Raw genomic sequence first — 112,349 nt, 5'->3', positions numbered from 1 at the left:
GGTCGAGTACGGCGGCTTCGACGGGCGCGCCGTCGGGGTGGACCCGAACGGCGGCGGCGATCATCGCGGCGAGGCCGATGCGGGAGGCGTCCTCGTCGCCGTGGCCCGCGGACCGAGCCGCTGACTGGGCCCGGGCCCGGATCCGGTCGTCGAGATGCGGGCGAAGGAGGTTCAGCCCGTCCTGAATGCCGGCCTCACGCCGGGTGAGCCGCACGGCGTACGACGAATACCAGGGGATCGGAGCGGCCAGCGGGCTCCCGGGGGAGGCGCCGCTGAGTTCGTGCCACAACGGGCCGAGTCGCCGCCAGGTCACCACGGTGTGCCAGAGCAGGCCGAGCCGCGGTCCGAACAGCGGCACCGTGAAGCCGACGGTGGCGACGGTGGCGGCCAGGCTCGCCATGCCGGGCGCCAGGCTGGTGCTCAGCACGTCCCAGTCCGCGCCGGCCCACCGCGCCGCCACCGCGGTCAGCTTCAGCGTGCTGAAGGACAGGTTCAGCAGCCATCCGGCCACCAGGAGCCACAGCCCGGCCCGCAGCCATCCGCGCACCTCCAGCGCCCAGCGCCAGCACAGCGCCGTGGTCGCCACCGCCGCGGTGATGTGACCGAGCAGGTACAGCGCGATCATCTGCCCGATCCAGGGCGTGGTGGCGTAGTAGGTGTCGAGGTCCGTACGGCGCTCGGCGGGGGCGTCCCCGGCCACGAAGAGGACGATGATCAAGGTGATCAGCACGCTGTAGCCGATCTGCCAGCGTCGGGCGAGGCGGCGTACTTGGTCGGCCGGCCCGCCGCGCCAGTGAAGGATCAGCAGCAGGCAGGCGGCGCTGTAGGCGCTGACGATGACGTAGTCCAGCGGAGCGGCGAGGTTCGGGATGCCGCTCGCCCTGTTCACGGCGGCGACGCTGGGCGGGGCGGCGAAGAGGAATCCGGCGCCGCCGAGGAAGATCACCCAGCAGACCGAGCGGACCAGGGGGTCGCGCCAGGTTCGGATCAGATCCGGCAGTTTCACTCCGAGGCCGGCCCACAGGGCCAGCGCGGGTATGTAGTAGCGCGAGGCGTTCACGTCTCAGACCTGGGACCGGCGGTGTCCCAGTGAGGCGCCGATCCGGCCGGCGATCTGGGACCGGTCCGTGGCGAGGCTGTCCGGTTCCCCTTCCAGCCAGATCCGCAGATGCGTCACCGCCCGCAGGGCGAAGGTCTCGGCCTCCTGCTCCGACCGTTCGTGGAACTCGGTGCGCGCGGCCACGGCCCGCACCGTCCGCTGCACATCGACCCGGTCGCTCAGCACGCGTGCGGCGACGGGGACCCCGGCGGCGTGGTGGCCGCAGTCGCCCTTGATCATGTGCCAGATCTCGTGGCAGAGGATGGCCAGTTGGTGGACGGGCGCTGCCCGCTTGTCGACGAGGACGATGTCGTGGTCCGGCATGTCGAGCCACAGTCCCGTGGCGGTGCGGTGCGGGAACTCCTCTTTGAGGAGGACGACCTCACGGCCCCTGATCTCGGCGACCACGGCGATGAGCGCGTCGAACAACGCGTCAGGAGCGGCGGGTACCGGCAGGCTCACTCCGTCGGCCAACCGGCCGATCAGGTTCCGCATCTCCTTGGCTCTGCCTGTGCGCACCGCTCTCCCCCGCGAACTTCAGCATGGGGCACCGTCGCACGACGCCCGCCGATCCCACCCTGCCTGCACCCACCCGGCCGAAGGTACGCCCAACTCGGCCTGTCAATATGCCAAACAAGGTGCCTTGTCGGCCACGCCAGGCTCTGCGGTCTGCAGCAAGCTGAGGGGGATCAAATACCGATCAAACGGGATACACGCGCATCCGGGCCTGGCGCATCCGATACGTTCGGGACGCGCTCGGGCCCGCGCACAGGGCGCCTGCCGGTGGCCGCGCCTGGCGGACGGCGCGGGGTGGGCTTCCCGTCCCGGACGGCGACGCGCCTGCGTACGACCGGGTGCCCCCATGATCAGTGCCCTTCGGTGTGCGAACTGTCCGATTCCGTACCCCGTACCCGCTGAGCGTTTCTTCGCTGCAGGATGGTGTCGATCCAGTCAGTCACCAACTGAAGCTCTTCTTCGGCCAATTGTGGGGCACGCGCGGCCAACTCCCGCAGTCCGTGCGTACTGCGCAGCCGAGCCATCGGATCGGCCGCCTCGCCCTCCAGGCCGTGCAGGACGGACTGGAGGGCGTTGTCGAGCGAGGCCTGCGGTTCGGCGGAGAGCCAGCCGTTGGGCTGACCGAAGAAGAACGTCTCGATGCCGGCCTGGGTGGATGCCAACGGGCCGCCGGAGCGGGCCGGCCGCCGCTCCCCCGTCTGTTGCGAGGGCACCTGCTCCGAGGACACCTGCTGCGAGAGCGCCTGCCGCGAAGGCGTCTGCGACGAGGGCGTCTGCGGCGAAGGCGTCTTCCGACGGCTGTTGACGAGGTTCGACAGGGACGCCCTGGAGGCCCCGTAGGAGGCGGCGATCTCGTCGTAGGAGTGACGGGTCCCGTCGGGGCGCAGGCGTGTCTCGCGCAGGTGGACGATGCGGCGGACGATCCGGTCGGTGATGTCCTCGGCGGGTGGCTCCTCGCCGTCCAGGAGCATCCGGACGACGTCTCGTGGGACGCCGCTTTCGTTCGAGAGCTGTTCCACGTCGAGCACGTCGTCGCGGCTTCGCCCGTCCCCGATGAGGGAGCCGATACGGCTGAGGGTCTCGGCGAGCGCTCGGCGCGTTTCTCTCACCGGCAGGTCTCCTGGTGTCGGACGGGGGGAACTGCACGTTGACTTCCGAGACTTTAGCCGCTGCCGGGCCCGGCCAACCAGAGCGGAAGATACTCCAATAGCCGTACTCGGCTAGAGCAGTTGACATGCATGGCTGGGGATTGCAGGATCACGACACGACGTGCGGATCGGTCGTCACGCCGCGGGGATGGGGGAGCCCGTGTGCGCTCGGACGCGGGTCCCACGGAGTGTTCCGGGCTGCGGCGGTACACCATCACGGGGTGTGCGGTCGTAGCCCGGGCCGATTCCCGGGCGTTGCCCGGATGGCAAGCGCTCTCTAGACTCCCGTGCGATGGACGCGGAAACCGGTCTCGATGACGCCTACTTCGACTACTGCCCCTGGGATTTCGTGGGCCGTGCCTCCGCCGGGCAGCGGGCCGCGCAGGACGCGCACCAGCGACGACTGGCGGAATCAGGCGCGCGCCTCGGGCAGCGTTGTTACGTCTCTCCGGCCGCCGGGGTCTTCACCGACACACTGCGCCTGGGCGCCGACTCCTACATCGCCGGGCACGCCTACGTCACGGGTGATCTGACCGCGGGCGACGACTGCACGGTCAACCCGTACGCCACGGTCCGGGGCCGGATCACCCTCGGCGACGGGGTCCGGATCGGCGCGCACAGTTCGCTGCTCGGCTTCAACCACGGCTTCGCCCCCGACCGGCCGGTGCACCGGCAGCCCCTCACCGGCAAGGGCATCACCGTCGGTGACGACGTGTGGATCGGCTCGCACGTGGTCGTACTGGACGGGGTGACGATCGGCGACCACTGCGTCGTGGGCGCGGGCGCGGTCGTCACCAAGGATCTGGCGCCGTGGACAGTCGCGGCGGGCAACCCGGCCCGCCCCCTGCGCGACCGCCACGCCCAGGGCGGACCACGACGGGATCGAGCGGTCTCGGTCGAACTACCGGGCGGACTCTCGGACGACTTGTCAGGCGACCGCCCGGGGGACCCGTCAGGCGACTTGGGGGACGCCGTCGCCCGGTTCGCCGACCGGGCCCGGGCGCAGGCCGCCGATCTCGTCGCCCGGTGCTGGAACCCCGACACCGGCCGCTACGCCGACCGGCCGGGCGCTCCCGCGACCGTTCGCGCACACTGCGACGCCGTCGAGATCGCCGACCTGCTGCTGGGCTCGCCTCCGGAGCAGTTGGCCGCCGACGAACACGCCGCGCGGCTGCGCGCCCTTCAGGATCCGGGCAGCGGGCTGGTGCCCGAGTTCGGTCCGGACGGCGGTCCGGGGGTGCTTCCCGCCCCGGCCGCCGACGGCTGGATCGATGACGGCACCGCCGAGTACCACGTGCTGGCCGTGGGCTACGCCCTGGACCTGCTGGGCTCCCGCCTCGCCCAACCCGTGCACGTGGTACGCCGTATGACGGTGGAACAGCTGCTCGCGCGACTGGAGTCGCTGCCGTGGCGGACGCGGACCTGGTCCGCCGGCGCGTGGGTGGACTGCTGGGCGACCGGCGCCCAGCGCAATCTGGAGCTCGGCGTCGAGGACGGGGAGCCGGGCGCGCTGGAGGCGCTGTTCGGCTGGCTCACCACACGGGTGGACCCGTGGACGGGGATGTGGGGCACCGCCGGGTCGCCCGCCGCGGGCCGGTTGCAGCTGGTCAACGGCTACTACCGGCTCACCCGGGGCTCCTACGCCCAGTTCGGGCTCGATGTGCCGTACGCGGAGCGGGTCGTGGACACCGTACTGGCCCATGGCCGCGATCAGCGCTGGTTCGCGGCCGGCCGGGAGAACGCCTGCAACGTGCTGGACGTGGCCCATCCCCTGTGGCTCGCGGGACGGCGCAGTGGGCATCGGGCGGCCGAGATGCGGGCGTGGGCCGAGGAACAGCTGACACGGGCGCTGGGGCGGTGGCGGGACGGCGCCGGATTCGGTTTCGGTCCCGCGGGCGAGGGCGGTGGGGGTCCGGGCCGCGAGCCGGGGCTTCAGGGCACCGAGATGTGGCTCGCGATCGTATGGCTGCTCGCGGATCTGGTGGGCGTGGCGGACCGGCTCGCGTACCGGCCGCGCGGAGTCCATCGCCCGGAGCCGGCCCGGTCGCCGGGGTTCGCGACGCCGGGGTAGCTCGCGCGAAACGCCGCGTCCTCCGGGGGCGTGCGCGTACGGTTGGGCCGCGCGGTGCGCCACCCCCTGGCATGCTGCACCCATGCCGACGCCCATACAGCCGCCCTCGTCCGCCGAAGCCTCCGCCACCTCGGTCAACGGCCTGCGCATCCAGGCACGTTCGGTGGGGCAGCGCATACACGGCGCCGGGAACGTCCTGCACGACGTGTCCCTCGACGTCACGCCCGGGCGGCTCACCGTGATCGCCGGGAGCAGCGGGGCGGGCAAGACGATCCTGTTGCAGACGCTCGCCGGGCTGCGCGCGCCGACGGAGGGGACCGTCCTGCACGACGGGACGCAACCCGGCCCGCCGGGGCCTGAGTTCGGGTTCGTGCCGCAGGAGGACATCATCCACCACGAGCTGCCGCTGCGCCGGACGCTGGTGTACGCGGCGGGTCTGCGCATGCCGCCGGGCACGACGCCCGAGTCCGTCGCGGCGGGCGTGGACCGGGTCCTGGAGGCTCTCGGTCTCTCCTCCCGGGCGGCGACGCCCGTGCGCGCGCTGAGCGGCGGGGAGCGCAAACGGGCCAGTATCGCCGCCGAGTTGCTCACCCGCCCCCGCGTGCTCCTCCTCGATGAGCCCACCTCCGGGCTCGATCCGGTGACCGGTGCCGCCCTGCTGCGGACCCTGCGCGGGCTGGCCGAGGACGGCACCACCGTCGTCCTCACCACTCACACGCTCGCCGATCTGCTCCGCGGCGACCAGGTGGTCTTCCTCTCCCCCGACGGCGAGGTCGCGTACGCCGGTGAACCGGGCGCGCTGTGCGGGGCGTTCGGGGTGGGCACGGTCGAGGAGGTGTACGAGGCGGTGGCCCAGGGCGTACGCGTCGAGCGCGCCGCGCCGCCGGACGACGTACACCGAGCCGACACACCGTCACCTCCGGTTCCCGTCCGGCGTGTCGGTGCCCTGCGCCAATGGGCGCTGCTCACCCGTCGCGGTACCGCACTCCTCCTGCACAACCGGCTCTCCGTCGCCGTCCTTGCCGGTTCGCCGGTGATGATCGTGGCGATGTTCGCGGTGCTGTTCCGGGCGGGCGCTTTCGATCGTGCGGCGCCCGACCCCGGATCGACCGCGATGATCATGTTCTGGATCGCGTTCGGCGCGTTCTTCTTCGGCCTGACGTACGGACTGCTGCAGATCTGCACGGAGCTGCCCGTACTGCGCCGGGAATGGCTGGCCGGGCTGCGGATCGGTCCCTACGTCGCGTCGAAGCTGACCACCATGCTGCCGGTGCTCGCGGTCGCCGACGTACTGCTGCTGGTGGTGCTGCGGGCGCTGGACCGGCTGCCCGCGGCCGGATGGGGCACGTACGGTTCGCTGTTCGTGTCGAGCGTGCTGGCCTCGGCGGCGGCCCTCGCGCTGGGACTGCTGGCCTCGGCCGCGGTGACGGAGCCGGGCCAGGCGACGCTGATGCTGCCGCTGCTGTGCTTCCCGCAGGTCCTGTTCTCGGGGGCGTTCGTGCCGGTGCCGCGGATGACCGGTGCCGGGGAGGCGATCAGCTGGGCGATGACCAACCGGTGGGCGTTCGAGGCACTGGGCAGCGGGGTCGGCCTGGAGTCGCTGTGGCGCACGGGCGCGTCGCCCCTGGGACCGCCGCTCCTGGACTCGTACGGGGACTCGTTCGGTCATCCGGCGAGCCGCGGCTGGTTGATCCTCGCGGGGTTCGCGGTGCTGTTCCTCGCGGTGACGTGGGCGGTCCTGGTGCGCAAGTGCCGGGAGGGCGCGGCACGGAGCCGGGCGGGTCGCTGAGCGGCTGTCACCCCCCGCCAGACCCTCAGGGCTGTCATCCCCCGCCAGGCCCTCAGCACCCCACCCGAGCCGCCAGCCCCGTCACCCCCGGTACCCGGTCGCGGTAGGTCCGGGTCACGAACGTCAGGAACGTCTCGATGTCCCTGGGCTGGGACGACACGCCCAGGGAGATGCGGACGGCACCCGCCGAAGGCAGCCGCAGCAGGTCCAAGTACTCCTCCATCGAACCGAGTTGCCTGCCCGCGGCCGAGCGCAGTCGGCGCAGCGGCAGTGCGAACGCCGCCTCGCCGGCACCCGGGTTGCAGAAGCAGCCGGTCCGCAGGGAGATGCCGCGCGCGGCACTGTCACGGGTGACGACGCGTTCGTCGACGATCCGGCCGTCCGCACCCAACAGGTTGAGCGCGACCGTGCCGCCACGGTCCGCCCCGGCGTCCGGGGGGCCGTACACACGCGCCATCGGGGAACCGTCGCTGTGGCGCAACGCGCGCAGGCCGGTGAGCAGTTGGCCGGTGAGGGCGGTGACGTGGGCGCGCACCCGGTCCATGCCGAGGCGGTCGATCCACTCCAGCCCGGCGGTGACGTCCGGGACGGACAGGAAGTTCACCGTGCCGTCCTCGAAGGCCGCCTCGTCGTCCGCGAGGACGTGCCACTGCGCCTGCGCGCTGACCGCGTAGATCGTGCCACCCGAGAACCAGGGCCGGCGCAGCTTGGCGAGGGCCTCCCGGCGGGCGATCAGACTGCCGATGCCGGTGGGATGACCGAAGACCTTGTACCAGCTGACCACGGTGAAGTCCGGGTGGAACCGGCCGAGGTCGAGCGGGTTCGTCGGCACGAAGGCGGCCGCGTCCAGCAGGACGTCGTAGCCCTGCTCCTGCGCCCGCGCGATCCACTCCAGCGGATGCTGGACACCGGTGAAGTTGCTCTGGGCCGGATAGGCCAGCAGCCCACGCGGCCCCACGCCACCACGCCGCCCCAGGCCGCTCAGGCGGCTCAGGTGACGTCCGGGACCGCGTCCGCGCGCGGTGAGCGCGTCCCACAGCCGTTCCTCGTCGATCCGCAGGCCGGGCCCGCTCACGGGGACGTACGCCGTCGCGGCTCCTCTGGCCCGCGCGTACTCGCGCAGACCGTTGACCGAGTTGTGGTTGTCCTGCGACATCACCAGCCGGCTGCCACGCGCGAACGGATACGCCTCGCCGACCAGGCGCAGCGCACCCGTGGCGTTGGGCGTGAAGATCACGGCGTACTCGGCGGGGTCCGCACCGAAGTGCCGGAGCACCGCGCGGCGGGCCTCCGCGAGCAGCACTCCCGAGGCGCGGGAGGCCGGGCTCTCGGAGTGCGGGTTGCCGAATAACCCGCCGGTGATCCGTTCGGCACTCCCCGTGACGAGCGAGCGTGGCGGAAGCCCGGCGCCCGTGTGGTCGAGATAGGTGTGGCCGCCCTCGTCGAGATAGCCGAAGTCGCGCGCCCGCAGCCCGGCGAAGCCGTCCGCGCCCCCTTCGCCGGCGGCAGTGCCTCCGGAAGGCGTGTCGGTCGCGTGTATGTGGCCGCTGCCCGGTGCTTTGTCCATGAGTTCCCTCCGCCCGGCCGGTCCTTCCCCACGCCCCGGACCGACCCTCCATGAAGCTTCACCCAAGGTATCCGTACGGACGGCCCTCTCCCCTGTGCCACGGCATCGAACAGTGATTGGGTGGGCGCGGCCATACCGTTCGAACCGCAGGAGAACCCCGCAGTCATGAGCAACGCTTACACGTACGAGTACAAGGTCGTCACCTTCCGGGAGTCGCTCATCGGCGACGCGCTGGACAGCGACAAGCTGGAGAAGGTTCTGAACAAGCACGCCGGGGACGGCTGGGCGCTCAAGGCCATCACGTCCGCCGATGTCAAGGGCCGCATAGGCCCCGGCGCGGTGGAGGGGCTGCTCCTGACCTTCGAGCGACCCCGAGCATAAATCCGTTTATGCCCGTTTATTTCCTTGTATGGTGCGTGGGAGGCCGAGGCGCGGGATGCTGGAGCTGATGAGACAGCGGATCCGCGGGTACTCCTGAGCCGTCGGAGGCCTTCCGGTGCGGAAGGCCTCCCCGGGCTGGGCGGGTGCCGGTCGCGTGCCGTACGCCACCGACATCCCGGAGTACTCGTCTCCAGCCGCTGTCGGCCAGTGAGGTCAGGACGGTACAGCGATGAAGAGCGACGGAACACTCGACCGTGCGGTTGTCTCCAGCCACTCGGTGTTCGGAGCGCCCTGCTGGGTCAGCTTGGCCACACGCGATCTGCGGGCCGCGCAGGATTTCTACCACGCCGTGCTGGGCTGGGAGTGGCACACCGGCAGGCTGGGCAGGGAGTACCGATTCGCCCGGGTCAACGGGGTGCCGGTCGCCGGCGTCTCGGCGATGTCCGGCATCGGAGCGAGGATGGCCACGTGGACGCCGTATTTCGCGGTGGCGAATGCGGACGAGACGGTGTCCCGTAGTCAGGAGCGCGGGGGGACGACCGCGGTGGGGCCGCTGTCGTTCCCGCCGGGCCGGGCGGCCCTGCTGGCCGACCGGGACGGAGCGGTGTTCGGCATCTGGGAGGGCGAGCTGGTGGCCGGCTGGGAGGAGTGGCGGCGGGCGGCACCGGTTTTCGTACGTTTGCACACCCGCGATGCCTTCGACGCCGCGATCTTCTACGCGGAGGTCCTGGAGTGGGCGTCCTCGGCCCCCGGGTCCTGCGAGGTGCGCTACGAGGAGAACGAGGTCGTCCTGCGCAGCCGGGGGGACGTGGTGGCCCGTATCCACTCCGGCGCGGTCGAGGCGGCGCCCGACCCGACGATCCGGCCGCACTGGCAGATCCACTTCACCGTCGACGACGTCGAGGCCGCCGCCCGCGCCGCACGCGCCCACGGCGGCACGGCCCACCAGCAGGGCCTCGGCTCGACCGAGGCCATCCTGACCGACCCCGACGGAGCGCACTTCACCGTCACCTGCAAGGGCGCCCCGTAGCTCACCGGGCCCCGGCCGCCAGTGCGTCCCCCAGCGCCGTGCGCTCGTAAAGGACGTACTGCCCCTGTCGGTGCGACACCAGCAGTCCGGCCTCGCGCAGCACCGAGAGGTGGGACGAGACGGACGAGAGGGCCAGACCGTGGCGGTTCGCCAGGGTCGTGGTCGAGGCGGGACCGTCGAGGCCGACGAGGACGGCGGCGCGGTGGGGTCCGAGCAGCCGGGCCAGCGCGGCGGGCGCCTCGGCGGGGGCGGCCCCGGTCGGCGGGCCGCCCGTGCCCCGGGCCGGATAGATCACCGTCGGCTGCCAGGGCCGGGCGAAGCCGCTCACCACGTCGGGCCGTACGAAGACACTGGGCATCAGCAGCACCCCCCGCCCGTCGGGCCCCTGCGCCTCCTTCAGGTCGGCGTACATGCGCAGGGTGAGGGTGTCGTCCGCCCACCCGATCTCCGGGTGCAGGTCGCTGAAGAGTGCCTCGAGGCCGCCGTCCGCCAACTGCCGTGAGCGGTAGGCGATATCGGACTCCAGGAGAGCCTGGTGGCGGGGCCAGTCCGGGGCGAGCAGCGCGTGCCAGGCCCGCTCGGTGAGGTCGGCGAGGCGTCGCACGGTGCCCGCCGGGTCCTCCAACGCCGCCCGCCCGTACGGCGATGTGGCGGCGCCGGGTGTGCAGGCGAGCGAACGCGCCAGCTCCGTACGGGCCATGGCGGGGTCGGTGGCACGCATCTGGGCCAACTCCTCCTCGAAGGAGGCGTTCGGCGTCCGCGGCGGCGGTCCGAGGAAGTCCGGGGTGTAGCCGCCCTTGCGGGGGATGAACAGCCACAGCTCCGCCAGGTCCAGGCCCGCCACGACGTCGCGCACGCGCCGCAGCCAGTCCCGGTGGAAGGCGTGCCGGTCCGGGCGTCGCAGCATGCGCAGCGCCTCGTGCGTCTGGCAGAGCGGGGACACCGCGAACCGGCAGCGCGTCAGATCTTCGGTGCCGAGGTGCAGGGTCAGCGGCAAAACAGTCTCCGACGGGTCTTCGGCCGAGCTCACGGGGTCGGGATGGGCGATTCGGCTCCAGCCGAAAGAGTAGTGGGCCGCGTGGCGACCCCACAGGCTGGCCCGTGGCCGCATCCGGCTGCCCCCCCTTCAGCACCCCCTCAACGAACCCCCTCAACGAACCGCCTCGACAACCCCTCTCAACAACCTCTCGTAGAAAGGCTCGTGGATGGCGAGCGTTCGTCTCACCACCTGGCGCAGGGCAGCCGTCGTCGCCGCGCTCATGCTGGCCGCGTTCACCTTCAACACCACGGAGAATCTTCCCGTCGGACTGCTCCCGCTCATCGCGGACGACCTGCGTGTGTCGCTCTCCTCCGTCGGGCTGCTGGTCACCGGGTACGGCCTGACCGTGGCCGTCGTCTCGCTGCCCGTCGCGCACCTGACCCGGTCGATCCCTCGCCGCCATCTGCTGTCGGGCCTGCTGGGGCTGCTCGTGGCGGCCAGCTGGATGTCGGCGCTGAGCGGTCTCTCGTACGGCTTCCTGCTCGCGGCACGGATCGCGACCGCGCTGGCGCAGGCGCTGTTCTGGGCGGTGATGGGTCCGGTCGCCGTGGGGTTGTTCCCGCCCGAGCGGCGCGGGCGGGTGATCGGGCTGCTGTCCGTCGGGGGCTCGCTCGCCACGGTGCTCGGGGTTCCGGCGGGGACCTGGCTGGGCGGGCACAGCGGCTGGCGGGCGCCCTTCGTGGTGCTCGGCGCGCTCGGCCTCGTCGCGCTCGTCGCCGTCGCCGTCCTGCTGCCGACCTCGCGCCCGGACGAGGGACACGCGGCGTACGGGGCGGCTCCTGACGTCCGCCGGTTCGCCGTGGTGCTGGCGACCACCGCGCTGTCGGTCACCGGCGCCTTCGCGGGATTCACGTACGTCGTCGCCTTCCTCGGCGAGGTGAGCGGTTTCTCCAGGGATTCGGTGAGCGCCGTGCTGCTCGCGTTCGGGGTGGCGGGCATCGCGGGCGTCTCGGCGGCCGGCCCGCTCCTCGACCGCTTCCCGCGCGCGACCCTGACGGTCCCGGTCGCGACCCAGGCGGTGGCGCTGTTCGGGCTGTACCTGGCCGGCGGGCGCAGCCAGGTGGCGGCCGTCGCCCTGCTGATGCTCCTGGGCGCGTCGGTGGGCCCCGTCTTCATGGCCACGCAGAGTCAGGTCCTCCACGTCGCGCCCGGACGCACGGAACTCGCTCTGGCGGCGAACTCGGCCGCCTTCAACGCGGGCGTCGCGGCGGGCGCGCTGACCGGCGGCGCCGTGCTCCACGCCGCCGGGGTGCGCGGGACGTTCCTGGTCGGCGCAGTGCTCACGCTCGGCGCCCTGGCCGCGCTGACCTGGCCCGCGACCGGCTCGTCGCGGGCGAGGGCCTGTCCGGCGGATCAGGTCGGAGCAAAGTAGCGGCATCTCATAAGCGCGAGTGAGCGGGGCCTGGCGCGTCCACCCAGCGCCAGGCGCCGTGTTCGCCCCACTGATCGACGCAGCACGAGGCGCCCCGGTGGCATGTCACTGCCTTCTGTCGTTCGCGGTGGCCGGCGGAGGGGTGCCCCGATGTGTCCTGGGAGTGATCTACGAGCTGGCCGAGTCACGGGACCCGCCCGTCGAAGTGCAGGGCGAGGAGGCCACGTTGAGGTACCGGGCGATGCACCGACCTCACGAGCCTGAGAGAGCAGTTGACCGGGCCTCGGACGAGGACAAGGAACGGATTGGCATCATCCATCGGTCAGCTGCTGGATGGCCTTGAGCGCCTGGCCCGCTCCGTTCTCGGTCACCAGGTGTTGCGCCGCTTCTGCAGCGGCTCGACTGTGTGCCTGCTGCTTCACTACTTGGTCGACTGAGTCGGCAAGCCGTTCGGCGGTGAGGGACCGGAAGGGGATCGGGTCGGTGGCGGCGCCGAGGGCGGCAAGTCGCCCCGCCCAAAACGGCTGGTCCGCAGTCACCGGTACGGTGACCGCGGGCACTCCAGCGCGCAACGCGGCGGCCGAGGTGCCGGCCCCGCCATGGTGGACCACCGCGGCCAGCCGTGGAAACAGCAGGGCGTGTGGTACGTCCCCGATGGTGAGTACGTCCTCTCCGTCGGCGGCGAGCCCGGCACTGCCGGCTTGGAGGATGCCGCGCAGCCCGGCACGGCGCAGGGCTCGCACAGCGATCTCGCTCAGCCGTTCCCCGTCGCCGGACGCCATGCTCCCGAAGCCGATGAGGACGGGCCGGGGTCCGGCACGCAGGAAGTCCTCCAGGTCAGTAGGCAGCCGTTCGGCCGGATCGTGATGGGGCCACCAGTTGCCCACGACCTCCAGGCCAGGGCGCCAGTCGGAGGGACGGGGCACCAGGGCCGTGCTGAAGCCGTGCAGGATGGGCCAATTCGCCCGTTCCTGTCGCCGACGCATCTCGGAAGGGGAGGCCGCGGGCAGCTGGAGGCGATGGCGCAGCTTTGCGACCGCCTGTTCATACACGCGGTCGGCCATCCGCAGAGCAAAGCGTCCGGTTGCTCGGTTGGCGAGCCGGCCCAGTGAGCGCGAGCCTGTGACGACGGGCGGGAAGTCGCCCGTCGGTGCCGTGGGTTGGAGATATACACCGAGGCTAAGGCTCGGTGTGCCCGTGGCCTCGGTGAGGTGCCAGCCGAGCGGGGCCGTGGTGGTCGACAGCAGGAGCAGGTCCGCGCCCTCGTCCATCGCGTCGGCGAAACCCTGACCCAGTTCGGTGATGAAGGCGGCAGCGGTGCGCATCAGTTCACGTTTGCCTGTGGCGCCGCCACGCACCCGCAGGTCGGCGGGGAGACTGCGGAATTCCAGCCCTGCGTCGCGTACGAGGGGCGCGAAGGTGTCTGTGGTGGCGAGGACAACATCGTACCCAGCCCGGCGCAGTTCGGCGCCCAGGCCCGTGTAGGGCGCGACGTCGCCGCGCGATCCAGCCGCGGCGATCAGGATCCTCATCGGTCCTCCTCCTCGGAATCAGTACGGCCACCTGCGTGGCGGGCCGCGTTGGCGTGGACCGCCTTGCACGTATAGGCAGCCAGGCCCGGCCGTTGCTGCGACGGCGGTACGACCAGAGCGAAGGCGCGCGGGTCGGCGACGAAGTCGTCCGCGATGCGCCGGTGCATGTCGGGCGGGCAGGAGGCGAACCAGCGCGAGATGTGCAAGCGGTGCTCCTCGGCGAGGTCCATGGCGCGCTCGCCGTCGCTCGGCTCCCCCTCGTCGAAGGCCGCGAGCAGCTCCGCGCGCCAGGCGGCGGCCTCGCCCATGAGCTGGCGCCAATCCTCCTTGGTGTGGGCAGTCGCGCGCGCCATCGCCTCGCGCTGTCCCTCCGAGTGCGCCCACTTCAGCTCCGCCTCGGTGGCATAGCTCAGGTCGAAGGTGATCTCACCGAAGACCTCGAAACGTTCCTGAGGAGTCAGGGACACCCCGGTCTTTTGGACCTCTATTGCCCGTTCCGCCACCTCGGCCAGCCGCTGCAGTCTGGCGATCTCCTCACTCAACTGCCGCTGCCGGGCCCGGAGGCGCTCCAGGGGGTTCACCTGCGGATCCTTGAAGATCGCGGCGATCTCATCGAGGGAGAAGCCGAGTTCACGGTAGAAGAGGATCTGCTGGAGACGGACCAGGTCAGCTTCACCGTAGAGCCGGTAGCCGGCGTGGCTGCGGTCACTGGGCGAGAGCAGTCCCGCCTTGTCGTAGTGATGCAATGTACGCACCGTCACCCCGGCGAAGGCCGAGACTTGCCCCACGGAGTAGCTCATCCACCTGCCCTTTCGTCGGCATACAGCCTCAAGCCTGACGTGGGGGGAGGGTCAACTCGCGCTCGCTGCGGAGTCCTCATTGAGAGCACGCGGCAAGAACGAGCAACCCAGCATGCCCGAGGGGCCGGGAGGTCGATGCCTCCCGGCCCCTCAGTGGGTCCCCGGTATGCGTCGCTGCCCGGCGGCTGCGAGACCGCCAGGCGAGCGCTCAGCCGCTCCCGTTGACGCGGTACAGCCGGACCATGCGCTTGACCATCTCCTCGCTCGCGTCCGGCTTGTCGGCACGGACCTCCGCGAGGACGACGGCCGGATCGGTGATGCCGTCGACCATGACGGCGCGGACCAGTTCATTGACCGTTCCGGATCGCGGGGTGAAGCGCTCGGATCCTCCGGCCGATCCGGATCGGCGGACCGGACCGGACCACGATCCGCCTGCGGCGCGGATCGATCCGCCGGAACGGATTCCCGCTCGTCCGCCATCGGAAGTGCACGCCAGGCTCACGGCTGGCCCGAAGGGCGATCACCAGGTCGGCGAGCGCCTGCGCGGACAGGGAGTTGAAGATCACTGGGCGACGATGACGAAGACGACCCCCTGATCGAAGAGCTTGGGGGAGGGCGTGCCAGACCCCGTGTCTCCGGGATGATCCGCCGGACAGGCCCTGGGTCGGACGGTCAGGGCAGTGGTTCGGCGGTGGGCACCATCGGTGACTGGTAGCCGCCGCTGGCCAGCATCCGCACTTCCCCGGCTGTGCTGATCTCGGCGCGGAGGATGCCGGTGGGGTCGGAGTACACCGGGTTCCCGCCCGGTCCAAGGGCGTCGGTCCGTTCGACGACCACCTCGTCGGTGATGACGCCGACGCCTGATTCCTGATGGGTGAAGATCAACCGGTAGCGGTCCGGAGTGTGCATGACGACCTCCCGTACCCGAGACAAGCCAGAGTTACATAAGCGGGCAAATCGACCCTCCTCCATGATGCGGCCAGATCAGCCCGACAGCAGCACTCGCCGAGCGGCCCGTGCCACGGGGCCCGAACGGGCCCCTGTCACACCACGCGCCGCCCCTCGCCTCGGGGCGCCCGGCAGTGTAGACATAGGCACATGGTCCGGCTCTTGGGTCGATCCCGGACTCGGTCGACCCCTCGCCCAGGCGGTCCGCGTGCGGGGCGCAGACCCGCGTGGGGACCGCGGTCCGCGCTGGGCGGGCGCAGCGTGGCGGGCCAGGTGTTCGTGCTGCAAGTGGTGATCGTGCTGCTGCTGATCGTCGCCGCGGTGGTGGCGCTGGTGCTGCAGGTACGGCACGACAGCACGCAGGAGGCCCGCAATCGTTCGCTGGCCGTCGCCGAGACGTTCGCCCACGCGCCCGGCACCCGCGAGGCGCTGAGCAGCCCCGACCCCACGCTCGTGCTGCAGCCGCAGGCCGAGGCCGCACGCAAGCAGTCCCACGTGGACTTCATCGTCGTGATGAACACCGACGGGATCCGCTACACCCACCCCAAACCGGACCGGATCGGCAAGAAGTTCGTCGGGAACACCGCCCCCGTGCTGGCCGGCCATTCCATCACCGAGGAGATCAACGGGACCATCGGGCCGCTGGTGCAGGCCACGGTTCCCATCAAGGCGCCCGACGGCAAGGTCGTGGGCATGGTGTCGGCCGGTATCACGACCGCCAACGTGGGCGGTGTCGCGGACCGGCAGCTGCCCCTCCTGCTGGGCGCCGCGGCCGCCGCGCTCGCCCTGGCCACCGGGGGTACGGCGCTCGTGAGCCGGCGCCTGCTGCGCCAGACACACGGCCTGGGCCCGTACGAGATGACCCGGATGTACGAGCACCACGACGCGGTGCTGCACGCCGTCCGGGAGGGGGTGATCATCGCCGGCGGCGAGGGACGGCTGCTGCTCGCCAACGACGAGGCACAGCGCCTGCTCGACCTGCCCGCCGATGCCGAGGGGCGGCATGTCCTGGAACTGGGCCTCGAGGCGGACACCGCCGAGCTGCTCGCCTCGGGACGGGTCGCCACGGACGAGGTGCATCTGGTCGGGGACCGGCTGCTGGCCATCAACCAGCGGCCCACGGACCTCCAGGGTGGCCCGCCCGGCAGTGTGGCCACCCTGCGTGACTCGACCGAGCTGCGCGCGCTGTCCGGCCGGGCGGAGGTGGCGCGCGAGCGCCTCAAGCTCCTGTACGACATCGGGGTCGGCGTCGGCACCAGTCTGGACGTGACCCGCACCGCCGAAACGCTGGCCGAGGTCGCCGTTCCGCGGTTCGCGGACTTCGTGACCGTGGACCTGGCGGACGCCGTTCTGAACGGGGAAGAGCCGGACGGGGTCACCGAGCTGCGCCGTACCGCGTGCAGCGGCATCCGCAAGGACGCCCCGCTGTACCCGGTGGGCGAGAAGATCCGCTTCGTCGCCTCCACTCCCCAGGCCCGGAGCCTGCGCACGGGCGAGGCCGTCGTCGAGCCCGACCTCGAAGGGGCCCCCGGCTGGCTCGCCCAGGACCTGGAACGCACGACGCAGGTGGTGGAGTACGGCATCCACTCGCTGATCACCGTGCCGCTGCGGGTGGGCCCCCTGGTGATGGGCGTCGTCAACTTCTGGCGCTCTCGCAAGCCCGAGCCCTTCGACGAGGAGGAGCTGGCCCTCGCCGAGGAACTGGTCGCCCGTGCCGCCGTCTCCATCGACAACGCGCGCCGCTACACGCGCGAGCACACCATGGCCGTGACGCTGCAGCGCAGTCTGCTGCCGCGCAACCTGCCCGAGCAGAGCGCCCTGGACATCGCCTACCGCTATCTTCCGGCGCAGGCGGGGGTGGGCGGGGACTGGTTCGACGTGCTGCCGCTGTCCGGCGCCCGGGTCGCCGTCGTCGTGGGGGATGTCGTCGGCCACGGACTGCACGCGGCGGCCACGATGGGGCGCCTGCGGACCGCCGTCCACAACTTCTCCGCCCTGGACCTGCCGCCCGACGAGATCATCGGGCTCCTCGACGAGCTGGTCGCCCGCATCGACCAGGACGAGGCGTCGGCGGACAGCAGCGCCGCGATCACCGGCGCCACCTGCCTGTACGCCGTCTACGACCCGGCCTCCCGGCTCTGCACGCTCGCCCGGGCCGGCCATCCGCCCCCGGCGCTGGTCCGTCCCGACGGCAGCGTGGAGTTCCCCGATGTGCCCGCCGGGCCCCCGCTGGGGCTCGGGGGTCTGCCGTTCGAGACGGCCGAACTCAAGCTGGACGAGGGCAGCCGTCTGGTGCTCTACACGGACGGACTCGTCGAGGACCGGGAACGGGACATCGACGAGGGGCTCGAGCTGCTGCGCGCCGCCCTCACGGGGGTCGACCGGTCACCGGACGACACCTGTCAGGCGGTCCTGGACGCCCTGCTCCCGGACCGCCCGAGCGACGACATCGCCCTGATCATCGCGGGCACCCGCGTGCTCGGCACCGAGCACATCGCCGAATGGCAGGTGCCGTCCGAACCGGCGGCGGTGGGGGAAGTACGCGCCTCGGTCACCCGGCAGCTGGCGGAGTGGGGCCTCGACGACATGGCGTTCACCACCGAGCTGATCCTCAGCGAACTGGTCACGAACGCCATCCGCTACGGCAGTGGCACCATCCAGGTCCGCGTGCTGCGCGACCGCAGCCTGATCTGCGAGGTCTCGGACAACAGCAGCACCTCACCCCGCCTGCGGTACGCGGCCACCACGGACGAGGGCGGACGCGGCCTGTTCCTCGTCGCCCAGCTCGCCGAACGCTGGGGCACCCGCTACACCCCGGCCGGGAAGGTCATCTGGGCCGAACAACCGCTGCCCTGAGCGGCTCGCCCAAGGGCGCACGGTCTCGATCCGGTCCCCCGGCGCGACGAAATCCGTGGTTGCCGGTCCAATGGAGGTGACGGGATACACCGGTACGACATGTGCCGTCGCTTCCATGGGGCCCTGCGGCGGTGCGATGGAGGTCCGCGATGCCCACTGCTCTCCGGCTGCTGCCCGCCCTCTCCCCCGACCACAGGGCACGGCTGATGTCCCTGGCCCGGGAGGTCTCCTTCCCGGCGGACGGAAAGATCTTCGAGGCAGGGGGAACCGCGGACCGTTTCTGGGTGATCCGCTCCGGAACGGTCTCCCTGCACCAGCGGGTCGTCGGGGAGCGACGCATCTCCGTCGCGACGCTGGGGCCCGGCGATCTGCTCGGCTGGTCGTGGCTGTTCCCGCCGCACCACTGGGACTTCGGCGCCGAGGCATTCAGTCCCGTACGCGCGTACGAGTTCGATGCCGCGGAGGTGCGCACGCTGTGCGACCAGGATCCGGCCCTGGAACTGTCGCTGACCCGGACCATCGCCGCGATCCTCGCGCACCGGCTGGAGACGACCCGGGCGGCCCTGATCGAGCACTACGCGCGCCACGGCGGTGGCGGCGTGCGCTGAGGTGAGCGATGGGGGCCGGGCTGCGATAGGAATCTCATGTGAACCAGACTCCTGACCGCGACGAGACGTCCTTCGAGCTCCTGCCCGGTGCCCCCGACTCTCCCGTCATCCTGCACGTCCCGCACTCCTCTCGGTGCATTCCGGCGCCGGTGCGCGCCGGCATCGCGCTCGACGACACCGCGCTGGAGCGGGAGTTGGACCACATCACGGACGCGCACACCGCGGAGCTGGCCGCGGCCGCGGCGCGGGCGGCCGAGGTCACCCCATGGCGGTTCGTGAACCGGCTGTCCCGGCTGGTGGTCGATCCCGAGCGCTTTCCCGACGAACGGGAGGAGATGCTGTCCGTCGGAATGGGCGCGGTCTACACAAGGACGACCCGGCGCACACCGCTGCGGGCCGCCGACGTCGACCCACGGCCACTGATCGAGCGCTACTTCCACCCGTACGCGGCGGCCATGACCGCCGCGGTGGCCGACCGGCTCGCCGTCGCCGGGCGGGCGGTGATCGTCGACGTCCACTCGTATCCGACGGCCCGGCTGCCGTACGAGCTGCACGGCGACGGTCCGCGACCGCAGGTCTGTCTGGGAACCGACTCCTTTCACACGCCGCCCGAGCTGGTCGCCCTCGCGGAGAAGGCGTTCGCGGGCCTGAGCGGTGTCGGGATCGACAGCCCGTTCTCCGGTGCGTACGTCCCGCTGCGCTTCTACGAGAGGGAGCCGCGGGTCACCGCCCTGATGGTGGAGATCCGGCGGGACACGTACATGACCGAACCGGGAGGCCCCACAGGCCCCGGGTTCCCACGACTCACCTCCGCGCTGACGGCTCTCGTCGATGCCATGGTCAGCGGGTGAAGCGATAACAGGTCTGGCTGAAACTCCTGCCCCTGCCGAACCCGAAGACGGTGTGGGGCGCCACCTCGAAGACCAGGGCGAGGCCCGCGTCCCCGGCTTCCTCCGTCGACGGCGGCGCCGCAGCCGCCGTGGCGGAGTCGAAGGCCCCGCTGCGCACCTCGAAGTGCCACTCCGGGCCGTACTTCGCCTCCCACGCCGCCGCCAGCTCGGCCAGCCGCTTCTCGTCGCTGATCCGGACCGCGTCGCCCTCGACCACCAGGTCGAGACCCTCGCCGTAGGCGTTGGTGCCGGTGGTGAGAACGACGTGCGGGTTGGCGGCGAGGTTCAGCCCCTTGCGCTCCCGCGCGCCGGTGGCGAAGTGGAGCGCCCCGTTCAGCCACACCGACATCAGTGGGGTCACGTGGGGTCGGCCGTCCGGACGTACCGTCGACAGCCAGAAGATCTCGGCCTCCTCCAGGCGGGAGACGGCCTCGGCCCAGGGAGTGGCGGTGGCCCCGGGGGAGCTGTAGCGCGCGTCCAGATCGGTGTGCGGTTCCTGCGTCTGTGCCCGTGTCGGCATGGCGGAGTCCTCTCGGTCCTCGGTCCTCACCCATGGTTCCCGTGAAGCGCTGACTCCGCGCGCGGACCCCTCTAGGGTCGCGATGAGCAATCGCTTGGCAACGAGCCCGGGGAGGGCAGGGGATCATGCCGGTCGTCGACGCGTGGATGCAGCACCCCACACTGCGCCACTCCAACCACGAGATGTTCGAGTCGCTGCGCCGCTGGACCGGCATGGGGCTGCTGGAGGAGCCGCTTCCGGTGAAGGTCACGGTGGCGGCGCTCGCGGCTGCCGACGTGGAGATCGGGCTGTCCGCGGCCTGGTACGGGCCGCAGGGGCCTCTCATCGGCAACGACGAGGTCGCCGAGTTCGTCGCCCGGTCCGAAGGGCGGCTGCGCGGGGTCGCGGGCGTGGACCTGACCCAGCCCGTCGCGGCCGTGCGGGAGCTGCGGCGGGCCGTCCAGGAGCTGGGCTTCGTGGCCCTCAGGATCGTGCCGTGGCTGTGGCAGCTGCCGCCCACCGACCGGCTCTACTACCCGCTGTACACCGCATGCGTCGAGCTCGGCATCCCGTTCTGCACCCAGGTCGGACACACCGGGCCGCTACGCCCCTCCGAGACGGGCCGGCCGATCCCGTACATCGACCAGGTCGCGCTGGACTTCCCCGAACTGACCATCGTCTGCGGGCACATCGGCTACCCGTGGACCACGGAGATGATCTCGGTGGCCGACAAACACGCCAACGTCCACATCGACACCAGCGCCTACACCGCCCGCCGCTACCCGACCGAACTGGTCGACTATCTGCGCGGCCGAGGACGGCGCAAGGTCCTCTTCGGCTCCAACTACCCCATGATCACGCCGAGTCAGGCCCTGGAACACCTTCCTGACCTGCGCCTCGACGCAGAGACCACCGAGTTGTTCCTGTCGGGCAACGCCCGCCGCGTCTTCCGCCTCGGGGATCATTCGTAGATGCTGGGGCCAGGTACACGTTCGACCCCGAGGTGAGGGCAGCCCGTCGATGGCTTTGCAGATCAGCGCCACCAACCCGGAGCACCCCGCGCTCCTGCTCGAACTGCCCTGGCAACTGCCCCTGGAAGAGTGGCCGGAGCACTACCTGGTCCCGCTCCCCCGCGGCATCTCGCGGCACGTGGTGCGCTACGCGCGCGCCGGGACCGAGGTCGTGGCCGTCAAGGAGCTGGCCGAGCGGCCCGCCCTGCGCGAGTACGAACTGTTGCGCAGCCTGGACCGGCTCTCCATTCCCGCCGTGGACCCGCTCGCCGTGGTCACCGGGCGCACCGACGGCGAGGCCGGCCCCCTGGAGCCCGTCCTCATCACCCGGCACCTGGGCGGCTCGATGCCGTACCGGTCGATGTTCGAGACGACCATGCGGCCCGCCACCATGCACCGCCTGATGGACGCGCTGGCGGTGCTGCTGGTGCGGCTGCATCTGGCGGGGTTCGCGTGGGGTGACTGCTCGCTGTCGAACACGCTGTTCCGGCGCGACGCCGGAGCGTACGCGGCCTATCTCGTGGACGCCGAGACCGGGGAGCTGCACCCGCAACTGAGCAGCGGGCAACGGGAGTACGACCTCGATCTCGCCCGCGTCAACATCAGTGGGGAGCTGCTGGACCTGGAGGCGGCGGGGGCCCTGCACCCCTCCGTCGACCCGATCGAGTTCGGCATGGAGATCTGCGCGCGCTACCAGAGCCTGTGGGACGAGCTGACCCGCACGTCCGTCTACCCGGCGGGCAAGCACCACTACATCGACCGGCGGATCCGCCGCCTGAACGACCTCGGTTTCGACGTCGCCGAGATGCAGATCGCGCATTCCTCGAACGGGGACACGGTGACCTTCGTGCCCAAGGTCGTCGACGCGGGCCACCACCAGCGCCAGCTGCTGCGGCTGACCGGGCTCGACGCCGAGGAGAACCAGGCGCGGCGGCTCCTGAACGACCTGGAGAGCTGGATGGCCACCCAGGACGACTACACGCCCGGTGACCCCCTGACCGCCCGCCCGGAAGTCCTCGCCCACCGCTGGGTGCGGGACGTGTTCCGGCCGACCGTCCGGGCGGTGCCGCTGGACCTGCGCGGCTCCATGGACCCGGCCGAGATCTACCACGAGCTCCTCGAACACCGCTGGTACCTGTCCGAGCAGGCGCAGCACGACATCGGCCTGGACACCGCCGTGGAGGACTACGTCACCAACATCCTCCCCAAGATGCGGGAGTCCCTGCTGTCACAGGCCGAGGCCCCCACAGAGCCCGCGTGAAGCGGTTCCAGAGCGAAGGCGGCCGTTCGTACATACGATTGAGGACGACACTGTCCTGCTCGGGGTGGGAGACGTATGGCACAGGCCGCCGCTACAGCGCGGACCGTCATTCTGACCGTGGATGACGATCCCGGGGTGTCGCGCGCCGTGGCGCGCGACCTCAGGCGCCGCTACGGCGAGTCGCACCGGATCGTGCGCGCGGAGTCCGGGGATGCCGCGCTGGACGCGCTCAAGGAGCTGAAGCTGCGGGGCGACCAGGTGGCGGTGATCCTCGCCGACTACCGGATGCCGCAGATGAACGGCATCGAGTTCCTGGAACAGGCGCTCGACGTGTACCCCGGCGCACGCAGGGTGCTGCTGACCGCGTACGCGGACACGAACGCGGCGATCGACGCGATCAACGTGATCGATCTGGACCACTACCTGCTCAAGCCGTGGGATCCGCCGGAGGAGAAGCTCTACCCGGTCCTCGACGATCTCCTGGACGCCTGGCGTACCAGCGACTACCGGCCCGTCCCGACCTGCAAGGTGGTCGGACACCGGTGGTCGGCGCGCTCCTCGGACGTACGGGAGTTCCTGGCCCGCAACCAGGTGCCGTACCGCTGGTACTCGTCCGACACGCCGGAGGGGCAGCGGCTGCTGTCCGCGGCCGGTCAGGACGGGGAGCGGCTGCCGCTGGTGATCACACCGGACGGTACGCCACTGATCGAGCCCGCCGACCCGGATCTCGCGGCGCGGGTCGGGCTGGCCACGACGCCGACGTCGGAGTTCTACGACCTCGTCGTCATCGGCGGTGGTCCGGCCGGCCTCGGAGCGGCCGTGTACGGGGCGTCCGAGGGGCTGCGGACCGTGCTCGTGGAGCGGTCGGCGACCGGTGGGCAGGCCGGGCAGAGCTCACGTATCGAGAACTACCTCGGCTTCCCGGACGGGGTGTCCGGGGGCCAGCTCACCGACCGGGCGCGGCGGCAGGCGGCGAAGTTCGGCGCCGAGATCCTCACCGCGCGCGAGGTGACCGGCCTCGAGGTCACCGGAGCGTCCCGCACCATCCGGTTCTCGGACGGCTCGGCGATCTCCGCGCACGCGGTGATCCTGGCGACCGGTGTCTCGTACCGGCAGTTGCAGGCGCCCGGCCTGGCCGACCTCACCGGATGCGGCGTCTTCTACGGTTCGGCGCTGACCGAGGCGGCCGCCTGCCAGGGCCACGACGTGTACATCGTGGGCGGGGCGAACTCGGCCGGTCAGGCCGCCATGTACCTGTCGCGCGGCGCGAAGTCGGTCACCCTCCTCGTACGGGGAACGTCGTTGTCCGCCTCGATGTCGCACTATCTGATCCAGCAGATCGAGGAGGCGCCCAACATCACGGTGCGCACCTGCACGGTCGTCGACGCGGCGCACGGCACGGACCATCTGGAGCAGCTCACCCTGCGGGACGTGACGAGCGGGCACACCGAACTCGTCGACGCGCAGTGGATGTTCGTGTTCATCGGCGCGGCCCCGCTCACCGACTGGCTGGAGGGGACGGTGCTGCGGGACGGGCGCGGATTCATCCCGGCGGGTCCCGACATGACCATCGACGGGCAGCCGCCCAAGGGCTGGGAACTGGACCGGCCGCCGTACCACCTGGAGACCAATATTCCCGGCGTGTTCGTGGCCGGGGACGCGCGTGCCGAGTCCGCGAAGCGGGTCGCTTCCGCGGTCGGAGAGGGAGCCATGGCCGTCATGCTCGTCCACCGTTATCTGGAGCAGTCATGAGCGGGCGGCCGATGCCGTGCGACATGGGGGAACTGAGCACGCTGTTCCTGTTCGAGAAGCTGGACGCGGACCAGCTGGGCCGGCTGTGCCGGGAAGGCCGGGTGGAGGAGTTCGACCCGGGTCCCGTCTACCTTGAGGGCGATCCGGCCACCTGCTTCTTCGTGCTCCTCGAAGGCACCCTGGTGATGTCGCGCCGGGTCGGGGGCGACGACGTGGAGACCACCCGCAGCTCCCAGCGCGGGGTGTACGCGGGGGCCACCCAGGCCTATGTGAGCGGGCCGGACCAGGCGAACTACCGGGGCTCCCTCCGTGTCACCGTGCCCTCCCGGTTCTTCATCCTGCCCGCCGAGACCTTCTCCTCGATCATGCGGGACTGGTTCCCCATGGCCGTACACCTGCTGGAAGGGCTCTTCTACGGCACCCAGAACGCCCAGCGGACCATCGGGCAGCGCGAACGACTGCTGGCGCTCGGTTCGCTGTCGGCCGGGCTGACGCACGAGCTCAACAATCCGGCCGCGGCGGCGGTCCGGGCCACCTCGGCGCTGCGGGAGCGGGTCGCGAAGATGCGGCAGAAGCTCGGCGTAATCGCCGCGGGCCCCTACAAGCGCCACACTCTGGAAATCCTGGTCGAGATCCAGGAGCGCACCGCCGAGCGGGTCGCCAAGGCCACGCCGCTGAGCCCGCTGGAGGCCTCCGACCGGGAGGACGCGCTCGCCGACTGGCTGGACGACCACGACATCGCGGGTGGCTGGCAGCTCGCGCCGACGTTCGTACAGGCGGGGCTCGACACGGACTGGCTGGACCAGGTCGCGGCGGCCGTGGACGAGGAGACGCTCCAGGGAGCGGTCCACTGGCTGAACTACACCGTGGAGACCGAGCTCCTCATGAACGAGATCGAGGACTCCACGACCCGTATCACGCACCTCGTGGACGCGGCCAAGCAGTACTCGCAGCTCGACCGCGCGCCCTATCAGGTCGTCGACGTCCACGACCTCCTGGACAGCACGCTGATGATGCTCTCCGGGAAGATCGGCTCCGGCGTCAAGGTCGTCAAGGACTTCGACCGTACGCTGCCGAAGATCCCCGCGTATCCGGGCGAGTTGAACCAGGTATGGACGAACCTCATCGACAACGCCGTCTCGGCGATGGACGGCGAGGGGACCCTGACCGTGCGCACCGCACTCGACCACGACCAGCTGCTCGTCGAGTTCCGCGACAGCGGTCCCGGGGTACCGCCCGAGATCCGCGACCGCATCTTCGACCCGTTCTTCACCACCAAGCCGGTCGGTGAGGGGACGGGGCTCGGTCTGGACATCTCGTTTCGGATTGTCGTCAACAAGCACCACGGGAGTATTCACGTGCAGTCCGTCCCGGGCGACACCCGCTTCCAGGTACGCCTTCCCCTGACCGTCGCGGACACCGAAACACCCGAGGAGTCTTCATGAGCCTGCCCGCCGGAATCGATCCGAGTGTCCCGCCGAGCGGTCCGGGGTGCGGGGACTGCGACGCCGCCGGCGGCTGGTGGTTCCATCTGCGCCGCTGTGCGCAGTGCGGCCACATCGGCTGTTGCGACGACTCGCCCGCCAAGCACGCCACGGCGCACGCGAAGAGCACCGGCCATCCCATCATCCGCAGCTTCGAACCCGGCGAGGCCTGGTTCTGGAACTTCGACACGTCCGAGCTGTACGAGACCGGCCCGGACCTCGCTCCCCCGCTGAGCCACCCCGAGGACCAGCCGACACCGGGTCCCGCGGGGCGGGTGCCGGCGAACTGGATGAGCGCGCTGGGCTGACCTGTCGGCCCGTACCTTCAGCCCCGTGCCCTCCGCCCCGTGCCCTCCGCCCCGCGCCTTCAGCGGACGTCAGCGCACGGAGTGGCCGTACATCTCGCCCAAGGGCTCGGCGAGGAGTTCGACGCGGGCGCCGTCGGGGTCGCGGAAGTAGAGCGAAGTGCCGCTCTCCTCCTCGTAGTCGACCCCGGCGGCGTCGAGCCGTTCGCGCAGCCGCTGCCAGGTGGTGGGGTCGACGGAGATGGCCAGGTGGTGCAGTCCACCGAGCACCTCGGCGTAGGGGCCGAGGTCGAGGCCGGGGAAGTCGAAGAAGGCCAGCAGGTTGCCGTTGCCGACGTCGAAGAAGAAGTGGGTGGAACCCTTGTAGTCGCGGTTCTCGATCACCTCGGTGAGCGGGAACTCCAGGATGCCCTGGTAGAAGCGGACGGTCCGCTCGACGTCGGCGGAGAGCAGCGCCACGTGGTGCACTCCGCGTGCGGAACTCGCCGGCCGGTCGGAGGCCAGATGCGTGTCGCGGATGCGCGTGCGCTCCGCCTCGATCGCCGCGAGGTCCAGGGGCTCCAGTGCGCTCATGGGAAACTCCGTTCGCTATTCAACCACTTTGTCCTCACTCTAGACCTCGCGACCGCACGCGGGCCACCGGTCGGTGGCGGCCGCGGTGTCCTCGGTCGGTCACCCCCGGGGTGCCGAAGCCGAACCGGCGTCACTGGTCACCCGGATCGCATCATCGACCATCTCGGCCCGACGCTCGCGCTTCAGCCCCGCCAACGGTTCGCCAAGGACACCGTGCTCATCGTGGACGGCACTGCCAGGACGCCGTCACCCAGCGAAACGGTAGCTCGCGGCGAGGGCCCGCCCCAACATCGCGCGGGCCCAAGTACGCCATCAACACCGCGCCCGTCTCAGCCATTACCGCCGCCGGGGCCACCGGCCTCGTAAGTTCCAATGCAGTAGCAGGCCGTGGGCGGGGCCATATTCCGGTGGCGGGCGGAGCGCCGCTCGGACATGATCGCGCGCATGGGCTCAACGGTGACGAACATAGCGATCGACTGTGCGAACGCCTACCAACTGGCGCGGTTCTGGAGCGATGTGACCGGACAACCGCTGGATCCCGAGGACGAACCGGGTGACGACGAGACCGAGATCATGCTGCCCGGCGGCCCGGCCTTGCACTTCAACGAGGTTCCGGAGCCGAAGTCGGCCAAGAACAGGCTCCATCTGTGCCTGCGCCCCGACACCTCGCGGGACGCAGAGGTTGAGCGGCTGCTGAGCCTGGGCGCCTCCCTGGTCGCCGATCGCCGCAAACCCGACGGCTGGGGCTGGGTTGTTCTCGCCGACCCCGAGGGCAACGAGTTCTGCATATTGCTGGCCGAATCCGAGCGCGCCACATTGTCCTAGTGATCTCAGCCCTTTCTCGAACCCAGCGTCAGCCCCGCGATAAGTGCCGCTGCAGTACTCGTATTCCAGTCAAGGTTCTCCATTGCCGCTGGTCAGAGGCCTTGTTTGGAGTGTAGTTGACTGACGCACTGTCAGGGCGGTGGCAGTTCGTGCCTCACCCGATCGGGGCGCGTGCGGCGTTGGTAGTGGCGGTGGCGGGCAATGGCTTGGTGGCGTCGGCGCCAGCAGGACCAGTGGAGCCGGTGTGAGGGTGGCTGGAGCCGGGTCGTCGGGGAGCGGGCAAGATCCAGGAACCAATGTGCTGCACCAGCGTCAACCCGCCCGCACGACTCGTCCGGTCGGCGGGCCGTCTCTCGTTCCGGGTTGGTCCGATTGGTCGGATCTGCCGGTGGGTCGCGCCGGGACGTTCCGGGCGGCGGCAGAGCCGAGGTTATGAATGCGTGACCTGACCATTCATGAGCATCAACCTCAGGAGCCACACGATGCGCCCCATGAGAGCAGCCTGTCTCGGCACGGCCACTGCGCTGGTTACCCTTCTCGCCTGCGCCCCTGTCGCGGCCGCCGCCGCGACGGACACCGATTCCGCCCACGCCAAGAGCGGAGACCGGGTCATCACACTCATCGGCCGGCTCGCGCAGCAGACGCGCTTCCCCGTCAACCCCGGCGGCGCCCCCGCCCAGGGCGATCGGACCGTCTTCCGCTCGATCCTCTTCGACCAGTACGGCAACCAGGTCGGCGACACCGACGGTACCTGCACCACCACCCGGGTCGACAACAGCGGAGCGGAGGAGTGCGTCGTGACCTACAACCTCCCGGGCGGCCAGCTCTCCGTGCAGGGAATGGTCTTCGGCATTCTCAACCCGGGCCCTCCCCCTTCGTTCGACAACGGGATCACCGGCGGCACCGGAGAATTCGACCGGGCTCGCGGCTCGGTCCACGCCGACACGATCGCTCCGGGCACGAGGCGCTTCACGATCGACCTCGACCGCTGACTGGCCCTGCCCCCGGTGAGAAGGCTGACCCGTCCACCTGCTCTTCGTGGTGCGGGTCGGCGGGTACCGGCTCGGAGGTGCCCGGTGCCGGCGGCGGGCCGCCAGGCTTGGGCTGTGGCGATGCCGTCGGCCCGGTGGCGGTGACCGTCCAGGAACAGCCGCGGTCGGTGCTGGTCCGGAGGGGGTGCGTCAGAGGCGCGCGCAGTGGGCGAAGCTGGAGCCGCTGCTCCCGGTCGGAAGGAAGCCTGGACGGCCACCGGTGCACACCAAGCGGGCCGCACTTGAGGGGTGGGTGCGGGGTCGTTCCACGCCGCAGGCGTGGGCCTTGCGGTGTCGGATCACCTGGCCTGGGCGGAAGGCGCCTCGAACAAGGACGTGGCGGCTCAACTCGGTTCCACGCCGCATGCGGTGGGCCGTGGGCGGGCCAGGTTCGTGCAGTACCGGATCGCCGGTCTGGGTGACCTTTCGGCTCTCTGCACCGCAGGCATCGGGCCGAGGAGTTCAAGAAGTTCCTGGCTGAACCTCGTCGAGCGATGGTTCGCCGAACTGACCAACAAACAGATACGGCGAGGCGTTCACCGGTCCGTGCAAGCCCTGGAGAAGGACATCCGCAACTGGATCGCCGCATGGAACACCGACCCGAAGCCCTAAGCCCTACGTCTGGACGAAGACCGCAGACGAGATCCTCGAACGTCGCCAGCTATCTGAACAGGATTCCTGACTCAGGAGACTAGTGGGACGAGGCGTCCTGGCAGCCGCACGCTGACCGCCGAGTAGGGCGCGACGGCTTTCCGCCGCCCTGGACGTACGGCTTCAGCAGCCGATCGGCCGACTCGGCTCCGGCAGATGGGTCTTCGCCCACTGTGCGAGCTCTTTGAGCGCAGGCTCCAATGCCGCGCCCGCTTCCGTTAGTTGGTAGGACACCCGCAGTGGCGGCCCGTTGTCCACCTCGCGCACGACAAGTTCCGTGGCGGCAAGCTCGGTCAGGCGGTTGGAGAGCATGCGCTCGCTGATTCCGGGGATCGCCCGGCGCAGGTCGGCGAAGTACGTCGGTCCCGTGATCAGCACGGACACGATGGGGCCGGTCCAGCGCTTTCCGAGGAGTTGGAAGACGCGTGTGATGCCCTCGTCGACCTGTGTACGGGTCTCCGCATCGTGACGGGCTGCGCTGTCGCCGGCCCGGTGCGTCGGCCGATTCATACGCCGCGGCCGTGGCGCAGTGCCGCGGTCATGTCGGCGAGGATGCGTGGGTCGAGCGCCGACTCGGAGTTGGGTCCTCCGTGCAGGTACTCGGCGGGTGCGGGTGCGGCATGGAGGGATTCATGGGCGGTGTCCCGGTCACCCTCACCGAGACAGCGGGCCCATCTCGTTCGTGTGGCAAGGAGGTTCGACATACGAACTGCTCCGCAGGCGTCGTGCGCGGTGCTCGGACGTCGGAACATGGCCCGCTGGGGAGGGGCGGAAGCCACGGTGTGATCTCGTGGTCGCATGCGTAGGTCATAGGCGCCTCCTCGGCGGCCAGATGCTGGTACGGCTTGGGACGTTGTGCGCTGGCAGGACGATCAGTCGTGGGTCAGCCTCTGAATATTCGCTCGGCCTGGTCCCGGTTGGTGGTGTGCAAGTGCCAGTAGATAGGAGCGAGTCGGTCGGCCGCGGCCTGCGGCTGACCGTAGAAGGTGGAGGCGCCGATCGTCACGTCGAGGCCGATGTGGGCGGCCTGGATGCCGGTGTCGGCAAGCTCCTTGTGCAGGTTGATCGCCCAGTTGCGCAGTGCGGCCGTGGCTGTGTCGATGTTGGCGGTCGGTGGTTGGGGGTTCATGGAGCCCGCGCCAGTGGTGAACAGCAGCGTGCCGGTGCCGGCCTCGCGCATCGCGGGCAGCACCGCCTTGGTGGCGGCCATGGCGCCGTAGAGGTGAAACTCGATCTCGTGCTGCACGTGCACGAGATCGGCCTCGGCCGGGGTGGTCATCGCGCTGGTGTCGAGCTCGGCCAGCGGGGAGTATTCCAGGACGTCGATCCCACCGAACTGTGCGGCGGCGTCCTTGAGCGCCTGGGTGAGGGCGTCGCGGTCCAGTACGTCCGCAGGGAAGGCGGCGGCGGTGATGCCCTCGGTGGTGAGGGTGCCGACGAGGGCGTCGAGCTTGTCGCGGTTGCGGGAGATCAGGGCGACGTCGAAACCCTGAGAGCCGAAGGTACGGGCGATGGCCAGACCCAACTGGGGGCCGGCTCCGACAATGGCGATGCTGGTCACAGTCATCCTTTCAAAGAGGGGTGGGGGTCTTTGCTGGCGTACCGTCACCACCACCTGGGTTCCGGTTTCGTCAGGACGGATCGGCAGGTTGCCCGGCTGGACGTGAGAGGGATCCTTGGCTCTCCGAGGCGGGGCCGCCGTCCCGACCTCCCTGGAAGACCTCCCTGAGCAGCGGCATGACTCCAGCCGCCAGAGAGTCACCTTTGGCCGCCTGCACCATCCGCAGTAGATCGGCTGCCGTGTCGAGGTCCTCGACCGTCAGGTCCTCTCCGTCGCGCATGCGGACCAGAGCGCCTCTGAACGCCTCGACGAGACGGGCCGAGTGGGGGTCGAACGACATCGAGTCAATGTCTGGCAGGTCGGTGGCTGTGGTCATGTCTGCTCCCTTGCGAGGGGGGAAGAGCCGGAGGCGGGTATAGAGCCGGCATCCATGGGGCTGTTGGCCACCAGCGGCCCGTGATGGGCCGGTCAGAAGGCGTGGGGTCCGAAGCAGCCCCACATGACGATGGCGGCGGGGATGAGCAGGATCGCGTTGAACGCGATGCTCGAGGGCTCCTTGCGGCAGGCATCATGGATGCCCATGGCCAGGATCATGATGGCCGTAAGCCCCGTGGCAGCCAGGGGCGTGAGTACGGTGGCGATGTTGAGGGCGGCCGGGAGGATCAGCCCGAGGGCTGCGGTGAACTCGGCCAGGCCGATCAGGCGCACCGCCGCAGCCGAGACATCGCTCACCCATGGCAGCTGTGGGCTGAGCTGCTCACGGGACTTGGTGGTCTTGAGGACGCCGGAGGCCGCGAAGGCCACGGCCAGCAGGCTCTGCACGATCCACAGGCACGCGTGCTTCAGAGCGGAAGCCCTCTTCTGGGATCGCGACGCGGCGTGGCGGGCCGCGGCGCGATTAGGGTTCGACGAGGGAGCTGGTGTGGTGTCAGCCGCGGGGGAAGCCCTCGGCATCGAGCTTGAAGACGAGCTCGTCCTCCTCGCGCTTGGTGGTGTGCAGCTCCCAGTACATCGGTGAGATCTGCTCGGGCCGGGCCGCCTCCACGCCAGGGAGGACGGAGACGCCGATCGACGAGTCGATGCCGACGTGGGCTGCCTGGATGCCGGTGCCGACCAGCTCCTTGTGCAGGTTCATCGCCCAGTTGCGCAGCGCCGCCGCGGCGGCGTTGACGTTGGCGACCCGCGGGTCAGGCCAGATCGAGCCGGCGCCGGTGGTGTAGAGCAGGGTGCCCGCGCCGGCCTCGCGCATCGCCGGCAGCACTGCCTTGGTGGCAGCGATGGCCCCGTACAGCTGGAAGTTCATCTCAAACTCGACATGGGACGGTTCGGTTCCGGCCGGAGCAGTCAGCGTGGTGATGCCGAACGTGCCCACTGGGGAGTACTCCAGGACGTCGATCCCACCGAATTGTGCGGCGGCGTCCTTGAGCGCCTGGGTGAGGGCGTCGCGATCGAGTACGTCCGCGGGGAACGCAGCGGCGGTCATGCCCTCGGCGGTGAGTGTGCCCACGAGATCGTCGAGCTTGGTGCGGTTGCGGGAGATCAGGGCGACGTCGTAGCCCTGGGAGCCGAAGGTACGGGCGATGGCCAGACCCAGCTGGGGGCCGGCTCCGACAATGGCGATGCTGGTCACAGTGATCCTTTCATGGAACGCCGTCGAGGAGACACGAGCGGCGCTGAGGAGACGGGGAGATATGGAAATGGCTATCCGTTTCGAGATCCGGATAGCCCTTTCCGGTTCACTGCAACCACCGTAGCACAAGAAATGGATAGGGCTTTCCGATTGCTAGACTGCCCCCATGAACCCCGGCGACCAGCACTCCGACGCCCCCGCAGCCCCGCCTGTGCGCAGTGACGTCGAGCGCAACCGGGGGCGGATCCTCGCTGCCGCGCGCACCGTGTTCGCACGCGACGGCCTGGGCGCCTCCATGGCCTCCGTGGCCCGCCAGACAGGCGTCGGAATCGCCACCGTCTTCCGGCACTTCCCCACGAAGGAGGCGCTGGTCGCAGCCGTCTTCTCCGACCGCATGGACGCCTACGCCGACGCGGTCGCCACCGCCCTCGAAGACCCCGACCCCTGGCACGGATTCACCGGCTACATCGAAGCCGCCTGCGCGATGCAGGCCGCCGACAACGGCTTCGCCGACGTCCTGACCATGACCTTCCCCACCGCCAAGGCCATGGAGAAGCGCCGGAACGAGGCGTACGAGGGCATGGTGCAGCTCATCGGCCGCGCCAAGTCCACGGGCCGACTGCGCGAGGACTTCGACCCCTCGGACCTGGTACTGCTGCACATGGCCAACCTCGGCGTCGTCAACGCCTGCGGCGACGCGGCTCCCGACGCCTGGCGACGCGTCGTCGCCCTGATGATCCAGTCCTTCGAGGCCCCGGCCCGGGCCCCCCTTCCCGCCTCGCCCGAGCACGATGACCTCTACAGGGCCATGCTCCGCGCCGTCCCGGCGGGCGACACCGCACGGAAGCCGGAGCAGAACCGCTGACCCGCTGGGCCGCGCCGGCCTGTCCGCCCTCCTCAGCTGACGGAGGGCGTTGCCGGCAGGTTCTGGTCGGCGGTCCAGGATCAGCTCGCCGACCACCGGATGGTTGAGGGTCTTCGTGCCCCTTCTCAGCGAACCAGGCGAGGTGCTGTTTCACCTCCTTGTGGAGGAAGGGTGGGAGGACGACCGCATCCGGGCCATCCGCCCTGACCGAGCTGAGCTGGTCGGGGCTGCGGGTGTCGGCAATCGCTGTGGAGCCGGACTGCAGCCAGAAAACGGTTCGCTGCTGGCTGCACCGCTTCAACCGCTTGGGCCTGCAAGGGCTGGAGGATCTGGGCGGGCAGGGCCGCAAGGGGCGGCGGATCACCGAAGAGGAACGATCCCGGATCATCTCCCTGGTCAAGACCGTGCCGCCGGGGCGACTGCGGTGGGAGCCCGTCGGGGAACTGTGGGCCTTCGATGAGTCCGGACCATCCGAGTGGACCCTGGATTCCCTGGGCGCGGCAGCACGGGCCGAAGGGATCGAGGTGGGCCGCTCACAGGTCAGACGCGAGCTGCTCGCCGAAGGAATGCGGTGGCGCGGCGCCCGGTCCTGGATGCGATCGAAGGACCGGGACTTCGTCCCAAAAGGACAAGGATCATCGGCCTCTACACCCACCCACCCGCCCGACGACGCGACCGTGATTTGCGCCGACGAGCTGGGGCCAGTGAGGCGTCTCGTGAAGGCCGTGACACCTGAGGTTTGCAGCACGTCAACGGGGTTACGCATGAGTCATGGGGGAGGCTGAGAGTGCAACAACTTCCGTTGTCACGACCGGGACGGAAGTGCGGGAGGTTCCGCCCTGGCTCAACTTCTTGCCCATGCGGCAGAAACCGGTCGCAGATGGCCTCCAGCCAGTCACGGACAGGGTTGGAGGCCATCTGCCATTGAGCGGCCGAGCGCACTCAGGGGGCTACTGGTTCCGCCTGCCGCCAGTGCCCTTGGACCTGCTCTCACCAGGCTGGCCCTGCTGCTCGATCTGCTCCTGCAGGCCCCGTGCCTGCTCCTGAAGCTTCTGACGCTCTTGTGGGTCGGTCGCGCGCTCCGCGGCTTCGGTCAGCTTCTGGGCCTTCTCGCGCATCTGCTGGGCTCGGTTGCCGGATTCGCCTGCGGCACTCATGGTCACTCCTTGGACAGTCGGGAAGATCGGACCATCAGCCAATCAGCACCCGATAACCCCCGCATCCCGAACCGTCACCGTGAGCTATCACCACAGGCCCGTCGTCCCAGGACGCGGTCATGGAACCGTCGCGTGACGACGGCCATCGGTTCCCATCCGTCCTGGATGGGCAAACCGACGAAGACGCCGGGCCCCTGAGCGCAAGAGGTCTACGACATGCTGTGGTTCTGCCTGCGTGAGGCGGAGGACATGACGGGGCGCGGCTATCCGGTGGAGACCATGTTCGGGTACGACCGTCCCCGCGGGTATCTGCTGCACTGCGAGCAGGACCGGCGCACGCCAACCCAGGCGATATGGCGCAATTACCTCCTTGGGATTCAAGGGGCGGGTGGTCAGCGGCGCGCGAGTTGCCTCTCGCCCCCTGCGCCTGGTCGGTAGGTCATGTCGTAGCACTGGAAGATCGTTTCTTCTGCCTCGGCGGGTCGTCCATGCCGACCGAGGGCGCCTTCTCAACCAGTGCCCTGGCGTAAGGGACCTTGACGTAGTCCGGCCCGAGGATCGCGTCGTTGAGGGGAAGAAGGCTAGACGGTGAACGTGGGCAGTCCGGTCCGGGCCGTGGCCCTGGCCGGTTCGTCGTCAGTGATGGTGGCCATATAGATCGCTTCGCGGGCGTCGATCTTGTGGCCGCCAGGATCCACGACGTTGTGGTTGGGCCACTCACGGACATCGGCTTCCTGGATCAGGGCCTCCTCCTGAGTCGTTCGGGAAGTGTGTGACTGAGCGCATCACCTGGCGAGTTAGCGCTTGAGTCGGCGAGGCTGCGTATTCAGTCAGCGCGCCTGCTCATTGGCTTGTTGCGGAGCCGTGGCGGAACCCGCCGCCACGGAGAATCCTCCCGCGGCGACGGCTCGGATGCGGAGCGGTCGTGCGGCGGATCGCGATCAGGGCGGCGTCGTCGTCGAGGCGTCCGCCGACGTGGGCGAGAAGATCGCGCCGCATGTGATGCAGAAGCGTCTCGGGGCTGGCGTCGGTCCACTGGGCTGCCCGATCCGTGAACGGGTAGAACATGCCAGCAGGGTCGCGGGCTTCGATGACGCCGTCGGTATACAGCAGGAGGGTCTCCCCGGGCTCGAAGGAGAACACATCGAGGGTGTAGTCCTCCGATCCAGTGCGGCCAACCCCCAGCGGGGGCGCGGGGTGCACGAGAACCGTGACCGCTTCGCCCGGCCTGAGCAGCAAGGGCGGAGGGTGGCCGCAGCTGATCAGCCGGGTGATGGGGTCCTCGTCGGGGATCTCCAGCAGCAAGGTGGTGGCGAAGCGTTCCCCGGCCTCGTCCTCTGGTTCGAAGTCGGTCAGGTAGCGGGCGACGCTCTGTTCCAGCCCAGCGGCCAGCGTCGGCAGCGTGGTGTGCTGGTGGGCGGCCTCACGGAAGGCGCCGAGCAGCAGGGCGGCCTCGCCGATGGCGGGCAGGCCCTTGCCTCGCACGTCACCGATCATCACGCGAGTTCCGTGCTCCGTGCGGGTGGCCGCGTACAGATCGCCGCCGATCTGGGCCTCGTCCTCGGCCGCCAGATACAGGCAGGCGACCTGCAACGGCCCGATCTGGTCCGGCAGCGGCCACAGCAGGACATGCTGCGCGGCCTCCGCAACCGACCGCACCTGGGCCAATTGCCGACTGCGCCGCTCGCGCACCGCACTCAAGAACACAACCAAAACCGAGAGCACCGCGATGGTGACCAACTGCACCACGTGGTTCGTTGTGGCCAGCCCGCCGTGAAGCACGCCAATGATCACTTGGGCCGCCAAGGCCAGAACTCCGATGAAGCCGGTCAGCCGGGGACCGGCGAACGAGGCAGTGATCGCGGGCGCGATGACCAGCGCCGGTCCCAGATGGACGTCTGGGGGAGAGTGGATATCCACCAAAGTGATCACCAGGATGAGCACAACAGGGATCACCAGCAGCGCATGGCTGGACTGCCATGACTGCCGCAGACCGGCAAAGCGCTGCTGGGCTGCCACGTCTCCACCCTGCACCCCCACGGGGGCGGCTGCGAGCCCGGACATCGACACGGCATCCCCCGCCAACTCACATCCTCAGCCTCGCCGACCCAACCGCTCACTCGCCAGGTGAAGCGCACGGTCACAGAAGCTGTGCGTCGCGCCCTCGCGGGGCGCCGGTGTCGACCGTGGTAGTCGAAAGGCATGCCGATGAAGACCTCGGGTGCCGCGGGCCGTTCCTCTCTGTTCGAACGGCTGGGCCGCGTGATCAGCCATTCACCAGTCGGACGCGGATGGCGGCGGAGCAGCGATCTGGAGTTGGTGCAGCGTTCGCTGGGCTTCGCGGCGCTGGGGTTCCTCACACTGGTGCCGCTGCTGATTATTGTCTCCTCGGCCGATCCAGAGCATGGTCGGGGCTTCGCGCAGTGACGATCATGCCTCGTGGGTCGAGCCCCAAGCGGGAACGGCAGTACGAACACATGTGGTTCCTGCGGGCCACCGCAGCGTGGACCGAGGGAGCCACCGGACAGACCGCGGACAGCGGAGCACCCGCAACATCTCGTGTTCTACGGAGGACTCGGAGCGCTGACCGTAGCCGGGGCCCTGGAATGGCCGGTCGCCCTGGCCGTCGGCGGTGCCACCTGGCTGCTGCGCAGCGGGCGGCAGGAGAAGCACGACGCAGACGTCCAGCCGTAGGCTTCCACACATACGGGAAGAGCGGCGCCCGGCGGCGTGCTGATGCGGGCGGTCCGTCTGGGGATGACGGTACGCCGACGGGAGCCGAGGCGGCCCTGGCCGGGGCAGCGAGAACCAGGACGTCTCCCGATGGGACGCAAGCTCCACCGGCTCCGTCGGCAGCGGCGGTCCTAGCAAAATGTGACCAGGTGGGAAAATGAGCCGATCCGACGATGCCCTCGCCGACCATGACCCGGGGCCCGACGCGTACGACGCCACCCCTTACCTGCCGAAGCGGGGCGGCCTCCCCGCACTCCGGCGTGCGGCGGCGGAGTGCCGGGGCTGCCCCCTCCACGAGAACGCCACCCAGACCGTCTTCGGCAAAGGCGCAGCCACGGCGCGGCTTGTCCTCGTCGGGGAGCAGCCCGGAGACCAGGAGGACAAGAGGGGCGAGCCCTTCGTCGGCCCGGCCGGCCAACTGCTGGACAAAGCCCTGGCGGAGGCCGGGATCGACCGGGAGACCACGTATGTCACCAACGCCGTGAAGCACTTCAAGTTCACGCTCGCCGAAGGCGGCAAACGCCGTATCCACAAAGCGCCGGACCTGCGGGAGCTGACCGCCTGCGGGCCCTGGCTCCACGCTGAGTTGCGCCTGATCCGGCCGGCTGTGGTGGTGGCCCTGGGCGCGACGGCAGGGAAGGCGCTGCTCGGGCGGCCGTTCAGCGTGACGAAGGACCGCGGAACGCTCATTCCGCTGCCTCAATGGCGACTCCGCAACATCTGCGCCGCGACTTGCAGGTCTGATACCAGTCCCTCGTACGCGGCAACGGGAGGGGACTCGTGCTGGTCGATGGCGGGTTTCTGCAGTGAAATTCGTCTGTCTGGTGGGCTGGGGTGGTGGCAACGGCTAGCCGTCAGCTTGCCGCTGCCCTCCACTCAGCCCTGTACGGCGACCTGGAACCCCTGGAAGCGGCCCTGGCCACGCAGACGTGAACGGGCATGCGCCATCGCCGCGGGCCGCCGCCTTGGTTCCCTGGGCCGCCCAGCTGCCGCCGTCATGGACCGGGTTCGCCCGCGCATTCCCCGAGTCTGACCCGTCGCGCCCAGTGCCGCAGACACAGTGGGGCCGTCGCCCCCGCGAGGCCCCCGTCATCGGCAGCCCGCGTGAAGAAGTAGCGCCTCCAGGGGGCGGACGAAGCACGCAAATGGACTCGAGTGATTACACATCGACTGAAGACGTGTCTTCACCGCAGGGCCAGATCCGTCCGTCAAAGCGGAGCTAGCTCAGCGGGAACCTCCGGCCGGTTGCCGGACACGTACAGAGCATGGAACTGAACGATGCTGGTCCCGCCGTACCGGCCGGAGGGATATCTGACCGAGAGCTGTGGGCGAGGGCCGTCGACGGCGACCGGGAGGCGTTCGGTCGGATGTTCGACCGCCATGGGAAGACCGTCTACAACCACCTGTTCCGGCGCACGGCCGACTGGTCCGAAGCTGAAGACCTCACGTCGACCGTGTTCTTGCACGCCTGGCGTCGGCGATCGGAGACGGTGCTGGACCGCGACTCGGCCTTGCCGTGGCTGCTGGGCATCGCCGACGGCCTGCTGTCGAACACCAGGCGGCGGCTAAGGCGGGCCGAGGCGTTGCTGCGCCGGCTCGTCTCGCATGACGAGCCGGTGGGCGACCACGCGGACCGTGTCGCCGGCCTGGTCGACGACGAGCGTCGCATGTCGGAAATCCACCGGGCGTTGGCTCGGCTGCCGCGCCACGAACGCGATGTCGTCGAGCTCTGCGTGTGGTCGGGCCTGGATCAGCAGGCGGCTGCGGCAACGCTCGGGGTGGCGGTCGGAACCGTGAAGTCCAGACTGCACCGGGCGCCGCATCAACCAGAGCCTGGTGGAGGACGACGCCTTCTGGTCCTGGGCGGTCATCGAAACCTTGCGGCACACCGGAGTACACGCCCCACGACTTCCGCAGGATGTTCGCCACCGAGGCCGTCACCGGCGACTCCTCGGGGATGTCGACGGTCGCCCCGCCAGGACCTCGATGTCCCAGGTCCAGGCGTTCTCCCGGTCGCCGGGGTCGGTCACGTCCAGTTTCTCGACCCGCAGCTCCGCGCCCCGCTGTCGGGCCTCGGCCCGTACCGCGCCGACCTGGGCGATGATCGAAGGAAGTCTACGGCCGAGGCGCAGGCCGTTCCCGGCGGCTGCACATCGCGCGGCCTCCACGCCCACGACGGCGTGCGGTTCTGGCCGGCCACTTCCTTACGTGCCGAGCAGCGCGGCGGTGAGGCATCGGTGCAGCCAGTCGGCGGAGCGGGCGAGCGGCCAGTGGCAGTCGTCGGTCAGTGTGAAGTAGGAGGCGTTGCCGAGGAAGTACCAGAGCACATCCGCAGCCTCGTCGACGGTGACTTCGGCACGCAGTGCGCCCAGTTCTGCGAGCCGGGCCGCAGTGGCCCGCAATCCGCGGCGCAGGCTGTCGTGCGCCGCGCCGACGGTCTCCCGGACTCCGGCGTCCTGGGGTGCGACGGCGATCGCCTGACGCATGATCGGCGACCAGAGCTCGAACTCGCTTCGAGTGCCGTCCACGAGCATGCGAAGCAGCGCGCCGGGGTCGGTCTGCGCAGCGATCCGCTCGTAGATGCCGCCGGCCTCAGCGGCACGCACCCCGTCCTCGATGAGTGTGCGTAGCACACCGCTCTTGCCTCCGACCGCCGCGTAGACGGTGGGCTCTGCTACCCGCGCCGCGCGGGCGATGTCCTGCACCCGGGTGTCGAAATAGCCCCGTTCGACGAACAGTGCCCGCGCCGCCAGCAGGATCGCTTGACGGGTCGCTGCCGCGTACTCGGCCCGCCGCCCGGCCTCTTGTGTCACCACCCCTATGACTGTAGACCCTGCCCGATCGTTGATCGTTGACAGTAGCCTACACTCGATATAGTCACCTATCAGAGAAAGTGGTTCCATGATCTTTCCGGTACTCAAGGACCTGGCTCACCAGTTCCCCGGCATCACTCCTGAGCAGGACAAGCTCCCCACACCGTGCGACGACTTCGACGTGAGCACGTTGCGCCGCCACCTGCTGGGCTGGCTCACCTACTTCGACACTGCCTTGACTGACCCGTCCGGCAGCGACCGGCCCGACCCGTCCGCGTTCACCGGCCCCGACCACCCGAGTGCCGTGATCGCGCACCTCACCACCACGATCCGATCGGCCCTGGCCGGCGGCCTCGCGACAGCTACCGTGAACGTTCCGCTGCTGGGCGGCGCCTATCCGGGCTCCGTAGTCATCGACCTGCTGTTGATCGAAACGCTCGGCCACGGCTGGGACCTGGCCCGTGCGACCGGCCAGCGATGGAACCCGGACCCGCAAACCTGCCAGCATGCCCTCACCGTGCTCGAAGGCGTGATCCAGCCGGAATACCGTGGCCCCGGCATGCCCTTCGGCCCCGAAATCGCCCTCGACGCAAGCGCACCACCTCTGGACCGGCTGGTCGCTTTCACCGGCCGCAACCCCGCTTGGGCGCCCCCCGTTCAGCTGCGCTGATGAGCGCCTGCGGCGTCGTCCTCGCTTGACGGACCGGCGGGGCGGGCGGCAACTGCCGCCCGCCCCGCCGGAGCTGTGCGCCCTGGATCATCCGCACGCCGAGACCCGCCGGGGGCGCTGCCTCGTCAGCAGGCTCGCGGCCCGCTGGACGGTGTCGCCCCAGCCGGATTCCGCGCCGGGCCGGACGCTGTGGGCCGGGGTCAACCCCGTGAGACTGCGGGTTCGGGCGCGGCAGCGGGCTCGGGCGCGCTTTCGCTGAGGCCGAACCGGCCGTGGAATCTGCGCAGGAAGCCGGGCGCGTACCAGGCCGAGTCGCCGAGCAGGCGCATCGCGGCGGGAACGAGCACACCACGGATGGCGACAGCGTCGATCAGGATCGCCAGTCCGCTGCCGAGACCGAACATCTGCATGAAACTGAGCTTGGCCGTACCGAAGGCGAAGAAGCTCACCGCGAGCAGGCAGGCGGCGGCGGTGACGATGCGCCCGGTGTGCCCGAGGCCGTTGGTGACGGCGGACTCGGTGTCCTCGCCCTGGTCGTGGAGTTCCTTGATCCGGCTGGTGACGAACACCTCGTAGTCCATCGACAGACCGAAGACGATGCAGAACATCAGCACGGTCATCGACATCTCCATCGGCTGCGCCGTGAAGCCGAGCAGGGAGGAGAGATGGCCGTCCTGGAAGATCCAGGTCATGATGCCGAGCGTCGCCACCAGGGTGATCGCGTTCAGGGCCAGGGCGCGCAGCGGCTGCACGATACTGCCGGTGAACAGGAAGAGCAGGACGAACGTGGTCAGGACGACCAGGCCGATGGCGAGCGGGATTTGGCCGCTGATGGAGTGCTTGGCGTCGACCAGTTCGGCGTCGATGCCGCCCACCAGCGGGTGGGTGCCGGGGGGCGGGGTGAGCGCCCGTACGTCGCCGACCAGGCTCTGCGCCGCGTCGGACTTCGGCGTCAAGGAGCTGACGACGCTGAACCGTTGGCCGTCGGGGCGGCTGAGGTTGGCGCTGCCGGGACCGGCCGCCGATTCCTGCCCGTGGGTGTAGGTTCCGGTGCTGGTCTCGACCCGTACCACGCCCTTGAGCTGGGACAGTTGATCGGCGTACTTGTCCAACGGGGCTTTGTCCACGTTCTGGCCGACGTTCTGGCCAATGACTATCTGGAGGGCGGCGTTGTCGTTGCCGTTGAAGTTCTTCTGGAGCGTCGCGGAGACCTGGCGGCTCTCGGCGTCCTTGGGCAGCACGCGTTCGTCCGGGGTGCCGAAGGTGATGCCGAGCAGCGGGCTCGCCGCCACCAGCAGGACCGCGAGGACGGGCAGCGCGGTGAGCGCGGGCCGCCGCATGACGGTACGCGCCAGCCGCGCCCATATGGAGACGCGCGTGGTGACGTTCGCGGTCTTCGCCCAGGGCATCTGCCCCTTGTTGACCCGGTGCCCCAGGACGACGAGCAGCGGCGGCATGACGAACAGCGCGCTGACGGCCGCGATGGCGACGACGCCGACCCCGGCGAAGCCGAACGAGCGCAGGAAATACTGCGGGAAGACGAGAAGCGCCGCGAGTGCGGCGGCCACGGTGGAGGCGGAGAACGCGACGGTGCGGCCGGCGGTGTGCACCGTCCGGCGGACGGCGTCCTCCACGCTCGCGCCGGTTGCGAGCTGTTCCCTGAACCGGCTGATCATCAACAGGCCGTAGTCGATGCCCAGTCCCAGGCCGAGAGCCGTGGTGAGGTTGGTCGCCGTGTTCGAGACGCTGGTGACGTCGGCGAGCAGGGACAGTTCGGCGAACGAGCCCAGGATGGCGATGACGGCGATGGCCAGCGGCAGCAGCGCGGCGACCACGCTGCCGAAAACGAACAGCAGCAGGATGAGGGTCAGCGGGATCGCGATCAGCTCGGCCAGTTCAAGATCCTCGACCACCTGCGTCGACATGTCGTTGCCGACGGCGGCCACCCCACCGGCCCGTACCGTGAGGGCTTTGTTGTACGTGCCGTCGTAATCGTCGAGCAGGCTCGTGGCGTTCTTCTGCTGCTGGGTCGGGTCGCCCTTGACGTGGGCGAGGACCATGGCCTCGCGGCCGTCCTTGGACAGGAGTTGGGCGCTCCGCGTGTCCCAGTACGAGACGACGTTCGCGAGCGTCTTCTCCTTCTTCAGGCTCGCGACCAGTGCCTTGCCGTTCTGCTCGGCAGACGGGGTGTCGACCCGGCCGTCGCCGGCGCGGACCAGCAGCACGAGGTTCGTCTCGCCGCCGAATTTCTCGTCGATGAGATCGCGTGCACGGGTGGACTGGGACGCCGGGTCATCGAAACCGCCGCCCAGCAGCTTGGTGAATGCGCCGCTACCGAGGGCACCCATGAGAGCTGTCGCCACGACGGCGACGATGAGTACCAGCCGGGCCCGGCGGATCGCCAGCTCGGCTATGCGTTCGAACACGCGGAATCTCCTTTGAGGTCAATGTGTCTGCGGGGATGCGACGACGCTAGGGGAGACCATGGGAAAGTTGGCAGTGCGAGATTTACCTGACAGTGCTCGGTTTATGTTCAGGTGTCAGAGGCGCACCGTAGGGTGGGCGCATGCCCGTACCCGAACTGCCGAAGACCGCCGCCCCGTCTGCTCCCTCCGCCCCGGCTGCTCGATCCGCCTCATCTGCTCCGCCCACGCTGCGGGAGCGACGGCGGGCCACAGCGGTGCGGGAGATCCTGGACGCCGCCGAACTGCACATCACCGAGCACGGTCCTGAGGGGCTGTCCCTACGGGCCGTCGCGCGCAGCCTCGGCATGACCGTGCAGGCGCTCTACCACTACTTCCCCAACCGGCATGCCCTCGTCACGATGCTCGTCACCAAGGGGTACGAGGACCTGTTCGCCGCCGTCCAGGCCGCCGTCGACTCGACGGCCGACTCGGCTGCGGGCGCTGGGGGCACTGCGGCGGACTCGGTGGCGGACCGGCCGTTCGTGTCGCGTCTGCTGGATGCGGCCGAGGGCTACCGGGGCTGGGCCATCGCCCACCCCGAGCGGTTCAAGCTCCTGTTCGGGACACCGCTGCGGGGCTACGCGGCCCCGGCCGACGGCGCCTCCACCATGGCCGCCCGCCGGATGAGTACGATCTTCCAGCGTGAGCTCTTCGGCGGCTTCAGCCTGGAGCAGCTCGCGGCGGCCGACATGCCCCCGCTCTCGCCCCAGTTCCGGGCCTACCTGGACCAGCTGCCCCCGGACGGGCCGGGAGTCCTCCCGCCGCCCGCGATCGCCCTGCTCATGGAGGCATGGGGGCGCATGCACGGCATGGTCGTCCTCGAGGTGTTCGGACACACCTCGTTCCTCGGGGACCACGAGGCTGAGCTCTTCCATCTTGCGATGCGCAACATGCTCGCGGACATCCACCGGCGAATCCCGGGGCGCGCGGGCGCCGTTGAGGCCGGGGCGGTGTGAGGCACCGTCAAGATGTGACGCTCGTCCGGGCGGTGGCGTCAGAAGCGCCGCTCGTGCGGCAACGGCGCGCACGGCCCGCGCGTCCACAACTGGGCGAGGGCCGAAGTCCGCCTCCTGGCAGTGGCCCGGCCGGCAGCACCGGGTGGCCGGCCGCCGCTGGGCGGCCGAGGCGTGCTTCGGGCGATACGGAGCCGCTTGAACTGAGTGAACTCACCGGGGCGCGGAGCAGGTCGGGCCACAGGCCGGCCGGGAAAGGGCTGTATGCGGCTCGCCCCGTATCTGGGAGCACCTGCTGTCGTCACCTGCCTTCACGGGGAAAGGCGCTTCGCAATCGGGCAAGCAATCCGCAGACCTGCGAGCGCCTGGCCGATCCGTTCACATGTGGTGGCGTGCCCACCGCACTCCCGGACCTCCCACCTGGTCACAACCGAGGTGGCGCCGGACCCTCGCCGGCGGCGGCGAGGGTCCGCACCATGCACTGCATGCTGGACAGCAGCTCGTCCGTGTGGGTGGCGGGCGATGAGGTCCATGGCGAAGAGCGCCCTGTCGTGGATGCGCGGGGGCGAGGCGGTCGGCGTGCACGACGTCGAGGATGTGTCCGGCGCCGCTTGCCCGCAGGGGACGGGACACCGCATGGATGTGGCCGGTGACCCGCCGGCCTGGGCGCGGCTGGGCCCTCCCAGCCGCGCTGGCCTGCCTACCAGGGCACCTCCCCGTTTTCGTCCTGGAAGGTGCCGGTCGGGCCGTCCGCGTCGAGTGTGGCGAGACGTACGACGACCCTCGCGCTCTCCTCCGGCGTCCTGCCGACACCGAAGGCCGCCGTCAGGTCCGTCGCGGTGGTGCCGGGTTCGACGGCATTGAACTTGATGCTCGGATGGGCCTTGGCGTACTGGACGGTGAGCATGGTGGCGGCGGCCTTGGACGCCGAGTACAACGCCAGCGGCAAGGCGTACTCCGGACGGTCCGGGTTGGTCACGGCCCAGAAGGATCCGGCGCTGCTGGAGACGGTCACCACGGTGGGGTTCGCGGACTTGCGCAGCAGGGGCAGCGCCGCTTCCGTGACCCGCACGAGGCCGACCGCGTTGGTGTCGAAGGCGCGCAGGGCGGTGGGGCCGTCGAGGGTTCCGTCCCCCAAGATGCCTGCGTTGTTCACCAGGACGTCGAGCCGGCCCTCGGCCGCATCGATGGCCGCCAGCGCGCTGTGCACGGAGGCGTCATCGGTCACGTCGAGCTGCACGAATCTCGCGCCCAACGCCGCCGCGGCCTGCTGTCCGCGCTCGACGTCCCGCGCGCCGAGGTAGACCACGTGGCCCACCGCCAGCAGCTGTCGGGCGGTCTCGAAGCCGATGCCCTTGTTGGCCCCGGTGATCAGTGTGATGGTCATGCAGATCCTCGCAAGTGAAGTGCCCGAGCGGGCTATTGTCGGTATGCGGACATGTCTAAGTGGGGCAAGCGCGAACGTGCAGGTCAGCCGGTCAGCTGCCGGCGCAGTTCACCGGCGTCGTGCAGGGCGGTCATGTGCACGAACCGCCCGTCGCGGACCTGGTAGATGGCGTACTCGACGATCTCGAACGAGGCGCCGGTGGGAGCCACGCCGAGCCAGGGCTTCACGGGCGTGCCGGTGTTGACCAGGCGCGCAGCCAGACGGTCACCGTCGAAGAGCAGCTCCTGCAACTCCCAGTGCAGGTCCGGTACCGCGTCCACGTCCTGCCGTTGCACGGCCAGGAGGTCGTCGCGGGTGGCGGGCTCCCCGTTCAACGTGGTCCGGTCGTTGATGAATGCGTCCATGCCATCGAATTGGTGGGCGTTGAGCGCTTCGAGGTAGCGCCGGTAGAACGTGCGCAGATCACTGTCGGACATGTGAGGGGCCTTTCTGTGGGGTGGCTCCGGATCGGGGCCGCGCGTGGAGGGTCGGAGCGGGGATGCCCGCCGCGGCCGCGCCGGACGGCCGCGGCTGCGGAGGGGGCCCGTCGGTCAGCGTCACGTCGGAGCAAGGCGCTGTGCTCGGCTCAGGTTGGCGATGAGCTCGTCGCGCGTTTGGTGCGCCAGCGCGGTCCAGGCGGGTTGACCGGGGGCCGTGCGCCACGAGGCGCTCAATGGACTGTTGTTGACGGTGTCGAAGCCGAACTGGTCGTAGAGCCGGGTCACGAGGTCGACGGCGTCGGGGAAGTTGCTGGAGGTCGGAAGCGCCAGCCGGTCGGGGGCGCCCGCGGGGCGGCCGGCGGTGGTGATGCGGGGAGCTTGGATATGGGTGAACGCCTGGACGACCCGGGAGGCGGGCAGGTGCTCTTGGCGCAGCTCGAGTACGGTCGTCTCGCCGGAGTCGATGCGGGCGAAGTGACCGTCGCGCCAGATCATGTAGTTGTTCGTATCCAATACGATCTTGCCGGCGAGGGCGTCGACCGGCAGGTTGTTGACCGTTTTCAGCGGGACGGCCACGACGGCGAAATCGCCGGCGGCTGCAGCGTCCGCGGCGCGGGCGGCCCGCGCGGACGGGCCGAGTTCCGCGACCAGGTGCTGCAGGGTTTCCGGTCCGCGCGAGTTGGCGATCACGATGCTGTAGCCGTGGGCCAGGGCCGCCCGGGCGATCTGGCTGCCGACCTCGCCGGCGCCGATGATCCCGATGGTGGGCATGGGGTCCGCCTCTCAGATCTGGTTCAGGCCGCCGTCGACGTACAGGCTCGAACCGGTGATGAAGCTGCTCTGCTCGGATGCCAGGAAGGCCACGGCGGCGGCCACCTCCTCCGGGCGCCCGAGCCGGCCCAGCGGCACCCGCGTCATCAGGTGCTGCTTGAACCGTTCCGGGTCGGGGGTCAGCCCCGCCAGGGCGGGGGTGTCGGTCGGGCCGGGGGTGAGGGTGTTGACCCGGATGCCGCGTCCCTTGAGTTCGTTTGCCCAGGTCCGGGCGAACGAGCGCGTGGCGGCCTTGGTCGCCGCGTACACGCCGAGCTCCGCATCGCCGACGTCCCCGTTGGTCGAGCCGTTCACGATCACCGAGGCGCCGTCGTTGAGCAGCGGCAGGGCCTTTTGGACGGTGAACAGCAGGCCACGGACGTTGATGCCGAACAGGGTGTCGAAGTGCTCCTCGGTGACCTGCTCCAGCGGAGCGAGCGCGGCGACGGCGGCATTCGCGAACAGCACGTCCAGGCCCCCGCCCCGGCTGCGGATGGTGGCGTAGAGCCGATCCAGGTCGTCCAGGTTCGCGATGTCGCCGGTCACCGCAGTGGCCGCAGGACCGATCAGGTCGACAGCCGCGTCGAGTTCGGTCGCGCGCCGGCCGGTGATGAAGACGTGCGCGCCTTCAGCTGCCAGCCGGACCGCACTGGCCAGGCCGATGCCGGCGCTGCCCCCGGTGACGAGAGCGCTCTTTCCGTCGAGCAGTCCCATGTGTGCCGCCCCTTCCATTTCTGCAGCAGTCGCTACAGAAGTGGACCGTAGCACTTCTGCAGCGAACACTGCGGAAGGGGTAGGGTGTGGGGGTGGAGACGAAACCGACCGGCCCGATCGGCCGACCGCGAGGATTCGACGCCGACGCCGCCCTTGAGCGCGCCATGCTGGTGTTCTGGCAGCATGGCTACGAGGGGGCCAGCACCGCCGGCCTGACGCACGCGATGGGGATCTCCACCACCAGCATGTACGCCGCGTTCGGCAACAAGGAGCAGCTGTTCCGCAAGGTGTTGGAGCGCTACACCGACGGCCCGAGCGCCTACCTGGCCCAGGCCCTGGAGCAGCCGACTGCCTTTGACGTCGCCACCGCCATCCTGGCCGGCACCGTGCGCACCACCACCCGCGCGGCCCACCCCCACGGCTGCCTGGGCGTCCAGGGGGCGCTGGCCACCAGCGACTCCGGCCAGGATGTCCGCGCCCTCCTCGTCGACTGGCGCACTACCGGATACGCCCGCATCCGCGAGCGGTTCCGGCGCGCCGTCGATGACGGCGATCTGCCCCCGCAGACCGACCCCGGCCTCCTGGCCCGCTACCTCACCACCCTCGCCTACGGCATCGCCGTCCAAGCCGCGAGCGGCGTCGCCCGCGACGACTTGCAGGAGCTGGCCGACGCCGCCTTGCGCCACTGGCCCCTGTCCTGACACCGGCGTGGCTGCGGGGGGCCGTGCCGTGTGAGCCTGGCGGGCGATCATCTCTCGGCGGCGTGATGGGCAACTTCCCGGGTTGTCGAGCACCGGCTCGTGGCGCGGCGGTGCGGATGCGCGACGGCGACCTGCGCAAATGCTCCGGCCGGGGTGGACGCGCCGGTGCAGTACGGGCCCCGGCTGACCGCGGTGGTGGCATATCTGCACCCCGTCCGCTCGCTCCAGCTCCTCCATGAGCCGGACATGGCCGAGGGCCGGGTCGAAAACGTCGCCGGTGCCGGGCTCGGAGTGCAGCACCCACACCACCAAATCCCCGGCCTGGCGCGACAGTCGGACCAAGCGGTTCACCTGCTCGGCGATCTTCAGGTCAGCGGTCCAGCGCACCTTCGGTGCGCGCCGGGGGCGTGGTAAATGCCATCGCGCGCGCTGGAGGTGCTTCTGTCTGCCCTGACGTGGGCTGATGCCGGTCCGAGACGCTGGAGGGGTTCGTTCCGGCCGAAACCGATACTTCTGTGATGCTGGTGAGCTCGCAGGTCAGCGTGGTGCTGGGGGCCGTCCACGGGAACCGTGGAGTGTTGCTGCGAAGCACGTGCGTCAGAATTCCTGATTCACCCTGGCCCTCCCGGAACGGCATACGACAGGTCCGTCGCCAGGGAGGGAGCAAGGTCATGGACGTGCTGCACGAACGCTGCGTGGGCCTCGACATCAGCAAGAAGGACGCCAAGGCGTGCGTCCGCACCCCGAGTACGAAGCGGCGGGGGTCCTTCACGACCGAGACCACGACGTGGGGATCGACGACGAACGCGGTCCTCGCCCTGCGGGATCATCTGCTCGCCGCACGGGTGACGCTGGTGGTGATCGAGGCGACCTCGGACTACTGGAAACCGTTCTACTACGTGCTGGCCTGCGAGTTGAACGTGATCCTCGTCAACGCGCGGCAGGTCAAGAACCTGCCCGGCCGCAAGACGGACGTCTCGGACGCGGCGTGGCTCGCCCAGCTCGGCGCCCACGGCCTGGTGAGGCCCTCCTTCGTGCCGCCCGAGCCGGTCCGCGAACTACGGGACCTCACCCGCGCCCGGACCACCGCCACCCGTGAACGCGGCCGGGCGGTCCAGCGGCTGGAAAAGCTGCTGGAGGACACCGGCATCAAACTCTCCGCAGTCGCCTCCGACATCATGGGCGTCTCCGGCCGGGCCATGCTCGAAGCCCTCATCCGCGGCGAAGGTGACCCGCAGGTCCTCGCGGACCTGGCAAAACGCAGGCTCCGCAACAAAATCCCCGAACTCACCGAGGCCCTGACCGGACGCTTCCGCGAACACCACGCGTTCCTGGCCCGCCTGCATCTGGACCACTACGACCAGCTCACCACGATGATCGACCAGCTCACCGGACGCATCGAGGAGGCGATGGCACCCTTTCGTGGCGCCCTCGACCTGCTCGACACCATCCCCGGGATCAACCGGGCCGTCGCCGAAGTGATCATCGCGGAGACCGGCGGCGACATGAACCGCTTCGCCACCGCCAAACACCTCGCGTCCTGGGCCGGGGTCTGCCCCGGCCACCACGAGTCCGCCGGCCGCACCAAAAGCACCAAAGTCCGGCCCGGCAACCCCTACCTGAAGGGCGCCCTCGGCCTCGCCGCGTTCGGCGCGGTCAGAACCAAAGACACCTATCTGCAGGCCCGTTACAAGCGCCTGACCGCCCGCCGCGGCCCCCTCAGAGCGCTGGTCGCCGTCGAGCACTCGATCATCACCGCGCTCTGGCACATGCTCACCGACAACGTGCCCTACCAGGAACTCGGCGGCACCTACTTCACCCAACGCGACCCCGAACGCGCCACCCGCCGCGCGGTCAACCAGCTCAACCAGCTCGGCTACACCGTCACCCTCAACCCGAGGGAGAACCCCGCCTGACCCGGCAGCCCCAGACACCCGGCGACCCACCGCGACCACCGGGCACTCAGCCCTGCCCACACCCATCCTGACCAGGATCTATTTACGCGTCAGAGGTGGGCTCCCACCGCGGTCGACCAGCTGGAGGCCGCGGCAGGGCTTCGGGCTGTTCAGGCGGCCGGCAGCACCAGGCCCGATTCGTAGGCGAAGACCACCGCCTGGACACGGGCGCGGGCACCGATCTTGGCGAGGATGTTGCTGACGTGGGCCGTGACGGTGGTCGTGGCGATGGACAGCCGCGCAGCGATCTCGGCATTGGACCAGCCGGAGGCGACGGCGGTGAGCACGACACGCTCCCGCTCGGTGAGCGTGCCGATCCCGACTTCCCGCTCGGCAGGGAGCGCAGGTGGCAACTGTCGGACGGTGTCGATGAGAGCGCGGGTCAGGCCGGGGGGGGATGACGGCGTCCCCGGCGGCCACGACACGGATGGCCGCGGTCAGTTCGCCGGGGGTGGCGTCGTGGAGAAGGAAGCCACCGGCACCGGCGCGCAGGGCGGCGTAGGCGCGCTGCTCGTGGCTGGCGGGGGTCAGGATCAGCACGCGTGGACGGTTCCCTTGCGTTCTGGAGAGTTCGGGGGTCCAGGGGAGGGTGGGAGGCCGTGTGATGCGGCGGATGGTCTCGGTGCCGTCCGAGTCGGAAATGTGGCTGTCCATCACCACGACGTCGGGGCACAGTGCGGCGCTCATGCGGACCGCCTCGGCCCCGCTCGAGGCCTCGCCGACGACAGCCAGGTGGGGCTCCTCCGCCAGGAGCATGCGCAGTCCGCGGCGCTGCAAGGACTGCTGATTGACAATGAGTACGGAGGTCATGGTGGGCGTTCTCTCAACGGGAAGCGGATGATCGGCGCGGGCAGTGATCGCTGCGAGTGGGTGTGTGCTTCGTTTCTCTTGTGGTCTGAGTCGCATCTTCGCCGGATGCCGCCGCGCGCTCAGTCGGCACCGAGGGCTCGGTGGATGGCGGTGAGTGTCGCGATGCCAGGGCTGTGTGCGTGCCGCATCGCGATGGCCACCCCACAGGTCCACCACGTGGTGCGTCTCCGCGACAGGTGCGGTTCCACGAGGCAAAGAGCTTGATCACCTCGACCCGCGGGCCCAACAACTACCGCGACTACAGCGAAGCAGCCCTGGGCCGCGCCCAGCAGATCCGAGAACTGCTCAACGCGGCCCTGTCGACGCAGGCAATCCGCGCGATCCTTCCCTGCCTGCAATCACCGCGCGATCCGATCGTCTTCAAAGGCGTCACATCCGAGACGGTGGCGGCTCTCGAACGAGAGCGTGACAGTCTGACCGAGCGCATCGACATCCCGGCCCGCAACCGTCACGCGATCGCCGACTACCTGGCCGAGCTCCAAAAGCGTGCGGAGTGAGCCGCCGCGAGCTGTGATTTCCCCTGTGTTTGAGACGGGGGGTGTGAAGCGGGCGATGGCGTGGTGCCGGTCCGCTCGGTCGCCGTTTTCCGTTCGACAACAACGCCGCCGAACGGGAAGTCCGCATGGTCAAATTCCGGCAGAAGATCTCCGGTGGCATGCGGACCCTGACCGGCGCGGAACACTTCTGCCATCTGCGTTCCTACCTCGCCACCGCCACCAAACACGGCATCAACCTGCTCGACGCGCTCGTCCGATTGGCGTCCGGCCGACCGTGGGTACCCACGATCAACTGACCTGATTAGTTACCTTAGGATGAGACGGGCGGGACCGGACTCACATAGAAACGAGTCCAATTTATCCGACCGTCGCGGACGGTCATTACTACAGGTCCGACCAAGAGAGCGGGTAGTCCTTCAAAAGAAGTTCCACTCATTTCCCATTCGGACCACACCTCTGACCCCGAAACCGCTGTCCGCAGAACTCTTGCTTGCAGATCGGGCACTCGGGTAAATATCAAGGACCAGTTCATCAGAACACGCTCCCGCCCAGTAAAACTTTCTGCAGGACGGTGCGGCACCTCCGCCGCGTAGTCGGCAGTGAAGCAGTCGGCGACTCGTTGCGCTGAATGCGAATTGATGGCGTCACAAAGGCGACCTACCGCGTCAATTAGGTGCACAGAACTGCTCCTTCTCAAGGATTGCGTGTCATTCGATGCTGGCCTGGCCGCAGCGTAATATCTGGCCAGGGCCTCACCGAGTCGGTGCCATAACTAGCGTAAAAGTTATCGAGGGTATTTCATATTCACCGACTAGGGCTCTCTACGCGAATTTTCGCTGCGCCAGGACCTCCACCGCGTATCCTCGGAAATCGGTCCGTGGCGGAACGATTTATCCGGAGTTCGAGGATTGAGGTTAGCGCAATCCGATCGAATAGAACGGGATCGGAGCGACTACATGGGCAGCACGGTAAGCGCCGGAGGTAGTCGTAACAATAGTATGAGCAGCGCGGTTCCGATCGAACGATCATGCCCGCGTCGGTGCAGGTCGCGACGCTCGGAGTGGAACCGCAATACGCCGGCATCGTGGGCGCCCTCGTGAATACCAGCCAGCAGGTCGGCGGTTCGATGTTCCCAGCTGCGCGGCCAGTACCAGCGTCGCGATCATCGGCAGGAAAGCAACGCCGGTCCTGACCGGTGGGAATCCGAGCGTTGATTGCACATAATACGTCGCGAACAACAACACGGCGAACAGGCCGATGCCCGCCACTATTACCGAGACGAAGGACGCTACTCGGTCGCGGTCGCGCAGTATCAGCAGCGGCAACAATGGATACGCGGCATGGCGCTGTCAGAGCACAGAGACAGCGAGTAACACAGCGGCTCCGACGAGGAAGCCCCGCGATGCCAGCGAGCTCCAACCATATGATTCGGCGTTTGAGAAGCCTGACACCAGGCCGAACAATGCCGTAGACACTAGCAGCGTGCCAGCATCTTGCTCGAGAAAGTCACGTCATCTCTCTCTGCTGGTGACGAAGTCGGATGACGTCTGCTCTACGGCGATTGCGTCACGACCGGCAGGTGCCGTGTGCCTTGCTGCGTATACTTGCCGGTCGTGACGTGCTGATTAGTCGTTCGCGCCGGCGCCGCGAAAGTCTGGGACGGCCGAAAGCATGCCGGGAACCTCCGGGTTCAGGGCGCTCCGGCGGCGGTGCAGTTCTTCGATTTTCGCGTACAGGTCAGGGTCATCGTCGTCGCTGATGTCGAAGATGTCGAGGCGTTCGAGCAGCGCCAGGCCCAGATGCTCAGTCCCGATAGTCGCGGGGTGGGTCAGGTACTCGTAGAGGCCGTCGAAGTCCTCAACGACGAAGACACAGCTGTAGTCGAAGTCCCCGCCGAGATCGCGGCCATGAAAGACTTCACGGCCGGGTTGGACCGTCCTTGGTTGCGCCAACTTTCCAAGGCAGCCTCGATTTGCTCGGGGGTGACTTCGGCCTTAGCCTTCGCGCGGTTGATGTGGTAGATCATGGCTACTCCTGTCGTTGTTTCTCACTGCCGAAGAGGGATACCTTTCACGACACAGCCCAGATGGTGGGCCTCATCGCAGGATTTACTCAAATGCGATAAGGACCGATTCTCCGGACGGGTCATGAAGAAGCGCAGTGCCGGAATCGCTGCTTGCTGTCGAAATCGGGAGGCGGGATCAAGCCGCGGCCGCGCTCACCTGATTATTGATAATGATGTCTAGGTCGGTGGCGGTGAGGCCGAAGGCGTCAGCTGTTTTTGAGGCGTCCACGAGGAACGGCGAATACCACTGATAGTCCATTTCGGCCATTTCACGGGCTGTCGGCACGAAAAGCCCAGCTGTGCGCATTGCCGCGCGTGGCAGCGGGATCAGCTTGACCGGGGGCCGACCTGCAGCGGCGGCGTAGCGCCGCGCCAGTTCACGGATGCTGATGGCCGGTGGCGACGGCACATGCCACGCCTGACCCCACGCACGCTCATCATTTCCAAGTGCGACCAGGGCCTGAGCCATGTCTCCGTTGAAGGTGAAGGTATGTGGCGCGTCTAGATCGGCAGGCACCCAGGCTGCTCGGCCCGTCTTCATTGCCGGCTCAATGATTATAGAATACAGGCCATTCGAGCCCCTACCGATGTAGTCGGACCCGCGAACCTCCACAGTGCGGACTCCGGCGTTAAGGGCCTGCTCCCACAGCCGTTTACGGAGACGGCCTTTAGGCCCAGTGGCGGCCATGGGGGTGTATTCGTTCATCATACCGCCAGGCTGCGGGCCGTAAGCGTACATGCTGCCAGTAATTGCCAGCACGGCCCTGTTTGCTTTCGCGGCTGCGATGACCGCATTCTGTATGGGCGGCAACAGCCGTTCCCACATTGTGTAGGAAGGCGGGTTCGCACAGTGATAGATTACCTTTGCGCCGCGAGACAGTTCGGTCAAGCGGCCCGGGTCGGAAGCATCCGCGGCGACCCGTTCGATCTGCGGATACTCCGGGCCCGAGCCGCTGCGCGTGACAATGCGGACGCTTTCACCGCGGTCGGCGAGCAGGCGAGCGACATTCGTGCCGATGGAACCGGCGCCGATAACGACATGTATGGCCATGATGGGCTCTTTCATATAGATAAGCGTCCCGGGTCGTTAAAGACTCAGAACAAAGTTCGTCGATGGCCGTTGTGGAAACTAATCCGGCCTGAGCTTTGGCCGCAGGGCAGACCTCGGATCGGCGGTTCTTCACGTTGCCGTACGCTGCCGCCTGTCAGTGAGCTAAGGACTCGTATCAATCTCGTCGTCCGTCTTCGTACTTGGTCACCGGTGGTGTCGCACGAGTCGTGACGCTATCCGGGCCTCGCTGCGATTTGGCAGGGATAGATTTTTCTAACACTGTCAGGTACTACCTCAGGTCTTGTGACTGCGATCGGTGCTGACCGTTGTCCGGTCATGCTGATGGATGTGAGGGTGGAGCCCGTTGAGGGGTGGGCAGAGGAACTGGCTGCCCTGACGGGCGGGTTGGGGCATCTGTTCGCCCGGCCGGAGCCATTGAGCTCGTCGTACAGATCATGTATGCGCAACGCCTGCTGCAACAGGTCTTCGAGGCTCACCACACGGCCCCTCCTGATCTGGGTCGAGAAGACGATCGGGAGACCGATGGTGAGCGTCCGGTGCTCAACAGTGGTTGGCCATTTCGTTCAGAGATAGCTGGCCACCTCGGTCTCGACCGGTTCCCTTCGGAGAGTTCAGAGGGGCCGTGCCCGGATTGGTAGGGCTGTGAAGCAACCGCATTGCGGTACCTCACGGTGCGGATCAGTCCTGTCTCGCGCAGGACAGTGGCGGCGTGTTCACTGGCACTGGCCGATGCGAGGCTCGTGAGGGCGGCAAGCTCCTTGGTGGAGCAGCCAGGGTGCTCGGCGATGCCGGTGAGCAACAACCGGTGCGACCGCTGGCGGGATCATCGGCAGGTGATTAACGGGATCATTCACCGGCTCGGCACCGGGGTGCAGTGGCGCGAACTGCCCGAACGCTTCGGCCCGTGGAAGACGGTCCACAAGCGCCATTTGCTGTGGTCGGCCGACGGCACCTGGGAGATGCTCCTCCAGCACGTCGAGGCCAGGGGCGACGCCGACGGCGGCCTCGACAGGAACGTCAAGATCATTTCATCTGCACGCGCACATCACCCTGCGGCCCCTGCTGAAGGAGGCGGTGCGCCAGGCTAGGCCCTTGGCCGTTCCCGCGGCGGGCCGACGACCAAGATCCATGTCGTCGCGGAGGGCCGCTGCCGCCCGCTGACGCTGCTCATCACGCCGGGGCAGCGGGCGGACTGCGCCCAGTTTGAGCTGGTGATGGACAAGATCCGCGTTCCCCGCAAGGGGATCGGGCGTCCCCGCCGCACTCCGGACAGCGTGGGCGCCGATAAGGCGTACAGAACCGCAAGATCCGCACCTACCTCCGCAAGCGCGGCATCCGACACGCCATCCCGGAGAAGACGGACCGCAAGGCCGCCCGCTTGCGTCGGGGTTCACGCGGCGGACGGCCTCCGGGCTTCGACAAGGACCGGTACAAAGATCGCAACACGGTGGAGAGAGCCATCTGCAAGCTCAAGCAGTTCAGAGCCGTCGCCGCTCGATATGACAAGCGAGGGTACGTCTACCTCGGCACTGTCACCGCCGCTGCTCTCCTCATCTGGCTCCGATCATGATTCGGCAGGCAAGAGCGCGGCGATTTCGCCCAGCACTCGGGCTGCCGGTGCCGGGTCGATCAGCCACTTCAGGTGGCTGCTGGTGAGCGTACGGACGTCGTAGGGGTTCTCCGGCGTCAGCGCGTCGCCCTCGCGGATCATCCGGTCCTGCATGGCGAGCGGCACGCTGGTGTCCTCGGCCAGCCGGACGTATGTCTTTGGGATCCGCCCCCAGCTGTCGGGCTGCGCCCGGTCCTCGGGTGTGCCGGCGTCGAGGTTCTCGTCGGGCTGGAAGGTATTGAGGAAGACCATGAACTCCTCGTCCGTCCCATCGGCGAGGAAAGCCGCCTTGAAGGCCGCGAGGACGCCAGGGTCAGCGGTGCGGAAGTTGGAGCGCAGCAGCCCGAGCTCGGCAGGGTTCCCGACCATCGCCGATGCCAGCCCTGTGGCGTCGACCGTGGCCATCTCGGGCTCGGCATAGTAGGCGCTGACGTCGAGGTCGACGGGGCACCAGGCGGAGACATAGACGATGCGGTCGATCAGGTCGGGCCGCCGGTTGGCTGCGACGGTGGCCGTTATGCCGCCGCGGCTGTGCGAGACGAGGATGACGGGCCCGTTCCGCTTGGCTCGCTCCAGTATCCCGATGAGGTGCGCGGCGTTGTCGGCGAGCGTGACGCCCTTGATTGCCCCGGGCGCGGTGGCGAGACTTCCGAGATCCTGCGGCGCTTGGTAGGCCCGCGGGTACGTCGCGGCGAACCCGTGCCCCGGAAGATCGACGGCGACCGAACGGTGTCCGAGGAGGCCGAGTTCGGCCTGGAGTGGCGCGAAGGAGAAAGAGTTCGCGAAGGCTCCGTGAACCAGTACGAACGTCGGTTGCATCTGTCTACACTCACTTTCTGGTCCTCTGCGACGTCGGCGGCACGCATGTCGCTCTTCCCGAAACCGCGAACCACCTCACGGCCGAGGAACGAGACGTCGTCTTGCGGCCCACCATCCAGCCGCAGAGACGTCTTCGGGCGTGGCAAGCGTCAGCGGTCAAGCGGCGGAGTCACGAGGGCAGCGCGCGAACTGCGGCCCACTATCCGATGATTCACACTACTCAGTGAAAGATCATCCGCACTACCCGAACGAGCCCTTCCGCCTGTGCACTTCGCCAACCACCCCCGCACGGCCTCGGCTTCGACGGACGGGCCTTCTCATCACCGCTATTGCGCGGGGACCACCCCTCCCACCATGGCCAGGTTTGCGGGCAATCCCGTGTGAAACCCGTGGAACCCAGGCCACTGTGATCGGGAAGCCCGACTACAACCTCTGGGGGGGGCGCCTCTCCGCCGAAGATCGAAGAGACGCTGCCTAGTCCCTGCTGGGACGTCTGCCCTTGGCCTTTCCCCTGCGCCCGCCCGGAGCCAGCACCGGGCGCCCCTGCCAGTCGATGCTGTCGTCCTCCGACAGGCTCGCCGCATAGGAGAGCGCATGCTGGATCAGCAGCGACAACAGGCGCTTGGACTCCGCCGAGGGAAGCTCACTCTGCCAGGGGCAGAGCGAGTACCAACCCTGGCCCGGATCCGTCAGGGGCGGGCAGGGCTCTGCAGGTTCCAGGGGCTCGGCCGGCGCTTCGGGTAGGCGCACCAGCAGCATGCCCATGCCCCAGGCGACGACCGCGGCGATGCCCTTGCCTGCAAGCACCGGCACCCCGAACGTCACCAGGACGGGCCACTGGGGAGCAAGGTCCTCAAGCCTCTCGACCAGATCGGGGTGGGTATGCAGCTCCCACCCCTCGTGGACGTAGGCACCGCGCTCCTGCGGAACGCCCTGCTGCCGCAGCAGGTCGAGCAATGGCGCGTTCTGAGGCAGGTCCGGCAGCAGCGTCATGCCTCGACACGCTACGCGCCGTTTGCAGTGGGGGCAGCGGTGGTGCTCCTCTCCGACAGGCCCACCGGACCTGCACCATCCGGCAGTACTGGTACGGCCCGATGGTGTCGGGGCCGCTCCCGCCCTCCGGCCGCCACCGGGGCGAATCCGCAGAATGATCACGACTCGATACGCGCCCTAGCGGTCAACGCTCCCTGGTTTCTGAACATCGAATCCACAGCTCATGCGGATTGTCCCGTCTCATCCGATCTTGCCGCCGAGCGGTGCCCTGACCTACGAAGGAAGAGCGTCCAGAGTTGCAGCCGGTGCGGCAGCCCGCTGCCCCAGCAGCCAACGGGCCTGTGCCTGAAGCGGAGACTGTCCCGAGCCTACGACCGTGCGGGTTGGTTGGCGATCAGAAGGGTGATATCGGCAGTGCGGAAGCCCAGGCGGGCGTAGATACGGGCGATGACGTCCTCCGCGTAGGCGAGGAAGACGGTGCGCATCCCGTGGTCGCGGGCGTGGGTGGCCAGGGCCGCCGTGACAGCGGCGGCAAGACCCTGGCGGCGAGCGGTGGGCAGGGTGCCGACACCGCCGATCTCGGTCGTGCCGTTCGCCGGGTGGTAGTGGCCGGCGGCGAGCGGGGTGCCGTCCGGGGCGAGGGCAGCGATGAGTGTCTTGTGCCCGGCGCGGATGGCGGGGCGGATCGTTGCGACCGTGCCGTCCACGGTCAGTTCCTCGGCCGCCGCCGACAGTTCAGCGCGGCCCGCCGAGCCCACCGCAGTGCCCGCCTCGGCGAAAGCCAGGCGGGGAAGGGCGAGGGCTGCGGGCAGCGCCGGGTCCTCGGCCGACAGCGCGCGGATCGTGACGCCGTCCGGCAGAGGCTGCGGGAGCACCGGGCGGTGCGGGTCGAGGGCCATCAGCGGGCGTGCTTCCACCGGGAGCCCGACGGCCTCGATACGGGCGCGCAGCATCGGCGCTGCCTCAGCGAGCCACTCGAAGGCTTCCGGCACGCCGAGTTCGCGCTGCCGGGCACGCACCCGGGCGATGTCGGCGGCGGTGACGACCGCGGAGCCCTCTGCCGTGGGCTGAGCGTGACTCGGACCGCCGTAGTACGGGGTTCCTGGCTCCTTTCGTACAAACAGCCGCAACGGACCGAACGTTTCGGCGTCGGCGAACAGCAGCGGCACAGTGGCGTAGTACTGCTCGATCCGGGCACGCAGCGACAGGTCGCTCATGCAGCGCATCCCACCACGGAGCGGCGGCGTGCCGCATCCGAAAATTGCCGTCCGGAACCGCCACAACCTCACCCAACGCGTCCGCATAGAGACACTGCAGCAGTGCCAGAGAAACGAGGTGCCGCACCCGGGCCTATCGCCAGAGGCGATCGCGTTCAGACAGCGTCACGCCGTGACGCCTTCATGTGACGCTATGGGGCTCAGAAACCGGCACTGCCCATCCCCCGTTGTGGTCCGGACCGCTCCACCGCCATGTCGGTTGGCTGACACGCTCCCGTGGCTTCGGTCACGAGGATGGGAGGATGGACAGCACTTGTACGCCAGTTTGAGAGGCACCTGGATGTCGCCGGTTTTTCGAACGGTGGGTGCCAGCCGAATCACCAGCCGAAGGCACCGCCCTCGATGAGGATGAGCAGGCCGATGGCGATCAGGACCAGGGGCAGCAGGATGTGGCCCCAGCGGGCGAGGGCCTTGGCGATGACCGGGCGGGTGGCGAAGAACCGGCCCGCGAAGCACCACACGGCCACCAGCACGAGGAACACCACGGCGTACACGCCCATCCCGCCGATGCCGGCGGTTGCGAAGACGGGCACGTAGACGCCGATGTTGTCGCCGCCGTTGGCGAAGGTGACCGCGGCGACCTCCAGCGGGCTCGGGCCGCCCTCCTTGGCCTGCTCCTCCTCGCCCCCACCACCCTCTCGATGGTCCTTCCACGCTTGCCAGGCGGCCTTGAGGCCCAGCGCGAGCGGCAGCAGACCGAGATAGGGGATGGCGGCCTCGGGCAGGAAGGTGGCGCCGAATGCGGCGGCCACCGCCACGGCGAGGATCGCGGCGAAGCCCAGGTACTGGCCGAGCACGATGCGACGGGTAGAGCCACAGCGCCCGGCGCCCTGGGCGAAGAACAACGCCAGGATCAGGATGTCGTCGATGTTGGTCACGGCGAACAGCCCGGCTGCCTGCCCGATGATCCCCAGGTTCACGAGTGGGTGCTCTCCTCCGAGGTGGGTGTCCCGGTGACGCTACCGGGACCCCGTACCGAGCCTCTGGCGGAGCCGAGGTCCAGTGCTGCTCCTTCTCGGGTTCTGGCTCACTTTCCGTGGAGGGCTGACTGAGTGTGATGTCGGTGGTGCGTGGTGGGATGGCCGGACTCTGCTGCCGTGACCTGCTGGGAGACATCCTTCATGCCCGTGTACTCGTCTCTGACCCACGCCCTGGCCGCAGCCTTAGTTGATGTCCTGTGGTTCATCGAGGGCAGTGAGGACGAGCAGATGGATCCGGACGACGCCGTCAAGGTCCTGGAGGGTGTCGCCCACCTGGTGAGCAAGCTGTCGAGTGACCAACGGAGCGAACTGATCGATCTGCTCGGGACGATGGCCGAAGCCGAGTCCGACCCCGCGCGGCGGGAGTTCCTGGAAGGGTTTCCGGAAGGCTTCGGGCTTTTTGATGATGCGGTCTGACCTGTGCATCACGAGTAGAGCAGGACGCGCTTGCGGAGAAGACGAAAGCCGGCCCGGTCGAACATCTGGCGTTTGAGCATCTTGATGCGGTTGACGTGGCCTTCGACGACCCCGGAGCTCCAGGGCAGGGTGAGGCCGGCGATGACTGCATCGCGGTCACGGTCGATGCCTGCGGCGAGGGTGTGGAGGCCGGGGAGGTTGTCTCGCCGGACGGCATCGAGCCACTGCGGCAGCCGTTCACCTTGGGGCTCGGTGAGCATCTGGCCGAATGAGCGGACGTGGCCGGTGAGGGCGTCCAGTTCAGGGCAGTGGACCAGAACGGCCTTGAGCCGAAGGTGCTCCGTCTCGGTGAGGGTCTCCGGCCGGCGGAGGATCCGTCCGGCGACGACCCGGGGTGACGGTGGCCGAGCCGTGACGGGACGTGGCGAGAGCCGCTTCTCCCGGAAATGGGCGCGAACCCGCTGGTAGCTGCCCTGATAGCCGAGCGGCACGATCTCCTCCCACACCCTCCAGGCGTTCGTGCAGCCTTGGTTCCAGCGGTCATCGAGGTAGGGCTTGAATGCGTCGAGTTTGGATGGTCGGCCCTGCCATTGCCCCTGGAACAGGTCCTCCGGGGTGGCTGCGTCGGCGAGGAGCTTGACAGTGCGGGAGGTCATACGGAGTTGGCGGCCGATCGCCCTCCGGCTGAGCCCGGCTGCCAGCAGTTCGTGGACGGTCGCGTGGTTGACACGGGTGCGGTCAGCGAAGCGGTGTCCCCTAGGCCAAGGCGAGCCGGAGGGGTCTTCGAACTTCTGCGGCTCGGGGGCAGGCTGGGCTGGATCTGGCGCCAGGACGTGCAGGCATCTGCGGTGGTCTGCGACGCACCGCTCCGCAGCCTCGCTCAGGTTGTGCCCAAGATGCCACCTGTCCGCGACCTGCACCGCTTGTGGTGCCCCGGCCGTGGCACCTTCGGCGAAGAACGGTGCCCGATCGCGGCAGACCACCTCCACCCCGGGCCGTCCCGCGAGCCAAGCTGCGAGGCTGGACGCCTCCCGGTCAGGCAGCAGGTCCAGTGGACGCCGGCTTTCGACGTCGACCAGGACAGTCCCGTAGTGACGCACTTTGCGGGGTCAAGCCAAGGGTCCGCCGGCCTGGTCGGCGGACCCTTACCTGGCCGTGGTCATCCGAGGGCGTTCCAGAGCGTGCAGTGGTGGCGGGACTGTGCCGTGCGGGTGGAGACGATGCGGTCCGGCGCCAGGGACAGCACCGTCTGCCGGGACCAGCGCGGGGACGACGGGCCGTTGGGGTCGGCCGTGCCGGCGAAGCCGGCCCAGTAGTCGATCATGGTGTCTGCCAGCCGGTGCTGTGCCGCGGTCAGGTCGCGGGGGCGGCCGCCCAGGTCGAACAGGTAGGGCAGTTCGCTCGCGTGCGGTGCACCGAGCGGGAACGGCGGCGTGCCCGAGGTGAGCGGCGGGGCGTCCTCGTCGGCGAACTCGTAGCGCCAGACGGGCACCTGGGCGGCGAGCAGGCCGCCGGTGCGCGCCGTGGGGCAGGCGAAGTCGGCGTCGCCGATGACCGCGCCGAACACCGGGCCCCCGTTGGTGCGATGCACCGGGTACTCGCGGACGATCGCCTTCGCCTGCCCCGGGGAGGGGAAGAAGGAGGCCACGACGTCGGGCCAGGTGCCGGGAGTGACGGGATGGCCGGCCTGGATGATCCCGGCTGCCCAGCCGTTGCCCTCGTCGTGGTTGTTGCCGATGAGCACGGGGACGCGGTGGAAGCGGCCGGCCGTGATCGCCGCTGCTGGGTCGCGGGGCAGCAACGGGGTGGCGTATGCGGGCTGTTGATCGGTGTCCTGAGACGCGAGCAGACGCGAGACGTCCACACGCCGCAGGCAGGCCATCACGTCGCGGGCAGAGCCACAGTCAACCTTCGCCGCGAGGCCCGCGCCCGTGGCGCGCGCCGCGGACAGGGGAACGGAGGATGGGGCGAACGGCCGGTCGGGGCGGCCTGTGCACGGGCCGCTCTCGATGATCGCCTGGTCGAAGAGCCCCGCGGCGGCGGGTGAGGCGAGCTGGGCACAGACGCTGTAGCCGCCCGCCGACTCACCAGCCAGCGTCAGGTTGCGCGCGTCGCCGCCGAAGGCGCCGATCTCGGCGCGGACCCAGCGCAGCGCCGCCTGCTGGTCGGCCAGGCCGAAGGTGCCGGAGCCAGGCAGCCCGCTGTGCGCGAAGAACCCCAGGGCCCCGAGGCGGTAGTTGACGGTGACGACCACGACGTGGCCGCGGGTGGCCATGCGGTGGGCGTCGTAGGAGCTGCCCGCTCCGGTGGTGAAGCCGCCGCCGTGCAGCCACACGATCACCGGCCGGGGACGCGCGGGTCCTGCGTCGTCGGGCGTGGTGACGTTCAGATGGAGACAGTCCTCGTCGGTGCTGCCGCCGGGCACCTCGCCGGCCGACTGCGGGCAGGCGCTCGCGGGCCGGGTCGCGTCCCATACCCCGGGCCAGGGGACCGGGTGATGCGGCGGCGCCCAGCGCAGCCTGCCGACCGGGGGCGCCGCGTAGGGGATGCCCTCGAAGGTGCGGTAGCCGTCGTGGGCGGCACCCCGCACCAGTCCGTCGTCGGTACGTACCGTCGTGGCGGTGGCGGTGGCGGGCTGGGTTGGTGGCGCTGCGGACCCAGCTGTCGCGAGCACGGCGGTCAGGGCGTAGCCCAGGGCGGTCAGGACGCGGTGCATGTTCATCGTCTCCCCGTTCGGTCAGCTGCCGCCCATGCCGCCCTGCGCGGCGATCATGGTCGTCGGCAGGGCGCGTACGGCTTTCTCCAGGCCGGGCGCGAGGGCGCCGAGATGCCCCGTACAGGCGTCGATACGGGCCCGGAAGGTCTTGTGGTCCTGCCGTGAGACAACCGACCGGATACGGCCCGCCGTGGCCAGCGCCAGCAGCGCGGCGTCGGCGGCGGGGATCTCCCTCACGGGGCCATCGCCGTGCAGCGCCGCGGACACGCGGGCGCGGAGTGCGGCGCGCACGGCGTGGTCGGTCACGGTCATCCGCCGTGTGCCGAGGCGGGTACGAGGCGCCTTCACGGTGAGAACTCCCGCCGCGGCGAGCCGGTTCTCCACTTGGATCAGGGTCTGCTTGCGGTGGCGGCGCACAAGGCGCTTCCATCCGTGCCCGGCGGCGGCATCGCGTAGCACGCCGTCCAGGACCGGGTCACCGGTCGGCTGTGCGCCGGACACCGTGACCGTGCCGCCGCCGTCCTCCTCCAGCCGGCCGCGCAACGCGAGGTCGACCAGGGCGGCGGTCCGGACCAGCAGCTCCGTGCGGGAACGGTCGTAGGGGCCTTCGGCCGCGTCGTCGTAGGCGAGCAGATACATGAGGCAGGCGAGGTCATCGTTCACACCTCGACGCTATGGCCGGGCGCCCCGGCCCCGGATCGGCCACGGGAACGGAACGGCACTGGGAACGCAGGAGGACCGCGGCCCGGTCTCCTCCTTGAGGAGGAGGCGGCGTTGTCAGGGGCGGCGCGGCTGCACGAGGCCGTGGTCGTAGGCGGCGACGACGGCCTGGACGCGATCGCGGAGACCCAGTTTGCGCAGCACCGCGGTGACATGGTTCTTGACCGTGGCCTCCGACAGACGCAGCCGCTCGGCGATCTCCGCGTTCGACAGCGCCTGCCCGATCAGGGTGAGCACCTCCCGCTCGCGTCCGGAGAGCTCCTGCAGGGAGGGCGGCGGCGCCGCGTCGGGCGTGGTGCGCAGGAACCGGTCGAGGACGCGGCTGAGTACGGCCGGTGCCAGCAGCGCGTCGCCGCGCGCGGTGAGGCGGATCGCGTCGACGAGTTCGGCGGGGCGCATGTCCTTGAGCAGGAAGCCGCTCGCCCCGGCCCGCAGAGCGGCGACCACGTGCGCGTCCACGTCCCAGGTGGTCAGCACGAGCACCCGGGCTCCACTGCCCGACTCAGCGATCTGCCGGGTCGCCTCGATGCCGTCCACGACCGGCATGCGTACATCCATCAGCACCACGTCGGGCGCCAGTTCCCGCGTCAGCCGCACCGCCTCCCAGCCGTCGGGCGCCTCACCGACCACCTCGAGATCGTCCCGGGCATCGATGATCATGCGGAATCCGGTACGGACCAGGACCTGGTCGTCGGCCACCACCACACGCAGCGTCATGACACGTCCTCCACCGGCAGCCGCGCCGCCACCTCGAACCCGCCTCCGGACAGCGGACCGGCACGCAGACTGCCACCCACGAGCCGCGCGCGCTCCTTCATCCCCACAAGACCGCGCCCCGTCCCCACCGCAGCCGAACTTCCCTGCGACGTACGCCCGTTGTCGACCACCGTGACCTTCACACACTCCCCGTCGACAGTCACGCGCACGCTCACCTCGTCGGCGCCGGCCGCGTGGCGCAGCGTGTTGGTGAGGGCCTCCTGGACGATCCGGTACGCCGCCAGGTCCACCGCGGCCGGCAGCCCGTCGATGGCGCCCTCGCGGTGTACGAGCACGGTCATCCCGGTCGCGCGCACGGTGCCGACCAGCTCGTCCAGACGCGCGAGCGAGGGCCCCGGCTCGCGCTGCTCCCCGGCTCCGTCCTCTCCCGCGTCGGACCGGAACGCACGCAGCAGCAGCCGCAGCTCACCCAGCGCCGAGCGGGCGCCCGTCTCAATGGCCCGCAGCGCCTGTCGGGCCTGTTCGGGCCGCTGGGTGAACACATCGTCCGCGGCACCCGCCTGAATGACCATCACCGACAGCGTGTGCGCCACGACGTCATGCACCTCGCGCGCGATCCGCGCCCGCTCCTCCACCACAGCCCGGCGCATCTCCGCCCTCATCCGCGCCCGCTGCGCCCTGCGCCACTGCCCCGCGGTCCACGCCAAAACCACCGTCAGCAGATAGACCGCCAGCCCCGCCATACCGCCCGCCCCGAACGCCAGCGGCGCCGGCAGACACACCGCCGCCAGCGCCCCCACCGACACCCGCCGCGGCCTGATGGCCGACAGCACGCACAAGGAGACCTGCGCCGCGAGCAGCGCCCCCGTCAAGGTCACCGCGGGCAGCAGCGCCCACACCGCGAGCCCCGTCGTCGCATTCACGGCCAGTACGGCAACCGGGGCACGCGCCTGCCACCTCAGGGCACAGACCTGCACAAGAACCAGGGCCACGGCCACGAGCAGTCGCCAGCCGCGCTCCGCGCCGGCGACGAGCACCGAGGCGCCGAGGACAGCGAGCACCAGACCGGCCGACCCCCACCACAGCGCCCGGGCAGCCCGGGGCGACACCTCTCCCCACGCTTCCCCGGCGAACACGTCGTCCGACTGTCTGCTGCAGCGATCCACGCCCCGACCCTAACCAGGCTCGCGGGCCTGGCCGCTCAGTAGACCATCGCCTCACGATCGCCGTCGAGGCCGACAGCCGTGGGCTGGGTCCACGAAAAGCGGAACAGGCACTGAGCTTGAGATCTATCCCCTCAGGGCGGGCGTCACTTTCCGAGCCCGACCCCCGGATTTCACGTGGGCATCGCACCACACGTTGCGTGTCCGCGTACGAAAGGTGACGCTCCAGTCCCTCAAACGGCCTTCAGGGTGGAGACCTCGTTCACCCAGGGGTGCGCCGAGGGTGACAAGCCGATGGCTCAACTTGTAGGGATCGAGCCGGGACTCCTTGCGTTCAGGTCGGGCTGCACGCTGTCGTACAGAGCGGGGTCTCGGTAAAAGAGACTGGACACTTCCCGGCGAGCTTCTGCCACGGCATCACCGCGTTCACGCACCAGGCTTTCGTAAACCGGCAGGTGATCATTTTCGGCCGGGTCGGATGTCACAGGGCTCGTCCTCCTTGGTGTCGTACTTCTGTGCCGCCTGAACGGACCCTGAAATCCTTGGTGACTTCAAGGGCAGGAATGCGGTCAGACGCAACTGAGCCGCACAGCGATCCCATGGCCGACGAGCACATAAAGCAGGGCGAGCAGACCGTAGTTGAGGAGAACCCGAAGGGCCTCTGCGTCCATGGTGAAAATGTCCTGTGACCACCAGGCCAACAAGTCGTAGCCGAGCGGCCGGTGATCGGCCCGTTGCACCGCTCACACGACGCGGCCTCGGGGGCCCGCTCGGGTTCCGGGTCAGGTTCCTGAGCCCAGCGCTCTCTCCGCGGCCCGCTCCTGTTGCCGTCGCTGCTCTGCTTCCTCAAGCGGCGGATGCGGACGGGGTCAAGCCGCCCGGGACTGCCGTTCGTGCTGTCGGCGTGCCGCATGGTGAGCGGTGTGCTGCCGGCCGCCGGGAATCAACCGCAGGCGGCGGCCGCCGGCATGACGCGGCTCTGGCGGCCTGGCGGTGAGACGGTCCTCGACGCGGTCCATGCCGTACAGCAAAAGCCCGAGCAGGGGCAGCAGCAAAACAGCAATGACGATCACGGCATAGGTCCTTCCCGGCTGACTGCACCGCCCCGGGTACCCACCACGAGCACGGCCAGTCAGCGGGATACGTGCAGGCCCGGTAACCGCGGCAGCAGGAGCCCAAGATCGGAGACAGTGCGGAACGTGCCGAGGCCGGATGACACCGGACGCCGTCGGCAGGGAAGGACCCTTCGACCTCCCCAGGTGTCATGGCCCTTCCCCGTCCGGCTGAGGACGACTACCCGCCCGCCCCGGGCTCATGCTCACGCGATCGCCACCTCTCGACGGCCGTCTGCAGATGGTTCTGCAGGTCAGGCGGCATCGATTCCGGCCCGGTCACCGCCGCAGTCACCACATCGGCCACCACCCGGAGCTTGACGTTGCTGTTCTGGGAAACCTCCACCGAAATCTCCCACGCGTCCTCGGCCGGACAGCCGAAGGCGGCCATCAGCGCCCCGGGGCCAAATCGATCACCGGACGGCTCTCGAGCGCATACCTGAGCTGCTCGTTCTTGTGCTCAAGCCGCTCCATCCGCTCAGACACGCCGGAGACGGCACGGGTGCCCACCGGTTCGTCGTATGCCGGCCAGACGGTCGGCACGCTATACGGACGCCAGGAGGTATGACGCTGGGGAAGTCGCATGAAAGGCGCCTGCCCCACTCCCCCACCAGCACACAGTGTTGTCACCCGAAGGCTGGTAACCGCATGGCTTTCTCACCGAAGGCCGAGTGACCGTTTGCGGCGGAAACAGAGATGGAGCGGATCGCCTCCCGTACCGCGCGTCCGCGCGCCCTCACCTCGCTCAGCCGGACCCGACCGGCTGACAGCGGGAGGCGCAACTCCGCAGGCCTGTCCTTCGGTGTCGTTCCTGGTCGCATGGATCATCCAGGGGGATTCTGGAGCTGTGGCAGGGAAGAGCGTCCGGACTTGCAGCCAGTGCGGCAGCCCGCTGCCCCAGGGACCGGAAGTCACGCCGGTACTGCTCAGCGGCCTGCCGCATAACAGCGTGGAGATGGAAGCGTGAGCGGCAGGAGTGGTGGCGGAGCAATCTGGAGTCGCCACCGCCTTGCGCGAGGGCCGTCCGTTCCGCCGGCCCAAGAAGCGGTACCCGGTCTGCAAGGGCTGGTGGTTCGTCGGCGAGGTCACGGGCGGCAACCGCGAGCGAGTGGATGCCCCGTACTGAGCTGCTCATCGCCATATGGGTGGTGACGGAGCAACCTGCCCGGCCACTGGTGGACGGAGACGCGAGTATGCGGTCATGCATGCATCGAATGATCAATCTGGCGTCGCACGCCGCCGCTTCCTGAAGGGCACGCTCGCTACCGCCGCGGGTGGCCTCCTGGTACCGGCCGTTGCGAGTCGCTCCCAGGCGGCCGCTGCCCTCCCTGTTGTCGGGCAGACGGTCAACCTGTCGGTCAGCGTCTTCGGCGCCGTCATGACGAGTTCGCTTCAGTCTGGTGAGCAGACGCTCAACTTCATCGGCAGCCGGGTGGTCAAAGCGTTGGCAGGAGGCCCCGACTTCGTACGGTTGCAATCGCTCGACTTCACGCTCGAGGCAGCTCACCCGCTGTTCGGCAAGATCACCATGACGCTTCCGGACGTCGACGTTTCGCCGTTGAGTACCGTGCGGCTGTCGTCCAGCGGGTTCACCGAGACCTGGTACGAGACCTCCAAGATCAAGTTTGAAAGGTCTGGAAACCTGCCCGGCCCGTTCGAGTTCCAGAGCGAGAAGCCACTCACGGCTACCGCGACCATGCCCAACTGGCCGCCGCCCCAGGCTACAAACCCAGACGGCTCGCCCACAGGCGGCGTCCTCTACTCGGTTGTGCAGCCACCGACTTTCACAGGCGGCGACCAGCGGGTTGACTTCACGGCGTTCCCGCCCAACGTCGGCCAGCTGCTGGCGCCGTAACCCAGTCTCACCTCCGCAGCTGAGGCGCACCAAACGCCTACCTGACTGCGCGGATCAGGGACTCGGGGACTGACCGATTGGCCGCCGTTCATCAGCGCGGGCGAGCGCGGCTGCTCTTCGATCACGGCCGTCGCTGTGTCTGCGCGCGTTGAAAGCGAGCCTGGTGGCTGCCCGGCACGCTGCAGGGTTTCCCCACTGGAGCCTTGCAGGTGGGGCACGACACGTGTGGCACTCTCCGGGCCAGGTCCTCGGTCGTGGTCCCGCTGCTGTGCGAGGCTTCGGTCCCGCCGCGTTGCGCCCGTTTGTCGGCGGCGGCCTTTTTCCGGGAGGCGATGACCAGCTGGAGCCGTTCGTCGTGACCGCCCATGCGCCGCTGCGGCTGACCATCTGGGACGGCGTCGAAACACTCCTGCCCCGGACGGGCGTTGTACGTCGGGCACTTCCGAGCTCACCAAAAGCGAGGCCCTGACAAAACTCGCCGTCCTCAGCGCACTCCGCGGAAAAGTCTCGGCAGACGGGTCGCGGCCGCTTCTACCCTCAACCGGTGACTACACCGCCAGAGCGCCTCCTTCCAGTGCTGCGCCGCTGGATGGGCGACGGGCAAAACCACCAGCGCGTGAGATCGCTTCCAGGCCGTACGGCGCGGTGAGTTCCACGCCCCCTGTGGTCCGCAGTCGGCTTTCCTCGCCGGCTGTCCGTTCTCCTCATGGACGAAGCCAACCCCCGCCTGCGCGGGGAGGACCAGAGAACACATAGAGGTTGTGACCGCGCTTCCGTGAACCCTTGTACGGACCGTGTAGTGCTGGTTCGTCAACGTCCGTACTCGTCAGGTAGTGCGGTCACAACCGGGTCCTGGCCAGGCGGAGTCGCGATCCGCGAGCGGGAGATGCGGCCGGGTGCCGAGGCTGTGGGTCCACGATCTCGTCATGGGAAAGGATTTCTCGGCAGCATGTCGATCGGTGGGTCCCCCGTTCGACGCTTGGGTAGAGGCGCGACTCGCGACGCAGAATCCGGACGGGCCGCGGCTCTGTGATCAGCAAGTGCTGTCCATTCGTCGACCAGTGGTTCGGGTTGCCGGCTGCATCGCCGCCGCGCCGCCGGGACGCCCCGAGGAGAAATCATGCAGATCCGCGCCCGTATGAGCATGAGTGCCGATGGCTACGTGACCACACCGAACGGGTGGCCCGCCCTGACTGCCGACCCCGCGTTCGTCTCCGGCGAAAGCCACGGTATCCGGGAGTTCCTCGAAGGCTGCGAGGCGGCGCTGATGGGCCGCACCACCTTCGAACCCGCGCTGGCCAACAACCGCTGGCCGTGGCCGGACCTCGACGTGTTCGTACTCGGCTCACACCGTCCGGACGGCACCCCTGACCACGTCATCACCGACAGTGACCCGGTGCGGCTGCTGGAGAAGCTCCGCTCGGCCAACCGGGGTGGCGACGTCCACCTCATCGGGGGCCCGCAGACGATCGGGACGTTCCACGCCCTTGGCGCACTGGACACCCTCGAACTGGTCGTACTGCCGATGCTGTTCGGCGGTGGGATGCAACTGACACCCATGCTCAGTCCCGACACCGGGCTGACCTTCCAACGCGAGCGTGCCCTCCCCGGTGGTTCAGTGGAGATCGTCTACTCCTGCCGGGGCAGTCGCACTGACCTTCCAAGCAAGCCTGCCAGCCAACGCTGATCTCGGCCAAGACGCAGGTCGCACACGGGGGAGATGCCGAGCCTAGGGCCTGTCCGGCGGATCAAGTCGCAGGAAACGGACCGTGCCTCATCAACGCTGGTGAGCGGGGCTTGGTGCGTGCGGCTGCAAGGCGGAGGAGGGAGTCATGGCGGAGCCATGGCGACCGACGACAACGCCGCAGATGGGCGTGCCAAGCCCCGCGTCTGCGGCATGATCCGCCGGACAGGCCCTAAGACGGTCTTCCGCGCCCGGACTGCAGGACTGTCCCACCGGGGAATCCCTCCACCATGGGACTGGAGAGGCTCAAGGGCATCCTCTTGCCGGAGCTGAACCTCATGGTTCGGCAGGTCATGACCGTCGATGGCAACTTGATGGTCGACGCGGCGGCATGCGGCCCTCCGGGCAGGTGTCCTCGGTGTGAGCGTCCTGCTACGCGGGTTCACAGCCGATAGTGGCGTCAGGTATGCGCGGTTACGTGTAAGCGGGCGGGGGCTGACCCTCCGTCTGCGCGTGCGCTGGTTCTTCTGCGGGCACAGCCAGTGTCACCGCCGGACGCTTGTGGAACAGGTGGCGGGCCTGACCGAGCCGCGGCGCCGTTCCTCACCGGCGGCGCGGTCGGCCATGAGGGCGGTGGCGGTGAAACTCGGTGGGCGTCCGGGACAGTCGCGTACACGGCACCGACCGACTGCAGGGTGCTCATCCTGCCCAGGGCCGGCCTGCTCCAGCACCTGTACCGAACCCGGCTGCCGGCCCTGACCGTCGCCCCCTCCACGGCCCCGGAGTCCCGGCTGCTTCTCGCCCATCTCGACGCCGCCTGGTCCCTCGCGGAGCAGCTCGGCCCGGAGGCAACGCATGCGGCCGGCGAGGCGATGGCCATGCTGCTGACCGGACTCATCCGGACACACGCACCCATCGCGGTCCCACCACAGTCACTGCGGGCCGCGGCCACCGCATACGCCGACAGCCGGCTGAGGGACCCGGACCTGGCTCCGGCCACCATCGCTCGGGCGCTGAACGTCTCCGTCCGCACCCTCCACCGTGCCTTCGCCGACGGCGAGACCGTCATGGCCTATGTGCGACGCCGCCGCCTCGAAGGCGCCCGCCGCGAACTCGACTGTCCAGGCAGCCCGTACACCGTCGCCGACGTCGCGGCACGCTGGCAGTTCGCCGACTCCAGCCACTTCCGCCGGGCCCACCGCGGCACGTAAGGACAGTGCCCCTCGGCGACAGGGTGACCGAAGCACCTGCCTGGATGATCTATTCCAAGGGGTTCAGTGGTTCGTGCGTCGAGCGTGGATACCGCTCGCCCACGGTCAGGCGCTGTCCGGTGCTGCGGATACCAGTCGTGCCGCTGGTGGTAGCGGTGCGTGCTGAGGGCAGGCTTCGAACGCCTGGATCGCCAACCCTGCGAAGCGTCGGGAGGCCATGACCTGGGTGTCGGTCGATCTGGTGTGGATCCCCTTGTTGGCCATGAGGATGAGAATGAGGTCGTCCAGGACGAAGTCGGACCGCAGGCGCCCTGCGTCCTTGGCCCGCTGGGCCAGTCCGGCGACCGCTTTCACCGTGTACTCACGGCCCGCGACATCCGGCGCCCCTGGAAAGGCCGACATGAAGGCTTCGCTGAAACCCCGATCCCGCGCGTGCAGCTCACAGATCTTCTCGATCACCAGGCAAAGGCCACGCCACGGATCGGGATCGGCGCACCCGTCGTCGACGATGGTGTGACATGCGCGCAACTGGTCCGCGAAGGCTTCGGTGGCCAGCACCTGCTTGGTCGGAAAGTGACGGTACAAGGTGGCAGGTCCGACCCCCGCGCACCGCGCGATCTCCCGCATCGGCACGTCCAGGCCGTCGGCGGAAAACAGTGCCCGGGCCGCGTCGAGGATGCGCTCGCGGTTGTCCAGCGCGTCGGAACGCAGGGTGTGAGGCAAACGGTCGATCACGCTCTCACTTTACCTAAACGGACGGGGGCGTCCGTTAGCGTTCAAGACGTAGCAGCTCACCGAGATCATCGGGGCGCACAGCACCGGAACCGAACCCCTGCCGCGCCGTGAACCCCCTCCCGCCGTCGGCGGCGATCGGCGGCGGGTACGGAGCACGACCGCACATGATCGGTCCGAGAACATGGGAGACGACACTGAAGGCAATCGCGATCCAGACGTACGGAGGTCCTGAAGGTCTGGCTGTTGTCGACCTGCCGGCTCCCGCACCTGCTGCCGGACATGTGGTGATCGCCACCGAGGCCGTGGGCGTCGGTGGAGTCGACACTGTGATCCGAAGCGGGGCCCTGGCCGCCTACGGCTTCAAGGAGGGCCACATCCCGGGCAGCGAGGTGGCGGGCACCGTGACCGCGGTCGGTGACGGCGTCGACGCCTCGTGGATCGGCGGGCGGGTGTGGGCCTTCACCGGCACCGGCGGAGCCTACGTCGAACAGGCCCTCGCACCGGTCGAGGAGATCGTTCCCCTGCCCGTGAACCTGTCCGCGGTCGATGCGGTGACACTCGGCAGTTCCGGCGTCGTGGCCCACTTCGGGCTCCGCCACGCCCACTTCGCCCCCGGGGAGACGGTCCTGGTGCGTGGTGCGGCCGGCAGCATCGGGATCATGGCCGTGCAACTCGCCGCTCGCGGCGGCGCCGCCGCGGTGGCGGTCACCACCTCCTCGGCCGAGCGCGGCGAGCGGCTGCGACGTCTCGGCGCGACCCACGTGCTGGACCGCTCCGGCGACGGAGGGCAACCAGCTCCCGCAGGGTATGACGTCATCATCGACGTGGTGGCCGGCAAGGACATGCCGTCGTTCTTCGACCGGCTCAACCCGAACGGCCGCATGGTGGCCGTGGGCGCTGTCGCAGGCCAGCCACCGCCGGACTTCGGCACGAAGATCATGGCGGCGTTCCAGAAGTCGATGTCCTTCGCCGCTTTCAGCGCAGCCACCGTCACCGGAGCCGACCGGCGTGCCGTGCGGAGCGAGCAGTTCGCCGCAGCGAGCCGGGGTGAGATCGAAACAGTGGTGCACGAGGTGCTGCCACTGGACGCAGCCGTGCTGGCGCACCAGAAAATGGACGCGGGCGAGGTCTTCGGCAGGATCGTGCTGACACCGTAGTCGAAGGTACCTACGCCGGGATTGCCACGATCCCCTGCTCAGTCGAGGCGAGGGAGTCCCATGTCGGTGCATGAAGACAGAGTTGGACTCCCTCGCGGCCGCGCTCTATGTGAAGACCGATGATCTGCTGAAGGGTTCGCCGCAGTTCGGGCCAGGTCAAAGGGCTGGTGTGACCGGTACTCAGGGTGCTCACGCTGGTCGTGGGCGGGAGTCTCTGGAGTGGTTCGTCTGTCAGCGGTTGACTTCGAGGTCCGCCGTTCTCCGCCAGAGGCGCGCCACCGGCGCGCAGCCGAGCATGTATCGTCGGGCGGCAACTGGGCCCCGGCTGCTTTCCTCAGACGCTGTTGCCAATTCGGGGTCTGCTTCGCCCCGCTGATCATTGGTCGAGTGGGGGCGCAGGCAGTGCCCAGTACTGAACCGTCCGGACGCCGTGGAGCGGACGGTCGAGGCGTTCACCAACGGCCCGAATAAGTCGACGCCTGAGCAGGCGTAGGAGCTGAACGAGGTGATCCGCACGTGCATCTGTGATCACGAAACCGCACAGGCAGCCCCAGTCAGCTTCTCGGCCGGCGGGGGCTTCGTCGTTTCTACCGGCCCGCTGCCAGTGGACGGGAGGGAACGGCCAATTCCACGACTGAGAACCGGACAAACAGCGGAAAGTTCGCGCCACGGATCTTGTGTGGCGCCTGTGAACCCATGAGGGTGGTCGGTGGCGCAACACGCGTTCGATTTTTCTCAGGGGGAAAAGTGAAAGCACGTTTTGTCGTCCCGCTTCTCGCGGCAGGGGCCCTGCTGGTGCCGGCTGCCACGGCGTCGGCTGCGGCAGCTCCGAGCGGCAGCACGGGAAGAGCCGTCGCGAGGACTGCTGCCTTTCCCGTGTGGTGCACGTTCCAGGGTGAGAAACCGTTCCAGGTCACCCATGGCGGCCCGCTGTACGCCCAGGGCCATTACACGGGTTGCTCAACTCCGGCACCCGACCAGTGCCGGGTCCAGGTCGATCTTCAGGAGTACGTGCGCGACGGGTACTGGCGCGCGGTGAAGCACAAGGACAGCGGGTGGACGAGGTGCAGCGGGCGCTACACCACTCCAGGGCTCACGTGCGTGCATGATGGAGAGAAGGAAACGTACAACACTCAGGTGACCCTTCAGGTCGAGTACCACGGACGCTTCAGCGAACCCGGAATCGCAGACACGCACAACACCGTGATCGACTGCTGAAGTCCGTTCACCCGTAACGGCCTGCCGGATTGATTCGGTAGGCCGTTTTCGGCTTCGGTCGCACAGATGAAAGTGAGACAGCAGCATGCACGTTCATTTTGAAGCAGTAGACCCAGAGAACATGATCAGGTTCTGGGGCGGCATCCCGGGTTGGGGTGGGTACAGCGTCGGCGAAGCGGAATCTCCGGCTGTGCTACCGGTCGTCACCGTCCTTGTTGGAACGATCGCCGAACAGGTTCAGACGCTGATCGCCAAGGGCGCCTCTCTCGTGGAACCTCACGATTGTATGCACGCCCTGATGACGGATCCGGAAGGCAACAGGTTTATGGTGGTGCTCGACCCCGACCACGAAGCATGACGTCGTCCAGCGTGGATGCGGCCCGGCGTACGGCACAATCCAGGTCGCTTTCTCGGCGGCCGGATGGCGCTGGGAGACGGCCTGCACCGCCACGTGAATCAACGACGACGCGAGGGCGCCGACAGCCAGCGCGGGTGGAAGACGTGCGGGAGGCCGCCGAGTAGGAGCGGACAGCTCTGCGGTTCCCGCTCGCTGAGGCCGGGTGGCCTTCTACGACCCAGTGCATGGATCCCGAGCTGCTGGAACGGATCACCGCGCGGCGTGCGGAACTGGACGAACTCGAAGAACAGCTGGCCGAGCAGTTGGCAGAGGTGCGGGCCGAGCGGGACGAACTTGCCGTCGCCGAGCGGGTCCTGGAGCAGGTGAGCGAACAACTCGCCGACGAGCGCGCCTCAGCCGCGCCGATGCCCGGGCAGGTGGGTGGACGGTCGGTGATGCTGATTCCGCACCGCGAGCCGGACCTGGAGGAGACCATGCTCCCGCCGGACTACCAGCGCGTCCTCGCCGCTGTGCGGCAGACTGCCGGACCCGTCATGGCCCGGCATGTCGGCGAGATGCTGGGAGTCGACGTCAGCGTGCGGGCCAAGCGGGAACCGCTGTGCGGGAGACTGGTCAGACTCGTTGATCGCGGCTGGCTGCGCAAACTGCCCGACGGCCGGTTCACCACCCGCCTGTGACCGGGGACGCTGTCGCCCGGAGCAGTCCGGCGCGAGCGTAACCGCGGTGCCCCCGGCGGCCGTTGGAATTGTGTGACGAAAACCAAAGGACGCGCCGAGGACACCTGCCCGCTTGTCTACCAGTGCCGTCTGCCGCTGTCCACGCACACCGTCAACCACCTCGCCGGTCTGCTGCGCCGCCATCTGAAGGCGATACGGTCCAGGTGGCGGATCCTACCGCCCGGCCGGATCGCGGTGATCGTCCTGGCCGTGCTGCGCCACGATCAGCGACTGGCCGACATGGCCGGCGGCAACAACGTGTCCGAGTCCACTGTCCGCCGCTGGCGCGACGAGCTGATCACACTGCTCGCAGCCCAGGCACCGTGCCTGGACCGCGCCTTGAAGAGGGTCGCTAAGACAAGGCGGGGAGGTGGTCCTGATCGACGGCACCCTCATCCCCACCCAACGTCGCACCGGCAAGGCCAACCGGCGGAACTACTCCGGCTGTGAGCATGATGATCGTGTCGTTCCGGCCGTGGCCTGACCCGTACTCTGGCTGGCTGCTTGTGCCTTGTGTTTGATCTGTCGACCCGGTCGGAGCGGCGCATACCGGCACCGGGCCGGCGGAGCGTGTCCCGATAGGGGCCTTGGCCTAGAAGGCACCGTCACAGTCCTGACCGCTCCACCGACCGGCGCTGGTCATCGGCACTGCGTCGTCGAACAGGAGCACCGTGACCACCCTCAGCATGCCCGCTGCCTTCCACACCCTCCAAGCCGCCACGGCCGCTGCCGCGCCGGGTTCGGTGGTGCTCGGAGTCGACACCCACAAGGATGTGCACGTCGGCGCCGTCCTTGACCATCTGGGCGGGCTGCTGGACACCGGGGAGTTCCCGGCCACCGCGGCGGGCTACGGCCAACTTCTTGACTGGACGCGCCAGTTCGGAACCGTGCTGCGGGCCGGTGTGGAGTGCACCGGCTCCTACGGTGCTGGACTCGCCCGCTACCTCGCGACCCAGCGGGTGCCGGTGGTAGAGGTTAACCAGCCCGACCGATCCGCCCGGCGTCGCCGCGGCAAGACCGACGCCGTCGACGCCGAGTCCGCCGCCCGAGCCGCACTGTCGGGCACCGCACGGGCGCTGCCGAAGAGCGGCGACGGGCAGGTAGAGGTGCTGCGTATGCTCCGGTTGACGAAGAACTCCGCGGTCAAGGCCCGCACCCAGGCGCTCAACCAGCTCAAGGCCGTGCTGGTCAACGCTCCATCCGCCCTGCGCGAGGAGCTGGAGCCGCTCTCGAATGCGGTACTGGTCCGCCGTTGCGCGGAGCTGCCCGATCCCTGCGACGGCAACCCAGCAGCCGACACGGCAGTCTTCACGCTCCGGCTGCTCGCACAGCGCGTCTCGCGGCTTCGGCAGGAGGTCACCGAGCTTGGGCGGCGAATGACCGCAGCGGTCCAGGCAAGCGCACCCAGCCTGCTGGAGCGGTTCGGGATCGGGCCGGACAGCGCCGCGGCCCTGCTGATCACCGCCGGCGACAACCCTGAGCGACTGCGCAGCGAGGCGTCCTTCGCCGCGCTGTGCGGCGCCAGCCCTGTCGAGAAGTCCTCGGGCAAGTCCCGGCGCCGTCGGCTCAACAGGGGCGGAGACCGACAGGCCAACGCCGCGCTGCACCGCATCCTGGTCACCCGCATGCGCCAGGACGAACGCACCCGCTCCTACCTGGAGCGACGCACTACCGAGGGGCGAGGCAAACGCGAGATCATGCGCTGCCTGAAACGCTACGCGGCCCGCGAGGTCTACGCGCTGATACGCGCCGACATGACCGCATGCCACCACCAGCCTGACGATCCATCAAACCTCACAACCGCAGCTTGACAAACATAGGGGCATCAAACACCACCATCACGGCCTGCACTTCCTCGCCTTGACCGACGAACGCGGCCGCGTGATCTGGATATCCGCCGCCCGGCCCGGCCGCACCCACGACATCACCGCCGCCCGCCACGACCACATCCCGGCCCACCTGCGCGCCGCCGGCCTCGGCTCCCTCGCGGACCTCGGCTTCCGCGGCCTGGACAACGACGTACTCGACCCCGTGATCGTCACCGGCTTCCACGCCAGCCGCACCCACAAACTCACCCCCGGCCAGAAGGAAGCCAACCACGTCCTCGCCGTCGGACGCGCGCCAGTCGAACACGGCTTCGCGCACCTCAAGAACTGGCGGACCCTCACGAAGCTCCGCACCGACCCCGCCCGCGCCACCCGCCTCCTGCGAGCCTTGCTCGTTCTGACGAACCTCGAAGTCAACCGCTGACAGACGATCTACTCCACAGGCTCCCGCCCACGACCAGCGTGAGCACCCTGAGTACCGGTCACACCAGCCCATTGACCTGCGACTTCAAGTTGGCGGAGGCTCAATGATGCAGGCCACGCTCGGCTTCACCTGCGAGGCGCGGTGGCTGAGGCACGCTCATGCCCACCTGCGGTACCTCTTCCCCTACCTGCCCAAGCAGCCCGGCTACAACAAGCGCCTGCGCAAGTCCGCAGACGTCGTCCGCCACGTGACCCGCACGCCGGCCCGGGACACCACGCTGTGGAGCGACGACGTATGGGTCGTGGACTCCACGCCGATTGAGTGCGGCCGTTCCCGTGAGACCGTCAAGCGCTCCGACCTGGCCAGATGGGCCCAGTACGGGTACTGCGTCTGTTGAGGCGGAAATACGAAAGTGCCTTCCTGGCCTGGGACGATGAACCTCGCTGAGGGGTTCTGTCGGTCCAGGCGGAGGGCACTTTCTGCGTGCAGGCTATCGGGTTGCGTCCCAAGGTCCATCTCAGTGCTGATGGTGCTGGGTGGGGTGGTCGGGCATGCCGGTGCACGGTTGCCGGCAGATCTCGCCGATGCCACGGGGCTGATCGCCGGGTACTCCACCACTCTCAGACCGCTTCGGCCACGCGGGACCGGATACGACCCGGGACGGATAGCCACCGACCTGGCGGTGATGCTCGCCGACGGCGGCGAGGCCATCGCGGACCTGGCTGTTCTGCGGGACCAGGCAGGGGTCTTCGGCCCCATCGCCTCGACACCGACGGCCCGGCGCGGAGGTGTGTCGCGAACACCGAGAGACAATAAAAGAGGGCGGGAGTCAGTGAGACTGACTCCCGCCCTCTTCTATCCGCATCCGCCCCGGCCAACGCTTGATTTCTACTGATCCTAGGCGAGTGCCCCGGAAGCCGAAGAAGTGCAGGGCCGGGCCTCTGGCCTGCGGCCATCTAATCGATCAACACTGGACTCGCCGGTATCGGTGCCGCTGTTACGCTGACTCTCTGACCGTATTTCGGCGCACCGTGCCACACGGTTTCTGTCGAAACGGCAATCCAAAAGAGCGCCGCTTACGTAACCAAAATGCAGCCGCAACCAAGGATACGTCCCTAGCCCGACGCCGATCGCCTTAGCCGCGATGATCAGTTCTTTCCATGGAGACCCGACGAGCGCGATGCACCCCCTCGCACTTCGCAGGCGTGGGCAGCGGCCGGATCCTCCCTCATTGCGCGCCGGAGTGGCGCCGACTTGAGGGGCTGCAGCTCCCACTCCCTGTGGAGGTCGGGGTGAAAGTTGTCGTTGAACTTTCCCGATGCGAGGGGTATGCGCAGCGCGCGTTCCTGGCTCCGGAGGCGTTCCGGATGCACGGTGAGAAAGCGCTCATGTACGACGCGAACCCCGACGACGCCCGGCGCGACCAGGTGCTACGTGCCGCGGCGGCCTGCCCGGTCCAGGCGATCCTGGTCGACCAGCTGGATGCGCGGCACGCACCGACGGAGGCGTCGCCGTGATGACCAGTGCCGACAACCTGCGTGCGTTCAATCGCGATGGCCGCGTCGTGATCGTCGGGGCGTCGCTGGCAGGGCTGCGGGCCGCGGAGGCTCTGCGCGACGAGGGTTTCACCGGATCGTTGACCATGATCGGTGACGAGTTGGGCGAGCCCTACGACCGGCCTCCCCTGTCCAAGCAAGTACTGACCGGGTGGGTGCCGGCCGACGGCACCACTTTGCCCCGCCGTCGTGGCATCGATGCGCAGTGGCTGCTGGGCGTGCCCGCCAGCGGGCTGGACCTCGCGACCAACCACGTACATCTCGCCGATGGACGCGAGGTTCCCTTCGACCGGGTGCTGATCTCCACCGGGGTACGGGCCCGGCCGTGGTTCGTCGAGTCCGAGGCGGCCCTGGCCGGAGTGTTCGTCGTACGTACGCGCGAGCATGCCGAGAGCCTGCAGCGAGCCCTCGCCGCCGGGCCCTCCCGCGTACTGGTCATCGGTGCGGGATTCACCGGCTCCGAGATCGCCTCCGTCTGCCGCGAGCGGGACATCCCGGTGACCGTCGCCGAACTCGCACCGGCCCCGCTGGTCGGCGCACTCGGCGCCATGGTCGGCGAGGTGGCATCGGACATGCAGCGCGCCCACGGCGTCGACCTGCGGTGCGGCGTCGAAGTCACCAAGCTGGAAGGCGACGCCCAGGGGCACTTCCGCCGCGCCCACTTCTCCGACGGCAGCACCATCGACGCCGATGTGGCGGTGGTGGCGCTCGGGAGCATCCGCAACACCGAGTGGCTACGGGAGTCGGGACTGGCGGCGGGCGTGTGGGGAATCACCTGTGACACGGGTTGCCGCGCCCTCGACATCCATGGCCGCGTCGCCGACGACGTCTTCGCCGCGGGAGACGTGGCACGTTGCCCGAACCCCATCTACGAATACCGGCTCATCGCACTGGAGCACTGGTCCAACGCCGTGGAGCAGGCAGAGGTCGCGGCACACAACATGGTCAGCGCCCAGGCGGACCGCCGGCCCCACCTGTCCATCCCGCTGTTCTGGTCGATCCAGTTCGGCGTCAACATCAAGTCCGTCGGCGTGCCGACCTTCGCCGACGAGGTGGTCGTCACCCAGGGATCGCTGGACGACCACCGTTTCGTCACCGCATATGGCTATCGGGGCCGCGTCACGGCCGCCGTGAGCTTCAACAACGGCAAGTGGCTGGACCACTACCGACGGTTGATCGAGACGGCAGCACCTTTCCCGCCCCCCTGCCCAACGCCGGACCAGCCGGCCGACATGAAGCCGGTGCCCGTCGACTTCCCCGGCCCCGCCCGGCTCGCGCAGGGCGCCACGGTGGTCGTCACAGGCCATGACCCGGGTGAGCGCCGCGTCACGGCCGGTCAGCGGCATCGGCATCGGCAGGAGGGAGGCCGGACGAGCGGGACGCCCGGCACGTCCGGCACGCTGCAACGGATCTTCGACTACTCCGCCCGGGCCGACCCCTACCCGTTGTATGCCGAGTTGCGCAGGACGCCAGTGGCTCGGCAGGAGGACGGCAGCTACGTCATCAGCGCCTATCGCGAGATCACGGACGTACTGAATGACCCGCATCTGAGTTCCGACGTGCGCAATCTGTCGTGTCCGATGCCCTCGGGCGACGGAGGGGCCCCGTCGTCGTTCATCCACATGGACTCGCCCGAGCACGATCGCCTGCGGCGTATGGCGATGCGTCACTTCGGCCCCCCGCACACCCCTGGGCTGGTGACCGGACTTGAAGGTTTCCTGACCGCCACCGTCGGCAGCCTGATCGACGATCTGGCGGGCAGGGAGCGGATCGACGTCGTCGACGACTTCGCCTTCCCGCTTCCCGTCACCGTGATCTGTCGCTTGCTCGGCGTGCCACGCGAGGACGAGCCGAGGTTCCACCTCTGGGTGAACGACATCATGAACTCGATCGACTACGACCCCAAGACCGACCCGAAGGAGAAACTGGACAAGGGCGTACAGGCCCGCAAAGATCTGCGCCAGTGCCTCGGCGAGCTGGTGGAACAGCGCCACGGACGGCCGGGAGTCGACTTCCTGTCACGGCTGGCCAACTACGACGGACCCGACGGTCGGATGGCCGACGCCGACATCGTGGCCACCGCCAAACTGTTCCTCATCGCCGGCCATGAGACCATCGTCAACCTCATCACCAACGGCATGCTGACGCTGCTGCGCCACCCGCAGGTGCTGCAACGACTGCGAGACGAACCGGACCTGATCGTGCCGCTGGTCGAGGAACTGCTGCGCTACGAGCCCCCCGTGCACATCATTCCCTGGCGGGCGGCGTACAGCGACATCACCGTCGCTGACACCGTCATCCCCAAGGGCTCGCAGATCATGCTCATGCTCGCCTCAGGCAGCCGCGACCCGAAGCGCTTCCACGATCCGGACCGATTCGACCCGGATCGGCGTGACAACCAGCACCTGGGGTTCGGCAGCGGCATCCACCTGTGCTTCGGTGGCCCGCTGGCCCGGCGTGAAACCCAGATTGCGCTGACCGAGCTGGTACGCCGGCTCGACCGACCCAGGCTGGTCGCCGATCCGCCGCCGTACCGACCCAGCCCCGTTCTCCGGGGTCCGATCCATCTGGACATCGAGCAGGGTGACGGTTGACGCGGCGGCCGAGGGCAGTTGGAAGGTCACGCCGCGGCCGGCCGGCTCTGCATTCGACAGCAACCGCTACCCTCCTCAGCTCCCATCCCGCTTCGCTTGCTGATGCAGCTGAGCGTCCCACCGAATCCAGGTAGCCACACCGACATGGTGCCGTGGGCGGCACCGGAGCCGGCACAGGGGTAGGTGTAGGTGTAGGTGAACTGACTCATCTTTTCCGAGTAGGCCGCCACCAGGTCTTGGGCAAGCCGGGGGTAGTTGTGGTCGGTGGTAAACCGGGAACGCAATTGCACTACATCCCTGAGTCGCAGAGTGACCCAGATATTCGGCGGCGTGCGTCGGCGGTCGGACGCGGCAACGATCACGCGTCTGCTCACCGAGGCTCCCCAGGTAACGGTGCCGGACCGACAGCTCGCACCCTTCGACGGCACGGTAGGCGGATGGGCCCTCGGCGGAACGGGTCCCTTCTTCGGGTAGGGCGTCCCGGTGCACACGATGGTGCCGATCTTTTCGTCGGTGAAGCTGTGTGCCTCGGTGCTCCCCAGCTTCTTGGTCGACCGGCCGTCGTTACTGAATCGCATGTGATCGGCGCCCGGTTTGCCGTAGCGCACCGCGTCGTAGACCACATAGGTCTTGCCGACGCTCTCGGTCACGGTCTTCGTTGTCTGCTTGGTCTTCGTCGTGGCGTTCTCCGGCGGTCTTCACCGCGGCTGTCACCTCGGACATGAGCGTCGTCCCGGCGTCTTGTCCAGGTCGTCGCGTACGGAGTAGTAGTCGGTCTTGGCCACGTCCAACAGTGGATCCGCAGCGATCGCGTTCTCCACGTCGATGTCCCACAGCTCCAGAGCGTGGTAGAGGCGGTAGATGCCGACCTGCTCGCTCCAGCCGGCGGCAAGGGCCAGTGCGGCGGCTGAGGTCGTGCGGATGTTGATGATGTCCCCAGGGGTGTTGCGGACTCGCCGGCTGCCGCACCGGGGAAGTCACCCTGGTCGGCCGCCTGCCCCGTTCCTGCGGCCCGGGCCAGCTCGTCCTGGCCGACCGTGAGTTCCTTGGTGTCCCGTTGTGGCAGGCGTTCACCGCCACCGGAGCCGATCTGCTGTGGCGGGTGCCCGCCAACCGCATCCTGCCCGTCGACAAGCGACTTCGCGACGGGTCTGGCTCTCCCACATCCATGCCTCCACCGACCCGGCCCCGCCGGGATCCGGTCGAGGTCCGTGTCCTTGCCTACCAGCTCAAAGCCACCGCCGACGGCTACCGTCTTGTCACCAGCCTCCTCGACGCCCGCCGCTACCCGGCCCGGCAGCTGGCCGCCCTCTACCGTGAACGCTGGGAGATCGAATCTGTCTTCGCCGAGATCAAAACCCACCAGCGGGGCGCGGGGGTCGTGCTCAGCAGCAAGACCCCTGAGGGTGTCCGCCAGCAGATCTGGGCTCCTCTCCTGGTCCACCATGCCCTGCGTGAGCTCATGCTGAGAACCGCGGCCACCCGTCAGCTCGACCCCGACCGGGTCTCCTTCACCGAAACCCTGCGGTCCGCCCGCCGCAGTGTGACCGTCACGCCAGGCAGCTTGTCCCCCTCACCTCCTGGTCAGAGCATCGCGAATCCTCCAACAGGACCTTCTGGAAAGGCTCCTGCCCGTCAGACGACTCCGCAGCCAGCCCCGTGTGGTGAAACGCAAGATGTCCAACTACCGGCTCAAGCGGCCCGAACACCACACATGGCCCCAACCCACCCACACCGGCACTCAAGCCATCCTCATCACACGACCCCAGCCCCCGGACCAATAACGCAATGGCATTGCTTCTAGGACGTGTCTGACAAAACGATCACGGTTCACGGAATTCGGGGCGAACCTGCCTCCGCCACCTACCGGTGGAACGTCGACCTGACACAGGTACCGGGCCGAGGTGCCGTACGAGAAGATCTGTCTGTGAGGACGGCCGAGCGGAAGGAGCTGGGGCTCAGCAGTCCTCGACCGGTGCGCCGGCGGGCAGTGCGAAGTGCGCGCGGGCCGCGGTCTCCAGCGCGGCGGGCGTCCCGGCGTCGTCGTCGAGCCGGGATTCGGCAAGGAAGCTGAAGTGGTTCTCCTCCCACTCGGCGTAGCCGGCGCCGTCCGGCGGCTCCTCCTGCGCCACGACGCGGTAGCCGCCGTCGGTGTCCCGCTCCAGCCGCACCACCTGCGGGAAGTGAGCACCGCCGCACTCCACGAGGGCGCCGTCACGCACCCCGTACTCCAGGCACAGCGTGTCGACCCCGGCCCGCACCCGGTCTCCGTTCTCCCGGAGGTCCAGTGCTTCCGCCCGGCAGAACCACTTCGCCCTGAGGGCAGGCGTGCTCTCCCCGTAGCCGCTCCCCGCTGCCTGAGTCACGAGCCGGGCCTCGACCACCGGTCGTACCTCGGACCACAGGCCTGTGTCCACGCCCGCCGACCACCGCGCCCACGCCCCCGTCGCCAACAGCACTGCCACGGCTCCCACTCCGGGCCCCCACATGCGTACGGACATCATCGCGAGCTCCTCACCCTGCCGCGCGCACTGCGCCGCTCCTGCGGGTCAAGACACACGCGAAGGGCGCGGGGTTGCGTCTGAAGTCTGCCCGAGGGCTCCGAGTCTCTCCTTCCGAAGGGGGGTCCGGTGCCCCGTTCCGCTCACCGCGTGCCGCCCGGACAAGCCCCTGACCAGGCCGGACAGGCCACGGGTGTCCCGGACATGTCCTGGACACTTCAACCCATTGATGACCTCGAACACCCTGGCCAGCCTTTCGGTCTGTCAGCCGGACCCGCCTTCGGGTCCGGTACGGATCGGATGGAAGGAAGCACGGGATGTCCGCAAGGAACACGGTGAAGACCACAGCCGTCGCGGGGGCGGCCCTGGCCATGACACTGGGGAGCCTCGTCATGGCCGCCCCGGCCCACGCGGCGACCGCTCCGGGGGCGCTGATCGCCGAGCAGGCGCTGGGCCAGTACACGAGCGGCAACGCCGAGGTGCAGAAGCGGAAGTACGAGGGCGACGCCAAGGACGGCGACACCGAGAGGAACAACTGCAACTTCTACACCGGCTTCTGGACGGCGAAGGCAAACCTCCAGTGGGACCACACCAGCGCGCCCCGCACCGGCACGATCGTCAACCGCCAGGCATGCGGGACGAGCAAGGGCTACATGTACATCAAGGTCAACGGCGCCTGGACGAAGACCTGGACCAGCGTCAAGTGGACCTCGCGCGCCTGGTGCGCAGATTTCGCCAAGTACACCTGGTACTGGGGCAAGGCGAAGATCACCGGCCTGAACGCGGCAGCCGACTCCTTCCGCACGTACGGCAGGTCCAACGGAACCTGGCACACCAAGGCGCAGGTGGCGGCGAACACCTACAAGCCGAGGCCCGGTGACGTCGTGAGCTACGACAACAACGGTGACGGCCGGGCCGACCACGTGGGCGTCGTGACCTCGTACAACACCGCCAGGAAGGTCTACAACTCCGTGGAGGGCAACACCTCGCTTGAGCAGCTCACCTACAAGAAGACCCAGGCCGCCACGGCGGGCAGGGTCATCGGCTACACCTCGCCGAAGGCGCGGTAGTCGTCCGGTGATGTTGTCCTGAAAGGGTTTTGTTCCATGGCAGGCGCACGACAAGTATGGGTCGCATGGAACAGAGGGCGCTCGCGCTGCAGGAGTTACGGACCGCGACTGAGCTGAACGCGGAGCTGCGCGAGCTGAAGGCGCGCTCCCGGCTGACGTATCGACAGCTGGAGGAGCGCGCCGCCCGGCATGGGGAGCTGCTGCCGCGCAGCACGCTGGCCGACGTGCTGCGCAACGGCTCACTGCCGCGACCGGAACTGCTGGCCGCGTTCGTCCGCGCATGCGGGGAGGGCGATGACGTGGACGAATGGCTTGCCGCCCGGCAGCGTGCCGCCGAGTCTCCGGCGCCGTCCTCGGAGAGCGGTGCCTCGGCAGCGAACGCCCCTGGCACGGTCCGGCGACTCACGGACGCCCGCCGCACGCGCGTCGTCGCCGTGTCCGTCGTCGCCGTCGCGGTGGTCACGGCCGCGTCCTGGGCCGCCCTTCGTGACTCCGGCGGCTCGGGGACGTCCGAGTCCGCACCGACATCCGCGTCCACGCAGTTGCCGCGCGACCAGGTCCTCATCCGGCCGCTCGGGTCCCCCGGCCTGTGCGTGACGGACGGACAGGTGGCGGACAACCGGTACGGCTCCCTCGTCGCCGTACAGCGCCCCTGCGGCGAGACGGAGCCGCAGACGACGACCCTGGAGCCGGTGGGCAAGAACGCCTACCGCATCTCCTGGTTCCGCCCCGACCAGGGGAAAGGCTGCCTGAAGGCGCTCACCTCCGGGCCCGGCAAGGATCTGCTCGAACCCTGGGAGGCATGCGACCGGACCACCGCCTTCCGCTTCGTACGCATGGAACCCAAGGAATCCGAGCAATCCCGGGAATCCGGGGAATCGCGGGATTCCGGGGTCTCCGGGAAGGCCGCCGGCCGGACCTATCTGATCCATGTGACCGACGAGAAGTGCGTGGGCATCAGAGCCGCGAGCACCGTCGCGGGCGCGGAGGCCGTCGTCGAACCCTGCTCGGGCACGGACGCCCAGCTCTTCGTCGTCGAAGCCTCGCTGTGAGCCTGGCCGTGGTTCACGGGCGGCCGAGCGAGACGCCCCGCGATCGAGACGGGGGCGTGAAGCGGGCGTTGGTGTGGTGCCGGCCCGCCTGATCGCCGTCCTGGCAAGATAGCGGCATGGAACGTGTGCTTGGAATCGGTGGGTACTTCATGCGGGCCTCCGACCCGGCGGCCCTGAACGCGTGGTATCGCGACTGCCTGGGCCTGGACGCCGATGAGAACGGACTGTGGCGTCAGGAGACCGGGCCGACGGTGTTCGCGACGTTCGAGTCCGAGACCGACTACTTCGGGTCCCGCGCCCAGCAGGCCATGCTCAACTTCCGGGTCCGCGACCTGGATGCGATGCTCGCGCAATTGCGCGCCAAGGGAGCGGACGTGTCTGAAGAGACGCAGGACATGGAGGGTGTCGGTCGATTCGGCTGGGTCACCGATCCCGAGGGCAATCGGGTCGAGCTGTGGCAGCCCGCCTGACCACGTCTTCACGCAGGTGCGGAAGTCGCACCGTGGCGACAACCTTGGCGCGGGCGAGGAGGATCAGGCGGCGCCGGGCGTCCGCTTCCCCTCCTGTTCCTCCCGCTCGGCGAGCAGCGCGTCGAGGACGTTCGAGGCACTCCAGGTCCGTGTCATTCCGAATGGCTCGGTGGCGCGGACGGCGGCGCGGACCTCATCCGGCGTCGCCCCCGCGCCCAGTGCGCGGCCGATGTGAGCAAGGGTGACGGAGCGGCGCGGCCCACGGCCCCGCACAGGCTCAGCCGCCGGAGGACACCGGCGGCAGGGACGTGTCGTTCTGTCGTAGTTCTACCAACAGTTCGTTCTGCCCGGCCAGCAGCTCCGTGAGGATACGGCGGGCCGCACGCAGGAGCTCCGCGACGTCACCGCCTGCCAGTGCGTAACTGACGGTGGAGCCCTCGCGGATGGACACCACGATGCCGGAACGACGCAGGACGGCCAGCTGTTGCGACAGGCTGGACGGCTCGATGTCGATGTCGGCGAGCAGGTCCCGCACGGGGACGGGGCCGTGTTGCAGCAGTTCGAGGACCCTGATGCGCACGGGATGTCCCAGCATGCGGAAGAACTCCGCCTTGGCCTGGTAGAGGGGGACCCGCATCGGTGCTCGCTCCCTGCCGCGTGGGGATGGTCGTCACCTGGTGCGGCGACACCCGGAAGGCGCCGCCGCACCATGTGTCCGTCGCTGTCGATCCTTCTCGCTCACGGCCGTGCGCATCCACTTGTTGGGGTGATGCTGATGTGGTGACTTGAAGAAGTCTTCACATCGTGGGCACACGTCGGGCCGAGGATCCGGCCGACCTAGACTTCCAACTGCTCCTCGACGCGCTTGAGTTGATGGCGGGCCATCGCCAGGTTCGAACGCGCCTTGTCGAGCACGAGGTAGAGGAACAGACCGTTGCCGTTGCGTCCGGTGACCGGTCGGATGAGGTGATACTGCCTTTCGAGAGTGATCAGGATGTCCTCGATCCGGCTCTTGAGACCCAGTTGCTCCATGGTCCGCACCTTCGCGCGGACGACATCCGTGTTTCCGGCGGCCGCGATCGTGAGGTCGAGGTCCTTGCCCCCGCCCAGTGTGCCCAGCGCCATGCCGCTGGTGTAGTCGACGACGGCCGCCCCCAACGCCCCCTCGGCCGCCGTCATCATTTCCTTCAGCGACACTTCCACACTCGCCATAGCGCCTCCCCTTGGTTGTCGGCTGTACGGCGGGATCGGCGATGCCCGTCCCGCCGCCGCGTGACCGCACCGTATGCGGACGACCGAGGCGCCTACGGGAGTATCTCCGAGGCTGACCTCCGGCGATCGGAGATGAGCGCGGCGGCATCGTTTTCCGACCACTACTGCCCTATTGCGGCCAGTGCGGCGAGGGCGGCGTCGAGGTCGGTGGCACGGGGCTGGTTGAGCGGGAGCTTGGCCAGAACACGGGCCATGGCGCAGCTGCCACTGACGGCCGAGTAGACCAGGCCTCCCGCGACGCCGACGGACAACCAGCGGGCGACCGAACGGCGTTGTCCGACGGCGAGTCCGACGAGGACCAGGGACCCGGCGACGAAGCGGACCTGACGGTCCATGGGCCAGACGCCGCCGGCGTCGGCGGGACGGTGCAGGTCGTGTCCGCGCCGGCTCCAGGCGGTGGTGCCGCCGATGAGGGTGGCGGCGGAGATGCCGTGTGCGGTGAGGGTGGCGCAGGCCTGCGCGGAGCGGGCGCCGGAGGCGCACACCATGACGAGGTCACCGCGCTCGGCGGCGGGCTTCAGGACGGGCGCGGCCGCGTCGAGATGGTCCAGGGGGACGTTGTGGGCGCCCGCTATGTGGCCCGAGGCGTACTCGCCGGGCGTGCGCACATCGATGACGGTCAGCTCGTGGAGCCGGGCGTGGACCTGGTCGGGGGCGAGGGAAGTGGGGGTCACGGGAATTTCCTTCTCTTTCTGGTGCTTCACCCCACGGACAGGATACCCGCGGGGGTATATCGAGGGAGTGCTTGTGGAACTGGCGATGGCAGCCGAGGAACTGAAGACGGTGGTCAACCGACTGCGCCGGGCGCAGGGGCAGATCGCCGGAGTGATCAAGATGATCGAGGAGGGACGGGACTGCGAGGACGTGGTCACCCAGCTCGCCGCGGCCTCCCGGGCGCTGGACAAGGCCGGGTTCGCGATCATCGCGACCGGCCTGCAGCACTGTCTGACCGATGCCGACCCGGCCGCCGACGGCGACCGTGAACGGATGCGGGCCCGTCTGGAGAAGCTGTTCCTGTCCCTGGCGTGAGTCCGCCGGGACCGGCCGGGGTCAGGTCAGGGCGTCGACGAGCATGAATGCGGCGACCGCCAGCAGGACCACGGCGAAGGTGCGCTGAAGGAGGCGGCCCGAGACCTTGCCGGCCAGGCGTCTGCCGTCCCAGGCGCCCAGGATCGCGGTCCCCGTGAAGGGTGCGATCAACGTCCAGTCCAGGCCCGACGTCGTGGCACCGCGGGTGAGCAGCGAGGCCAGCGAGTTGACCGAGATGATCAGCAGGCTCGTGCCGATGGCGGCCTGCATCTCGAAGGCCAGGACGGTGACCAGGGCCGGCACGGCGAGGAACCCGCCGCCCACCCCCAGCAGTCCGGTCAGCGCGCCCAGCCCCGCTCCGGTGCCGAGGGCCCTGGCCGGCCGGACAGCGCCGGGCTCCGTTGCGGACGTCGCCCGCGAGGGGCGCAGCATGCGAGTGGCCGCCAGGGCGGCGACGGCGGCGAACGCGGCGATCAGCAGCGGCTGCGGCAGCCGGGCCGACGCCGCTCCGGCCGCCACGGCCGGGAGGATGCCGGCGGCCGCGAACAGGGTGCCGGCCCGCCACCGCACATGGCCGCTGCGGGCGTGGCCGAACAGGGCCGTGAGCGAGGTCACGGTGACGATCAGGAGGCTTGCGGTGGTGGCCGCCGCCGGGGTGAAACCGAGCAGGTAGATCAGGGCGGGCACGGCGAGGACGCTGCCTCCCCCGCCCAGCGTGCCCAGCGCGAGTCCGACCAGGGCCCCCGCGACAAGCGCAAGAACGAACGCGCTCACGCTATGGCACCGTCGTCTCCGTCCGGGCCGGCCACCGGCAGACCGGCCCGCGCCCAGGCGACCATGCCGCCGGTGACATCGGTGGCCTTCGTGCCGCGGCCGGACAGGATCTCGACGGCCTGCCGCGAACGGCGGCCGGAGCGGCAGATCGCCACGACGGGCCTGCCCTGGGCGGCCGGCGGCAGGGCTTCCCCCGCCACCAGCCGGGACAGGGACAGGTGCAGCGCATCCGGTGCGTGTCCCGCCTCCCACTCGGCGGTTTCACGGACGTCAAGCAGGACGGCCTGGCCGTGGGCGGCCCGCTGGTGGGCCTGGACAGGGTCGAGACGACGGGAAGTACTGCTGTGACTGCCACTGCGACTGCGGAAGAACATGGGTTCATCACTCCGAAGGGGTGTTGCGGTGGGGGGCGGGGGGCCGCGCGGGACTGACTGAGGTGCAGTAGTCCATACGGGACCGGGTGCGGTCGGGACCGGTGCGGGTCAGTCCGCGCAAGACCGGCCGAGGGACGGTCGGTGCCGGACCAGCCGCGGGTCCGTCCGTGCCTGACCAGATGGAAGTCAGTCCGTACCGGACCAGGTGAGGTTCAGCCCGTGCTGGACCTGGCGGGGATCAGCCCGTACCGGACCAGGTGAGAGTCAGTCCGGCCTCGACAGCGGCGTCGAAGCCGTCGTCGACGGCGACCACGCCGCGTCCCGTGGCGTCCAGGAAGGAGGCGGCGATCGCCGCGCGCATCCCGCCCGCGCAGTGCACCCACACCTCCCCCGCGGGCACCTCGCCGAGACGACCGGGCAGCTCATGGATGGGGATGTGCACCGAGCCCTCCACGAAGCCGCCCGCACGCTCGGAGTCGCGCCGCACGTCCAGCACCACCACGTCCTCGCCGCGACCGCGGCGGGCGGCGAGGTCGGCGAAGGTCGCGCGTGGGAAGGACCGCGGCTCCACTCCCCCGGGCACCCAGTCCCACGGGCCGCCGGTGGCGGCGGCGACCGGCCGGTCGATGCCGACCCGGGCCAGCTCCCGCTGTGCCGCGGCGATCCGCTCGGGTGTGTCGGCGAGCAGCGTGACGGGCTTGCCCCACGGGATCAGCCAGGCCAGGTAGGTGGCCGGCTTGCCGTCGCCCTCGAAGTTGAAGGAGCCGGCGACGTGCCCCTGGGCGAACGCGACACGGTTGCGCAGGTCGACCACCCATTCACCGGCCGCCAGCCGCTGGGCGATCTGCGCGGCGTCGGCCGGACGTGGCGGGGTGAGGTCGACGGGAGCGGGGCCCGCGGCGTTGACCGGGCCCATGTGCGCGTAGTACGCCGGGACGTCGTCCAGACCGGCGAGCAGGTCGGCGACGAAGGTGTCCACGTCGCGGGTGAGGGCTTCGTTGGTCTTGCGTTCCCGCCCGATCGTGGAGGTGTCCCCCTCGGCCTGGGATCCGGAGCAGAAACTGCCGAACCCGTGCGTGGGCAGCACCGGCACCTCGTCGTCCAGCTCCTCGGCAAGACGGTGGGCCGAGGCGTGCTGGGCGCGGGCCAGCTGTTCGGTCAGCCGCGGTTCGACCAGGTCCGGCCGGCCCACCGTACCGATCAGCAGTGATCCGCCGGTGAAGGCGGCCACGCCGCGCCCGTCCTCTTCCAGGACGTAGGACGTGTGGTGCGGGGTGTGGCCCGGGGTGGCCAGTGCCCTCAGGGTCAGACCCCGGTCGACCGTGACGGTGTCGCCGTCGGCGACCGAAGTGCGGGCGAAGGACACCGAGGCCCCGGCCGGGACCAGATAGCGGGCACCGGTGACTCGGGCCAGTTCGAGCCCGCCGCTCACGTAGTCGTTGTGCAGGTGCGTCTCGGCCACGTACGCGATCCGTACGCCTCGCCGGGCGGCCGCGGCGATCACCTGATCGATGTCCCGCGGGGGATCGACCACGACCGCCTCGCCAGGGCCGCCGGCCAGGTAGCTGCGGTTGCCCAGGCCCTCGAACTCCAGGGTGTCGATGAAGAACACGGGTTCGGCTCCTTCCGAATGAAAGTACCCCGGGGGGTATCTGGCATCCACCGTAACAGAGATACCCCGGGGGGTATCCCGAGGGATATGAGCGGAGGTGTTTCAGCGACGGCAACCGGCCGACGACCGTGAGCGACGCCGAGGGCTCCCTAGACGAGGCCCTTGAGCATGCCGCGCCAGTACAGGGCAGGCAGGCCGTACCGCTTGAGCAGCCACATGTCGCGGCGCTCCTTGGTGGTGTCCAGCAAGGGGATGCTGGGGGCGGGACGCTGGTCGTAGTCGAACTCGGCGAGCAGCACCTTGCCGCGGGCCGTGACCAACGGGCAGGACGTGTAGCCGTCATAGCGGCGCTGTTCACGGTGCTCGCCGTTGATCTCGGCCAGCAGGTTGGCCACCAGGACGGGGGCCTGCTTGCGGACGGCGGCGCCGGTCTTGGAGGTGGGCAGGTTGGCGACGTCGCCGAGGGCGAAGACATTGCGGTGCCGTGGGTGTTGCAGGGTGTGCTTGTCCACTTCGACGTAGCCGTAGGGGCTCGCGGGATCGGTCAGCGGGCCGCGCTCGACCCAGCCCGGGGCGCGCTGCGGCGGTACGGCATGGAGCAGGTCGAACGCGAGACCGTCCTCGGTGCCGGTGGAGTGGTCGGCCACGGTCAGCCGACGGGCCGCGCCGTCGACGGCGGTCATCTCGGAGTTCAGCCGGACCTCGATGCCGTAACGCTCGGCTACGCGTTCCAGGGCCCTGCGCCAGACCGGTACGCCGAACATGGAGTCGGCGGGCAGCACAAGGACCACCCGGATACGGTCCAGGACCCCCTGCCTGCGCCAGTGGTCGGCGGCTAAATAGGCGATCTTCTGCGGGGCGCCACCGCATTTCACCGGGCCGCTCGGCTGGGTGAAGACCGCGGTGCCCGAGCGCAGGCCACGGATGAGTTCCCAGGTGTAGGGGGCGTACTCGAAGGCGTAGTTGCTCGATACGGCACCGTGCCCGACGGCGGCGTCGAGTCCGGGGATCGCGTCCCAGTCCAGTCGGAGACCGGGGGCCATCACGAGGTGGTCGTAGCCGATGGTGCGGTGCGCGGCGGTGGTGACGGTCCGCGCCTCGGGGTCGACGGCGGTGGCGGCCTCGCGGATCCAGTGCACCTGCCTGGGCATGACGGAGGCTTCGGGGCGGCGGGTGACACCGAGTGGGGCCCGGCCGCCGCCGACCAGGGTCCACAGCGGCTGATACCAGTGGACGTCGGCCGGTTCGAGCACCGCGATGTCGCGGACACCGGCGCGCCGCAGGCGGGCCGCGACGGTGATGCCCGCGGTTCCACCTCCGACGATCAACACCTGGAAGTGGTCGCGGGCGGCGCCTGAGGCGGAGTGGGTGGAGGGCATGGAGGGCTCCTCGCAATCCTCGGGATATACCCCCAGGGGTATTGGGTAAGCCCGATGCTAGGCCACGCCCGACGACGGGACCAATGTGCGGTCGATTAATTGCCATCCAGGCAAGGGGAGTTGACGTACATGCCGACCGTCGACTAGGCCCAGGCGCTGAGGATCGGCCGTGGGGCGTGTCCCGCGCGCGAAGACGGTCCGCCCGTCGAACACGGTCCGGCCGACCTCGACGGAGGTGACGTCGGGGAAGTCGGCGGACAGCGGGTCGTCGTCCAGTACGTCCGAGGACGCCGACTCGGACACTGAGGGGCAGCGCTGCCGCCAGGGCTGGTTGCACTCCGAGCGGGTGCGCCCCGCGGGTTTCCGCGACGAGGTCACGTGGGCGCTGCGCCACCGGGGCCGTCACCTCGGCCTGATCCCCTGCGGCTGCGGCCACCGTGACAGGTGGGGCGCGACGACTGCCCGGGGGTACTGCGCCGGGCCGCCGTCGTACGGGACGCGGTCCCGGTGCGAGCGCCTGCTCGGCAGGACGGGCACCGCCTCCCTCGCCGAGGCCACCGCCCGCGCCCGCGCCCGACAGAACGGTCTGCCGCGGCCGTCCCCGGAGGACTTAGACCACTTCGCCCAACGCCACCCGGGCCGCTGAGCCGCCGTGTCAGCTCATGGTGAGCACCATCCTGAAGCGGGCGGCACCGGAGAGCATCTTCTGGTACGCATCGTCGGTCTCACTCAGCGTCACGACCTCGGTCATCGGGCGGATGCCGTGCAGGGCGCTGAACTCCATGGTGTCCTGGATGTCCTGCGAGGTGCCGCTCGGGTGGCCGCTGACGACCTTGGCCGCCATCAGCAGCTGGGCCGGGGTGATGCCGAGCGGCTCCGCGTCCAGGCCGATGACCACCAGCTCACCGCGGTGACGCAGACCGTCCACGGTCGCGGTGATGGCGGCGGAGTTCGACGCGGTGGCCAGGACGACCTGGGCACCCCCGAGGGACTGAAGCGCCTCGGCGACCGGAGTGCCGGCCGTGCTGTCGATGTAGTGGTGCGCGCCGAGCTGCTTGGCGAAGTCGGCCTTGTCGGCACCGCGGGCGATGGCCACGGTCTCGAAGCCCATCGCGGCCGCGTACTTCACCCCCAGGTGCCCGAGGCCGCCGATGCCGAGAACGGCGACCAGGTCACCCGGCCGCGCCGAGCTGCGCCGCAGCCCGTTGAACACGGTCACGCCCGCGCAGGCCAGGGGCCCCGCGTCGGTGGCCGCCAGCGCGTCGGGGATCCGGGCCAGCGCGTCCACGGGCACGACCGCCGTCTCCGCGTATCCACCGTCGTACGCCCAGCCGGGGACCTGCAGGTTCTCGCACACGATGAAGTCGCCCTGCCGACAAGGCGTGCAGTGGCCGCACGCGCCGCCGAACCAGCCCACCGCCACCCGGTCGCCCACCTGCCAGCCCCAGTCCCCCGTCCCCTCGCCGAGTTCCGCGATCCGCCCGGCGATCTCATGCCCGGGGACCACCGGGAACGTCACGCCGGGAACGCCGGCGTTCACGAAGAAGGTGTCGCTGTGGCACACCCCGCAGGCGTCGACGGTGACCCGTACGTGTCGGGGGCCCGGCTGCGGTACCTCACGCTCGACGACCTCGAACGAACCGCCGGGGGCGGTCACCTGCGCGACGCGATAGCTAGTCATCCGGATCCCTGCCTTGGAGAGTCGGTCTGATCTCGAAGCGCTCCGCCCGCAGATGGTCACGGGGGCTGGTGCCAGGCGCGCGGGCGACACACGGACCACACACGAGCCCGACCGGCTTGCTTCACTCCGGTGGTGGTGTTGTCGGTCGGTGGCCGGGCGGGATCCGTCTGCCGGGTCTCGGCAGGCCACGGGCGGACGGGCGCGGGTAGCCTCACGCTACTTCAGGTCACTGCAGGGCGCTCGGCGAGCTCGCCGTCCACCGCGTGCCCTGGGCAAGTGCGGGCCGCCACCCACCGCCTACTACCTACCTACCGGACAAGGGCACCCGGCTGTCACAGCCGATCCCCCACGGGCGCCCGGAGCGAGCGCAGCCGGCCGCCATGGATCGGTGTCGTGTGCCAGCGCACGGTGAAGGTGCCGTCCGGCAGTGAACACGTCACGGTCAGCCGGTGCGGGGTCTCCAGGAACAGCACGTCGAGGCGCAGCGTGTCCTGGTCCGTCCAGCCTCCGCTGACCGCCGTGGGCGGACCGTCCACGGCGACGGTCCAACCGGTCGCGCCGAGCCGCAGCTCGATGAGCTCGTCGTCCTCCGCGAGCGACACACCCCAGCCCTTCCCGTCCGCATCGGCGCTGACCGTGACGCCCGTCAAGGTCCGCTGCTGCGGGCACTCACCGTCCTCCGGTGCGAACACGACGCTCTTCCAGTCGTCGCCCCGCGCGGGCGGCTCGGGGCTCGCCTCGACGGGCGGCAGGGCCAGCTCCGCGAGGCGGCGGCGCACGCCCTCGTCCGCCGCGCCCGGGAGCAGTTCAGCGCCGAACGCCGGGAGGAGGTGGCGCCACACCAGGTTCAGCAGACCCTGCATGTCCTCGGTCGCCGCGGTCGTCGCGATCACCGCGTCGTGCTCGGGCAGGACGAGACAGTACTGCCCGTACGCGCCGTCGCCGCGATACCCGTGCCCGTGCCTGCTCCTCCAGAACTGGTACCCGTACCCCTGCTGCCAGTCCGACAGCGCTCCCTCCTGCGTACCGTCCGCGGTGGAGATGTGCGCGCGGGTCGCTTCCGCGATCCATGAGGACGGAAGCAGCCGCCGCCCCTCCCAGACACCGTCCTGCAAATAGAACTGGCCGAGCCGGGCGATCGCGTCCGTCGTGGCGTGCAGACCGCTGAAGCCGAGGTCACGCCCGGGCGGCCGTTGGAGCCAGGCCGTCTCGCCGATGCCCAGCGGGTCGAACAGCCGGGGCCGCAGATACTCCGTCAGCGACTGGCCGCTCACGCGCTGGATGATCGCGGCGAGCGTGTACGTGCAGGGCTGGTTGTACGCGAAGACGGTCCCGGGGTCCCGGTCCGGCGGGAAGAGCAGGAACCCCCGTACGATCTCGTCGCGGTCGCGCCGGATCGAGGTCGCGTAGGTCTCTTCGAGGTGGCCGCTGGCCATCGATGCCACATGACGTACGAGCATGGCGCGGCTGCGCGGGTCGGTGATGTCGGCCTCGAACTCGGGGAAGTACGAGATCACGGGGTCGTCCAGGCGCAACAGCCCTTCGGCGACGGCGAATCCGGCGGCCGTGGACGTGAAGCTCTTGCTGAGCGAGTAGAGCAGGTGGCGGCGGTCGGGTGTGTAGGGCGCCCACCAGCCGGAGGCCACCAGGTGTCCGTGGCGCAGGATCATCAGGCTGTGCGGTTCGATGTCCGGCGCCGCCTCGACGGCGTCGAGGAAGGCGTGGATGCCCGCGGCGTCCACCCCCTGGGCGGCGGGGGTGCTGGCGGGCAGGGGACGGGCGCTCATGAAGGCTGCCTCCGGGCGGCTCTGGCGGTGACGGGAGCGGGGCACTGTGTGCATTTGGCATCTTTCCTTCGCCGGACACCGTCTGTCCACGAGGTGCGTGCAGGACTCTTGAGGCTGAAGAGACGGGATGCGTAGGATCGTTACGAGCGGAATGAAACGTTTCAATTCACCGCTTCACCAACAACGACTTCATCAACGCCTTCACCAACGACTCCACCGTCGACTTCACCATCGAGGGGCGACACATGGCCAAGGATTGGAACCGCCGCGTCTTCCTGCGCAGCTCCGTCGTCGGAGCGAGCGCCACCGTCGCGCTCGGGTCCGGAGGCGCCCACACCGCCTCCGCGACTCCCGGATCGAGCGCCGACGCCCCGCGGGAGGGCGGTCTGCGCATCGACCGCACCACTGTCGAGTACGCCGAGACGCTGCTCGGTACCGAGGTCGAACACCCCAGACTCACCTGGGAGTTGAACGCCCCCGGCCGGGGGGCGCGGCAGTCCGCGTACCGGGTGCGGGTGGCGCTCACCGAGAAGGACCTGCGCGAGGGGCGGCGCCTGGTCTGGGACTCGGGGCGGGTCGAGTCGGACCGCAGCGTCGGCATCGTCTACGCGGGGCCCGCGTTGCGGCCCCGTACCCGCTACCACTGGCAGGTCAGGGTCTGGGACGGCGACGGCCGCCCGTCGGCGTGGAGCGCCCCGCGCTGGTGGGAGACAACGTTGCCGAAGGACGGCTGGCAGGGATTCTGGATCGGGGCGGCGGCCCTGCCCGAACCGCCCGGCTTCGACGGGGCGTCCTGGATCTGGTCGCCCGGCTCGACCACCGGTTCCGCCCCCGTCGGGCCCCGCTGGTTCCGTACCGCGACCACCCTCCCCACCGGCAGTGAGGTGCGCAGGGCGAGATTGGTGGCCACGGCCGACGACGACTTCACGCTCTACGTCGACGGACAGCAGGTCCTGCATCAGCCCCAGCAGACGGACGCCTGGCGCACCGGACATCTCGCCGAGGTCACCGAGCAGTTGCGCGGGGCGAGTGGCGGGCGGATCGTGGTCGCCGCCGTCGCGACCAACCGCGACAACGGGTCCGCCAATCCGGGCGGGCTCCTGCTCCGCCTGATCGTGGAGACCACGTCCGGCGACACGGTCGAGCTCGTCACCGGCGACGGCTGGCGCTGCGCCGACAGCGAGCAACAGGGCTGGCAGCGGCCCGACTTCGACGACACGACCTGGTCCGGAGCAGCCGTGCTCGCACCCTGGGGACAGGGCCCCTGGGGCACCGGCGTGTCCGTCAGCGTCCCCGAACAGCCCGCTCCCCTGCTGCGCCGGACGTTCAGCGTCCCGAAGGACGTCGTGCGCGCCCGTCTGCACATCAGCGGACTCGCCTACTACGAGGCCGAGATCAACGGAGTCCGCGTCGGCCGTCAGGTCCTCGACCCCGGCTTCACGGACTACGAGGAGACGGTGCTCTACGCGGTGCACGACGTCACGGACCGCGTCCGGCGCGGTGCCAACGCGATCGGGGTGACGCTGGGGCGCGGCTTCTTCGGCCTGACCAGCCCCACCGCGTGGAACTGGAACCGAGCGCCCTGGCACGGTGAACCCCGGCTGCTGGCGCAACTGGAGATCGACCATCCGGACGGCTCGCGCACCACCGTCGCCACGGACGGCACCTGGCGGATCACCGACGGACCGACCCTCTCCAACTCCCTCTACGCGGGCGAGACCTACGACGCCCGCAAGGCGCCCCGGGACTGGACGCGCCCCGGCTTCGACGACCGCTCCTGGCAGGAGGCCCAGCGGCAGACCGCGCCCAAGGGCACCCTGCGCGCTCAGGGGCACGACCCGATCGAGGTGGCGGAGACCGTACGCCCGGTGGACATCCGTGAGTTGAGCCAGGACGTCTACGTCGTCGACATGGGGCGGACGCTCGCAGGCTGGACCCGGCTGACCGTGCGCGCCGAGGCGGGGACGACCGTCCGGCTGGTCCACGGGGAGCGGCTGAACTCCGACGGGAGTGTGCTCGCCCGCAACGACCTGGTGCCGGGCCGCTGCCAGACGGACGAGTACGTGTGCGCGGGCGGCGGTGCGGACGAGGTGTGGGAGCCCCGGTTCTCGTACAAGGGCTTCCGTTACGTCCAGGTCAGCGGGCTGCCCGCGAAGCCGGGGCCCGAGCAGGTGCTCGGTCGGGTCGTGCACACGCGGGTGGCGTCGACGAGCACGTTCTCCTGCTCCGAGCCGTTCTACGAGCAGTTGGACCGGGCGATGCGCCGCACCGTCCTGAACAACCTCCACGGCATTCCGACGGACACCCCCGTGTACGAGAAGAACGGCTGGACCGGCGACGCGCAGCTGGGGGCGCCCGTGATGGCGTACGCCTTCGGTGTGCACCGCTTCCTGACGAAGTGGCTCGGTGACCTGAGAGACAGTCAGGACGCCGCAGGGCAGCTGCCGGTGATCGTGCCGAGCGGCGGCTGGGGCTACCACGATCTGGCCCCGGCTCCCGAGTGGACGACGGTGTACCCCTTCCTGCTGCGCGAGATGTACCGCGTGTACGGGGACGAGCGGCTCGCCCGTGACCACTGGGCGCCGCTCATCCGCTATCTGGACTGGGAGATCGGGCGTCTCCAGGACGGGCTCGCGGTGACCGCCCTCGGCGACTGGCTGCCGCCGGGCTACGGCGGCAACCCTCCCGAGGACACCAGGCTGACCGCCACGGCCTATCTGCACCGCGCGCTCACCGGGACCGTGGAACTGGCCGACCTGCTGGGCGACACCGAGGTGGCGGCCCGCTACCGCAAGACGGCCGACGCGCTGAAGGAGGCGTTCAACGCGGCGTTCCTCGGCGCGGACGGCCACTACCGCACGGCGAAGGACCCCGACTACCGCCAGACCAGCAACTGCGTCCCGCTGGCCTTCGGGCTCGTCCCGCCCGGCGCCCGGGCGAGCGTGGTCGACTCGCTCCTGGCCGACATCGCACGGCGTGGCAACCACCTCAACACGGGGGCGCTGGGCACCAGCGTGCTGCTGCGCGAGCTCTCGGCCCAGGGGCATCCCGAGGTGGCCCACGCCCTCGCCACCCAGCGCACCTACCCCGGTTGGGGGTACTGGTTCGACAACGGCGCCGACACCATGTGGGAGATGTGGCCGCTCGACTCCCGCTCCCGGGACCACTACTTCCTCGGCACCGTGGTGCAGTGGCTCTACGAGAACGTGGCGGGCCTGCGCCCCGGCGACGCGGGCTACCGCACCTTCACGGTCCGCCCGGACGGCCGTACGGGCGTGGACTGGGCCCGTACCTCGGTGCGGACCGTGCGCGGCCGGGCGGCGGCCGCGTGGTCCGTCGTGGACGGGACGACCCGGCTGTCGGTGGGAGTGCCGGTCGGGGCGACGGCGGAGGTGCATGTGCCGGCGGCCGACCGCTCGGCCGTCGCGTCACCGTCCGGCGCGAAGTGGCTGCGCTCGGAGCCGGGGTTCGTCGTGTACGCGGTACCGCACGGGAGTTGGGAGTTCGTGGCGCGCGCCTGAACAGCGCCCGGGGGCACCGCGGCACGTCGGCGCGGGCAGGTGCGGGAGGGGTTGTGCGAGCCGTGTCAGAGGGTTGCGCAGGCGCGGTGAGGGCTCGTCGGGTCGCCACCATAATGCCGGGATGATCAACCCCTCCCCCACATCCGCGCCGGCACCGCGCGTCCCCGTCGTCATCCTCGGTGCGGGACCTGCCGGGCTCACCGTCGCCAACATCCTGCGGGCCGCGTCCGTCGACTGCGTGGTCCTGGAGACCGAGAGCCGGGAGTTCGTCGAACAGCGGCCCCGCGCCGGCTTCATCGAGGAGTGGGCGGTGCGGGCGCTGCGTCGACAGGGGCTGGCCGACCGGCTGGTGGAGCAGGCACAGGCGCACAGCGAGTGCGAGTTCCGGATCGACGGCGAGCAGCACCGCTTCCGCTACGCCGCGCTGACCGGGGACCGGCACTTCGTCTATCCACAGCCGCTGCTGGTGACGGACCTGGTGCGCGAGTACGCCGATGTGAAGGGCGGCGAGATCCTCTTCGGTGTGCGGGACGTCGCCCTCCATGGCATCGACGGCGACCGCCCGACGGTGCTCTACACCGATCCGCAGACGGGTGAGCGCCGACGGATCGACTGCGACATCGTCGCGGGCTGCGACGGCGCGCGCGGAGTGACCCGCACCCATGTGGCCCCGGACCGGAGCACGGTGGCCCGGTACGACTACGGGGTCGGCTGGCTGGCGCTGCTCGCCGAGGCACCGCCGTCCAGCGACTGCGTCGTCTTCGGTGTCCACCCGCGCGGATTCGGCGCCCATATGGCCCGCAGCCCCGAAGTCACCCGCTACTACCTGGAGGTGGCGCCCGGTGAGGGCCCGGAGAACTGGTCGCACGACCGGGTGTGGTCGGAGCTGCACGCCCGGCTGTCGGCCGCCGGGGTCCCGGTGCTCAACGAGGGGCCGCTGATCGAGAAACGCGTCCTCGACATGCACAGTTACGTCGTGGCGCCGATGACGTACGGGCGGCTGTTCCTGGCCGGAGACTCCGCGCACCTCGTCGCGCCGATCGCCGCGAAGGGCATGAACCTCGCGCTGCACGACGCCCTGCTGCTGGCCGACGCGCTCGTCGCCTACTACCTCAGGGGGGACGCCGACGGGCTGCGCGGCTACTCGGCGGCCTGTCTGCGGCGGGTGTGGGAGTACCAGGAATTCTCCCGGTGGTTCGCGGAGTTGCTGCACGGACCGTCCTCGGGCGATCCCTTCCGGGCGGGTTCCGCGCGAGCCCGCCTCCGACGGATCCTCGGCTCACCCGCGGCGGCGGCCACCTTCGCCGAGTCGTACATCGGCAAGGACACCGGCCTGATGTCCACGACGACACCGTGAGATGAACTGCGGTGGATGAGGCCTGAATTCTTCGCACGGGTGCGCTACGCGCAAAGAATTCCGGAAAACCGGGCCCCGGAATCGCCTGCCGTTGAACACACAACGTCACGCCCGCCGTACATCCGGGAAAGGTGAGAGTCCGGTGCGCAGCGAGGGATGACCATGGTCAAGGTGCAAGTCTCCACGGATGAGTTGGTCGCCGGAAGATACCGACTGCTGGAGGGCGTCCACCACGAGGAGGGGCGTGAGGGCTGGCACGGTCAGGACGTCGAGTCCGAGCGGCCGGTCGCTCTGACGCGCTCCCGGCTCCCGGCCCATCTCCGTGAGGAGGCGGAGCTGCGCACCGCCGTCCGGATCACCCGGGAGTCCGAGGCCCTGGGGCTGGTCTGCCCCGGGCGAGTGTCCGTCGTCTTCGACGTCGTCGAGGACAAGGATTTCCTGTGGACGGTCACCGCACGGCCGGAGGGCGTTCCGCTGAGCGCGCTCCTCGGGCACGGCCCGGTGGACTACGTCCGCGCGGCCCGGATCGGGCTCGGCGTCCTCGACGTCCTGGGCGCGGCCCATCAGGAAGGGATCACGCACGGCGACCTCAGCCCTGGCCAGATATGGGTGGAGGAGCAAGGCGGGGTCACGGTGGCCGGCTTCGGGCTGATGGGGGCCAGCGCGTCCCCGCGCCTCACGGCACCGTCGTACGCCTCTCCCGAGCAGGCCCGTGGCGAGGGCGGTGGACCGGCCACGGACCTGTGGGCGCTGGGCGCGATCATGTACGCGATGGTCGAGGGCCGGCCGGCCATCCGGGACCGGGGAGGGCTCGAGGCGACGTTCCGCGCCGTGGAACGGCTGCCCATCCGGGCCCCGTTGAGCGCCGGGCCGCTCAGTCCGGCCATTCAGGGGCTCCTGCGCAGGGATCCGGTGGAGCGGGTGCCCGAGTCGGTCGTGCGGGAGGCGCTCACGCGCATTCTCAAGGCGGAACTCGACGACGACTCGATGCCCACCGAGACCCTCCCGATCTTCCGGGACCTCGACGCCCCGCCGACGAGGCGGGTGTGGGGCAAGGTGCCCCTCAGCCGCCCGGTGCTGCTGGGCGGGGCGCTGGCCGTGACGGTCGTCTGCTTCGCCGGGCTCACCGCGGCGGGCGGGCTGTCCGAGCGCGGCACCTCCGCGTCCGGTCCCGCGCCGTCCCCCAGGGTTTCCGCCACACCGTCCCCCACGCCGAGCGCCTCGCCCAGCAGCACCGTTCCCCAGCAAGCCCCGTCGACGTCCCCCTCCCCTTCTTCTTCCTCATCCGCCTCCCCTTCTCCGTCCCACACCCTCACCGAGGACCCGCCGACCGCCTTCTTCCGCTACACCGCGCCCCAGGGCTTCTCCGTCGAGCTGCCCAAGGGCTGGAAGCCGGTGCGGACCGAGAATTCCGCCGACGGCTCCTATCGGGTCACGCTCGGCGCGAGCGGGGACCCGCGCACGCTGGTCGTCACCTACAGCACCCAGCTCACCTCGGACCCCGTCGCGGTCTGGCGCGAGGTGGACACCTCGCTGCGCGGCGACTCCATCGCCTACGAACGACTGGGTGACATCCGCGCCGTCACCTACCAGGGCTACAAGGGTGCGGACATGGAGTGGCTTTCGACGAACGGCCAAGTCCGTGAGCGCACGTTCGGGCGCGGCTACCTCATCGGTGACCACGAGGGCTTCTCACTGAGGTGGACGACCCCGGCAGCCGACTGGGACACCGCCGCCAACCGGGCCGCCCTGGCCACCTTCCTGCGGACCTTCAAGGGCGGATCACAGTGAACCCGTATGGCAACAGCCGTCCCTGCGCATCAGCCGCCCCACTTCGAGCCAGTCGTCCTCGGTCGTGGCGCGCCACCGCTCCGATGCCGCCGTCGCCGAGACCTGCGACGGCGGCTCGAAGGCGGCCACCAGGTCCTGCGTCACGTACGGCGTTCCGCCCCTCAGCACCGACACCGTGCGGACGAGGGTGTCGAAGTCCTCGAAGGGATCGCCGTCCACCACCGTGAGATCGGCGAGTTTCCCCGGCTGTACGGTGCCGAGGTCGCCGTCGAGACCGAAGAGGCGGGCCGGCAGGACGGTCGCGGTGCGCAGCGCCCCGGCCGGGGACAGCCCGCCGCGGTGCAGGGCGCGCAGACCCAGGTGCAGGGAGAGCCCGACCGGTACGAGGGGCTGGTCCGTGCCGAGCGCGACGAGACCGCCCGCGGCCAGCACCCGCCGGTAGACGTCCGTCTCGGTGCGCAGGGTGGCCAGTTGGGCCGCGGTGGGCGGCACGCCCGCGGACCGCCGTACGGCGGCGGAGTCCCACGGGGGCATGACGACGGTGACGCGGGTGTCGTCGGCGAGCCCGGGATCGGCACCGAGCAGCGGGGCGGAGGTGAACGGCGTGGCGACGAGGGCGAAGTCGGCACCCTGCTCGGTGTAGATCTCCACGACGTCCTCGTAGGCCCGCCCCGTCGCGCTCAGCGCGTGTCCGAACTCCCCGCGCTGAGTGGCGAGCAGATGGGTCGTCAGGTCCTGTCCGCTCTGGATGCCGGGTGACAGGAGATGGCTCCCCGCGCGCACCCCGAGCCGCTCGTGCGCAAACCGCGCCGCTTCCTCCATCACCCAACTCGGCGCTCGTACATAGGTCTTGACGAAGTCCCAGTCGAGGGCGGCACCCCGCTCCAGCGACCTGCGCAGACCGTCCCTCGTGCGGTGGGCGCGCCCCATGCTGTAGGCGACCCGCGAGCCGTCGAGCAGTTCGCCGGTCGTCAGCAGGCGGGGTCCAGCGAGCTGACCGACGGCCACCGCCTCGCGGATACGGGCCTGTTCGTAGGCGAATCCGCCCAGGGAGACGGCCGTCGTGATCCCGTAGGTCAGTTGTCCGACGGTCTGGCGGCCTCCGTAGGTGCTCTGCCAGGGGTGGGTGTGGGTGTCCCACAGCCCGGGGATCACGGTGCGGTTCGAGGCGTCGATCCTGCGGAGGGCGCCACGGCGGCGGGCCCGGTGCGGCGCGACTTCGTCGACGCGTCCGCCACGTACGACGATGTCCACGTCGTCCCTGGTCGACTGGCCGGTGCCGTCCCACAGGCGCCCGGCGTGCACCACCGTGTCGGCGGGGGCGGGCCGGTGCTGGTCGAGCGGGACCCGGACGGTGCGGTGGCCCTGCCCGTCGATGCCGATGAGCCGCAGGCGCCCCGCCGAGAGGTACAGGAGGGTCTTGGAGTCGCCGGACCAGGAGGGGTGGTCGGCGGGTTCGGTGGCGAGGGTGCGCGGGGCGCCGGTCGGGGTGCCGTCGGGGGCGACGGGCAGCAGGCACAGCGCGGACTCGACGACGACCGCCATCCAGCGTCCGTCGGGTGACCAGACGGGTCCGGAGTCGTAGCGGTCGGCGATGCAGACGTGGGGTGCGACGGCGTGGAGGCGGTCGGTGCCGGTCGTGGTGTCGACGATCCGGATGACGTTGTAGCCCTCGCGGAAGCGGAGGTTGAGGCGGTTGCGGTCGCACAGCGCGAGGTATCTGCCGTCGGGCGACCAGCTGGGGCGGCCGGGCAGCCCGCCGCCGCCGAGCGGGGTCACCAGGACACGCTCCTCACCGCTGCCCAGATCGCGCAGGACGAGCCCTCCGGTCATGTCGAGACAGGCGAGCCGCATCCCGTCGGGCGAGAGCGCGGGATGGACCCGCCCGCCCGTGGCGAGCGCGGTCTCCTCTCCGGTGGCGAGATCGCGCCGGTACACGCCGAGCAGTCCGTCGCGGTCGTCGGCGTACACGAGGGACCGTCCGTCGCGTGCCCAGACCGGTGCGAGCAGATAGCGGGTGGGCCCGGACTTCCGCAGCCGCTCGGGCGGGCGGCCGCCCGAGGTTGCGGCCAGCCAGAGCGAGTTGAGGGCGGCGAAGGCGATCCGCCGTCCGTCGGGGGACAGCGCGGGCAGGTGGATGCCCCGCACCGGGCGCACCCGCTCCTCGCCGAGGTCGTACTCCTTGGTCCGGTACCGCGGCCGGTCCACCGGCAGTTCGCCCTCGAAGGGGATCGGCTCGGTCCGCGCCGGCTTCTCCGGTCGTACGAGGGTGAAGTGGCCGTCCACGGTGAGGAGCAGTTCCCCCGCCGCGGTCCAGCGTGGCGGCACGGGTGCGAGGTCTCCGGCGAGCGCGACGGGCGTGCCGTCGACGACGAGGGTGCAAGAGGCGCTCGGGGCGGCGGTGACGCGCAGGTACGCGAGGCGGCGGCCGTCGGGGGCGAGGGCCGGGGTCATGACCTGTGCGGCCGTGGTCTCCGTGTGCTCGACGACGACCGGGCCCGCGGCGCCGGACGGTACCGCGGCGATGGTGCGGGCTTCGAGGCCGGGTCCCGTGGGCAGGGTGACGGCCTTCGCACGGACGAAGAGGACGCGTCTGCCGTCCGGTGACCAGGTGGGGTCGAAGTCCTCCCAGGGGCCGTCCTGCAGCGGGCCGTCCTGACCGGTGAGCCCGGTGACACGGGTCAGTTCGCCGCTTGCCAGGTCCAGGACGTGGATACGGTACGGGCTGCCCTCGACCGGGTCGCCGCCCCGCTCGGAGGCGAAGGCGATCCGGGTGCCGTCCGGGGACCAGGCCGGGGCGCGGTCGTCCCAGGGGCCGTCGGTGCGCTGGCGTACGTCCGAGCCGTCGGGGCGCATGGTCCACAGGTGGTAGCCGCCGCCCTGGTACGCGCAGAACGCGATGAGCTTGCCGTCCGGGGAGTGCGTGGGCCGGTCGGGTTCGAGGCCGGCCGGGGTGAGGGGTACGGCACGGCCGCCGGTGCGCGGGAGCGACCACAGCACATGCTGGATCTCGACTACCAATCGGTCACCGGCCGGCGAGAGCGTGGCCGCGCCGTTGGTGGCCTCCGAGAACGACAGGGAGAGCGCGGCGCTGCTGCTCGCCGCGGCCGCAGCGGCACTGAGGACGGTGGAGGAAACGCCCACGACACCCGCGACGCCTGCCACGGCGAGGAGTTGACGGCGGGAAGGACGAGAGAGAGGGGAAGGACGAGAGAAGGGGGAGCGTGCGGAAAGCGGGGAGGGACGGGAGGTGGGGAAGCCTTCGGGGCTCCGGTCACGTTCCATGACAGAGAACGCTTACTCATCTCAAAGCCCGGACGCAACAGCGCCATTCACGCCAAACAGGTACCTCCGGTACGCGAGGCCTTCCTTCCGACGCAGCTCTTGTCGCCGCCTCACCGCCGACCTAGACTCCCCTCTGAACTGAAGTTGGTTCAGTAAGTGCCTCGTGCCACGGACGGGAGCAGACCGCATGCTGGATTCCGACCGGAACGCGCGGACCGCCGCTCTTACGGCCGAGTCGGTACGCGCCGCCGGGGCGAAGCCCGAGGTGATCGTGTGCGATCTGCGGGTCCGCGACGACATCGAGACGATGGTGACGCGTGCGGCGGAGCGGTTCGACGGGCTGGACGTGCTGGTCAACAACGCCGGGGTGATCGAGAGCACGGTCACGACGGACCACGACCGCGCCGTCGACTCGCTCTCCGAGGAGGTCTGGGACGCGGTCTACGAGGTCAATCTCAAGGCCGCGTGGCTGACGACCAAGTTCGCCGCGCCGTATCTGCGCCGCTCACCGCGCGGCCCCGCCATCGTCAACGCCGCGTCCGTCTCGGGCCTCGTCGGCTTCCCCGACTCCCCCGCCTACGGGGTCACCAAGGCCAGGGTCATCCATCTCACCAAGGTCACCGCCGTCGATCTCGCCCCGGTGCGCTGCAACTGCTTCTGCCCCGGCGTGATCGACACGCCTCTGGCACGGAGTTTCTTCGCCGCGGGCGAGGATCGGGACCCGCGGGAACGGGAGTTGACCGCACCGCAGTCGGTGGACCGGCTGGGGCGCCCGGAGGAAGTAGCGCGGCCGGCTTGCTTCCTGGCGTCCGACAGCGCGGCGTTCATCACGGGTGCCGCGTATGTGATCGACGGCGGCGCGCTCGCCTGGCGCGGCGTCAAGGGCTGACGACGGAGACGGGAGTGGTCGCGATGGAAGCGAGACTGACCGGGAGGGCGGCGCTGGTGACCGGCGCCACCGGAGGCATCGGCGAAGCGGTCGTCCGGCGACTGGCGGCCGAGGGCGCCGCGGTCGTGGTGACCGATCTGGACGCCGACCGATGCGAGAAGCTCGCCGAGGAGGTCGGGGGCGGCGCCCTGGGCCTTGCTCTGGACGTCTCGGACGAGTCGGCCTGGCAGAAGGTCGTCGCCAGGGCGACGGCCGCGCTCGGCGGGCTGGCCGTACTGGTCAACAACGCGGGGATCGCCGCGATGGGCACCGTGGAGACGGAGACCAAGGAGACCTGGGACCAGGTGCTCGCGGTCACCCAGACCGGCGTCTGGCTCGGCATGAAGCACGGCGGCGCGGCCATCGAGCGCTCCGGGGGCGGGTCCGTCGTCAACGTCGCGTCGATCTTCGGCACGGTGGGCGGGTTCGGCGCCCAGTTCTCGTACCACGCGGCCAAGGGCGCGGTCCGTCTGATGACCAAGAACGCCGCGCTGCACTGGGCGCAGCGGGGCGTACGTGTCAACTCGCTGCACCCCGGCTTCATCGAGACGCCCCGCTCCCGTGAACTGTGGCGCGGTACGCCCCGGTTGACCGCGATGCTCGACGGCACCCCGCTCGGCCGGCTCGGCACACCCGACGAGGTGGCGGCCGCGGTCGCGTTCCTCGCCTCCGACGACGCGAGCTTCATGACGGGTTCGGAGCTGTACGTCGACGGAGGCTGGACGGCGCGCTGAGCGGGCCGGGGGCCAGGGCTACGACATCACGACGGCGGTGTAGCGCAGGACGCCCTCGGTCTCCGCGCGCGCGACCCGGCCGCGGGCCACCAGCACGTCCAGGTGTGCGGCCGTCTCGTTCACGGCGAGCATCTGGTTGAAGGCGCCGAGGTCCGCGAAGGGCAGATGCCGCCGGGTCCACCCCAGCTCCTGGGCCACCGCGTAGGCCGTGAGCGTACGGTCGCCGAGGACCGCCAGGGCCTCGGCGAGACGGTCGTCGTGGTGGTCGAGCAGCTCGCCGACGCGCGTGTGGACGCTGGGGCCGACCGGGCCGTGCGCGGGCAGGAGCCGGGCGTCGGCGAGGGTGGTCAGGAGGCGCAGCGAGTCGAGGTAGTCGCCCAACGGCAACGCGGTGGAGCCGAGTTCGAAGCCGATGGACGGGGTGATGTGCGGCAGCACGTGGTCCCCGGAGAAGAGCAGCCCGCGCGCCTCGTCGAGGTAGACGACATGTCCCCGGGTGTGTCCCGGCGTCGGGACGACCCGCAACCGCGTGTCGGCGAAGCGGAGTTCCTCGTCCTCCAGCCAACGGTCCGGGGCCTCCCACACGCTCGGGTCGAAGCCTCCGTGGTCCATCGCGGCGACCCGCTCGGCGAGTTCGTGGGCCCCGGCCCGGCGCAGTGTGTGCAGCGAGCCGGACGGCCGGTCCGTGCCCGTCTCTCCGAGCAGTTCCAGGCTGCGTCGCTCGCCCGAGCCGAGGTGGACCCGGGAGCCGAGCAGCCTGCGCAGTTCGACGGCCTGGGTGTAGTGGTCCCGGTGGATGTGGGTGACCAGGACATCGCTGATCTCGCCGAGGTCGTGGCCGATGGTGGCCAGCGCGTCCTCCAGCGCCTTGCGGGACTCGGGGATCGACCATCCCCCGTCGATCAGGACCAGCCCCTCCGTCAGCCCTTCCAGCGCGTACACGTTGACGGCCCGCAGCCCGTCGTCCGGCAGCGGAAGCGGGATGCGGTGAACGCCGGCTCGTACGGTCTCGGCTCCGGCGTCCGCCCAGCGGCCTCGGTCGAAGCGGGCGGTGTGAGCCGTGGGGGTGGTCATGCATCTCCTTGCCGGTGCTGTTCGTGATCCGGTTGTCCGTGCTGTTCCTGATCCGCTTGCCGATGTGGTTCGCGATCCGTGTGTCGGTGTGGTTCCTGACGCGCGGCGAGCCGCGCGTGCAATTCGTGGGCGAGTCCGCGGGCTGCGGACCGGTCGAGCTTGCCGACGGTGGTTTGCGGCAACTCGCTTACGGAGAAGGCGAATTCGGGCCACTTGGCCTTGGACAGGCCGGTGCGGGCGAGGTGTTCGGTGATCTCGTCCAGTCCGATGCCGGCGCCGCCTCCGGTGCCGTCTCCCTCTCCGTGCGTCCCCGCCTCCGCCTCCGCCACGACGAGAACGGCGGCGCGTTCGCCGAGCAGCGGGTCCGGTACGGGTGCCACGCAGACCCGGGCGACTCCCGGATGGCTGGCGACGGCACGCTCGATCTCCGTGATGTCGAGATTGCGGCCGCCGCGGATGATGACGTCCTTCTCGCGGCCCATCACGGTGACCGTGCCGTCGTCGCCGGTCATGAGCAGATCCCCGGTGGGGAAGAAGCCGTCCGGGGTCAGGGCCGGCGACTCGACCTTGCCGTCGTGGGCGTAGCCGAGGAAGAGCGAGGGCCCCCGGACCTGGGCGCGCCCGGTCCGGCCCGGCCCCAGGGCGGTGCCGTCGGCGTCCACGGCGCGCAGTTCGGTGCCGGGGAACGGGCGGCCGTCGCGGCCCAGCCTGATCCCCTCGGGGTCGTCGGGCCGCGGCGAGGTGTGTCCGAGGCACTCGGACATGCCGAAGACCCGCAGGATCCGGGTGCCGAGGGAACGTTCGGCACGGGCGAGAGCCCCGCGGTCCATGGGGCCGCCGCCGACCGTGATCGAGCGGACCCCGTCGAGGACGCGTGATCCGGCCGCCGCGGAGCCCATCTGGAGGGCCATCGTCGGGACGCACATGGTCCACCGGACGTTGTGGGCGGCCATCCGCGCGAGCGCCTGTTCGCGGTCCCAGCGGCCGCTCAGAACGAGCGGTCCGCCGAGCATGAGGGCGAGGCAGACCCCGAAACAGTAGGCGGCGGTCGAGGAGAGCGGGACGACGGCGGCCACCGCGTCACCGTCGCGCAGCCCGTTGACATCGATGGTGCACGTGCACGCGTACCGCAGCGCGCTCTCGGACTGGACGACCCCCTTGGGCCGCCCGGTGGAGCCGGAGGTGAGGCCGATGAGGGTGCCGCCCGACCAGCGGGAGACGTCTCGCGGACCGCGGCCCGCGAGGACCGTCCAGCCGTCCAGCGCCTCGGCGGGCCGTGCGCCGGACAGGGGCGGGGTGCCGCTGCCCGGCGCGTGCCACTCCTCGAGGGCGGAGGGCTCGGCGATCACCGCGTCCGGACGGATGTCCTCCAGGGCGGCGGCGAACTCCGCCCGGGTCGTGTGCCGGTTGACGAGGGCCAGGACCCCGCCGGTCATCCCGATGGCGAGGGTCGCCGCGACGGTGCGCCAGGAGTTGTCGGCCTGCAGCAGCACCGTCCCGCCCGGCGTTCCGTCCGGTGTCATCGCCTCGGCCAGCTCGGCCGCGCGGTCCAGGAGGTCGCGCGCGGTGTGCCGGCCGTGGTCGTCGACGACGGCCGTGAAGTCGGCGCGCTCGGCCCGCTCGTAGAACTCCCGTACTGTCTGTCGCATCCGCTTCCCCGCCTTTTCGCGAAGGGTGGTGGAGCCCCGTTGCTCGGCCGGTGTCAGGCCCGTGTTCGGCCCGCCGGCGGGGCGTGCTCAGCCCGCGTACATCTCCCGCTCGCCGCCCATGACGGCGATACGGCGTCCCCGCATGTCGCCGACCTGGGCGACGGCGGCCGCCCATTCGGGGCTGTCGAGGGCCTTGCGCAGGTCTTCGGGGGTGTCGAAGCCGAGGACGGAGAGCCCGTCCCAGCCCTCCGAACGCGGTTCGAGCGCCGCGTCGAGGTCGGTGTGCCGCCAGGACCTCAGTCCGGGCAGTCGGCGGGTGAGTTCGGCGTGCTCGCCGCGCCACCAGTCGATGAACCGCTCATGGGTCCAGTCGGGCGGCCGTGCGGCCAGCAGGACGAGGTTGTACATCGCGCCCTCCTCAGGTGAACAACACTGCGGGCGAACGCCCGATGAGCAACCGCCGCACCCGGCCCGAGCCGTCGAGCCGCGCCGAGGCCACGAAACTCGCCTCCAGCTCGCCGAGGCGCCGTACCTCGCCGAGGAACAGCTCGTCCCCGCCGACGGTGCTCGCGGCCAGCACATGGTGGGTGCGGACGCCCACCTCGCGCTGGTCGAGGTAGCCCTCCAGTTCGGGCCGGCCGCCGTGGAAGTCGGTGGCGCCCTCGCCGCCGGTGGAGAAGAGGATGGAGAACGAGAAGTCCTCGCTGATCATGTCGAG

104 protein-coding genes and 14 pseudogenes (2 of these 118 running past the window's edge) are annotated in these 112,349 nt (G+C 69.6%); 58 read left to right on the top strand and 60 right to left on the bottom strand.

Features of this window, described 5'->3' with window-relative positions; all coding sequences use genetic code 11:
* From OG798_RS49110 to OG798_RS49100, 3 genes are all read right to left on the bottom strand, one after another.
* Window positions 1–1,060 carry the 5' portion of an MAB_1171c family putative transporter gene (locus tag OG798_RS49110; protein WP_095850537.1) on the bottom strand. The gene continues 134 nt to the left of window position 1, outside the view, so the window shows 1,060 of its 1,194 coding nt (coding positions 1–1,060); it begins with the start codon at window positions 1,058–1,060; its stop codon lies beyond the left edge, outside the window.
* Between the two features lie 3 nt (window positions 1,061–1,063).
* Window positions 1,064–1,618, bottom strand: a complete 555-nt coding sequence (locus OG798_RS49105; protein ID WP_257016266.1) for a toxin-antitoxin system, toxin component — start codon at window positions 1,616–1,618, stop codon at window positions 1,064–1,066.
* A gap of 347 nt (window positions 1,619–1,965) precedes the next feature.
* Window positions 1,966–2,724, bottom strand: a complete 759-nt coding sequence (locus tag OG798_RS49100) for a hypothetical protein (RefSeq protein WP_095850539.1) — start codon at window positions 2,722–2,724, stop codon at window positions 1,966–1,968.
* Window positions 2,725–3,055: 331 nt separating this feature from the next.
* Between OG798_RS49100 and OG798_RS49095 the strand changes: the two genes are divergently transcribed.
* Entirely contained in the window at window positions 3,056–4,834 is a 1,779-nt protein-coding gene (locus OG798_RS49095) for an acyltransferase (RefSeq protein WP_328759422.1), read from the top strand.
* 82 nt (window positions 4,835–4,916) lie between these two features.
* On the top strand, window positions 4,917–6,623 hold the full coding sequence (locus tag OG798_RS49090; protein WP_328759421.1) for an ATP-binding cassette domain-containing protein: 1,707 nt from the start codon (window positions 4,917–4,919) through the stop codon (window positions 6,621–6,623).
* Between the two features lie 52 nt (window positions 6,624–6,675).
* On the opposite strand, the gene OG798_RS49085 is transcribed toward OG798_RS49090, so the two are convergent.
* Window positions 6,676–8,190: an aminotransferase class V-fold PLP-dependent enzyme gene (locus OG798_RS49085; protein ID WP_328759420.1), complete on the bottom strand. Its 1,515-nt coding sequence runs from the start codon at window positions 8,188–8,190 to the stop codon at window positions 6,676–6,678.
* 165 nt (window positions 8,191–8,355) lie between these two features.
* On the opposite strand from OG798_RS49085, the gene OG798_RS49080 reads away from it, so the two are divergent.
* On the top strand, window positions 8,356–8,571 hold the full coding sequence (locus tag OG798_RS49080; RefSeq protein WP_067381461.1) for a DUF4177 domain-containing protein: 216 nt from the start codon (window positions 8,356–8,358) through the stop codon (window positions 8,569–8,571).
* A gap of 229 nt (window positions 8,572–8,800) precedes the next feature.
* Window positions 8,801–9,601, top strand: coding sequence for a VOC family protein (locus OG798_RS49075; RefSeq protein ID WP_120987044.1), 801 nt, complete (start codon window positions 8,801–8,803; stop codon window positions 9,599–9,601).
* Between the two features lies 1 nt (window position 9,602).
* Here the strand turns inward: OG798_RS49075 and OG798_RS49070 are convergent, their stop codons facing one another.
* Window positions 9,603–10,598 carry a DUF5937 family protein gene (locus OG798_RS49070; protein ID WP_097228698.1) on the bottom strand — a complete coding sequence of 332 codons (996 nt, stop codon included), beginning with the start codon at window positions 10,596–10,598 and terminating at the stop codon, window positions 9,603–9,605.
* 208 nt (window positions 10,599–10,806) lie between these two features.
* Here OG798_RS49070 and OG798_RS49065 point away from each other — a divergent pair, with 208 nt between their 5' ends.
* Window positions 10,807–12,012 carry an MFS transporter gene (locus tag OG798_RS49065; protein WP_328759419.1) on the top strand — a complete coding sequence of 402 codons (1,206 nt, stop codon included), beginning with the start codon at window positions 10,807–10,809 and terminating at the stop codon, window positions 12,010–12,012.
* Between the two features lie 311 nt (window positions 12,013–12,323).
* On the opposite strand, the gene OG798_RS49060 is transcribed toward OG798_RS49065, so the two are convergent.
* The 3 genes from OG798_RS49060 to OG798_RS49050 all read right to left on the bottom strand — a co-directional run bounded on the left by OG798_RS49060 (window position 12,324) and on the right by OG798_RS49050 (window position 14,675).
* Window positions 12,324–13,544, bottom strand: a complete 1,221-nt coding sequence (locus OG798_RS49060; RefSeq protein ID WP_328759418.1) for a glycosyltransferase — start codon at window positions 13,542–13,544, stop codon at window positions 12,324–12,326.
* Window positions 13,541–14,344 carry a MerR family transcriptional regulator gene (locus tag OG798_RS49055; RefSeq protein WP_328759417.1) on the bottom strand — a complete coding sequence of 268 codons (804 nt, stop codon included), beginning with the start codon at window positions 14,342–14,344 and terminating at the stop codon, window positions 13,541–13,543. The genes OG798_RS49060 and OG798_RS49055 overlap by 4 nt, the downstream gene beginning before the upstream one ends.
* A gap of 208 nt (window positions 14,345–14,552) precedes the next feature.
* A complete protein-coding gene (locus tag OG798_RS49050; RefSeq protein WP_257016269.1) occupies window positions 14,553–14,675 on the bottom strand; it encodes a hypothetical protein in 123 nt (40 codons plus the stop codon).
* Between OG798_RS49050 and OG798_RS49045 the strand changes: the two genes are divergently transcribed.
* A complete protein-coding gene (locus OG798_RS49045) occupies window positions 14,674–14,940 on the top strand; it encodes a hypothetical protein (RefSeq protein ID WP_147474097.1) in 267 nt (88 codons plus the stop codon). The genes OG798_RS49050 and OG798_RS49045 overlap by 2 nt on opposite strands.
* Before the next feature lie 76 nt (window positions 14,941–15,016).
* On the opposite strand, the gene OG798_RS49040 is transcribed toward OG798_RS49045, so the two are convergent.
* Window positions 15,017–15,253, bottom strand: a complete 237-nt coding sequence (locus OG798_RS49040; protein ID WP_060900045.1) for a DUF6296 family protein — start codon at window positions 15,251–15,253, stop codon at window positions 15,017–15,019.
* Window positions 15,254–15,442: 189 nt separating this feature from the next.
* Between OG798_RS49040 and OG798_RS49035 the strand changes: the two genes are divergently transcribed.
* The 3 genes from OG798_RS49035 (at window position 15,443) to OG798_RS49025 (ending at window position 19,607) form a co-directional block, all read left to right on the top strand.
* Entirely contained in the window at window positions 15,443–18,148 is a 2,706-nt protein-coding gene (locus tag OG798_RS49035; RefSeq protein ID WP_328759416.1) for a SpoIIE family protein phosphatase, read from the top strand.
* Between the two features lie 149 nt (window positions 18,149–18,297).
* The gene (locus OG798_RS49030) at window positions 18,298–18,756 is read left to right on the top strand and encodes a cyclic nucleotide-binding domain-containing protein (RefSeq protein ID WP_121413601.1); all 459 of its coding nucleotides are present in this window, start codon (window positions 18,298–18,300) and stop codon (window positions 18,754–18,756) included.
* Window positions 18,757–18,794: 38 nt separating this feature from the next.
* The gene (locus OG798_RS49025) at window positions 18,795–19,607 is read left to right on the top strand and encodes an N-formylglutamate amidohydrolase (RefSeq protein ID WP_121413602.1); all 813 of its coding nucleotides are present in this window, start codon (window positions 18,795–18,797) and stop codon (window positions 19,605–19,607) included.
* Here the strand turns inward: OG798_RS49025 and OG798_RS49020 are convergent.
* Window positions 19,597–20,166, bottom strand: a complete 570-nt coding sequence (locus OG798_RS49020; RefSeq protein ID WP_328759415.1) for a pyridoxamine 5'-phosphate oxidase family protein — start codon at window positions 20,164–20,166, stop codon at window positions 19,597–19,599. The two genes, OG798_RS49025 and OG798_RS49020, sit on opposite strands and share 11 nt — an antisense overlap.
* 125 nt (window positions 20,167–20,291) lie before the next feature.
* Between OG798_RS49020 and OG798_RS49015 the strand changes: the two genes are divergently transcribed.
* The 5 genes from OG798_RS49015 to OG798_RS48995 all read left to right on the top strand — a co-directional run bounded on the left by OG798_RS49015 (window position 20,292) and on the right by OG798_RS48995 (window position 25,960).
* Entirely contained in the window at window positions 20,292–21,116 is an 825-nt protein-coding gene (locus OG798_RS49015) for an amidohydrolase family protein (protein ID WP_121413603.1), read from the top strand.
* Between the two features lie 49 nt (window positions 21,117–21,165).
* Entirely contained in the window at window positions 21,166–22,416 is a 1,251-nt protein-coding gene (locus OG798_RS49010; protein ID WP_328759414.1) for a DUF4032 domain-containing protein, read from the top strand.
* A gap of 75 nt (window positions 22,417–22,491) precedes the next feature.
* Window positions 22,492–24,168, top strand: a complete 1,677-nt coding sequence (locus OG798_RS49005; protein ID WP_328759413.1) for an FAD-dependent oxidoreductase — start codon at window positions 22,492–22,494, stop codon at window positions 24,166–24,168.
* Entirely contained in the window at window positions 24,165–25,613 is a 1,449-nt protein-coding gene (locus OG798_RS49000) for an ATP-binding protein (protein ID WP_120987032.1), read from the top strand. The genes OG798_RS49005 and OG798_RS49000 overlap by 4 nt, the downstream gene beginning before the upstream one ends.
* Window positions 25,610–25,960 carry a UBP-type zinc finger domain-containing protein gene (locus OG798_RS48995; RefSeq protein WP_095850553.1) on the top strand — a complete coding sequence of 117 codons (351 nt, stop codon included), beginning with the start codon at window positions 25,610–25,612 and terminating at the stop codon, window positions 25,958–25,960. The genes OG798_RS49000 and OG798_RS48995 overlap by 4 nt, the downstream gene beginning before the upstream one ends.
* A 69-nt stretch (window positions 25,961–26,029) precedes the next feature.
* Here OG798_RS48995 and OG798_RS48990 read toward each other — a convergent pair whose 3' ends face one another.
* Window positions 26,030–26,530 carry a VOC family protein gene (locus OG798_RS48990; protein WP_179436296.1) on the bottom strand — a complete coding sequence of 167 codons (501 nt, stop codon included), beginning with the start codon at window positions 26,528–26,530 and terminating at the stop codon, window positions 26,030–26,032.
* A 147-nt stretch (window positions 26,531–26,677) separates the two neighbouring features.
* Between OG798_RS48990 and OG798_RS48985 the strand changes: the two are divergent.
* From OG798_RS48985 to OG798_RS48970, 4 genes and pseudogenes are all read left to right on the top strand, one after another.
* Window positions 26,678–26,797 (top strand): annotated as a pseudogene (locus OG798_RS48985) (IS5/IS1182 family transposase); the annotation flags it as partial.
* A 177-nt stretch (window positions 26,798–26,974) separates the two neighbouring features.
* Window positions 26,975–27,355: a VOC family protein gene (locus OG798_RS48980; protein ID WP_121418111.1), complete on the top strand. Its 381-nt coding sequence runs from the start codon at window positions 26,975–26,977 to the stop codon at window positions 27,353–27,355.
* A gap of 491 nt (window positions 27,356–27,846) precedes the next feature.
* Window positions 27,847–28,347, top strand: a complete 501-nt coding sequence (locus OG798_RS48975; RefSeq protein ID WP_257016273.1) for an allene oxide cyclase barrel-like domain-containing protein — start codon at window positions 27,847–27,849, stop codon at window positions 28,345–28,347.
* Between the two features lie 507 nt (window positions 28,348–28,854).
* Window positions 28,855–29,081 (top strand): annotated as a pseudogene (locus OG798_RS48970) (IS630 family transposase); the annotation flags it as partial.
* Between the two features lie 79 nt (window positions 29,082–29,160).
* Here the strand turns inward: OG798_RS48970 and OG798_RS48965 are convergent.
* The 6 genes from OG798_RS48965 to OG798_RS48940 form a co-directional block, all read right to left on the bottom strand.
* The gene (locus tag OG798_RS48965) at window positions 29,161–29,547 is read right to left on the bottom strand and encodes a winged helix-turn-helix transcriptional regulator (RefSeq protein WP_121413608.1); all 387 of its coding nucleotides are present in this window, start codon (window positions 29,545–29,547) and stop codon (window positions 29,161–29,163) included.
* On the bottom strand, window positions 29,544–29,741 hold the full coding sequence (locus OG798_RS48960; RefSeq protein WP_121413609.1) for a hypothetical protein: 198 nt from the start codon (window positions 29,739–29,741) through the stop codon (window positions 29,544–29,546). Before OG798_RS48960 ends, OG798_RS48965 begins: the two co-directional genes overlap by 4 nt.
* A gap of 179 nt (window positions 29,742–29,920) precedes the next feature.
* Window positions 29,921–30,604: an SDR family NAD(P)-dependent oxidoreductase gene (locus OG798_RS48955; protein ID WP_328759412.1), complete on the bottom strand. Its 684-nt coding sequence runs from the start codon at window positions 30,602–30,604 to the stop codon at window positions 29,921–29,923.
* A 64-nt stretch (window positions 30,605–30,668) separates the two neighbouring features.
* Entirely contained in the window at window positions 30,669–30,974 is a 306-nt protein-coding gene (locus tag OG798_RS48950; protein ID WP_121413611.1) for a hypothetical protein, read from the bottom strand.
* 92 nt (window positions 30,975–31,066) lie between these two features.
* Window positions 31,067–31,420 carry a DoxX family protein gene (locus OG798_RS48945; protein ID WP_257016274.1) on the bottom strand — a complete coding sequence of 118 codons (354 nt, stop codon included), beginning with the start codon at window positions 31,418–31,420 and terminating at the stop codon, window positions 31,067–31,069.
* 106 nt (window positions 31,421–31,526) lie between these two features.
* Window positions 31,527–32,228 (bottom strand): SDR family NAD(P)-dependent oxidoreductase, encoded by a 702-nt coding sequence (locus tag OG798_RS48940; protein ID WP_328759411.1) that lies wholly within the window; start codon window positions 32,226–32,228, stop codon window positions 31,527–31,529.
* A 166-nt stretch (window positions 32,229–32,394) separates the two neighbouring features.
* Here OG798_RS48940 and OG798_RS48935 point away from each other — a divergent pair, with 166 nt between their 5' ends.
* Together OG798_RS48935 and OG798_RS48930 are read left to right on the top strand one after the other, a co-directional pair.
* Complete coding sequence (locus OG798_RS48935; RefSeq protein WP_095850558.1) at window positions 32,395–33,093, top strand: TetR/AcrR family transcriptional regulator; 699 nt, start codon at window positions 32,395–32,397, stop codon at window positions 33,091–33,093.
* A gap of 233 nt (window positions 33,094–33,326) precedes the next feature.
* Entirely contained in the window at window positions 33,327–33,878 is a 552-nt protein-coding gene (locus OG798_RS48930; protein ID WP_328759410.1) for a helix-turn-helix domain-containing protein, read from the top strand.
* 165 nt (window positions 33,879–34,043) lie between these two features.
* On the opposite strand, the gene OG798_RS48925 is transcribed toward OG798_RS48930, so the two are convergent.
* A complete protein-coding gene (locus OG798_RS48925; RefSeq protein WP_095850559.1) occupies window positions 34,044–34,250 on the bottom strand; it encodes a DUF6381 family protein in 207 nt (68 codons plus the stop codon).
* Between the two features lie 843 nt (window positions 34,251–35,093).
* Window positions 35,094–36,269 carry a PP2C family protein-serine/threonine phosphatase gene (locus OG798_RS48915; RefSeq protein WP_328759409.1) on the bottom strand — a complete coding sequence of 392 codons (1,176 nt, stop codon included), beginning with the start codon at window positions 36,267–36,269 and terminating at the stop codon, window positions 35,094–35,096.
* Between the two features lie 183 nt (window positions 36,270–36,452).
* On the opposite strand from OG798_RS48915, the gene OG798_RS48910 reads away from it, so the two are divergent.
* The 4 genes and pseudogenes from OG798_RS48910 to OG798_RS48895 form a co-directional block, all read left to right on the top strand.
* Window positions 36,453–36,677, top strand: a complete 225-nt coding sequence (locus OG798_RS48910; RefSeq protein ID WP_413254812.1) for a hypothetical protein — start codon at window positions 36,453–36,455, stop codon at window positions 36,675–36,677.
* A 132-nt stretch (window positions 36,678–36,809) separates the two neighbouring features.
* Window positions 36,810–36,944: a hypothetical protein gene (locus OG798_RS48905; protein ID WP_328759408.1), complete on the top strand. Its 135-nt coding sequence runs from the start codon at window positions 36,810–36,812 to the stop codon at window positions 36,942–36,944.
* Between the two features lie 196 nt (window positions 36,945–37,140).
* Window positions 37,141–37,683, top strand: a pseudogene (locus tag OG798_RS48900) (UdgX family uracil-DNA binding protein); the annotation flags it as partial.
* 565 nt (window positions 37,684–38,248) lie between these two features.
* Window positions 38,249–38,800, top strand: a pseudogene (locus OG798_RS48895) (RNA polymerase sigma factor); the annotation flags it as partial.
* Between the two features lie 138 nt (window positions 38,801–38,938).
* On the opposite strand, the pseudogene OG798_RS48890 reads toward OG798_RS48895, so the two are convergent.
* Window positions 38,939–39,157: pseudogene (locus tag OG798_RS48890) on the bottom strand (SDR family oxidoreductase); the annotation flags it as partial.
* Between the two features lie 30 nt (window positions 39,158–39,187).
* Window positions 39,188–39,799 carry a TetR/AcrR family transcriptional regulator gene (locus OG798_RS48885; RefSeq protein ID WP_328759407.1) on the bottom strand — a complete coding sequence of 204 codons (612 nt, stop codon included), beginning with the start codon at window positions 39,797–39,799 and terminating at the stop codon, window positions 39,188–39,190.
* An 85-nt stretch (window positions 39,800–39,884) separates the two neighbouring features.
* On the opposite strand from OG798_RS48885, the gene OG798_RS48880 reads away from it, so the two are divergent.
* Complete coding sequence (locus OG798_RS48880; RefSeq protein WP_328759406.1) at window positions 39,885–40,466, top strand: TIGR03086 family metal-binding protein; 582 nt, start codon at window positions 39,885–39,887, stop codon at window positions 40,464–40,466.
* A gap of 200 nt (window positions 40,467–40,666) precedes the next feature.
* On the opposite strand, the gene OG798_RS48875 is transcribed toward OG798_RS48880, so the two are convergent.
* Entirely contained in the window at window positions 40,667–42,892 is a 2,226-nt protein-coding gene (locus OG798_RS48875; RefSeq protein WP_328759405.1) for an MMPL family transporter, read from the bottom strand.
* Between the two features lie 140 nt (window positions 42,893–43,032).
* Between OG798_RS48875 and OG798_RS48870 the strand changes: the two genes are divergently transcribed.
* On the top strand, window positions 43,033–43,887 hold the full coding sequence (locus tag OG798_RS48870) for a TetR/AcrR family transcriptional regulator (protein WP_328759404.1): 855 nt from the start codon (window positions 43,033–43,035) through the stop codon (window positions 43,885–43,887).
* A gap of 697 nt (window positions 43,888–44,584) precedes the next feature.
* Here OG798_RS48870 and OG798_RS48865 read toward each other — a convergent pair.
* From OG798_RS48865 to OG798_RS48850, 4 genes are all read right to left on the bottom strand, one after another.
* Window positions 44,585–45,271, bottom strand: a complete 687-nt coding sequence (locus OG798_RS48865) for an SDR family NAD(P)-dependent oxidoreductase (protein ID WP_328759403.1) — start codon at window positions 45,269–45,271, stop codon at window positions 44,585–44,587.
* An 83-nt stretch (window positions 45,272–45,354) separates the two neighbouring features.
* Window positions 45,355–45,747 (bottom strand): ester cyclase, encoded by a 393-nt coding sequence (locus OG798_RS48860; protein ID WP_097283084.1) that lies wholly within the window; start codon window positions 45,745–45,747, stop codon window positions 45,355–45,357.
* A 120-nt stretch (window positions 45,748–45,867) separates the two neighbouring features.
* Window positions 45,868–46,521: an NADPH-dependent F420 reductase gene (locus tag OG798_RS48855; RefSeq protein WP_328759402.1), complete on the bottom strand. Its 654-nt coding sequence runs from the start codon at window positions 46,519–46,521 to the stop codon at window positions 45,868–45,870.
* Between the two features lie 12 nt (window positions 46,522–46,533).
* Window positions 46,534–47,274 (bottom strand): SDR family NAD(P)-dependent oxidoreductase, encoded by a 741-nt coding sequence (locus OG798_RS48850; protein WP_328759401.1) that lies wholly within the window; start codon window positions 47,272–47,274, stop codon window positions 46,534–46,536.
* Between the two features lie 92 nt (window positions 47,275–47,366).
* Here OG798_RS48850 and OG798_RS48845 point away from each other — a divergent pair, with 92 nt between their 5' ends.
* Window positions 47,367–47,975 carry a TetR/AcrR family transcriptional regulator gene (locus tag OG798_RS48845; protein WP_328759400.1) on the top strand — a complete coding sequence of 203 codons (609 nt, stop codon included), beginning with the start codon at window positions 47,367–47,369 and terminating at the stop codon, window positions 47,973–47,975.
* 195 nt (window positions 47,976–48,170) lie between these two features.
* Here the strand turns inward: OG798_RS48845 and OG798_RS48840 are convergent.
* A pseudogene (locus OG798_RS48840) lies at window positions 48,171–48,362 on the bottom strand (cysteine hydrolase); the annotation flags it as partial.
* Window positions 48,363–48,646: 284 nt separating this feature from the next.
* On the opposite strand from OG798_RS48840, the gene OG798_RS48835 reads away from it, so the two are divergent.
* Window positions 48,647–49,891 carry an IS110 family transposase gene (locus tag OG798_RS48835; RefSeq protein ID WP_267060515.1) on the top strand — a complete coding sequence of 415 codons (1,245 nt, stop codon included), beginning with the start codon at window positions 48,647–48,649 and terminating at the stop codon, window positions 49,889–49,891.
* A gap of 149 nt (window positions 49,892–50,040) precedes the next feature.
* Here OG798_RS48835 and OG798_RS48830 read toward each other — a convergent pair.
* A pseudogene (locus tag OG798_RS48830) lies at window positions 50,041–50,740 on the bottom strand (LuxR C-terminal-related transcriptional regulator).
* Between the two features lie 140 nt (window positions 50,741–50,880).
* On the opposite strand from OG798_RS48830, the gene OG798_RS48825 reads away from it, so the two are divergent.
* Together OG798_RS48825 and OG798_RS48820 are read left to right on the top strand one after the other, a co-directional pair.
* Window positions 50,881–51,297, top strand: a complete 417-nt coding sequence (locus OG798_RS48825) for a MerR family transcriptional regulator (RefSeq protein ID WP_413254811.1) — start codon at window positions 50,881–50,883, stop codon at window positions 51,295–51,297.
* 95 nt (window positions 51,298–51,392) lie between these two features.
* Window positions 51,393–51,593 (top strand): annotated as a pseudogene (locus OG798_RS48820) (IS66 family transposase); the annotation flags it as partial.
* 14 nt (window positions 51,594–51,607) lie between these two features.
* On the opposite strand, the gene OG798_RS56810 reads toward OG798_RS48820, so the two are convergent.
* The 3 genes from OG798_RS56810 to OG798_RS48810 all read right to left on the bottom strand — a co-directional run bounded on the left by OG798_RS56810 (window position 51,608) and on the right by OG798_RS48810 (window position 54,428).
* Window positions 51,608–51,976, bottom strand: coding sequence for a nuclear transport factor 2 family protein (locus OG798_RS56810; protein ID WP_358740532.1), 369 nt, complete (start codon window positions 51,974–51,976; stop codon window positions 51,608–51,610).
* Between the two features lie 946 nt (window positions 51,977–52,922).
* Complete coding sequence (locus tag OG798_RS48815) at window positions 52,923–53,249, bottom strand: hypothetical protein (protein WP_328759399.1); 327 nt, start codon at window positions 53,247–53,249, stop codon at window positions 52,923–52,925.
* Window positions 53,250–53,498: 249 nt separating this feature from the next.
* Window positions 53,499–54,428, bottom strand: a complete 930-nt coding sequence (locus OG798_RS48810) for an NAD-dependent epimerase/dehydratase family protein (RefSeq protein ID WP_328759398.1) — start codon at window positions 54,426–54,428, stop codon at window positions 53,499–53,501.
* 791 nt (window positions 54,429–55,219) lie between these two features.
* Here OG798_RS48810 and OG798_RS56805 point away from each other — a divergent pair.
* A pseudogene (locus OG798_RS56805) lies at window positions 55,220–56,004 on the top strand (IS5 family transposase).
* Here the strand turns inward: OG798_RS56805 and OG798_RS48800 are convergent.
* From OG798_RS48800 to OG798_RS48785, 4 genes are all read right to left on the bottom strand, one after another.
* On the bottom strand, window positions 55,999–56,862 hold the full coding sequence (locus OG798_RS48800) for an alpha/beta fold hydrolase (RefSeq protein ID WP_328759396.1): 864 nt from the start codon (window positions 56,860–56,862) through the stop codon (window positions 55,999–56,001). The pseudogene OG798_RS56805 and the gene OG798_RS48800 sit on opposite strands and share 6 nt — an antisense overlap.
* 474 nt (window positions 56,863–57,336) lie before the next feature.
* Complete coding sequence (locus tag OG798_RS48795) at window positions 57,337–57,855, bottom strand: hypothetical protein (protein WP_328759395.1); 519 nt, start codon at window positions 57,853–57,855, stop codon at window positions 57,337–57,339.
* Between the two features lie 368 nt (window positions 57,856–58,223).
* Window positions 58,224–59,072: a GNAT family N-acetyltransferase gene (locus OG798_RS48790; protein WP_328759394.1), complete on the bottom strand. Its 849-nt coding sequence runs from the start codon at window positions 59,070–59,072 to the stop codon at window positions 58,224–58,226.
* A 377-nt stretch (window positions 59,073–59,449) separates the two neighbouring features.
* Window positions 59,450–60,052 (bottom strand): cadmium resistance transporter, encoded by a 603-nt coding sequence (locus OG798_RS48785; RefSeq protein ID WP_328759393.1) that lies wholly within the window; start codon window positions 60,050–60,052, stop codon window positions 59,450–59,452.
* Between the two features lie 201 nt (window positions 60,053–60,253).
* On the opposite strand from OG798_RS48785, the gene OG798_RS48780 reads away from it, so the two are divergent.
* A complete protein-coding gene (locus OG798_RS48780) occupies window positions 60,254–60,529 on the top strand; it encodes a hypothetical protein (RefSeq protein ID WP_328759392.1) in 276 nt (91 codons plus the stop codon).
* A gap of 8 nt (window positions 60,530–60,537) precedes the next feature.
* On the opposite strand, the pseudogene OG798_RS48775 reads toward OG798_RS48780, so the two are convergent.
* The 7 genes and pseudogenes from OG798_RS48775 to OG798_RS48745 all read right to left on the bottom strand — a co-directional run.
* Window positions 60,538–61,635: pseudogene (locus OG798_RS48775) on the bottom strand (ISL3 family transposase); the annotation flags it as partial.
* Between the two features lie 53 nt (window positions 61,636–61,688).
* On the bottom strand, window positions 61,689–63,251 hold the full coding sequence (locus OG798_RS48770; protein ID WP_328759390.1) for a carboxylesterase/lipase family protein: 1,563 nt from the start codon (window positions 63,249–63,251) through the stop codon (window positions 61,689–61,691).
* Between the two features lie 15 nt (window positions 63,252–63,266).
* Window positions 63,267–63,908: a GOLPH3/VPS74 family protein gene (locus OG798_RS48765; protein WP_328759389.1), complete on the bottom strand. Its 642-nt coding sequence runs from the start codon at window positions 63,906–63,908 to the stop codon at window positions 63,267–63,269.
* Window positions 63,909–64,022: 114 nt separating this feature from the next.
* Complete coding sequence (locus tag OG798_RS48760; RefSeq protein ID WP_328759388.1) at window positions 64,023–64,682, bottom strand: response regulator transcription factor; 660 nt, start codon at window positions 64,680–64,682, stop codon at window positions 64,023–64,025.
* On the bottom strand, window positions 64,679–65,848 hold the full coding sequence (locus OG798_RS48755; RefSeq protein WP_328759387.1) for a sensor histidine kinase: 1,170 nt from the start codon (window positions 65,846–65,848) through the stop codon (window positions 64,679–64,681). The genes OG798_RS48760 and OG798_RS48755 overlap by 4 nt, the downstream gene beginning before the upstream one ends.
* Window positions 65,849–66,714: 866 nt before the next feature.
* On the bottom strand, window positions 66,715–66,918 hold the full coding sequence (locus OG798_RS48750; protein WP_121413617.1) for a hypothetical protein: 204 nt from the start codon (window positions 66,916–66,918) through the stop codon (window positions 66,715–66,717).
* A gap of 220 nt (window positions 66,919–67,138) precedes the next feature.
* On the bottom strand, window positions 67,139–67,348 hold the full coding sequence (locus tag OG798_RS48745) for an ANTAR domain-containing protein (RefSeq protein ID WP_328759386.1): 210 nt from the start codon (window positions 67,346–67,348) through the stop codon (window positions 67,139–67,141).
* Window positions 67,349–67,936: 588 nt separating this feature from the next.
* On the opposite strand from OG798_RS48745, the gene OG798_RS48740 reads away from it, so the two are divergent.
* Window positions 67,937–68,083, top strand: a complete 147-nt coding sequence (locus tag OG798_RS48740; RefSeq protein WP_328759385.1) for a hypothetical protein — start codon at window positions 67,937–67,939, stop codon at window positions 68,081–68,083.
* Window positions 68,084–68,158: 75 nt separating this feature from the next.
* The gene (locus OG798_RS48735) at window positions 68,159–68,812 is read left to right on the top strand and encodes a hypothetical protein (RefSeq protein WP_328759384.1); all 654 of its coding nucleotides are present in this window, start codon (window positions 68,159–68,161) and stop codon (window positions 68,810–68,812) included.
* Window positions 68,813–68,933: 121 nt separating this feature from the next.
* On the opposite strand, the gene OG798_RS56800 is transcribed toward OG798_RS48735, so the two are convergent.
* Window positions 68,934–69,179 (bottom strand): zinc finger domain-containing protein, encoded by a 246-nt coding sequence (locus tag OG798_RS56800; protein WP_443054131.1) that lies wholly within the window; start codon window positions 69,177–69,179, stop codon window positions 68,934–68,936.
* A 753-nt stretch (window positions 69,180–69,932) separates the two neighbouring features.
* Between OG798_RS56800 and OG798_RS48730 the strand changes: the two genes are divergently transcribed.
* Window positions 69,933–70,499 (top strand): dihydrofolate reductase family protein, encoded by a 567-nt coding sequence (locus OG798_RS48730; protein WP_328759383.1) that lies wholly within the window; start codon window positions 69,933–69,935, stop codon window positions 70,497–70,499.
* A gap of 692 nt (window positions 70,500–71,191) precedes the next feature.
* The gene (locus OG798_RS48725; RefSeq protein WP_328759382.1) at window positions 71,192–71,707 is read left to right on the top strand and encodes a helix-turn-helix domain-containing protein; all 516 of its coding nucleotides are present in this window, start codon (window positions 71,192–71,194) and stop codon (window positions 71,705–71,707) included.
* Window positions 71,708–71,812: 105 nt separating this feature from the next.
* On the opposite strand, the gene OG798_RS48720 is transcribed toward OG798_RS48725, so the two are convergent.
* Window positions 71,813–72,442, bottom strand: a complete 630-nt coding sequence (locus OG798_RS48720) for a TetR/AcrR family transcriptional regulator (protein ID WP_328759381.1) — start codon at window positions 72,440–72,442, stop codon at window positions 71,813–71,815.
* 194 nt (window positions 72,443–72,636) lie between these two features.
* On the opposite strand from OG798_RS48720, the gene OG798_RS48715 reads away from it, so the two are divergent.
* From OG798_RS48715 to OG798_RS48665, 11 genes and pseudogenes are all read left to right on the top strand, one after another.
* The gene (locus OG798_RS48715) at window positions 72,637–73,599 is read left to right on the top strand and encodes a zinc-binding dehydrogenase (RefSeq protein WP_328760182.1); all 963 of its coding nucleotides are present in this window, start codon (window positions 72,637–72,639) and stop codon (window positions 73,597–73,599) included.
* A 1,303-nt stretch (window positions 73,600–74,902) separates the two neighbouring features.
* On the top strand, window positions 74,903–75,175 hold the full coding sequence (locus tag OG798_RS48710) for a VOC family protein (protein WP_328759380.1): 273 nt from the start codon (window positions 74,903–74,905) through the stop codon (window positions 75,173–75,175).
* Between the two features lie 224 nt (window positions 75,176–75,399).
* Window positions 75,400–75,852 (top strand): hypothetical protein, encoded by a 453-nt coding sequence (locus tag OG798_RS48705; protein WP_328759379.1) that lies wholly within the window; start codon window positions 75,400–75,402, stop codon window positions 75,850–75,852.
* A 72-nt stretch (window positions 75,853–75,924) separates the two neighbouring features.
* Entirely contained in the window at window positions 75,925–76,341 is a 417-nt protein-coding gene (locus OG798_RS48700; protein ID WP_328759378.1) for a hypothetical protein, read from the top strand.
* Window positions 76,342–76,577: 236 nt separating this feature from the next.
* Window positions 76,578–77,702, top strand: coding sequence for an IS110 family transposase (locus OG798_RS48695; protein WP_328760180.1), 1,125 nt, complete (start codon window positions 76,578–76,580; stop codon window positions 77,700–77,702).
* Window positions 77,668–78,141: a transposase family protein gene (locus tag OG798_RS48690; protein WP_328760179.1), complete on the top strand. Its 474-nt coding sequence runs from the start codon at window positions 77,668–77,670 to the stop codon at window positions 78,139–78,141. The genes OG798_RS48695 and OG798_RS48690 overlap by 35 nt, the downstream gene beginning before the upstream one ends.
* A 100-nt stretch (window positions 78,142–78,241) precedes the next feature.
* A pseudogene (locus OG798_RS48685) lies at window positions 78,242–78,529 on the top strand (IS982 family transposase); the annotation flags it as partial.
* A 65-nt stretch (window positions 78,530–78,594) separates the two neighbouring features.
* Window positions 78,595–78,925, top strand: a pseudogene (locus OG798_RS48680) (IS1380 family transposase); the annotation flags it as partial.
* Between the two features lie 508 nt (window positions 78,926–79,433).
* Window positions 79,434–79,658 (top strand): ferredoxin, encoded by a 225-nt coding sequence (locus OG798_RS48675; protein WP_121418116.1) that lies wholly within the window; start codon window positions 79,434–79,436, stop codon window positions 79,656–79,658.
* Window positions 79,658–81,028 (top strand): annotated as a pseudogene (locus OG798_RS48670) (NAD(P)/FAD-dependent oxidoreductase); the annotation flags it as partial. The gene OG798_RS48675 and the pseudogene OG798_RS48670, both read left to right, overlap by 1 nt.
* A 249-nt stretch (window positions 81,029–81,277) precedes the next feature.
* Window positions 81,278–82,291 carry a cytochrome P450 gene (locus tag OG798_RS48665; protein ID WP_328760178.1) on the top strand — a complete coding sequence of 338 codons (1,014 nt, stop codon included), beginning with the start codon at window positions 81,278–81,280 and terminating at the stop codon, window positions 82,289–82,291.
* A 26-nt stretch (window positions 82,292–82,317) separates the two neighbouring features.
* Here the strand turns inward: OG798_RS48665 and OG798_RS48660 are convergent, their stop codons facing one another.
* Window positions 82,318–82,941 (bottom strand): hypothetical protein, encoded by a 624-nt coding sequence (locus OG798_RS48660; protein ID WP_328759377.1) that lies wholly within the window; start codon window positions 82,939–82,941, stop codon window positions 82,318–82,320.
* A gap of 320 nt (window positions 82,942–83,261) precedes the next feature.
* On the opposite strand from OG798_RS48660, the pseudogene OG798_RS56795 reads away from it, so the two are divergent.
* Window positions 83,262–84,095: pseudogene (locus OG798_RS56795) on the top strand (transposase); the annotation flags it as partial.
* A gap of 154 nt (window positions 84,096–84,249) precedes the next feature.
* On the opposite strand, the gene OG798_RS48655 reads toward OG798_RS56795, so the two are convergent.
* Window positions 84,250–84,795, bottom strand: a complete 546-nt coding sequence (locus tag OG798_RS48655) for a hypothetical protein (protein WP_328759376.1) — start codon at window positions 84,793–84,795, stop codon at window positions 84,250–84,252.
* A 314-nt stretch (window positions 84,796–85,109) separates the two neighbouring features.
* On the opposite strand from OG798_RS48655, the gene OG798_RS48650 reads away from it, so the two are divergent.
* The 3 genes from OG798_RS48650 (at window position 85,110) to OG798_RS48640 (ending at window position 87,384) form a co-directional block, all read left to right on the top strand.
* On the top strand, window positions 85,110–85,862 hold the full coding sequence (locus OG798_RS48650; RefSeq protein ID WP_328759375.1) for a CHAP domain-containing protein: 753 nt from the start codon (window positions 85,110–85,112) through the stop codon (window positions 85,860–85,862).
* A 65-nt stretch (window positions 85,863–85,927) separates the two neighbouring features.
* Window positions 85,928–86,914, top strand: coding sequence for a helix-turn-helix transcriptional regulator (locus OG798_RS48645; protein ID WP_121413815.1), 987 nt, complete (start codon window positions 85,928–85,930; stop codon window positions 86,912–86,914).
* A gap of 116 nt (window positions 86,915–87,030) precedes the next feature.
* Entirely contained in the window at window positions 87,031–87,384 is a 354-nt protein-coding gene (locus OG798_RS48640; RefSeq protein ID WP_095850577.1) for a VOC family protein, read from the top strand.
* Window positions 87,385–87,661: 277 nt separating this feature from the next.
* Here the strand turns inward: OG798_RS48640 and OG798_RS48635 are convergent, their stop codons facing one another.
* The 3 genes from OG798_RS48635 to OG798_RS48625 all read right to left on the bottom strand — a co-directional run bounded on the left by OG798_RS48635 (window position 87,662) and on the right by OG798_RS48625 (window position 89,330).
* Window positions 87,662–88,021: an ArsR/SmtB family transcription factor gene (locus OG798_RS48635; protein WP_095850579.1), complete on the bottom strand. Its 360-nt coding sequence runs from the start codon at window positions 88,019–88,021 to the stop codon at window positions 87,662–87,664.
* A gap of 200 nt (window positions 88,022–88,221) precedes the next feature.
* On the bottom strand, window positions 88,222–88,596 hold the full coding sequence (locus OG798_RS48630; protein WP_095850580.1) for a hypothetical protein: 375 nt from the start codon (window positions 88,594–88,596) through the stop codon (window positions 88,222–88,224).
* 161 nt (window positions 88,597–88,757) lie between these two features.
* Window positions 88,758–89,330, bottom strand: coding sequence for a rhodanese-like domain-containing protein (locus OG798_RS48625; RefSeq protein WP_328759374.1), 573 nt, complete (start codon window positions 89,328–89,330; stop codon window positions 88,758–88,760).
* A gap of 73 nt (window positions 89,331–89,403) precedes the next feature.
* On the opposite strand from OG798_RS48625, the gene OG798_RS48620 reads away from it, so the two are divergent.
* Complete coding sequence (locus OG798_RS48620) at window positions 89,404–89,685, top strand: metal-sensitive transcriptional regulator (protein WP_095850582.1); 282 nt, start codon at window positions 89,404–89,406, stop codon at window positions 89,683–89,685.
* Window positions 89,686–89,706: 21 nt separating this feature from the next.
* On the opposite strand, the gene OG798_RS48615 is transcribed toward OG798_RS48620, so the two are convergent.
* The 4 genes from OG798_RS48615 to OG798_RS48600 form a co-directional block, all read right to left on the bottom strand.
* Window positions 89,707–90,459: a sulfite exporter TauE/SafE family protein gene (locus tag OG798_RS48615; RefSeq protein WP_328759372.1), complete on the bottom strand. Its 753-nt coding sequence runs from the start codon at window positions 90,457–90,459 to the stop codon at window positions 89,707–89,709.
* Window positions 90,456–90,833, bottom strand: coding sequence for a rhodanese-like domain-containing protein (locus tag OG798_RS48610; protein WP_328759371.1), 378 nt, complete (start codon window positions 90,831–90,833; stop codon window positions 90,456–90,458). Before OG798_RS48610 ends, OG798_RS48615 begins: the two co-directional genes overlap by 4 nt.
* A 238-nt stretch (window positions 90,834–91,071) precedes the next feature.
* Window positions 91,072–92,445, bottom strand: coding sequence for an MBL fold metallo-hydrolase (locus OG798_RS48605; RefSeq protein WP_328759370.1), 1,374 nt, complete (start codon window positions 92,443–92,445; stop codon window positions 91,072–91,074).
* Between the two features lie 149 nt (window positions 92,446–92,594).
* Window positions 92,595–93,824, bottom strand: coding sequence for an NAD(P)/FAD-dependent oxidoreductase (locus OG798_RS48600; RefSeq protein WP_328759369.1), 1,230 nt, complete (start codon window positions 93,822–93,824; stop codon window positions 92,595–92,597).
* 169 nt (window positions 93,825–93,993) lie between these two features.
* Between OG798_RS48600 and OG798_RS48595 the strand changes: the two genes are divergently transcribed.
* On the top strand, window positions 93,994–94,470 hold the full coding sequence (locus OG798_RS48595) for a hypothetical protein (protein ID WP_328759368.1): 477 nt from the start codon (window positions 93,994–93,996) through the stop codon (window positions 94,468–94,470).
* Between the two features lie 9 nt (window positions 94,471–94,479).
* On the opposite strand, the gene OG798_RS48590 is transcribed toward OG798_RS48595, so the two are convergent.
* Both OG798_RS48590 and OG798_RS48585 read right to left on the bottom strand, forming a co-directional pair.
* Entirely contained in the window at window positions 94,480–95,505 is a 1,026-nt protein-coding gene (locus tag OG798_RS48590) for an alcohol dehydrogenase (RefSeq protein WP_328759367.1), read from the bottom strand.
* 332 nt (window positions 95,506–95,837) lie between these two features.
* Window positions 95,838–97,292, bottom strand: coding sequence for a serine hydrolase domain-containing protein (locus OG798_RS48585; RefSeq protein WP_328759366.1), 1,455 nt, complete (start codon window positions 97,290–97,292; stop codon window positions 95,838–95,840).
* Window positions 97,293–97,537: 245 nt separating this feature from the next.
* Here OG798_RS48585 and OG798_RS48580 point away from each other — a divergent pair, with 245 nt between their 5' ends.
* From OG798_RS48580 to OG798_RS48570, 3 genes are all read left to right on the top strand, one after another.
* Complete coding sequence (locus tag OG798_RS48580; RefSeq protein ID WP_328759365.1) at window positions 97,538–100,813, top strand: family 78 glycoside hydrolase catalytic domain; 3,276 nt, start codon at window positions 97,538–97,540, stop codon at window positions 100,811–100,813.
* Between the two features lie 121 nt (window positions 100,814–100,934).
* Complete coding sequence (locus tag OG798_RS48575; protein ID WP_121413822.1) at window positions 100,935–102,170, top strand: 4-hydroxybenzoate 3-monooxygenase; 1,236 nt, start codon at window positions 100,935–100,937, stop codon at window positions 102,168–102,170.
* Between the two features lie 162 nt (window positions 102,171–102,332).
* The gene (locus tag OG798_RS48570) at window positions 102,333–103,961 is read left to right on the top strand and encodes a serine/threonine-protein kinase (protein WP_328759364.1); all 1,629 of its coding nucleotides are present in this window, start codon (window positions 102,333–102,335) and stop codon (window positions 103,959–103,961) included.
* On the opposite strand, the gene OG798_RS48565 is transcribed toward OG798_RS48570, so the two are convergent.
* A complete protein-coding gene (locus OG798_RS48565; protein ID WP_413254809.1) occupies window positions 103,953–107,246 on the bottom strand; it encodes an amidohydrolase family protein in 3,294 nt (1,097 codons plus the stop codon). The genes OG798_RS48570 and OG798_RS48565 overlap by 9 nt on opposite strands.
* Window positions 107,247–107,409: 163 nt before the next feature.
* On the opposite strand from OG798_RS48565, the gene OG798_RS48560 reads away from it, so the two are divergent.
* Together OG798_RS48560 and OG798_RS48555 are read left to right on the top strand one after the other, a co-directional pair.
* On the top strand, window positions 107,410–108,135 hold the full coding sequence (locus OG798_RS48560) for an SDR family NAD(P)-dependent oxidoreductase (protein WP_328759362.1): 726 nt from the start codon (window positions 107,410–107,412) through the stop codon (window positions 108,133–108,135).
* A 23-nt stretch (window positions 108,136–108,158) separates the two neighbouring features.
* Window positions 108,159–108,908, top strand: coding sequence for an SDR family NAD(P)-dependent oxidoreductase (locus tag OG798_RS48555; RefSeq protein WP_121418143.1), 750 nt, complete (start codon window positions 108,159–108,161; stop codon window positions 108,906–108,908).
* A gap of 18 nt (window positions 108,909–108,926) precedes the next feature.
* On the opposite strand, the gene OG798_RS48550 is transcribed toward OG798_RS48555, so the two are convergent.
* The 4 genes from OG798_RS48550 to OG798_RS48535 all read right to left on the bottom strand — a co-directional run.
* Window positions 108,927–109,982 (bottom strand): MBL fold metallo-hydrolase, encoded by a 1,056-nt coding sequence (locus tag OG798_RS48550; RefSeq protein WP_121413826.1) that lies wholly within the window; start codon window positions 109,980–109,982, stop codon window positions 108,927–108,929.
* On the bottom strand, window positions 109,979–111,631 hold the full coding sequence (locus OG798_RS48545) for a class I adenylate-forming enzyme family protein (RefSeq protein WP_328759361.1): 1,653 nt from the start codon (window positions 111,629–111,631) through the stop codon (window positions 109,979–109,981). The genes OG798_RS48550 and OG798_RS48545 overlap by 4 nt, the downstream gene beginning before the upstream one ends.
* An 87-nt stretch (window positions 111,632–111,718) precedes the next feature.
* Window positions 111,719–112,039: an EthD family reductase gene (locus OG798_RS48540; RefSeq protein ID WP_121413828.1), complete on the bottom strand. Its 321-nt coding sequence runs from the start codon at window positions 112,037–112,039 to the stop codon at window positions 111,719–111,721.
* Window positions 112,040–112,049: 10 nt separating this feature from the next.
* A protein-coding gene (locus OG798_RS48535) for a hypothetical protein (protein ID WP_328759360.1) crosses the window boundary here: on the bottom strand, window positions 112,050–112,349 show its 3' portion. 75 nt of this gene lie beyond the right edge of the window; only the last 300 of its 375 coding nucleotides appear in the window; its start codon lies off the right edge, out of view — the gene reads right to left on this strand; it ends in the stop codon at window positions 112,050–112,052.

The sequence above is a fragment of the Streptomyces sp. NBC_00271 genome (genome assembly GCF_036178845.1).
In the GTDB taxonomy this organism is placed as follows: domain Bacteria; phylum Actinomycetota; class Actinomycetes; order Streptomycetales; family Streptomycetaceae; genus Streptomyces.
The sequence above is the reverse complement of the archived record's forward strand: the minus strand, read 5'-3'. Positions and strand labels throughout refer to the sequence as shown.

Excerpts from the sequence above, each read along its gene's own strand:
- OG798_RS48635 (WP_095850579.1), bottom strand. The coding sequence starts at position 88,021 with ATGCGGGTCCCCCTCTACCAGGCCAAGGCGGAGTTCTTCCGCATGCTG.
- OG798_RS49085 (WP_328759420.1), bottom strand. The coding sequence starts at position 8,190 with ATGGACAAAGCACCGGGCAGCGGCCACATACACGCGACCGACACGCCT.
- OG798_RS49045 (WP_147474097.1), top strand. The coding sequence starts at position 14,674 with ATGACGGCGCGGACCAGTTCATTGACCGTTCCGGATCGCGGGGTGAAG.
- OG798_RS48955 (WP_328759412.1), bottom strand. The coding sequence starts at position 30,604 with ATGACTGTGACCAGCATCGCCATTGTCGGAGCCGGCCCCCAGTTGGGT.
- OG798_RS48640 (WP_095850577.1), top strand. The coding sequence starts at position 87,031 with ATGGAACGTGTGCTTGGAATCGGTGGGTACTTCATGCGGGCCTCCGAC.
- OG798_RS48965 (WP_121413608.1), bottom strand. The coding sequence starts at position 29,547 with ATGAATCGGCCGACGCACCGGGCCGGCGACAGCGCAGCCCGTCACGAT.
- OG798_RS48575 (WP_121413822.1), top strand. The coding sequence starts at position 100,935 with ATGATCAACCCCTCCCCCACATCCGCGCCGGCACCGCGCGTCCCCGTC.
- OG798_RS48555 (WP_121418143.1), top strand. The coding sequence starts at position 108,159 with ATGGAAGCGAGACTGACCGGGAGGGCGGCGCTGGTGACCGGCGCCACC.
- OG798_RS48810 (WP_328759398.1), bottom strand. The coding sequence starts at position 54,428 with ATGAAAGAGCCCATCATGGCCATACATGTCGTTATCGGCGCCGGTTCC.
- OG798_RS49065 (WP_328759419.1), top strand. The coding sequence starts at position 10,807 with ATGGCGAGCGTTCGTCTCACCACCTGGCGCAGGGCAGCCGTCGTCGCC.
- OG798_RS49050 (WP_257016269.1), bottom strand. The coding sequence starts at position 14,675 with ATGGTCGACGGCATCACCGATCCGGCCGTCGTCCTCGCGGAGGTCCGT.
- OG798_RS48580 (WP_328759365.1), top strand. The coding sequence starts at position 97,538 with ATGGCCAAGGATTGGAACCGCCGCGTCTTCCTGCGCAGCTCCGTCGTC.
- OG798_RS48745 (WP_328759386.1), bottom strand. The coding sequence starts at position 67,348 with ATGGCCGCCTTCGGCTGTCCGGCCGAGGACGCGTGGGAGATTTCGGTG.
- OG798_RS48735 (WP_328759384.1), top strand. The coding sequence starts at position 68,159 with ATGCATGCATCGAATGATCAATCTGGCGTCGCACGCCGCCGCTTCCTG.
- OG798_RS49090 (WP_328759421.1), top strand. The coding sequence starts at position 4,917 with ATGCCGACGCCCATACAGCCGCCCTCGTCCGCCGAAGCCTCCGCCACC.
- OG798_RS48570 (WP_328759364.1), top strand. The coding sequence starts at position 102,333 with ATGGTCAAGGTGCAAGTCTCCACGGATGAGTTGGTCGCCGGAAGATAC.
- OG798_RS49035 (WP_328759416.1), top strand. The coding sequence starts at position 15,443 with ATGGTCCGGCTCTTGGGTCGATCCCGGACTCGGTCGACCCCTCGCCCA.
- OG798_RS48790 (WP_328759394.1), bottom strand. The coding sequence starts at position 59,072 with ATGAGCGACCTGTCGCTGCGTGCCCGGATCGAGCAGTACTACGCCACT.
- OG798_RS48860 (WP_097283084.1), bottom strand. The coding sequence starts at position 45,747 with ATGTCCGACAGTGATCTGCGCACGTTCTACCGGCGCTACCTCGAAGCG.
- OG798_RS48770 (WP_328759390.1), bottom strand. The coding sequence starts at position 63,251 with ATGAACATGCACCGCGTCCTGACCGCCCTGGGCTACGCCCTGACCGCC.
- OG798_RS49010 (WP_328759414.1), top strand. The coding sequence starts at position 21,166 with ATGGCTTTGCAGATCAGCGCCACCAACCCGGAGCACCCCGCGCTCCTG.
- OG798_RS48710 (WP_328759380.1), top strand. The coding sequence starts at position 74,903 with ATGCACGTTCATTTTGAAGCAGTAGACCCAGAGAACATGATCAGGTTC.
- OG798_RS48835 (WP_267060515.1), top strand. The coding sequence starts at position 48,647 with ATGGACGTGCTGCACGAACGCTGCGTGGGCCTCGACATCAGCAAGAAG.
- OG798_RS49005 (WP_328759413.1), top strand. The coding sequence starts at position 22,492 with ATGGCACAGGCCGCCGCTACAGCGCGGACCGTCATTCTGACCGTGGAT.
- OG798_RS48995 (WP_095850553.1), top strand. The coding sequence starts at position 25,610 with ATGAGCCTGCCCGCCGGAATCGATCCGAGTGTCCCGCCGAGCGGTCCG.
- OG798_RS48980 (WP_121418111.1), top strand. The coding sequence starts at position 26,975 with ATGGGCTCAACGGTGACGAACATAGCGATCGACTGTGCGAACGCCTAC.
- OG798_RS48545 (WP_328759361.1), bottom strand. The coding sequence starts at position 111,631 with ATGCGACAGACAGTACGGGAGTTCTACGAGCGGGCCGAGCGCGCCGAC.
- OG798_RS49060 (WP_328759418.1), bottom strand. The coding sequence starts at position 13,544 with ATGAGGATCCTGATCGCCGCGGCTGGATCGCGCGGCGACGTCGCGCCC.
- OG798_RS48795 (WP_328759395.1), bottom strand. The coding sequence starts at position 57,855 with ATGACGCTGCTGCCGGACCTGCCTCAGAACGCGCCATTGCTCGACCTG.
- OG798_RS48705 (WP_328759379.1), top strand. The coding sequence starts at position 75,400 with ATGGATCCCGAGCTGCTGGAACGGATCACCGCGCGGCGTGCGGAACTG.
- OG798_RS49030 (WP_121413601.1), top strand. The coding sequence starts at position 18,298 with ATGCCCACTGCTCTCCGGCTGCTGCCCGCCCTCTCCCCCGACCACAGG.
- OG798_RS48865 (WP_328759403.1), bottom strand. The coding sequence starts at position 45,271 with ATGACCATCACACTGATCACCGGGGCCAACAAGGGCATCGGCTTCGAG.
- OG798_RS48990 (WP_179436296.1), bottom strand. The coding sequence starts at position 26,530 with ATGAGCGCACTGGAGCCCCTGGACCTCGCGGCGATCGAGGCGGAGCGC.
- OG798_RS48975 (WP_257016273.1), top strand. The coding sequence starts at position 27,847 with ATGAGAGCAGCCTGTCTCGGCACGGCCACTGCGCTGGTTACCCTTCTC.
- OG798_RS48695 (WP_328760180.1), top strand. The coding sequence starts at position 76,578 with ATGCCCGCTGCCTTCCACACCCTCCAAGCCGCCACGGCCGCTGCCGCG.
- OG798_RS48600 (WP_328759369.1), bottom strand. The coding sequence starts at position 93,824 with ATGCCCTCCACCCACTCCGCCTCAGGCGCCGCCCGCGACCACTTCCAG.
- OG798_RS48880 (WP_328759406.1), top strand. The coding sequence starts at position 39,885 with ATGATCTTTCCGGTACTCAAGGACCTGGCTCACCAGTTCCCCGGCATC.
- OG798_RS48540 (WP_121413828.1), bottom strand. The coding sequence starts at position 112,039 with ATGTACAACCTCGTCCTGCTGGCCGCACGGCCGCCCGACTGGACCCAT.
- OG798_RS48585 (WP_328759366.1), bottom strand. The coding sequence starts at position 97,292 with ATGAGCGCCCGTCCCCTGCCCGCCAGCACCCCCGCCGCCCAGGGGGTG.
- OG798_RS48760 (WP_328759388.1), bottom strand. The coding sequence starts at position 64,682 with ATGACGCTGCGTGTGGTGGTGGCCGACGACCAGGTCCTGGTCCGTACC.
- OG798_RS48610 (WP_328759371.1), bottom strand. The coding sequence starts at position 90,833 with ATGTTCTTCCGCAGTCGCAGTGGCAGTCACAGCAGTACTTCCCGTCGT.
- OG798_RS48655 (WP_328759376.1), bottom strand. The coding sequence starts at position 84,795 with ATGATGTCCGTACGCATGTGGGGGCCCGGAGTGGGAGCCGTGGCAGTG.
- OG798_RS48925 (WP_095850559.1), bottom strand. The coding sequence starts at position 34,250 with ATGAGTGCCGCAGGCGAATCCGGCAACCGAGCCCAGCAGATGCGCGAG.
- OG798_RS48590 (WP_328759367.1), bottom strand. The coding sequence starts at position 95,505 with ATGACTAGCTATCGCGTCGCGCAGGTGACCGCCCCCGGCGGTTCGTTC.
- OG798_RS48935 (WP_095850558.1), top strand. The coding sequence starts at position 32,395 with ATGAACCCCGGCGACCAGCACTCCGACGCCCCCGCAGCCCCGCCTGTG.
- OG798_RS48960 (WP_121413609.1), bottom strand. The coding sequence starts at position 29,741 with ATGTCGAACCTCCTTGCCACACGAACGAGATGGGCCCGCTGTCTCGGT.
- OG798_RS48850 (WP_328759401.1), bottom strand. The coding sequence starts at position 47,274 with ATGGGACTGCTCGACGGAAAGAGCGCTCTCGTCACCGGGGGCAGCGCC.
- OG798_RS48870 (WP_328759404.1), top strand. The coding sequence starts at position 43,033 with ATGCCCGTACCCGAACTGCCGAAGACCGCCGCCCCGTCTGCTCCCTCC.
- OG798_RS56800 (WP_443054131.1), bottom strand. The coding sequence starts at position 69,179 with ATGGGCGGTCACGACGAACGGCTCCAGCTGGTCATCGCCTCCCGGAAA.
- OG798_RS49000 (WP_120987032.1), top strand. The coding sequence starts at position 24,165 with ATGAGCGGGCGGCCGATGCCGTGCGACATGGGGGAACTGAGCACGCTG.
- OG798_RS49015 (WP_121413603.1), top strand. The coding sequence starts at position 20,292 with ATGCCGGTCGTCGACGCGTGGATGCAGCACCCCACACTGCGCCACTCC.
- OG798_RS48800 (WP_328759396.1), bottom strand. The coding sequence starts at position 56,862 with ATGCAACCGACGTTCGTACTGGTTCACGGAGCCTTCGCGAACTCTTTC.
- OG798_RS49040 (WP_060900045.1), bottom strand. The coding sequence starts at position 15,253 with ATGCACACTCCGGACCGCTACCGGTTGATCTTCACCCATCAGGAATCA.
- OG798_RS49020 (WP_328759415.1), bottom strand. The coding sequence starts at position 20,166 with ATGCCGACACGGGCACAGACGCAGGAACCGCACACCGATCTGGACGCG.
- OG798_RS49095 (WP_328759422.1), top strand. The coding sequence starts at position 3,056 with ATGGACGCGGAAACCGGTCTCGATGACGCCTACTTCGACTACTGCCCC.
- OG798_RS48565 (WP_413254809.1), bottom strand. The coding sequence starts at position 107,246 with ATGGAACGTGACCGGAGCCCCGAAGGCTTCCCCACCTCCCGTCCCTCC.
- OG798_RS49080 (WP_067381461.1), top strand. The coding sequence starts at position 8,356 with ATGAGCAACGCTTACACGTACGAGTACAAGGTCGTCACCTTCCGGGAG.
- OG798_RS49075 (WP_120987044.1), top strand. The coding sequence starts at position 8,801 with ATGAAGAGCGACGGAACACTCGACCGTGCGGTTGTCTCCAGCCACTCG.
- OG798_RS48855 (WP_328759402.1), bottom strand. The coding sequence starts at position 46,521 with ATGCCCACCATCGGGATCATCGGCGCCGGCGAGGTCGGCAGCCAGATC.
- OG798_RS48630 (WP_095850580.1), bottom strand. The coding sequence starts at position 88,596 with ATGGCGAGTGTGGAAGTGTCGCTGAAGGAAATGATGACGGCGGCCGAG.
- OG798_RS48730 (WP_328759383.1), top strand. The coding sequence starts at position 69,933 with ATGCAGATCCGCGCCCGTATGAGCATGAGTGCCGATGGCTACGTGACC.
- OG798_RS48645 (WP_121413815.1), top strand. The coding sequence starts at position 85,928 with ATGGAACAGAGGGCGCTCGCGCTGCAGGAGTTACGGACCGCGACTGAG.
- OG798_RS48780 (WP_328759392.1), top strand. The coding sequence starts at position 60,254 with ATGCCCGTGTACTCGTCTCTGACCCACGCCCTGGCCGCAGCCTTAGTT.
- OG798_RS48550 (WP_121413826.1), bottom strand. The coding sequence starts at position 109,982 with ATGACCACCCCCACGGCTCACACCGCCCGCTTCGACCGAGGCCGCTGG.
- OG798_RS48950 (WP_121413611.1), bottom strand. The coding sequence starts at position 30,974 with ATGACCACAGCCACCGACCTGCCAGACATTGACTCGATGTCGTTCGAC.
- OG798_RS48910 (WP_413254812.1), top strand. The coding sequence starts at position 36,453 with ATGCCGATGAAGACCTCGGGTGCCGCGGGCCGTTCCTCTCTGTTCGAA.
- OG798_RS48665 (WP_328760178.1), top strand. The coding sequence starts at position 81,278 with ATGCCCTCGGGCGACGGAGGGGCCCCGTCGTCGTTCATCCACATGGAC.
- OG798_RS48650 (WP_328759375.1), top strand. The coding sequence starts at position 85,110 with ATGTCCGCAAGGAACACGGTGAAGACCACAGCCGTCGCGGGGGCGGCC.
- OG798_RS49055 (WP_328759417.1), bottom strand. The coding sequence starts at position 14,344 with ATGAGCTACTCCGTGGGGCAAGTCTCGGCCTTCGCCGGGGTGACGGTG.